Annotated in this window: 110 protein-coding genes, 2 tRNA genes and 1 riboswitch (1 of these 113 cut by a window edge); of the genes, 51 read left to right on the plus strand and 61 right to left on the minus strand. The window is 73.7% G+C overall.

Annotated features, from left to right (window positions below; translation table 11 throughout):
* Positions 1 to 565: 565 nt before the first annotated feature.
* On the minus strand, positions 566 to 1,927 hold the full coding sequence (locus ACK8HX_RS12280; RefSeq protein WP_411940994.1) for a DUF349 domain-containing protein: 1,362 nt from the start codon (positions 1,925 to 1,927) through the stop codon (positions 566 to 568).
* Positions 1,928 to 1,929: 2 nt separating this feature from the next.
* Positions 1,930 to 2,727, minus strand: a complete 798-nt coding sequence (locus tag ACK8HX_RS12285; protein ID WP_411940995.1) for a peptidylprolyl isomerase — start codon at positions 2,725 to 2,727, stop codon at positions 1,930 to 1,932.
* A 67-nt stretch (positions 2,728 to 2,794) separates the two neighbouring features.
* Here ACK8HX_RS12285 and ACK8HX_RS12290 point away from each other — a divergent pair, with 67 nt between their 5' ends.
* Positions 2,795 to 3,496, plus strand: a complete 702-nt coding sequence (locus ACK8HX_RS12290) for an MBL fold metallo-hydrolase (protein WP_411940996.1) — start codon at positions 2,795 to 2,797, stop codon at positions 3,494 to 3,496.
* Complete coding sequence (gene hisS / locus ACK8HX_RS12295) at positions 3,493 to 4,836, plus strand: histidine--tRNA ligase (protein WP_411940997.1); 1,344 nt, start codon at positions 3,493 to 3,495, stop codon at positions 4,834 to 4,836. Before ACK8HX_RS12290 ends, hisS begins: the two co-directional genes overlap by 4 nt.
* On the opposite strand, the gene ACK8HX_RS12300 is transcribed toward hisS, so the two are convergent.
* Positions 4,826 to 5,449, minus strand: a complete 624-nt coding sequence (locus tag ACK8HX_RS12300; RefSeq protein ID WP_411940998.1) for a hypothetical protein — start codon at positions 5,447 to 5,449, stop codon at positions 4,826 to 4,828. The genes hisS and ACK8HX_RS12300 overlap by 11 nt on opposite strands.
* A gap of 125 nt (positions 5,450 to 5,574) precedes the next feature.
* Here ACK8HX_RS12300 and ald point away from each other — a divergent pair, with 125 nt between their 5' ends.
* Both ald and xerD read left to right on the plus strand, forming a co-directional pair.
* Positions 5,575 to 6,690: an alanine dehydrogenase gene (gene ald, locus ACK8HX_RS12305; protein ID WP_411940999.1), complete on the plus strand. Its 1,116-nt coding sequence runs from the start codon at positions 5,575 to 5,577 to the stop codon at positions 6,688 to 6,690.
* Positions 6,691 to 6,728: 38 nt separating this feature from the next.
* Complete coding sequence (xerD, locus tag ACK8HX_RS12310; protein ID WP_411941000.1) at positions 6,729 to 7,640, plus strand: site-specific tyrosine recombinase XerD; 912 nt, start codon at positions 6,729 to 6,731, stop codon at positions 7,638 to 7,640.
* Positions 7,641 to 7,659: 19 nt separating this feature from the next.
* Here xerD and ACK8HX_RS12315 read toward each other — a convergent pair whose 3' ends face one another.
* The gene (locus ACK8HX_RS12315) at positions 7,660 to 8,319 is read right to left on the minus strand and encodes a hypothetical protein (protein ID WP_411941001.1); all 660 of its coding nucleotides are present in this window, start codon (positions 8,317 to 8,319) and stop codon (positions 7,660 to 7,662) included.
* 158 nt (positions 8,320 to 8,477) lie between these two features.
* On the opposite strand from ACK8HX_RS12315, the gene ACK8HX_RS12320 reads away from it, so the two are divergent.
* The 10 genes from ACK8HX_RS12320 (at position 8,478) to ACK8HX_RS12365 (ending at position 17,360) form a co-directional block, all read left to right on the plus strand.
* Positions 8,478 to 9,356 carry a ParA family protein gene (locus tag ACK8HX_RS12320; RefSeq protein ID WP_411941002.1) on the plus strand — a complete coding sequence of 293 codons (879 nt, stop codon included), beginning with the start codon at positions 8,478 to 8,480 and terminating at the stop codon, positions 9,354 to 9,356.
* Positions 9,357 to 9,360: 4 nt separating this feature from the next.
* Positions 9,361 to 10,275 (plus strand): segregation and condensation protein A, encoded by a 915-nt coding sequence (locus ACK8HX_RS12325; protein WP_411941003.1) that lies wholly within the window; start codon positions 9,361 to 9,363, stop codon positions 10,273 to 10,275.
* Positions 10,268 to 10,912, plus strand: a complete 645-nt coding sequence (gene scpB, locus ACK8HX_RS12330) for an SMC-Scp complex subunit ScpB (RefSeq protein WP_411941004.1) — start codon at positions 10,268 to 10,270, stop codon at positions 10,910 to 10,912. Before ACK8HX_RS12325 ends, scpB begins: the two co-directional genes overlap by 8 nt.
* Complete coding sequence (locus ACK8HX_RS12335; RefSeq protein WP_411941005.1) at positions 10,909 to 11,877, plus strand: pseudouridine synthase; 969 nt, start codon at positions 10,909 to 10,911, stop codon at positions 11,875 to 11,877. The genes scpB and ACK8HX_RS12335 overlap by 4 nt, the downstream gene beginning before the upstream one ends.
* Complete coding sequence (locus tag ACK8HX_RS12340; protein ID WP_411941006.1) at positions 11,874 to 12,962, plus strand: prephenate dehydrogenase; 1,089 nt, start codon at positions 11,874 to 11,876, stop codon at positions 12,960 to 12,962. Before ACK8HX_RS12335 ends, ACK8HX_RS12340 begins: the two co-directional genes overlap by 4 nt.
* Positions 12,963 to 13,045: 83 nt before the next feature.
* The gene (gene cmk / locus ACK8HX_RS12345; RefSeq protein ID WP_411941007.1) at positions 13,046 to 13,744 is read left to right on the plus strand and encodes a (d)CMP kinase; all 699 of its coding nucleotides are present in this window, start codon (positions 13,046 to 13,048) and stop codon (positions 13,742 to 13,744) included.
* Positions 13,745 to 13,772: 28 nt separating this feature from the next.
* A complete protein-coding gene (locus tag ACK8HX_RS12350; RefSeq protein ID WP_411941008.1) occupies positions 13,773 to 14,459 on the plus strand; it encodes a lysophospholipid acyltransferase family protein in 687 nt (228 codons plus the stop codon).
* Positions 14,460 to 14,636: 177 nt separating this feature from the next.
* On the plus strand, positions 14,637 to 16,109 hold the full coding sequence (der, locus tag ACK8HX_RS12355) for a ribosome biogenesis GTPase Der (RefSeq protein ID WP_411941009.1): 1,473 nt from the start codon (positions 14,637 to 14,639) through the stop codon (positions 16,107 to 16,109).
* 179 nt (positions 16,110 to 16,288) lie between these two features.
* Positions 16,289 to 16,362: transfer RNA gene (locus tag ACK8HX_RS12360), tRNA-Pro, on the plus strand.
* Between the two features lie 326 nt (positions 16,363 to 16,688).
* Positions 16,689 to 17,360 (plus strand): class I SAM-dependent methyltransferase, encoded by a 672-nt coding sequence (locus tag ACK8HX_RS12365; RefSeq protein ID WP_411941010.1) that lies wholly within the window; start codon positions 16,689 to 16,691, stop codon positions 17,358 to 17,360.
* Between the two features lie 24 nt (positions 17,361 to 17,384).
* Here ACK8HX_RS12365 and ACK8HX_RS12370 read toward each other — a convergent pair whose 3' ends face one another.
* Positions 17,385 to 18,536 (minus strand): MalY/PatB family protein, encoded by a 1,152-nt coding sequence (locus ACK8HX_RS12370; protein ID WP_411941011.1) that lies wholly within the window; start codon positions 18,534 to 18,536, stop codon positions 17,385 to 17,387.
* Between the two features lie 57 nt (positions 18,537 to 18,593).
* Here ACK8HX_RS12370 and ACK8HX_RS12375 point away from each other — a divergent pair, with 57 nt between their 5' ends.
* The 10 genes from ACK8HX_RS12375 (at position 18,594) to gcvP (ending at position 27,307) form a co-directional block, all read left to right on the plus strand.
* Complete coding sequence (locus tag ACK8HX_RS12375) at positions 18,594 to 19,190, plus strand: CDP-alcohol phosphatidyltransferase family protein (RefSeq protein ID WP_411941012.1); 597 nt, start codon at positions 18,594 to 18,596, stop codon at positions 19,188 to 19,190.
* Positions 19,187 to 20,092 carry a DUF881 domain-containing protein gene (locus ACK8HX_RS12380; RefSeq protein WP_411941013.1) on the plus strand — a complete coding sequence of 302 codons (906 nt, stop codon included), beginning with the start codon at positions 19,187 to 19,189 and terminating at the stop codon, positions 20,090 to 20,092. The genes ACK8HX_RS12375 and ACK8HX_RS12380 overlap by 4 nt, the downstream gene beginning before the upstream one ends.
* Entirely contained in the window at positions 20,089 to 20,421 is a 333-nt protein-coding gene (locus ACK8HX_RS12385; RefSeq protein ID WP_392542152.1) for a small basic family protein, read from the plus strand. The genes ACK8HX_RS12380 and ACK8HX_RS12385 overlap by 4 nt, the downstream gene beginning before the upstream one ends.
* A complete protein-coding gene (locus tag ACK8HX_RS12390) occupies positions 20,418 to 21,197 on the plus strand; it encodes a DUF881 domain-containing protein (protein ID WP_411941014.1) in 780 nt (259 codons plus the stop codon). Before ACK8HX_RS12385 ends, ACK8HX_RS12390 begins: the two co-directional genes overlap by 4 nt.
* A gap of 32 nt (positions 21,198 to 21,229) precedes the next feature.
* Positions 21,230 to 21,616, plus strand: coding sequence for a glycine cleavage system protein GcvH (gene gcvH, locus ACK8HX_RS12395; protein WP_411941015.1), 387 nt, complete (start codon positions 21,230 to 21,232; stop codon positions 21,614 to 21,616).
* Between the two features lie 114 nt (positions 21,617 to 21,730).
* The gene (locus tag ACK8HX_RS12400) at positions 21,731 to 22,174 is read left to right on the plus strand and encodes an FHA domain-containing protein (protein ID WP_411941016.1); all 444 of its coding nucleotides are present in this window, start codon (positions 21,731 to 21,733) and stop codon (positions 22,172 to 22,174) included.
* An 8-nt stretch (positions 22,175 to 22,182) separates the two neighbouring features.
* Positions 22,183 to 22,884 carry a transcriptional regulator FtsR gene (gene ftsR / locus ACK8HX_RS12405; protein WP_411941017.1) on the plus strand — a complete coding sequence of 234 codons (702 nt, stop codon included), beginning with the start codon at positions 22,183 to 22,185 and terminating at the stop codon, positions 22,882 to 22,884.
* Positions 22,885 to 22,914: 30 nt separating this feature from the next.
* Positions 22,915 to 23,412: a bifunctional nuclease family protein gene (locus tag ACK8HX_RS12410; RefSeq protein WP_411941018.1), complete on the plus strand. Its 498-nt coding sequence runs from the start codon at positions 22,915 to 22,917 to the stop codon at positions 23,410 to 23,412.
* A gap of 179 nt (positions 23,413 to 23,591) precedes the next feature.
* The gene (locus tag ACK8HX_RS12415; protein WP_411941019.1) at positions 23,592 to 24,176 is read left to right on the plus strand and encodes a MerR family transcriptional regulator; all 585 of its coding nucleotides are present in this window, start codon (positions 23,592 to 23,594) and stop codon (positions 24,174 to 24,176) included.
* 86 nt (positions 24,177 to 24,262) lie between these two features.
* Positions 24,263 to 24,355: riboswitch (glycine riboswitch) on the plus strand.
* A gap of 69 nt (positions 24,356 to 24,424) precedes the next feature.
* A complete protein-coding gene (gene gcvP, locus ACK8HX_RS12420) occupies positions 24,425 to 27,307 on the plus strand; it encodes an aminomethyl-transferring glycine dehydrogenase (protein WP_411941020.1) in 2,883 nt (960 codons plus the stop codon).
* A gap of 5 nt (positions 27,308 to 27,312) precedes the next feature.
* On the opposite strand, the gene ACK8HX_RS12425 is transcribed toward gcvP, so the two are convergent.
* Both ACK8HX_RS12425 and ACK8HX_RS12430 read right to left on the minus strand, forming a co-directional pair.
* Complete coding sequence (locus ACK8HX_RS12425; protein ID WP_411941021.1) at positions 27,313 to 30,378, minus strand: AAA family ATPase; 3,066 nt, start codon at positions 30,376 to 30,378, stop codon at positions 27,313 to 27,315.
* A complete protein-coding gene (locus tag ACK8HX_RS12430; RefSeq protein ID WP_411941022.1) occupies positions 30,375 to 31,556 on the minus strand; it encodes an exonuclease SbcCD subunit D in 1,182 nt (393 codons plus the stop codon). The genes ACK8HX_RS12425 and ACK8HX_RS12430 overlap by 4 nt, the downstream gene beginning before the upstream one ends.
* A 113-nt stretch (positions 31,557 to 31,669) precedes the next feature.
* Here ACK8HX_RS12430 and ACK8HX_RS12435 point away from each other — a divergent pair, with 113 nt between their 5' ends.
* Positions 31,670 to 33,151 (plus strand): glutamate--cysteine ligase, encoded by a 1,482-nt coding sequence (locus tag ACK8HX_RS12435; RefSeq protein ID WP_411941023.1) that lies wholly within the window; start codon positions 31,670 to 31,672, stop codon positions 33,149 to 33,151.
* Between the two features lie 15 nt (positions 33,152 to 33,166).
* On the opposite strand, the gene ACK8HX_RS12440 is transcribed toward ACK8HX_RS12435, so the two are convergent.
* Entirely contained in the window at positions 33,167 to 33,292 is a 126-nt protein-coding gene (locus tag ACK8HX_RS12440; protein ID WP_411941024.1) for a hypothetical protein, read from the minus strand.
* A gap of 43 nt (positions 33,293 to 33,335) precedes the next feature.
* Positions 33,336 to 33,953 carry a histidine phosphatase family protein gene (locus ACK8HX_RS12445; RefSeq protein ID WP_411941025.1) on the minus strand — a complete coding sequence of 206 codons (618 nt, stop codon included), beginning with the start codon at positions 33,951 to 33,953 and terminating at the stop codon, positions 33,336 to 33,338.
* Positions 33,954 to 33,989: 36 nt separating this feature from the next.
* Here ACK8HX_RS12445 and ACK8HX_RS12450 point away from each other — a divergent pair, with 36 nt between their 5' ends.
* Genes ACK8HX_RS12450 through ACK8HX_RS12465 form a run of 4 tightly spaced genes read left to right on the plus strand, consistent with a single transcriptional unit; the run spans position 33,990 to position 36,473 of the window.
* A complete protein-coding gene (locus tag ACK8HX_RS12450; RefSeq protein ID WP_411941026.1) occupies positions 33,990 to 34,529 on the plus strand; it encodes a DUF1697 domain-containing protein in 540 nt (179 codons plus the stop codon).
* On the plus strand, positions 34,529 to 34,978 hold the full coding sequence (locus ACK8HX_RS12455) for an OsmC family protein (RefSeq protein WP_411941027.1): 450 nt from the start codon (positions 34,529 to 34,531) through the stop codon (positions 34,976 to 34,978). The genes ACK8HX_RS12450 and ACK8HX_RS12455 overlap by 1 nt, the downstream gene beginning before the upstream one ends.
* 11 nt (positions 34,979 to 34,989) lie before the next feature.
* Complete coding sequence (locus ACK8HX_RS12460; protein ID WP_411941028.1) at positions 34,990 to 35,829, plus strand: hypothetical protein; 840 nt, start codon at positions 34,990 to 34,992, stop codon at positions 35,827 to 35,829.
* 23 nt (positions 35,830 to 35,852) lie between these two features.
* Positions 35,853 to 36,473: an L-threonylcarbamoyladenylate synthase gene (locus ACK8HX_RS12465; protein WP_411941029.1), complete on the plus strand. Its 621-nt coding sequence runs from the start codon at positions 35,853 to 35,855 to the stop codon at positions 36,471 to 36,473.
* A 78-nt stretch (positions 36,474 to 36,551) separates the two neighbouring features.
* On the opposite strand, the gene ACK8HX_RS12470 is transcribed toward ACK8HX_RS12465, so the two are convergent.
* The 3 genes from ACK8HX_RS12470 to ACK8HX_RS12480 all read right to left on the minus strand — a co-directional run bounded on the left by ACK8HX_RS12470 (position 36,552) and on the right by ACK8HX_RS12480 (position 39,505).
* Positions 36,552 to 37,376, minus strand: coding sequence for a M57 family metalloprotease (locus tag ACK8HX_RS12470; RefSeq protein ID WP_411941030.1), 825 nt, complete (start codon positions 37,374 to 37,376; stop codon positions 36,552 to 36,554).
* A gap of 116 nt (positions 37,377 to 37,492) precedes the next feature.
* A complete protein-coding gene (locus ACK8HX_RS12475; RefSeq protein ID WP_411941031.1) occupies positions 37,493 to 38,344 on the minus strand; it encodes a DUF1028 domain-containing protein in 852 nt (283 codons plus the stop codon).
* A gap of 33 nt (positions 38,345 to 38,377) precedes the next feature.
* Complete coding sequence (locus ACK8HX_RS12480) at positions 38,378 to 39,505, minus strand: methyltransferase domain-containing protein (protein WP_411941032.1); 1,128 nt, start codon at positions 39,503 to 39,505, stop codon at positions 38,378 to 38,380.
* Between the two features lie 180 nt (positions 39,506 to 39,685).
* Between ACK8HX_RS12480 and ACK8HX_RS12485 the strand changes: the two genes are divergently transcribed.
* Complete coding sequence (locus ACK8HX_RS12485; RefSeq protein ID WP_411941033.1) at positions 39,686 to 41,113, plus strand: aspartate aminotransferase family protein; 1,428 nt, start codon at positions 39,686 to 39,688, stop codon at positions 41,111 to 41,113.
* A 248-nt stretch (positions 41,114 to 41,361) separates the two neighbouring features.
* On the opposite strand, the gene ACK8HX_RS12490 is transcribed toward ACK8HX_RS12485, so the two are convergent.
* Positions 41,362 to 42,111, minus strand: coding sequence for an SGNH/GDSL hydrolase family protein (locus ACK8HX_RS12490; RefSeq protein ID WP_411941034.1), 750 nt, complete (start codon positions 42,109 to 42,111; stop codon positions 41,362 to 41,364).
* A 427-nt stretch (positions 42,112 to 42,538) separates the two neighbouring features.
* On the opposite strand from ACK8HX_RS12490, the gene ACK8HX_RS12495 reads away from it, so the two are divergent.
* Complete coding sequence (locus ACK8HX_RS12495; RefSeq protein ID WP_411941035.1) at positions 42,539 to 43,231, plus strand: DUF3105 domain-containing protein; 693 nt, start codon at positions 42,539 to 42,541, stop codon at positions 43,229 to 43,231.
* A 13-nt stretch (positions 43,232 to 43,244) separates the two neighbouring features.
* Positions 43,245 to 43,955: a DUF305 domain-containing protein gene (locus ACK8HX_RS12500; RefSeq protein WP_411941036.1), complete on the plus strand. Its 711-nt coding sequence runs from the start codon at positions 43,245 to 43,247 to the stop codon at positions 43,953 to 43,955.
* Between the two features lie 29 nt (positions 43,956 to 43,984).
* Here ACK8HX_RS12500 and ACK8HX_RS12505 read toward each other — a convergent pair whose 3' ends face one another.
* Positions 43,985 to 44,353: a single-stranded DNA-binding protein gene (locus ACK8HX_RS12505; protein WP_411941037.1), complete on the minus strand. Its 369-nt coding sequence runs from the start codon at positions 44,351 to 44,353 to the stop codon at positions 43,985 to 43,987.
* Positions 44,354 to 44,672: 319 nt separating this feature from the next.
* Between ACK8HX_RS12505 and ACK8HX_RS12510 the strand changes: the two genes are divergently transcribed.
* Positions 44,673 to 46,052 (plus strand): D-alanyl-D-alanine carboxypeptidase family protein, encoded by a 1,380-nt coding sequence (locus ACK8HX_RS12510; RefSeq protein WP_411941038.1) that lies wholly within the window; start codon positions 44,673 to 44,675, stop codon positions 46,050 to 46,052.
* 27 nt (positions 46,053 to 46,079) lie between these two features.
* Here ACK8HX_RS12510 and ACK8HX_RS12515 read toward each other — a convergent pair whose 3' ends face one another.
* The gene (locus tag ACK8HX_RS12515) at positions 46,080 to 47,441 is read right to left on the minus strand and encodes an MFS transporter (RefSeq protein WP_411941039.1); all 1,362 of its coding nucleotides are present in this window, start codon (positions 47,439 to 47,441) and stop codon (positions 46,080 to 46,082) included.
* 262 nt (positions 47,442 to 47,703) lie between these two features.
* On the opposite strand from ACK8HX_RS12515, the gene ACK8HX_RS12520 reads away from it, so the two are divergent.
* Positions 47,704 to 48,063 carry an RNA polymerase-binding protein RbpA gene (locus ACK8HX_RS12520; RefSeq protein WP_411941040.1) on the plus strand — a complete coding sequence of 120 codons (360 nt, stop codon included), beginning with the start codon at positions 47,704 to 47,706 and terminating at the stop codon, positions 48,061 to 48,063.
* 79 nt (positions 48,064 to 48,142) lie between these two features.
* Here ACK8HX_RS12520 and ACK8HX_RS12525 read toward each other — a convergent pair whose 3' ends face one another.
* The 6 genes from ACK8HX_RS12525 to kamD are packed head-to-tail and all read right to left on the minus strand — an operon-like array spanning position 48,143 to position 53,801.
* A complete protein-coding gene (locus tag ACK8HX_RS12525; protein ID WP_411941041.1) occupies positions 48,143 to 48,685 on the minus strand; it encodes an FxsA family protein in 543 nt (180 codons plus the stop codon).
* Positions 48,682 to 49,464, minus strand: a complete 783-nt coding sequence (locus ACK8HX_RS12530) for a polyprenol monophosphomannose synthase (protein ID WP_411941042.1) — start codon at positions 49,462 to 49,464, stop codon at positions 48,682 to 48,684. Before ACK8HX_RS12530 ends, ACK8HX_RS12525 begins: the two co-directional genes overlap by 4 nt.
* A complete protein-coding gene (lnt, locus tag ACK8HX_RS12535) occupies positions 49,461 to 51,029 on the minus strand; it encodes an apolipoprotein N-acyltransferase (RefSeq protein ID WP_411941043.1) in 1,569 nt (522 codons plus the stop codon). Before lnt ends, ACK8HX_RS12530 begins: the two co-directional genes overlap by 4 nt.
* A gap of 14 nt (positions 51,030 to 51,043) precedes the next feature.
* Entirely contained in the window at positions 51,044 to 51,433 is a 390-nt protein-coding gene (gene kal / locus ACK8HX_RS12540; RefSeq protein ID WP_411941044.1) for a 3-aminobutyryl-CoA ammonia lyase, read from the minus strand.
* Positions 51,430 to 52,209, minus strand: a complete 780-nt coding sequence (gene kamE / locus ACK8HX_RS12545; protein WP_411941045.1) for a lysine 5,6-aminomutase subunit beta — start codon at positions 52,207 to 52,209, stop codon at positions 51,430 to 51,432. Before kamE ends, kal begins: the two co-directional genes overlap by 4 nt.
* Positions 52,206 to 53,801, minus strand: a complete 1,596-nt coding sequence (gene kamD / locus ACK8HX_RS12550; protein WP_411941046.1) for a lysine 5,6-aminomutase subunit alpha — start codon at positions 53,799 to 53,801, stop codon at positions 52,206 to 52,208. Before kamD ends, kamE begins: the two co-directional genes overlap by 4 nt.
* 168 nt (positions 53,802 to 53,969) lie before the next feature.
* On the opposite strand from kamD, the gene ACK8HX_RS12555 reads away from it, so the two are divergent.
* The gene (locus ACK8HX_RS12555) at positions 53,970 to 54,599 is read left to right on the plus strand and encodes a GNAT family N-acetyltransferase (RefSeq protein ID WP_411941047.1); all 630 of its coding nucleotides are present in this window, start codon (positions 53,970 to 53,972) and stop codon (positions 54,597 to 54,599) included.
* On the opposite strand, the gene ACK8HX_RS12560 is transcribed toward ACK8HX_RS12555, so the two are convergent.
* Positions 54,559 to 56,109: an amidohydrolase gene (locus tag ACK8HX_RS12560; RefSeq protein ID WP_411941048.1), complete on the minus strand. Its 1,551-nt coding sequence runs from the start codon at positions 56,107 to 56,109 to the stop codon at positions 54,559 to 54,561. The two genes, ACK8HX_RS12555 and ACK8HX_RS12560, sit on opposite strands and share 41 nt — an antisense overlap.
* Positions 56,110 to 56,166: 57 nt before the next feature.
* Here ACK8HX_RS12560 and ACK8HX_RS12565 point away from each other — a divergent pair, with 57 nt between their 5' ends.
* Positions 56,167 to 56,565, plus strand: coding sequence for a nitroreductase family deazaflavin-dependent oxidoreductase (locus ACK8HX_RS12565; RefSeq protein ID WP_411941049.1), 399 nt, complete (start codon positions 56,167 to 56,169; stop codon positions 56,563 to 56,565).
* 20 nt (positions 56,566 to 56,585) lie between these two features.
* Here ACK8HX_RS12565 and ACK8HX_RS12570 read toward each other — a convergent pair whose 3' ends face one another.
* From ACK8HX_RS12570 to kdd, 4 genes are read right to left on the minus strand one after another with little or no spacing between them, the layout of a single operon-like run.
* Positions 56,586 to 57,779, minus strand: a complete 1,194-nt coding sequence (locus tag ACK8HX_RS12570; RefSeq protein ID WP_411941050.1) for an acetate/propionate family kinase — start codon at positions 57,777 to 57,779, stop codon at positions 56,586 to 56,588.
* A complete protein-coding gene (pta, locus tag ACK8HX_RS12575; RefSeq protein ID WP_411941051.1) occupies positions 57,776 to 59,839 on the minus strand; it encodes a phosphate acetyltransferase in 2,064 nt (687 codons plus the stop codon). The genes ACK8HX_RS12570 and pta overlap by 4 nt, the downstream gene beginning before the upstream one ends.
* Complete coding sequence (locus ACK8HX_RS12580; protein WP_411941052.1) at positions 59,836 to 62,247, minus strand: phosphoketolase family protein; 2,412 nt, start codon at positions 62,245 to 62,247, stop codon at positions 59,836 to 59,838. Before ACK8HX_RS12580 ends, pta begins: the two co-directional genes overlap by 4 nt.
* A 48-nt stretch (positions 62,248 to 62,295) precedes the next feature.
* A complete protein-coding gene (gene kdd / locus ACK8HX_RS12585; RefSeq protein WP_411941053.1) occupies positions 62,296 to 63,372 on the minus strand; it encodes an L-erythro-3,5-diaminohexanoate dehydrogenase in 1,077 nt (358 codons plus the stop codon).
* An 87-nt stretch (positions 63,373 to 63,459) separates the two neighbouring features.
* Between kdd and ACK8HX_RS12590 the strand changes: the two genes are divergently transcribed.
* Both ACK8HX_RS12590 and ACK8HX_RS12595 read left to right on the plus strand, forming a co-directional pair.
* On the plus strand, positions 63,460 to 64,908 hold the full coding sequence (locus ACK8HX_RS12590) for a KamA family radical SAM protein (protein WP_411941054.1): 1,449 nt from the start codon (positions 63,460 to 63,462) through the stop codon (positions 64,906 to 64,908).
* 22 nt (positions 64,909 to 64,930) lie between these two features.
* On the plus strand, positions 64,931 to 65,239 hold the full coding sequence (locus ACK8HX_RS12595; protein ID WP_411941055.1) for a VOC family protein: 309 nt from the start codon (positions 64,931 to 64,933) through the stop codon (positions 65,237 to 65,239).
* On the opposite strand, the gene ACK8HX_RS12600 is transcribed toward ACK8HX_RS12595, so the two are convergent.
* On the minus strand, positions 65,170 to 65,628 hold the full coding sequence (locus ACK8HX_RS12600; protein ID WP_411941260.1) for a hypothetical protein: 459 nt from the start codon (positions 65,626 to 65,628) through the stop codon (positions 65,170 to 65,172). The two genes, ACK8HX_RS12595 and ACK8HX_RS12600, sit on opposite strands and share 70 nt — an antisense overlap.
* A gap of 395 nt (positions 65,629 to 66,023) precedes the next feature.
* Here ACK8HX_RS12600 and ybaK point away from each other — a divergent pair, with 395 nt between their 5' ends.
* On the plus strand, positions 66,024 to 66,509 hold the full coding sequence (gene ybaK, locus ACK8HX_RS12605) for a Cys-tRNA(Pro) deacylase (RefSeq protein WP_411941056.1): 486 nt from the start codon (positions 66,024 to 66,026) through the stop codon (positions 66,507 to 66,509).
* 8 nt (positions 66,510 to 66,517) lie between these two features.
* On the opposite strand, the gene ACK8HX_RS12610 is transcribed toward ybaK, so the two are convergent.
* Together ACK8HX_RS12610 and ACK8HX_RS12615 are read right to left on the minus strand one after the other, a co-directional pair.
* Positions 66,518 to 67,084 (minus strand): DinB family protein, encoded by a 567-nt coding sequence (locus tag ACK8HX_RS12610; RefSeq protein ID WP_411941057.1) that lies wholly within the window; start codon positions 67,082 to 67,084, stop codon positions 66,518 to 66,520.
* Positions 67,081 to 67,503: an Lrp/AsnC family transcriptional regulator gene (locus tag ACK8HX_RS12615; RefSeq protein ID WP_411941058.1), complete on the minus strand. Its 423-nt coding sequence runs from the start codon at positions 67,501 to 67,503 to the stop codon at positions 67,081 to 67,083. Before ACK8HX_RS12615 ends, ACK8HX_RS12610 begins: the two co-directional genes overlap by 4 nt.
* A gap of 108 nt (positions 67,504 to 67,611) precedes the next feature.
* Here ACK8HX_RS12615 and ACK8HX_RS12620 point away from each other — a divergent pair, with 108 nt between their 5' ends.
* Positions 67,612 to 68,541: a 5'-3' exonuclease gene (locus ACK8HX_RS12620; RefSeq protein WP_411941059.1), complete on the plus strand. Its 930-nt coding sequence runs from the start codon at positions 67,612 to 67,614 to the stop codon at positions 68,539 to 68,541.
* A 29-nt stretch (positions 68,542 to 68,570) separates the two neighbouring features.
* Here ACK8HX_RS12620 and ACK8HX_RS12625 read toward each other — a convergent pair whose 3' ends face one another.
* The 7 genes from ACK8HX_RS12625 to ACK8HX_RS12655 are packed head-to-tail and all read right to left on the minus strand — an operon-like array spanning position 68,571 to position 75,844.
* A complete protein-coding gene (locus tag ACK8HX_RS12625) occupies positions 68,571 to 71,414 on the minus strand; it encodes a DEAD/DEAH box helicase (protein WP_411941060.1) in 2,844 nt (947 codons plus the stop codon).
* 21 nt (positions 71,415 to 71,435) lie between these two features.
* Positions 71,436 to 72,326 (minus strand): diacylglycerol kinase, encoded by an 891-nt coding sequence (locus ACK8HX_RS12630; RefSeq protein ID WP_411941061.1) that lies wholly within the window; start codon positions 72,324 to 72,326, stop codon positions 71,436 to 71,438.
* Between the two features lie 27 nt (positions 72,327 to 72,353).
* The gene (gene tatC, locus ACK8HX_RS12635; RefSeq protein ID WP_411941062.1) at positions 72,354 to 73,166 is read right to left on the minus strand and encodes a twin-arginine translocase subunit TatC; all 813 of its coding nucleotides are present in this window, start codon (positions 73,164 to 73,166) and stop codon (positions 72,354 to 72,356) included.
* Positions 73,167 to 73,192: 26 nt separating this feature from the next.
* Positions 73,193 to 73,489, minus strand: coding sequence for a Sec-independent protein translocase subunit TatA (gene tatA, locus ACK8HX_RS12640; RefSeq protein WP_411941063.1), 297 nt, complete (start codon positions 73,487 to 73,489; stop codon positions 73,193 to 73,195).
* Positions 73,490 to 73,528: 39 nt separating this feature from the next.
* Positions 73,529 to 73,843 (minus strand): hypothetical protein, encoded by a 315-nt coding sequence (locus ACK8HX_RS12645; RefSeq protein ID WP_411941064.1) that lies wholly within the window; start codon positions 73,841 to 73,843, stop codon positions 73,529 to 73,531.
* A gap of 4 nt (positions 73,844 to 73,847) precedes the next feature.
* Positions 73,848 to 74,834 (minus strand): helix-turn-helix transcriptional regulator, encoded by a 987-nt coding sequence (locus tag ACK8HX_RS12650; RefSeq protein ID WP_411941065.1) that lies wholly within the window; start codon positions 74,832 to 74,834, stop codon positions 73,848 to 73,850.
* Positions 74,834 to 75,844: a helix-turn-helix transcriptional regulator gene (locus tag ACK8HX_RS12655; RefSeq protein ID WP_411941066.1), complete on the minus strand. Its 1,011-nt coding sequence runs from the start codon at positions 75,842 to 75,844 to the stop codon at positions 74,834 to 74,836. The genes ACK8HX_RS12650 and ACK8HX_RS12655 overlap by 1 nt, the downstream gene beginning before the upstream one ends.
* Before the next feature lie 35 nt (positions 75,845 to 75,879).
* Here ACK8HX_RS12655 and ACK8HX_RS12660 point away from each other — a divergent pair, with 35 nt between their 5' ends.
* Positions 75,880 to 77,016 (plus strand): DUF3866 family protein, encoded by a 1,137-nt coding sequence (locus ACK8HX_RS12660; RefSeq protein WP_411941067.1) that lies wholly within the window; start codon positions 75,880 to 75,882, stop codon positions 77,014 to 77,016.
* Here the strand turns inward: ACK8HX_RS12660 and ACK8HX_RS12665 are convergent.
* From ACK8HX_RS12665 to dop, 7 genes are all read right to left on the minus strand, one after another.
* The gene (locus tag ACK8HX_RS12665) at positions 77,000 to 77,380 is read right to left on the minus strand and encodes an FKBP-type peptidyl-prolyl cis-trans isomerase (RefSeq protein ID WP_411941068.1); all 381 of its coding nucleotides are present in this window, start codon (positions 77,378 to 77,380) and stop codon (positions 77,000 to 77,002) included. The genes ACK8HX_RS12660 and ACK8HX_RS12665 overlap by 17 nt on opposite strands.
* Before the next feature lie 43 nt (positions 77,381 to 77,423).
* Positions 77,424 to 78,374 (minus strand): FKBP-type peptidyl-prolyl cis-trans isomerase, encoded by a 951-nt coding sequence (locus ACK8HX_RS12670; protein ID WP_411941069.1) that lies wholly within the window; start codon positions 78,372 to 78,374, stop codon positions 77,424 to 77,426.
* Between the two features lie 119 nt (positions 78,375 to 78,493).
* Positions 78,494 to 79,873 carry a Pup--protein ligase gene (gene pafA, locus ACK8HX_RS12675; protein ID WP_411941070.1) on the minus strand — a complete coding sequence of 460 codons (1,380 nt, stop codon included), beginning with the start codon at positions 79,871 to 79,873 and terminating at the stop codon, positions 78,494 to 78,496.
* Positions 79,870 to 80,679 carry a proteasome subunit alpha gene (prcA, locus tag ACK8HX_RS12680; RefSeq protein WP_411941071.1) on the minus strand — a complete coding sequence of 270 codons (810 nt, stop codon included), beginning with the start codon at positions 80,677 to 80,679 and terminating at the stop codon, positions 79,870 to 79,872. Before prcA ends, pafA begins: the two co-directional genes overlap by 4 nt.
* Entirely contained in the window at positions 80,676 to 81,497 is an 822-nt protein-coding gene (gene prcB / locus ACK8HX_RS12685; protein ID WP_411941072.1) for a proteasome subunit beta, read from the minus strand. The genes prcA and prcB overlap by 4 nt, the downstream gene beginning before the upstream one ends.
* The gene (locus ACK8HX_RS12690) at positions 81,494 to 81,685 is read right to left on the minus strand and encodes a ubiquitin-like protein Pup (protein WP_411941073.1); all 192 of its coding nucleotides are present in this window, start codon (positions 81,683 to 81,685) and stop codon (positions 81,494 to 81,496) included. Before ACK8HX_RS12690 ends, prcB begins: the two co-directional genes overlap by 4 nt.
* Positions 81,686 to 81,719: 34 nt before the next feature.
* Positions 81,720 to 83,249 carry a depupylase/deamidase Dop gene (dop, locus tag ACK8HX_RS12695; protein ID WP_411941074.1) on the minus strand — a complete coding sequence of 510 codons (1,530 nt, stop codon included), beginning with the start codon at positions 83,247 to 83,249 and terminating at the stop codon, positions 81,720 to 81,722.
* A gap of 69 nt (positions 83,250 to 83,318) precedes the next feature.
* On the opposite strand from dop, the gene ACK8HX_RS12700 reads away from it, so the two are divergent.
* Both ACK8HX_RS12700 and ACK8HX_RS12705 read left to right on the plus strand, forming a co-directional pair.
* Positions 83,319 to 84,311, plus strand: a complete 993-nt coding sequence (locus ACK8HX_RS12700; RefSeq protein WP_411941075.1) for a ribose-phosphate diphosphokinase — start codon at positions 83,319 to 83,321, stop codon at positions 84,309 to 84,311.
* Positions 84,308 to 84,658: a DUF3054 domain-containing protein gene (locus tag ACK8HX_RS12705; RefSeq protein ID WP_411941076.1), complete on the plus strand. Its 351-nt coding sequence runs from the start codon at positions 84,308 to 84,310 to the stop codon at positions 84,656 to 84,658. The genes ACK8HX_RS12700 and ACK8HX_RS12705 overlap by 4 nt, the downstream gene beginning before the upstream one ends.
* A 137-nt stretch (positions 84,659 to 84,795) precedes the next feature.
* On the opposite strand, the gene arc is transcribed toward ACK8HX_RS12705, so the two are convergent.
* The 3 genes from arc to ACK8HX_RS12720 form a co-directional block, all read right to left on the minus strand.
* Positions 84,796 to 86,415, minus strand: a complete 1,620-nt coding sequence (arc, locus tag ACK8HX_RS12710; protein ID WP_411941254.1) for a proteasome ATPase — start codon at positions 86,413 to 86,415, stop codon at positions 84,796 to 84,798.
* A gap of 157 nt (positions 86,416 to 86,572) precedes the next feature.
* Positions 86,573 to 87,598 (minus strand): tRNA (adenine-N1)-methyltransferase, encoded by a 1,026-nt coding sequence (locus ACK8HX_RS12715; protein WP_411941077.1) that lies wholly within the window; start codon positions 87,596 to 87,598, stop codon positions 86,573 to 86,575.
* A gap of 11 nt (positions 87,599 to 87,609) precedes the next feature.
* Positions 87,610 to 88,722, minus strand: coding sequence for a site-2 protease family protein (locus ACK8HX_RS12720; RefSeq protein ID WP_411941078.1), 1,113 nt, complete (start codon positions 88,720 to 88,722; stop codon positions 87,610 to 87,612).
* Between the two features lie 73 nt (positions 88,723 to 88,795).
* Here ACK8HX_RS12720 and metH point away from each other — a divergent pair, with 73 nt between their 5' ends.
* The gene (metH, locus tag ACK8HX_RS12725) at positions 88,796 to 92,584 is read left to right on the plus strand and encodes a methionine synthase (RefSeq protein WP_411941079.1); all 3,789 of its coding nucleotides are present in this window, start codon (positions 88,796 to 88,798) and stop codon (positions 92,582 to 92,584) included.
* Positions 92,585 to 92,646: 62 nt separating this feature from the next.
* Positions 92,647 to 93,492, plus strand: a complete 846-nt coding sequence (locus tag ACK8HX_RS12730) for a RecB family exonuclease (RefSeq protein ID WP_411941080.1) — start codon at positions 92,647 to 92,649, stop codon at positions 93,490 to 93,492.
* Positions 93,493 to 93,498: 6 nt separating this feature from the next.
* Here the strand turns inward: ACK8HX_RS12730 and ACK8HX_RS12735 are convergent, their stop codons facing one another.
* Positions 93,499 to 94,164, minus strand: a complete 666-nt coding sequence (locus ACK8HX_RS12735; RefSeq protein WP_411941081.1) for an HAD family hydrolase — start codon at positions 94,162 to 94,164, stop codon at positions 93,499 to 93,501.
* Positions 94,165 to 94,217: 53 nt separating this feature from the next.
* Here ACK8HX_RS12735 and ACK8HX_RS12740 point away from each other — a divergent pair, with 53 nt between their 5' ends.
* Positions 94,218 to 95,066 carry a PAC2 family protein gene (locus ACK8HX_RS12740; RefSeq protein ID WP_411941082.1) on the plus strand — a complete coding sequence of 283 codons (849 nt, stop codon included), beginning with the start codon at positions 94,218 to 94,220 and terminating at the stop codon, positions 95,064 to 95,066.
* A 4-nt stretch (positions 95,067 to 95,070) separates the two neighbouring features.
* On the opposite strand, the gene mshC is transcribed toward ACK8HX_RS12740, so the two are convergent.
* The 8 genes from mshC to ACK8HX_RS12780 all read right to left on the minus strand — a co-directional run bounded on the left by mshC (position 95,071) and on the right by ACK8HX_RS12780 (position 100,986).
* On the minus strand, positions 95,071 to 96,324 hold the full coding sequence (gene mshC / locus ACK8HX_RS12745; protein WP_411941083.1) for a cysteine--1-D-myo-inosityl 2-amino-2-deoxy-alpha-D-glucopyranoside ligase: 1,254 nt from the start codon (positions 96,322 to 96,324) through the stop codon (positions 95,071 to 95,073).
* Between the two features lie 47 nt (positions 96,325 to 96,371).
* Positions 96,372 to 97,172 carry an SCO1664 family protein gene (locus ACK8HX_RS12750; protein ID WP_411941084.1) on the minus strand — a complete coding sequence of 267 codons (801 nt, stop codon included), beginning with the start codon at positions 97,170 to 97,172 and terminating at the stop codon, positions 96,372 to 96,374.
* Positions 97,150 to 97,659 (minus strand): DUF3090 domain-containing protein, encoded by a 510-nt coding sequence (locus ACK8HX_RS12755; RefSeq protein WP_411941085.1) that lies wholly within the window; start codon positions 97,657 to 97,659, stop codon positions 97,150 to 97,152. The genes ACK8HX_RS12750 and ACK8HX_RS12755 overlap by 23 nt, the downstream gene beginning before the upstream one ends.
* Positions 97,660 to 97,669: 10 nt before the next feature.
* A complete protein-coding gene (locus tag ACK8HX_RS12760) occupies positions 97,670 to 98,401 on the minus strand; it encodes an energy-coupling factor ABC transporter ATP-binding protein (protein ID WP_411941086.1) in 732 nt (243 codons plus the stop codon).
* Positions 98,398 to 99,159, minus strand: a complete 762-nt coding sequence (gene cbiQ / locus ACK8HX_RS12765; protein WP_411941087.1) for a cobalt ECF transporter T component CbiQ — start codon at positions 99,157 to 99,159, stop codon at positions 98,398 to 98,400. The genes ACK8HX_RS12760 and cbiQ overlap by 4 nt, the downstream gene beginning before the upstream one ends.
* A gap of 1 nt (position 99,160) precedes the next feature.
* Positions 99,161 to 99,505, minus strand: a complete 345-nt coding sequence (locus ACK8HX_RS12770; protein ID WP_411941088.1) for a PDGLE domain-containing protein — start codon at positions 99,503 to 99,505, stop codon at positions 99,161 to 99,163.
* Positions 99,502 to 100,191 (minus strand): energy-coupling factor ABC transporter permease, encoded by a 690-nt coding sequence (locus ACK8HX_RS12775; RefSeq protein WP_411941089.1) that lies wholly within the window; start codon positions 100,189 to 100,191, stop codon positions 99,502 to 99,504. The genes ACK8HX_RS12770 and ACK8HX_RS12775 overlap by 4 nt, the downstream gene beginning before the upstream one ends.
* Positions 100,192 to 100,293: 102 nt before the next feature.
* A complete protein-coding gene (locus ACK8HX_RS12780; protein WP_411941090.1) occupies positions 100,294 to 100,986 on the minus strand; it encodes an MSMEG_4193 family putative phosphomutase in 693 nt (230 codons plus the stop codon).
* 80 nt (positions 100,987 to 101,066) lie between these two features.
* On the opposite strand from ACK8HX_RS12780, the gene corA reads away from it, so the two are divergent.
* Positions 101,067 to 102,047 (plus strand): magnesium/cobalt transporter CorA, encoded by a 981-nt coding sequence (gene corA, locus ACK8HX_RS12785; protein ID WP_411941091.1) that lies wholly within the window; start codon positions 101,067 to 101,069, stop codon positions 102,045 to 102,047.
* Between the two features lie 12 nt (positions 102,048 to 102,059).
* Here the strand turns inward: corA and ACK8HX_RS12790 are convergent, their stop codons facing one another.
* Together ACK8HX_RS12790 and ACK8HX_RS12795 are read right to left on the minus strand one after the other, a co-directional pair.
* Positions 102,060 to 102,923: an undecaprenyl-diphosphate phosphatase gene (locus tag ACK8HX_RS12790; protein ID WP_411941092.1), complete on the minus strand. Its 864-nt coding sequence runs from the start codon at positions 102,921 to 102,923 to the stop codon at positions 102,060 to 102,062.
* A gap of 11 nt (positions 102,924 to 102,934) precedes the next feature.
* Positions 102,935 to 103,987 (minus strand): LLM class F420-dependent oxidoreductase, encoded by a 1,053-nt coding sequence (locus ACK8HX_RS12795; protein ID WP_411941093.1) that lies wholly within the window; start codon positions 103,985 to 103,987, stop codon positions 102,935 to 102,937.
* Between the two features lie 42 nt (positions 103,988 to 104,029).
* On the opposite strand from ACK8HX_RS12795, the gene ACK8HX_RS12800 reads away from it, so the two are divergent.
* Complete coding sequence (locus ACK8HX_RS12800) at positions 104,030 to 104,974, plus strand: aldo/keto reductase (RefSeq protein ID WP_411941094.1); 945 nt, start codon at positions 104,030 to 104,032, stop codon at positions 104,972 to 104,974.
* A 40-nt stretch (positions 104,975 to 105,014) separates the two neighbouring features.
* On the opposite strand, the gene ACK8HX_RS12805 is transcribed toward ACK8HX_RS12800, so the two are convergent.
* A complete protein-coding gene (locus ACK8HX_RS12805; RefSeq protein WP_411941095.1) occupies positions 105,015 to 106,874 on the minus strand; it encodes an HNH endonuclease signature motif containing protein in 1,860 nt (619 codons plus the stop codon).
* Positions 106,875 to 107,179: 305 nt separating this feature from the next.
* The gene (locus ACK8HX_RS12810) at positions 107,180 to 107,542 is read right to left on the minus strand and encodes a primosomal protein (RefSeq protein ID WP_411941096.1); all 363 of its coding nucleotides are present in this window, start codon (positions 107,540 to 107,542) and stop codon (positions 107,180 to 107,182) included.
* Positions 107,543 to 107,579: 37 nt separating this feature from the next.
* Here ACK8HX_RS12810 and ACK8HX_RS12815 point away from each other — a divergent pair, with 37 nt between their 5' ends.
* Entirely contained in the window at positions 107,580 to 107,777 is a 198-nt protein-coding gene (locus tag ACK8HX_RS12815) for a DUF5703 family protein (protein ID WP_411941097.1), read from the plus strand.
* Between the two features lie 6 nt (positions 107,778 to 107,783).
* Here ACK8HX_RS12815 and ACK8HX_RS12820 read toward each other — a convergent pair whose 3' ends face one another.
* Positions 107,784 to 109,118 (minus strand): M20/M25/M40 family metallo-hydrolase, encoded by a 1,335-nt coding sequence (locus tag ACK8HX_RS12820; protein ID WP_411941098.1) that lies wholly within the window; start codon positions 109,116 to 109,118, stop codon positions 107,784 to 107,786.
* A gap of 111 nt (positions 109,119 to 109,229) precedes the next feature.
* Between ACK8HX_RS12820 and ACK8HX_RS12825 the strand changes: the two genes are divergently transcribed.
* A tRNA-Leu gene (locus tag ACK8HX_RS12825) sits at positions 109,230 to 109,315 on the plus strand.
* Positions 109,316 to 109,411: 96 nt separating this feature from the next.
* Here the strand turns inward: ACK8HX_RS12825 and ACK8HX_RS12830 are convergent.
* A complete protein-coding gene (locus ACK8HX_RS12830) occupies positions 109,412 to 110,914 on the minus strand; it encodes a serine/threonine-protein kinase (protein WP_411941099.1) in 1,503 nt (500 codons plus the stop codon).
* Between the two features lie 61 nt (positions 110,915 to 110,975).
* Between ACK8HX_RS12830 and ACK8HX_RS12835 the strand changes: the two genes are divergently transcribed.
* Positions 110,976 to 111,070, plus strand: the 5' portion of a protein-coding gene (locus ACK8HX_RS12835; RefSeq protein ID WP_411941100.1) for a HipA family kinase. It continues 670 nt past the right edge of the window; the window shows 95 of its 765 coding nt (coding positions 1-95); it begins with the start codon at positions 110,976 to 110,978; its stop codon lies beyond the right edge, outside the window.

Consider the following 111,070-nt stretch of genomic DNA (forward strand, 5'->3'; position numbering starts at 1 on the left):
GTCTCGCGCTTTGCCTCGGGTGGGGAGGCAAGGGGGGGCCTGTCTCGCGCTTTGCCTCGGGTGGGGAGGCAAGGGGGGGCCTGTCTCGCGCTTTGCCTCGGGTGGGGAGGCAAGGGGGGGCCTGTCTCGCGCTTTGCCTCGGGTGGGGAGGCAAGGGGGGGCCTGTCTCGCGCTTTGCCTCGGGTGGGGAGGCAAGGGGGGGCCTGTCTCGCGCTTTGCCTCGGGTGGGGAGGCAAGGGGGCCTGTCTCACGCTTTGCGTCGCGTGGGAAAGCAAAGCGTAGTCCGCGGACCAAGCTGCTCCCGGATCGCAACCCGGACGCCGGACCGGGACGCGGCCGCCGAACGAGGACCCGCCGCCGGATCGGGACCCAGCCGCCGGATCGGGACCCAGCCGTCGGGCGGGCAGGCGGCGCAGGGCAGCGTGATGTCGACGCCCGCGACGTCCTCGGGCCTGACGATCGTGACCACCGCCGCAGCGGTGCGCCGCGGCGACCCCGTCGCGACCTGGCGTTCCTTGGTGTCCCGGAGACGTCCCTCGTTCGCCGGCCCCGCTGCTGGCGGCGGTCAGCCGCCGAACTCGTCGAGACCGGCGCGGGCCTGGTCGAGCCAGACCTGCTGGGCCTCGAGGCGGCCGCGAGCCGCCTCGGCCTTCTTCGCGTCGCCCTTGGCCTCGGCGGCGGCCACCTCGGCCTCGAGCGACGCGACCGACGCCTCGAGCTGGTCGACCATCGACCGGGCGCGGGCCGCGACCTCGGGGTTGGTCTGCTTCCACCGGGCGTCCTCGGCCTCGCGGACGGCGGCCTCGACGCGGCGCATCCGCTTCTCGACGCGCTCGAGGTCTCCGCGCGGCACCTTGCCGGCCTGCTCCCAGCGCTCCTGGACCGAGCGGAGGGCGGCCTTGGCGGCCTCGAGGTCCGTGACCGGCAGGATGGCCTCGGCCTCGGTGAGCAGCTCCTCCTTGACGGCGAGGTTGCCGCGGAACTCCTCGTCCTCGGCCGCCGCGACCTCGTCCTTGCGGCTGAAGAAGGTGTCCTGGGCGGAGCGGAACCGCTCCCAGAGGGCGTCGTCGTCGGCCCGCGCGGCGCGTCCGGCGGTCCGCCAGCGGTCCATCAGCTGCTTGTACGAGCGGGCCGTGGCGGCCCAGTCGGTGCTCGTGGACAGGGCCTCGGCCTCGGCGACGAGCTGCTCCTTGGCGGCCTTGGCGTCGGCGCGGGTCGACTCGAGGTCGGCGAACCAGGAGCGGCGGGCCTTGTCGAAGGTGTTGCGCGCATGGCTGAAGCGCTGCCACAGCGCCGTCTCGGTGCCCTTGTCGAGCTTGGCCCCGGAGCGCTGGTGCTGCTTCCACTCGTCGAGCAGGGCGCGCATCCGCTCGCCACTCGTCTTCCACTGGGTCGAGCCCGGCGGCTGCGCGGCGATCTTCTCCGCCTCGGCGACGATGGCCTCGCGCTGCTCGGCGGCCTCGGCGCGTGCGGCGGCGCGGTGCTCTGCCTCCTGGCTGCGCTTGCCCTCCAGGCCCGCCTCGACGCGCTCGACGGTGGCGTGCAGCGCCGGGAGGTCCCCGACGACGTTGGCCTCGGCGATGTGCTCCTTGAGCGTGGCGAGGCCGTCGGCGACCTCCTTGGCGGAGACGTCCGGGTTGGCCAGGCGCGCCTCGAGCAGCTCGGCGGAGGCGGCCAGCTCGTCGTACTTGCGCGCGAAGTACTGCAGCGCCTCCTCCGGCGTGGCGTCCGGGTACGACCCGACCTCGCGCTCGCCCTCGCCCTCGACGGTGACGAAGACGTGACCCTCCTCGTCGACCCGGCCGAAGCGCGCCGACTCCGAGTGGTTCACCGGCGCCGGCGCCGCGACCGGGCGGGCATGGACCCGTCCGGCGAGGGCGGCCGGCGAGGGGATCGTCGGGCGGGGCGTGGGCTGGTCGTCAGACACGGTCAGGCCTTCTTCTCGGTGACAGCAACCGTGAGGATGCTGATCGGTGCGGCGGGGGCGCCGTCGGTGGGGCTGGACCCGCCGGGAGCGATCCCGGCGGCAGCGATGCGATCGACGATATCCAACCCCTTGGTCACCGTGCCGAACACGGTGTACCCGTCGGGGTCCGGCAGGGAGGAGTCGCCGTAGACGATGAAGAACTGGCCGCCGGTGCCCTTCTCGGCGTCGGAGGTGCGGGCCATCGCGAGGGTGCCGCGCGGGTAGGCGCCGTCCGCCGGGGCGTTCTCGACGCCGAAGCCGTACCCGGGGTCGCCCTGGCCGGTGCCGGTGGGGTCACCGCACTGGAGGACCTTGAGGCCCTCGGACGCCGTGAGGCGGTGGCAGGGGCCGTTGCGCCAGTAGTTCTGGCGCGCCAGCTCGAGGAAGGACGCGACGGCCTGGGGCGCCTTGGCACCGTCCAGGGTGAGCTCGAGGTCACCGCAGTTGGTCGTCACCGTGGCGACGAACGTCCTGCCCTCGGCGGTCCTCTTGTCGGGGAGCTCGAGCTGCGCGCTCGTGCCCAGCGGGGCGGGCGGCGCCACGCACCCGGCTGCGGTCGACGGCTGGGCCGTGCTCGACGCGGGCTCCTCCTGCGAGAACCACCAGCCGGCGAGGGCCAGGGCCGCGACGACGACGAGCACCGTCCCGGTCGCGGCGGCGACCCGGAGGCGTCGCGCGCGGTCGGCGGCACGCTGCGCCTCGCGGCGTCGCACCTTCTCGTACCGGCGTCGCGCGCGGGCGCGTTCCTGCTGCTTGGTCACCCGTGGTCCTCCTCCTGGGCCGTGACGCCGGTCAGTCTAGGCAGGCGTCGGCGGCTACGCTCGCAGCGTGCTCGCCGTCGCCTTTCCCGCCGCCGCGTTCGCCACCAACTGCTACGTCCTCGCGGCGGGTCCGGGGGAGGAGTGCGTCGTCGTCGACCCGGGGATCGGGGTCGAGGACACCCTGCGCGAGGTGCTCCTCGAGCACCGGCTGCGGCCCGCCGCCGTCCTGCTCACCCACGGCCACCTCGACCACGTCTGGTCGGTGGCGCCGGTCTGCGGAGGGGACACCGCGGCCTACATCCACACCGACGACCGCTACCGGCTCGGCGACCCCCTCGCGCTGGTGGCGCCCGGCACCCTCGCGATGTTCGAGGCGCAGTTCGGCGGGACGGCCACGTGGCGCGAGCCCGAGCACGTCGTCGAGATCGGCGACCGCGAGGTGCTCTCCCTGGCGGGCCTGGAGGTGGAGGTGCTCCACGCGCCGGGCCACACCGAGGGATCGGTGATGTTCGGCCTGCCGACCGTGCCCGAGGGCCTCCCGGCCGACGAGGGGTTGGACCGCACGGTGGTGAGCGGCGACGTCCTCTTCGCCGGCTCGATCGGCCGTACCGACCTCGCGGGGGGCTCCGACGTCGCGATGCAGCGCTCACTGCGCGAGGTCGTCCTCCCGCTGCCCGACTCCACGCTCGTCCTCACGGGGCACGGCCCGGCGACGACCATGCGCCGCGAGCGGGCCACCAACCCGTACCTGCGAGGATTGACCGCGTGACCCCTCCCGCCACCAAGGTGACCCCGATCTCCGGGTTCCCCGAGCTCCTGCCCGCCGAGCGCCTCCTCGAGCTGCACTTCCTCGACGTCGTCCGCGAGGTCTTCGAGCTGCACGGGTTCGCGCCGCTCGAGACGAGGGCGGTCGAGCCGGTCGAGCGCCTCCTCGGAAAGGGCGGGGACGCCGACAAGGAGATCTACGCCATCAGCCGGCTCGCAGACGAGGGCGGCTCGGGCCGCGATGCCGAGCTTGGGCTGCACTTCGACCTCACGGTGCCGTTCGCGCGCTACGTCCTCGAGAACGCCGGCAGGCTCGCCTTCCCGTTCCGGCGCTACCAGGTGCAGAAGGTCTGGCGCGGGGAGCGGCCGCAGGAGGGACGGTTCCGCGAGTTCACCCAGGCCGACATCGACGTCGTCGACGTCGGCGAGCTCGCCCCGCACTTCGAGGCCGAGATGCCGCTCGTCATCGCCGAGGCGTTCCGCCGGCTGCCCGTGGGCGAGTTCCGCATCCAGGTGAACAACCGGCAGGTTCCTGAGGGGTTCTACCTCGGCATCGGGCTCGAGGACGTCGCGGGGACGCTGCGCATCGTCGACAAGCTGGCGAAGATCGGGCCCGAGGAGGTCGCCGCACTGCTCGTCGAGGCGGGGGCGAGCGACGAGCAGGCCCGGCTCTGCCTCGCGCTCGCCGCCATCCGCACGGAGGACCTCGGGTTCGTCTCGCAGGTGCGGGCGCTCGGGGTCTCGCACCCCACGCTCGATGCCGGCCTCGAGGCGCTGTCGGCCGTCATCGCCGCGGGTCTGGAGCAGGCACCCGGCACGCTCGTCGCCGACCTGTCCGTCGCCCGCGGGCTCGACTACTACACGGGCACCGTCTACGAGACCCAGCTCCTCGGGTCCGAGGTGTGGGGCTCGGTCTGCTCCGGCGGGCGCTACGACTCGCTGGCCTCCGACGGCCGCACCACCTACCCGGGAGTCGGCATCTCCATCGGCCTGACCCGGCTCGTCCACCTCCTCGTGGCGAAGCGGGGCCTCACGGCGTCGCGGTCGACGCCGGCGGCCGTGCTCGTCGCGGTCGTCGACGAGGAGTCGCGCGGGCGGTCACGCGCGGTCGCAACGGCCCTTCGGGCGCGGGGCATCCCGTGCGAGGTCGCCCCGAGCGCGGCGAAGTTCGGCAGGCAGATCCGCTACGCCGACCGGCGGGGCATCCCGTTCGTGTGGTTCCCCGGGGCGGGGGAGTCCGGCGACCAGGTCAAGGACATCCGCTCGGGCGAGCAGGTCGACGCCGACGCCGCCACCTGGACCTGCCCCGAGGTCGACCTCCGCCCGGCGGTCGTCACCCGCTGACGGCGGGCACCGGAGGGGGCTTGATGCCGCACTCGCGCAGCTCGAGCACCGCGAGGGCGCGCACGACGTCCGGCTCCCCCCGGCGCCAGGCGCCCGCCGGGTCGTGGGTGACCCTCGCGAGGCGCTCCATCGGCTGGTTCGCCATGGCCCGCAGGGCGAACAGGTCGAGGTCCGGTGCTCCGTCGACGGACCGCTGCGCCGCACCGGCCCGCCGGGCGAACCGCACCCGCACGACGAGCCACCAGAGGACGACGAGGACGATCGGCACGGCCGCCGCCACGACCCCGAGGACGACCGCCGAGGTCTCGACGGCGTCGGCGAAGGAGTTGCCCGCCTCCTCGATGCCGGCGCCGGCCCCGGCCGCGGTCCGGAACGGCTCCGCGATCCGGTCGTCGAGCAGGGGCAGGTCGTCGACCGAGTCGCCCGCCGACGTCATCGTGCCGCGGAAGCTGCTGCCCGCCCCGGCGAGCTCGCGCCCGGGCCCGGCGAGCACCGCGACCGCGTCGTGGACGACGCCGCCGACCCACACCCACAGCACCACCCAGGCGACGACGAGCAGGTCCGCGAGGACCTGCCGGGTGCGGCGGACGGGCAGGTCGCTGTAGGGCTTCATGGGGGGTCCTCCCGTGGTCGGGGACGGTCTCGGGCCGGGTCTAGACTCGCATCGCGCTCGACCGGGCGCGGTGTTCGGGGCAACGGAGCCCCGTCGCCCCGACGATCAGACAGGGCCCCACTCACATGAAGGTCGGCATCCCCAGCGAGGTCAAGAACAACGAGTTCCGCGTCGGCATCACGCCGGTCGGGGTGCACGAGCTCGTCCGTCGCGGCCACGACGTCCTCGTCCAGAAGGGGGCCGGTCTCGGGTCCTCGATCACCGACGACGAGTACGTCTCGCAGGGCGCCACGATCATCGGCTCGGCCGACGACGTGTGGGGCGAGGCCGACATGGTCATGAAGGTCAAGGAGCCGGTGGCCGAGGAGTACCACCGCCTGCGCGAGGGCCTGACCCTGTTCACGTACCTCCACCTCGCCGCCGACGAGCCGCTCACCCGCGAGCTCGTCGACAAGAAGGTCACCTCCATCGCCTACGAGACGGTCCAGCTGCCCTCGGGCCTGCTGCCGCTGCTGTACCCGATGTCGGAGGTCGCGGGCTGCCTCGCGCCCCAGGTCGGCGCGCACGCGATGATGAAGGCGCAGGGCGGGCGCGGTGTCCTCATGGGCGGCATCGGCGGTGTCGCGAATGCCAAGGTCGTCGTCCTCGGCGCCGGTGTGGCCGGCCAGAACGCCGCGAACATCGCCCTCGGGATGGGTGCCAGCGTCACCCTCCTCGACACCGACCTGGACAAGCTGCGGATGAGCTTCTGGCGCTACGACAACCGCGTCGCCCAGATCGCGTCGTCGGCGATGTCGGTGCGGGAGCAGGTGCTCGAGGCCGACCTCGTCATCGGCACCGTCCTCATCCCGGGCGCCAAGGCCCCCAAGCTCGTCACCGACGCGATGGTGGCCGAGATGAAGCCCGGCTCGGTCCTCGTCGACGTCGCCATCGACCAGGGTGGCTGCTTCGAGAACAGCCGCCCCACGACGCACGCCGACCCGACCTTCCAGGTCCACGAGTCGATCTACTACTGCGTCGCCAACATGCCCGGCGCCGTGCCCCACACCTCGACGTGGGCGCTGACGAACGCCACGCTGGCGTATGCGACGAAGCTCGCCGACCAGGGCTGGCGTGCGGCGAGCAGGGCCGACCCCGCCCTCGCCCTCGGCCTGAACACCCACGGCGGCCACGTCACGTACGCCGCCGTCGCCGAGGCCTTCGGCATGGACAGCATCTCGATCGACGAGGCCCTGTCCTGACCGACCCCGGCAGCACGCCGACGGCCCGCCCCACCGCGGTGGGGCGGGCCGTCGACGCGTGGCTGACCCACCTCGACGTCGAGCGCGGGCTCTCGCGCCACACCCTCGCCGCGTACCGTCGCGACCTCGCGCGGTGGACCGGCTACCTCGCCGCCCAGGGGGTCGAGCGGCCGGAGGACGTCCGCGAGCCCCACGTGTCCGAGTTCCTCGCGCGGCTTCGCGAGGGCGACGACGAGCACCCGCCGCTCGCCGCGACCTCCGCCGCGCGCACCCTCGTCGCCGTCCGCGGGCTGCACCGCTTCCTCGCGCTCGAGGGCGTCCTCGACGTGGACCCGGCCCGCCGGGTCAGCCCTCCGACCCCGCCGTCGCGCCTGCCCAAGGCGATCGCCGTCGAGGACGTCGAGCGGCTGCTCGACGCGGCCTCGGTCGGCGACACGCCCGCGTCGCTGCGCGACCGGGCGCTGCTGGAGGTGCTGTACGGCACGGGGGCGCGCATCTCGGAGGCGACCGGTCTCGACGTCGACGACGTGCTCGGGGAGGACGGCGTGGTGCGGCTGCGCGGCAAGGGCGGCAAGGAGCGCGTCGTGCCGCTCGGCTCGTTCGCGGCCGCGGCCCTCGAGGCGTACCTCGTCCGGGGGAGACCGGCGTTCGCGGCGGAGGGGCGCGGGACGCCGGCCCTCTTCCTCAACACCCGCGGGGCCCGGCTGTCGCGCCAGAGCGCGTGGGCGGTGCTGCGGGCCGCGGCCGAGCGGGCCCACCTCACCGGGCACCTCTCGCCCCACACGCTGCGGCACAGCTTCGCCACCCACCTGCTCGAGGGAGGGGCCGACGTCCGCGTCGTGCAGGAGCTCCTCGGGCACGCCTCGGTGACGACGACGCAGGTGTACACCCTCGTCACGGTGCAGCGGCTGCGGGAGGTCTACGCGCAGAGCCACCCCCGCGCCCGCTGAGACCAGTGCGCAGTGCGGGTCAGGGGAGGGCGGCTGCGAGGGCCGGGTGGTCGGGGTCGAGCCCCAGGCCGGCTCGCGTCCTGCGGATGACGCCGCCCAGCTCGGCCCGGAAGGCATCCGGGTCGGCCGTCACGAGCGTCCGCCACGCGTCCGCGCGCTCGCGAACCGGGCGCCACCAGCCGACCTCCTCGTCGCCGGACGCGACCGCTCCGAAGAGCGCCGCCGCTTGCGCCCCGTCCCCGGCGATCCCGTGGAGGACGGCCGCGTCCCACGTCGGCCAGCCCACGACCTCCGCCCCGGAGCCGACCCGCGAGGCGGCCGCAGCCGGGGTGGCGTTCGCCCGGCGGCGTTCCTCGACCTCCGCCAGCCCGCCGCGGAGCAGCTCCTCGACGTCGGCCGCGAACTGCTCCTCGGACTCGTACGGGGCGAAGCGCCCGACCCGTACGGGCTCGCCCAGCGAGAGGTGCGGCTCGTCCTCGCCCACGTGCCACGGCCAGGTGACACCGACGTCGAGGTGCGTCCCGCGCGAGAACCCCGAGGGCTGCAGCTCGACGACGCCGACCCACCAGCCGTGGTCGTCGAGCCACACCCGGCCGCGTCCCCGGCGGACCAGCCCCGCGGGCCCCAGGTGCTCGGTGGCCAGGCGCGACAGGATCCTCGTGTGCGGCCTCGTCCCCATCGCCCCAGCATGGGGCATCCCCACCGCGAACGGGGCTCAGTGCCGTCCCCCCGGACGGCGCGCGTCCGTCGGACGCCGTGCGCGCGCTGATAGGGTCGGCGACGATCAGCGCGAGGCTGACCGCAGCACCACCACCGCCACCCGGGGAGAGAAGAGAGTTGGATTCCGACGCGGCGTTCGAGATCCGCACCGCCGGCCAGGTCGGCCCCACCGGCCGCCCCCTCCCCGACTTCCCCGAACCGGCTCCGCTCGCCTCCCACGGGCCCGCCCGGATCATCGCGATGTGCAACCAGAAGGGCGGCGTCGGCAAGACGACGACGACCATCAACCTCGGGGCAGCCCTCGCCGAGCAGGGGCGTCGCGTCCTCCTCGTCGACTTCGACCCGCAGGGCGCCCTCTCCGTCGGCCTCGGGATCAACGTCAACGAGCTCGACGTCACGGTGTACAACCTGCTCATCGAGCGCGGGCACGACGTGCGCGACGTCATCCAGAAGACGAAGGTCGCCGACCTCGACGTCCTCCCGGCGAACATCGACCTCTCCGCCGCCGAGGTCCAGCTCGTCGGTGAGGTCGCGCGCGAGCAGATCCTCGCCCGCGTGCTGCGCCCCGTCCTCGACGAGTACGACGTCGTCCTCGTCGACTGCCAGCCCTCGCTCGGCCTGCTCACCGTCAACGCCCTCACCGCGGCGCACGGCGTCATCATCCCGCTCGAGTGCGAGTTCTTCGCGATGCGCGGTGTCGCCCTGCTCGTCGAGACGATCGAGAAGATCACCGACCGGCTCAACCCGCGCCTGCAGGTCGACGGCATCCTCGCGACGATGTACGACGGCCGCACGCTGCACTCGCGCGAGGTCGTCGCGAGCGTCGTCGAGCACTTCGGCGACGACGTCTTCCACACGGTCATCTCACGCACCGTGAAGTTCCCCGACGCGACCCTCGCCGCGGAGCCGATCACGACCTACGACGGGACGCACAAGGGGGCCGACGCCTACCGGCAGCTGGCCCGCGAGCTCATCGCCCGCGGTGGGGCGGCCTGATCCGATGACGACGCCCCCCGCTGACACCGGGGGCGGCGAGCCGCCGGTCCCGGACCACGACGTCACCCCCGGGGGCGTCCTCACCCGGCGCGCTCCCGCGACCGCGTTCGAGGTCAGCCTCGACAACTTCAGCGGCCCGTTCGACCTGCTGCTCGGCCTGATCAGCAAGCACAGGCTCGACATCACCGAGATCGCGCTCGCGCGGGTCACCGACGACTTCATCGCGCACATCCGGGTCGAGCAGGCCAAGCCCGGCGGGTGGGACCTGTCGCAGGCGACCGAGTTCCTCCTCGTCGCGGCGACGCTGCTCGACCTCAAGGCGGCCCGCCTGCTGCCCCAGGCCGGGCCGGAGGACGAGGAGGACCTCGCGCTCATCGAGGCCCGCGACATCCTCTTCGCGCGCCTGCTGCAGTACCGCGCCTTCAAGGACATCGCCCACACCTTCGGCGAGCGGATGATGACGGCCGGTCGCCGCCACCCGCGCACCGCGGCGCTCGAACCGCACCTCGCCGCACTGCTGCCCGAGCTCGTCATCACCATCACCCCCGAGCAGCTCGCGATGGTCGCGGCCCGGGCCCTGACGCCCAAGCCGGTCCCGACCGTGGGGCTGGGTCACCTCCACGCGCCGCAGGTCAGCGTCCGCGAGCAGGCGGGCGTCATCGGGCAGCGGCTGCGACGTGAGCGGGTGGCCTCGTTCCGCACCCTCGTCGCCGACGCCGACTCCACGCTCGTCGTCGTGGCCCGCTTCCTCGCGCTCCTCGAGCTGTTCCGCGAGCGGGCCATCTCCTTCGAGCAGGCCGAGGCGCTCGGCGAGCTGACCGTGCGGTGGACCGGCCCCGAGGAGGGCGACATCGAGGTCACCGACGAGTTCGACGAGACGACCGACCAGACCCCGACCGAGGAGGACCCCGATGAGTGAGCACGAGCCCCCGCCCGCCGACGAGGCGCCCGAGCCGGCGCCCGTGGCCGCGGAGGAGCAGCTCGCCTTCGACGTCGCCGACTTCCCGGGCGGCATCCACGGGGCCCTCGAGGCCGTCCTCATGGTCGTCGACGAGCCGGTGACCTCGGTGTCGCTGGCATCGGCGCTCGAGCGGCCCGTCGCCGACGTCGAGGCCGCGCTCGGCGAGCTCGAGGACGGCTACGCCGCGCAGAACCGCGGCTTCACGCTGCGCCAGGTCGGCGGCGGCTGGCGGATGTACAGCCGTCACGAGTACGCCCCCGTCGTCGAGCGGTTCGTCCTCGACGGCCAGCAGGCCCGGCTGACCCAGGCCTCGCTCGAGACGCTCGCCGTCATCGCCTACCGCCAGCCGGTGTCGCGCTCCCGCGTGGCCGCCGTGCGCGGCGTCAACGTCGACGGCGTCATCCGCACGCTGCTGAGCCGCGGCCTCATCGAGGAGCTCGGGCACGACCCCGAGTCCACTGCCACCCTGTACGGCACGACGTCGTACTTCCTCGAGCGCCTGGGGCTGCAGAGCCTCGACGACCTCCCGGCGCTCGCCCCCTACCTGCCCGAGGTCGACATGCTCGACGAGATCGCCGAAGGAGGCCGGGGATGACCCCGCCGAAGAGTCGTGGAGGAGCACCGTCCGGCAAGGGCGGCGGACGCTCCGGAGGACGTGGGCGCGGTGGCGCCGGTGCCGGCCAGGGCGGCAAGCCCGGGAAGGGCGGTCCCCGCGGGGCCGGCGGCGGTGCGGGCAAGGGCCCGCGCGACCACCGCTTCGGCGTCGGGACGACCAAGCCGAGCCAGCCGACGCGCCCCAAGGCGGCGCCGGCACGCCCCGTCATCGACGTCCACGACCCGGACGGCGTGCGGCTGCAGAAGCTGCTCGCCGCGGCGGGGGTCGGTTCGCGGCGGGTCTGCGAGGACCTCATCACGGCGGGACGCGTCGAGGTCGACGGCCAGGTCGTCACCGAGCTCGGCGTGCGGATCCTGCCCACCCAGACCGTGCACGTCGACGGCGTGCGGGTCCAGCTCGACGAGTCGCGGGTGTACCTCGCGTTCAACAAGCCGCTCGGTGTCGTCACCTCGATGAGCGACGAGCTAGGCCGGGTCGACATCGGCGACTTCGTGGCGAACCGCAAGGAGCGCCTGTTCCACGTCGGCCGCCTCGACGCCGACACCGAGGGGCTGCTCCTCCTCACCAACGACGGCGACCTCGCGCACCGGCTCCAGCACCCGCGCTACGGCGTCCTCAAGACCTACCTGGCGCAGATCCCCGGCCCGGTCGCCCGTGACCTCGGCAAGCGGCTGCGCGAGGGCATCGAGCTCGAGGACGGCCCCGTCGCCGTCGACTCGTTCCGGATCGTCGACCACGCGCCGGGCAAGGCGCTCGTCGAGGTCGTGCTCCACGAGGGGCGCAAGCACATCGTGCGCCGGATGCTCGCCGAGGTCGGGCACCCCGTCATCACCCTCGTCCGCACCCAGGTCGGCCCCATCCACCTCGGCGACACCAAGCCCGGGAAGTGGCGCAACCTGTCGACGGCCGAGGTCGCGGCGCTGTACGCGGCCGCCGACCTGTGACCTCGGTCCACGTCGTCGGCACCGGGCTCGTCGGGACGAGCCTGGGCCTCGCGCTGTCGCGGCGCGGCGACGACGTGACCCTCGAAGACATCAGCCCCACGCACGAGGCGCTGGCGCGCGACCTCGGCGCCGGGCGGCTCCCCGGTCCCGGTGGCCCGGCCCCGGACCCCGACCTCGTCGTCGTCGCGACCCCGCCCGACGTCACCGCGGCGGTCGTGGCCGACGTGCTCGCCCGGTTCCCGCGGGCGGCGGTCACCGACGTCGCGTCGGTCAAGGGCACCGTCCTCGACGCGCTCCGCGCGGCCGGCACCGACCTGTCCCGCTACTGCGGGTCCCACCCGATGGCGGGCCGCGAGCGGTCGGGCGCGGTGTCGGGACGGCACGACCTGTTCGACGGCCGGGCCTGGGTCCTCACCCCGACCGCCGAGACCGACCCGGCGGTCACCGAGCTGGTCACCGCCGTGGCCCGCTCGGTCGGCGCGGCGGTCAGCGTCCTGGACCCGGAGCGCCACGACGCGGCCGTCGCCGCGGTCTCGCACGTCCCGCAGCTCGCGGCGAGCCTCGTCGCGGCCCGGCTCGAGGCGCTCGACGAGAGAGCCGTGGCCCTCGCGGGGCAGGGGCTGCGCGACGTCACGCGCATCGCGGCCAGCGACCCGCACCTGTGGACCCAGATCCTCGCGGGCAACGCCCCCGCGGTGCGGACCGTGCTCGCCGACCTCGCCGCCGACCTCGAACGGGTCGTCGGCGCCCTCGACGAGCTGTCGTCGTCCGCCGACGCCCCCGGGGCGCGGGGGACGCTCGCCCGTGCCATCGCCGCCGGGAACGCCGGGCACGCCCGCATCCCCGGCAAGCACGGCGCCGCGCCCACCTCGTACGAGACGGTGCGCGTGCTCATCCCCGACGAGCCGGGGCAGCTCGGCCGGCTGTTCGCCGACATCGGGGCCATCGGGACGAACATCGAGGAGTTCCACCTCGACCACGGGCTCGGCCAGCCGTTCGGCCTCGCCGAGGTCGACGTCGTGCCCGCGGCCGCGGCCGGCCTCGCCGACGCGCTCGAGGAGCGGGGCTGGCGGATCCACGGCTGAGGCAGGCCACGGGGCAGGCGGCCCGCGCAGCCGGGGCGGGTCACGCGCAGCACCGTCGTGGTGCGCCACTAGGCTGACGGCCCATGACCGCACCCCTGACGATCGCGATCGACGGCCCGTCCGGCTCCGGCAAGAGCAGCGTGTCCAAGGCCGTCGCCCGTCGCCTCGGCGTCGGCTACCTCGACACCGGCGCCATGTACCGGGCGCTCACGTGGTGGTGCCTCGAGCGCGGGCTCGACCTGTCGGACACCGAGGCCGTCGCGGCCGCGGCGCGCGAGCTGCCGCTCGTCATCTCGACCGACCCCGACGACCCGACGGTGACGGTCGACGGGACCGACGTCGGCGAGGCGATCCGCTCGACGCGGGTCAGCACCGCCGTGTCGGCCGTCGCGACGAACCTCGAGGTCCGCTCGGTGCTCCGGGTGCTGCAGCGCGACCTCATGGCGCGTGCCGCCGAGCAGTCCGGCGGCGTCGTCGCCGAGGGCCGCGACATCACCACCGTCGTGGCACCGGACGCGCGGGTGCGCGTCCTCCTCACCGCGTCGGAGGACGCCCGGCTGCGGCGCCGCTCGGCCGAGCTCCACGGCGCGACCGACGCCACGGCGGTCGAGGCCACCCGCGACCAGGTCGTGCGCCGCGACCGGGACGACTCGACGGTGTCCTCGTTCACCGAGGCGGCCCCCGGCGTGACCCTCGTCGACACCTCCGAGCTCGACTTCGACGAGAGCGTGGAGGCCGTCCTCGACGTCGTCGCCGCAGAGACGGCCGAGCCCGTCGGGTGAGCCGGACCGTGCCCGGGCGGCGGCCCGCGTGAACGAGGTTCCGGCGCCCGCGCCGTGGCGCGCGAGAGCCGGGCACGTCGTCGGCCGCGTCCTCGTCCGCGGCCTGTACTCGGCGCGGGCTGTCGGGTCCGCCAACGTCCCCGGCCGGGGGCCGGTGGTGCTGGCCGCCAACCACACCGGGTACCTCGACGGCGCGGTCGTCCTCGCGATGGCTCCCCGCCCCTCGCACTTCCTCGTCCTCGCGAAGACCTTCGAGGGGTTCGTCGGGCACCTGCTCCGCTGGAGCGGCCAGATCCCCATCGACCAGGGGCGTGGTGACCGCCAGGCGCTCGGTCAGGCACTGGAGGTACTCGGACGCGGGGGAGTTGTCGGCATCTTCCCCGAGGGCGGGCGGGGTCGCGGTGACCTCGCGTCCGCGGGGAAGGGTGTCGCGTGGCTGGCGCTGCAGTCGGGCGCGGTCGTGGTGCCGACGGCCTGCCTCGGGACCCGCCGCACCGGCGAGCTGGCGGCGTGGTGGCCGCCGCTGCGTTCCCGGCTGGTCGTCGACCTCGGCGAGCCGGTCGTCCTCGACCTCCCGGCCGGCCTTCCGGGGCGGGTCCGGCTCGAGCTCGCCACCGAGCAGATCCGCGAGGCGCTCGTGGCCCACGTCCACGCCGCGGCCGAGCTCCACGGCATCCCGCTGCCCACCGACGTCCCGCCCGACCTCGTCGACTGACCCCGCCCCGCCCTCGTTCGCGACCTACCGCCTGGTAGATGCCGTGATCACGACACCTACCAGGCGGTAGCTCGCGGTACAGCGGGGGATGACGCCCCCCACGGCCCGGCCCCGGGTGGCTCTCGCTGGCCGCCCGGGTGGTCCGGGGCACCCTCCGGCGTGGGGGAGAATGGACGGATGAGCACCGAGGACCCCACCACGCAGACCCAGGACCCCGCAGCCGTCGAGCGCGCGCTGCGGGTCGGTCTCGAGGAGTTCGAGCTCTCCGAGGACGACCGCGTCCTCCTCGACCGCGACGGCACCGAGGTCGACACCGAGGAGGCCACCGGCCCCGTCCCGGTCGTCGCGGTCGTCGGGCGCCCCAACGTCGGCAAGTCGACCCTCGTCAACCGGATCATCGGCCGCCGCGAGGCGGTCGTCGAGGACGTCCCGGGCGTCACCCGCGACCGCGTCGCCTACGACGCCGAGTGGACGGGCACCCGCTTCACCCTCGTCGACACCGGCGGCTGGGCGGTCGACGCCACGGGCATCCACCTGCGTGTCGCCGAGCAGGCCGAGATCGCCGTCGAGCTCGCCGACGCCGTGCTCTTCGTCGTCGACGCCACCGTCGGCGCCACCGACGACGACGAGTCCGTCGTCAAGCTGCTGCGCCGCTCCGGGAAGCCCGTCGTGCTCGTCGCCAACAAGGTCGACGACCAGCGCACCGAGGCCGACGCCGCCGCCCTGTGGAACCTCGGCCTCGGCCAGCCGTGGCCCGTCTCGGCCCTCCACGGGCGGGGGAGCGGCGACGCGCTCGACGCCCTCCTCGACGTCCTCCCCGAGTTCTCTCAGGCCGGTGGCGCCTACGAGCGCGGCGGGCCCCGGCGCGTCGCCCTCCTCGGGCGGCCCAACGTCGGCAAGTCCTCGATGCTCAACAAGCTCGCCGGCTCCGAGCGCGTCGTCGTCGACAACGTCGCCGGCACGACCCGGGACCCCGTCGACGAGCTCATCGAGCTGCGCGGGCGCACCTGGCGCTTCGTCGACACCGCCGGGATCCGCCGCCGCGTCCACCAGACCCGCGGCGCCGACTTCTACGCCTCGCTGCGCACCCAGACGGCGCTGGAGAAGGCGGAGGTCGCGGTCGTCCTCGTCGACGCCAGCGAGACCATCACCGAGCAGGACATCCGCGTCATCCAGCAGGTCATCGACTCCGGGCGCGCCCTCGTCATCGCCTACAACAAGTGGGACCTCACCGACGAGGAGCGGCGCCACTTCCTCGAGCGCGAGATCGAGCGCGACCTCGTGCAGATCCCGTGGGCTCCGCGGGTCAACGTCTCGGCCCGCACCGGCCGGCACATGGAGAAGCTCGTGCCGGCGCTCGACACGGCCCTGGAGTCGTGGGAGACGCGCATCTCCACCGGACGCCTCAACGCCTTCCTCGGCGAGGTCGTCGCGGCGCACCCGCACCCGGTGCGCGGCGGCAAGCAGCCCCGCATCCTGTTCGCCACCCAGGCCGGAACCCGCCCGCCGCGGTTCGTGCTCTTCGCGTCGGGCTTCATCGAGGCCGGGTACCGCCGGTTCGTCGAGCGCCGCCTGCGCGAGGAGTTCGGCTTCGAGGGGACCCCGATCGAGATCTCGGTCCGCGTCCGCGAGAAGCGCTCCCGCCGCTGACCCGCCGCTGTCCCAGCTTTCCCGCCTGATGCCGGAAGCTTCGGTGGGGCACCCCGAAGTTCGGGGTGCCCCACCGAAGCTTCCGGTGCCACGAAGGGGGTCGCCCACGCGTCAGGCGCGATTGGGTCGCGCCGGGTCGTGTGGGATAAGGTTTCGACGCTCCCGCGAGGGGGCAGCCACGGGCTGTGGCGCAGCTTGGTAGCGCACTTGACTGGGGGTCAAGGGGTCGCAGGTTCAAATCCTGTCAGCCCGACAGCGCGACGAGGCCCTGCTGGATTCGACGGAGTCGATCCAGCAGGGCCTCGTCCCTTGTCGGGCGACAGGATGCAGGGAGCGGGCTTCGGGTTGCGACGAAGGAGCTGGCCGGACCCGCGGCGTCCTGTCTGGCCCCCTGTCCGACGAGTAGCCCCCCTCGGCTGTCACCCCGAGGCCCGAGGCGACCCGGGACGAGGTCGCTCCACCCCATGACACGGGAACGTTGAGGATGGCACCAGTTACGTTCCCGTGCCCAGCACAAGGTTCCGGCATCAGGCGGGAAAGGTGTGACGCCCCGGGGGGTGGGGCCTAGGGTCGGTGGGCATGGGTGACGAGCGCGCGTGGGGGCCCGCCGCGGACCGGCTGGGGCAGGCGGCCGCCGCCGACGGCGAGCCGACCCGCTGGTTCGAGGAGCTGTGGTCGGCCGCGGTCCGCGACGAGATGGACACCCCGTGGGACCGCGAGGGGCCCTACCCCGCCGTCGCGGAGGTCGTCGACGCGCAGGGAGACGGCGGCGGCCGCCGCGCCGTCGTCATCGGCGCGGGCCTCGGCCACGATGCCGAGCACCTCGCCGCCCGGGGCTGGGTGACCACGGCCTTCGACGTCTCGCCCAGCGCGGTCGAGCTCGCCCGGGGCCGCCACCCGGGCAGCGCCGTGGACTACCGCGTCGCCGACCTCCTCGCCCTGCCCGACGACCTTCGGGGAGCCTTCGACCTCGTCCTCGAGGTGTTCACCGTCCAGGCCCTGACGCCGGCCGTTCGCGAGGAGGCCGCTGCCGGGGTCCGCGCCCTCCTCGCACCGGGGGGCACGCTCCTCGCCTGCCAGATCGCCCGCGAACCGGGGGAGTCCCCGCAGGACGGGCCGCCCTGGCTCCTCGACGAGGCCGAGATGGCGGTGTTCGCCTCCGGGGACGTCACGCTCGAGGGCATCGACCGTGCGCCGCTGCCGAACGACCGCACCCTCATGCGGGCGACCCTGCGGCGGGCGCGCTCCTAGCCCGCGACCTGCGTCGTCACCGCGTCAGAGGACCGACGCCATCCGCCGCACGGCCTCCTCGAGGACCTCGGGGGAGGTGGCGAAGTTGAGCCGGGCGAACCCGCGCCCCGCCTCCCGGCCGTAGCCCGGTCCGGACGACAGGGCCACCCGGCCCCGCGCCCGGAACACCGCGGCGGGGTCGTCGCCGAGACCGAGGTCGCGGCAGTCGAGCCACGCGAGGTAGGTCGCCTCCGGCGCCCGCCACCGGACCCCGGGGAGGTGCTCGTCCAGCAGGTCGCCGAGCAGGGCCCGGTTCGCCGCCAGCTCGCCGACGAGCCGGGCCAGCCACTCGCGGCCCTCGTCGAGGGCGGCGACGTGCCCGATGGCGCCGAGGTGGGAGGACCCGTGGGTGTGCACCTCGTGCAGGCGCGCGAGGTCGGCCCGCGCGCCCGGGCCCGCGATGGCGAGCGCCGACTTCAGCCCGGCGAGGTTCCAGCCCTTCGAGGGCGAGAACACGGCAAGACCGCGCTCGGCCCCCGGCACCGTCAGGTACGGGGTGAACGGCACCGACCCCGGGTGCACGAGCGGTGCGTGGATCTCGTCGGACACCACGCGCACCCCGTGCTCCTCCGCCAGTGCGGCCAGCTGCGCCAGCTCGGCCGCCGTGTGCACGACGCCGGTGGGGTTCTGCGGGTTGCACAGCAGGTAGGCCGCGCGCTGTCCGGACGACGTCGCCGCGCGGAACGCCGCACCGAGCGCGTCGGGGTCCAGCCGCCCGTCCGCCGTCAGCGGCGCGTCGACCCGACGCCGGCCGATCGCGTCGACGAAGCCGAAGAACGAGTCGTAGACCGGGGGCGAGACGACGACCGGACCGCCCTCGTCGGTGAGCAGGCGCAGCAGCTCGGCGGCCCCGATCATCACGTCGGGGACGACCTGCGTCAGCGACGGGTCGACCGCCCAGCCCCAGGTCTCGCGGGCGTAGCGGAGCACCGAGGCCGCGTACCGCGGCGCCCACCCGTACCCGGTGTCGCCCCGCTCGGTGGCAGCCACGACCGCCCGCACGACGGCGGGGCAGGGCGCGACGTCCATCTCGGCCACCCAGAGGGGCAGCACGTCGGGCGGGTACGCGACCCACTTCACGCTCGTGCGGGTCGCGCGCAGCTCGGCCTCGGAGGAGGAGAGGAGGGCGCCGGTCATGTCGACACCCTAGGACGGCCGCGGGCGCGGGACCCGCCACGGCATACAGTGGCCGTCATGTCGACGGGGGCCCCCCAGGAGGCCGTGAGCAGCCGGGTGCTCACGGTCCCGAACGCGCTGTCCGCGCTCCGGCTCGTCGGTGTGCCGGTCTTCCTCTGGGCCGTCCTCACCGAGCGCGACGGGCTCGCCCTCGGCCTCCTCGTGGCGTCCGGCGCCACCGACTACCTCGACGGCAAGATCGCCCGCCACTACGGGCTGGTCTCCCGGGTCGGCCAGGTCCTCGACCCCGTCGCCGACCGCCTCTACATCGTCTCGACCCTGCTCGGGCTGGCGTGGCGGGACATCATCCCGTGGTGGCTCGTCGCGGTCCTGTTCGCGCGCGAGGCGTTCATGGCGGTCGTGGTCCTCGTCGCCAAGCGCCACGGCTGGGTGGGCCTTCCGGTCCACTTCGCCGGCAAGGCCGCGACGTTCAACCTCCTCTACGCCTTCCCGCTCCTCCTCCTCGCCGAGGGGTCGAGCACCTTCGCGGACGTCGCGGAGCCGGTCGCGTGGGGCTTCGTGTGGTGGGGCACGGCCCTGTACTGGCTGGCCGGCATCCTCTACGCCCTCCAGCTCCGCCGGCTCCTGGCCGTGCCGAGGGCGGTCGCGGCGTGAGCGTCGACGAGCGCCCGCCCGCGCGCCGGCCGGACGCGTCGATGACGTTGCTGACGACGATGCTCGAGCGCCCGCTCGACCCCGGGTACGCGGCGGCGGCCGAGCGCCGCGAGGCGGCAGGGCTCCCGCGGTCGACCTCGCTGTCGTCGCCGCGCCTGCTCGTCGCCGCGGTCGCCATCGGCCTCGTGGTCGGTGTCGCCTCGTACAACCTCACGACGGGCAACGAGCCGCGCAGCCAGGCCAGGGCCGACCTCATCCGCGAGATCGAGCAGCGTCGCACCGACGTCGACCGGCTCGGGGCCAGGGCTGCCCAGCTCCAGGCAGAGGTGACGGCGATCGAGTCCGAACAGCTCGGCGAGGCGGCCGGCGCGAGCCGGGGCCGCGACCTCGCCGCCGTCGTCGGGGCGATCCCGCTCACCGGGCCCGGGTTCGTCCTCACCATGGACGACGCGCCCACCGGCGACGGCGAGAGCGACGAGGAGTCCTCCGAGGGCCGGGTGTTCGCGCGCGACCTGCAGTTCGTCACGAACGCGATGTGGGCCGCGGGCGCCGAGGCCGTGAGCATCAACGGCCAGCGGCTGGCCGCCAACTCGGCCATCCGCTTCGCCGGCTCGGCGATCATCGTCGACAACCGTCCGCTCGGGCGGCCCTACCGGATCACGGCGCTCGGGGACCCCGGCCGCTTCCCGGCCGACTTCGCCGACGGCGAGGGTGGCACCTACCTGTCGACCCTGCGCAGCTCGTTCGGGGTACGGGTCGACACCGAGGTCAGGGACGACCTGACCGTCCCGGCCGCCGTCGGCCTGACGACCCGGTTCGCCCGCACCGGCGATACTGGTGCCGCTGACTCCGGGGCGGCCTCGACGTCGCCCACGCCCACCCCCGAAGGGAGCCCGTCGTGATCCCGGCCATCGGCCTGGCGCTCGGCATCATCATCGGCCTGATCCTCCAGCCGACCGTGCCCGTGTGGCTCCAGCCGTACCTGCCGATCGCGGTGATCGCCGCCCTCGACGCGGTCTTCGGCGCGGTCCGGGCCATCCTCGACGGCATCTTCGACGACAAGGTCTTCGTCGTCTCCTTCCTCTCCAACGTCGTCGTCGCGGCCTTCATCGTCTTCCTCGGCGACAAGCTCGGCGTCGGCAGCCAGCTGTCCACCGGGGTCGTCGTCGTCCTCGGGGTCCGGATCTTCTCCAACGTCGCCGCCATCCGCCGCCACCTGTTCAACGCATGACCGGCACCGAGCCCCCCGTCACCGACGCGTCCCCGGACGAGCAGCCGGAGACCTCGAGGGCGTGGCGCCGGCTGCTGCGTGCCGGGTCGCCTCGTGCGACGCGCGCCAACCTCCTCGCGATGGTCCTCGCGGGGGCGCTCGGGTTCGCGATCATCACCCAGGTCCGCCAGACCTCGATCGAAGGCCTGGACACCCTGCGCGAGGACGAGCTGGTCCGCATCTTCGCCGGGGTCGACCAGGACGGCGAGCAGCTGGCCGACGAGATCCGCGGCCTGGAGTCCTCGCTCCTGCGGCTGCAGAGCCAGACGACGAGCGAGGCCGAGGCGCAGCGGGCCGCCCGTGAGCGGCTCGACTCCCTCGGCATCCTCGCCGGCACCGCGCCGGCGAAGGGCTCGGGCATCGTGCTGACGATCGGCGACCCCGACCTCAAGGTCGACCCGACCCTCGTCCTCGACACCGTCCAGGAGCTGCGGGCCGCGGGCGCGGAGGCGATCCAGATCGGCGACGTCCGCGTCGTCGCGAGCACGTGGTTCGCCGAGGCCGAGGGCGGCCTGTCGGTGTCGGGGACCACCGTGCGCCCGCCCTACGTCATCCGCGCGATCGGCGACGGCAGCGGCCTCGCCGGCGCGATGGAGATCCCCGGCGGCGTCACGGCCAGCGTCCGCCGGGCCGGGGGCAGCACCGACATCCAGGTGCGCGAGGAGGTCGAGGTCGACGCGTTGCTGACCCTCCGGCCTCCTCAGTACGCTCGGCCCGTACCCACCACCACCCCCTGACGGGCCGACCCGGCCCTGCCCAAAGGAGCAACATGAGCGACCTCGAGTACCCCGCCGGCCTGCGCTACACCGCTGAGCACGAGTGGGTGCGCTCGGAGGGTGATGTCGTGCGCATCGGCATCACGTCCTTCGCCCAGGAGGCGCTCGGTGACGTCGTCTACGTCAGCCTCCCGGCCGTCGGCGACGCGGTGACGGCGGGCGACACCTGCGGCGAGGTCGAGTCGACCAAGTCGGTCAGCGACCTCTACGCGCCGGTCAGCGGCGAGGTCACGGCCGTCAACCCGGCCCTGGACACCACCCCCGAGCTCGTGAACTCCGACCCCTACGGCGAGGGCTGGATGTACGAGCTGCGACCCTCGGACGCGGGCGATGTCGAGGCCCTCCTCGACGTCGACGCCTACCAGGCGCAGCTGTCCTGACCTCGAGCGCGGTCGCGCCGCGCCCCGTCCGGCGCAAAAGGTGGGCACGACACCCGGTGTGAACTAGGGTGTGACACTCCCGGGGACGCACGACGACGAGAGGCTGAGGTCGACATGAGTGACGAGCGCGAGGACCCCCAGGTCCCCGAGCCGACGACGATGCGGCTGCAGGCCGTCCAGGGCGAGACCGTCGAGCAGGTGCCCGAGACCGACCACGTCCTCACCAAGGCCGACCTCGTCACCGTCGAGGCCCTGCGCCCCGGCACCGCCCTCCTCGTCGTCCTGCGCGGCCCCAACACCGGGGCCCGCTTCCTCCTCGACGACGACGAGGTGATGTCGGGCCGGCACCCTGACAGCGACATCTTCCTCGACGACGTCACCGTCTCGCGCAAGCACGCGGTCTTCACGCGCACCGGTGGCGGCTTCGTCGTCCGCGACGTCGGCTCCCTCAACGGCACCTACGTCAACCGCGAGCTCGTCGACGAGGCGACCCTCAAGACCGGCGACGAGGTCCAGATCGGCAAGTTCCGGCTCGTCTTCTACGCGAGCCAGGCCTGACCGCAGCGGTGCCCGAGGAGGCCGCGGGCCGCCCGCTCACCGTCGGGGCGGTCGTGCGCGCGCTGCGCGAGGAGTTCCCGGACGTCTCGATCAGCAAGGTCCGCTTCCTCGAGGCCGAAGGGCTCGTGACGCCGACGCGCACCGGCTCCGGGTACCGGCAGTTCTCCACCGCCGACGTCGACCGCATCCGGTACGTCCTGCGGGCCCAGCGTGACCTGTTCTGGCCGCTGCGCGTCATCCGGGACAACCTCGACGCCCTCGACCGCGGGCTGACCCCGGGGGAGGGGAGCGACCTTCGCGCCCGGGCCCCCGAGCCGGCCGCAGACCCCGCGGTCCCGGCCGTCGACGAGCTCGTCGCCTCCACGCGGATGCGGCTCACCCGCGCCGAGCTCGCCGCTGCCAGCGGCCTGCACGTCGCCGAGGTCGACGACCTCGTGGCCCACGGGCTGCTGCGCCCCGGACCGGACGGACACCACGGTGAGGCCGACCTCAGGGTCGCCCGCGCCGCCGCCGGGTTGGCCGCCCACGGTCTCCAGGCCCGTCACCTCAGGCCGTTCCGGACCGCCGCCGACCGGGAGGTCGGGCTCGTCGAGCAGGCCGTCGCAGGTCGCCGCGGCCCCGATGCCGAGCGCCGCGCCGCCGAGGTGGCGCACCTGTGCCTCACCCTCCACGCCGCCCTCGTCCGTGGGGGTCTTCGCGGCACCTCCTGACCCGACAGGTCGTGGGGGTACGGTGAGGGAATGAAGGTCCTGGACGTGCTCGGGGTGCGGGTCGAGATGCCGACCAACCAGCCGATCGTGCTCCTGCGCGAACGCGACGGCGACCGCTACCTGCCGATCTGGATCGGGGCGGCCGAGGCGACGGCCATCGCCTACGCGCAGCAGGGGGTCGTGCCACCACGTCCGCTCACCCACGACCTGCTCCGCAACGTCATCGACGCGCTCGGCCACGAGCTGACCCGCGTGCGGATCGTCGAGCTCCGCGACGGGGTGTTCCACGCGATGCTCGACCTCGACGGGGGAGCGGCCGCCGGCGGCACCGACATCGAGTCACGGTCCTCGGACGCCATCGCGCTCGCGCTCCGGGCCGGTGCCGAGATCGTCGCCGAGGAGAGCCTGCTCGACGAGGCCGGGGTCGAGATGAACGAGACCGAGGACGACGAGGTCGAGCGGTTCAAGGAGTTCCTCGACCAGGTCTCCGCCGACGACTTCGACACCGAGACCGAGACCGGCCCTTGACGGGAGGGCGGACGCCCCTCCCCGGCCGCGACACGCCGGTGAGCACGTGGACCCCGCGGTCGTTGACCACCGTCACACCTGCCCCTAGCGTCACACCCGTCACACCCGTGACGAACAAGTCACGTCGGTGTCATTCACGGCGTACAGTCGTGACGTCCAGGCGAGTCGAGGAGGTAGGCGTGGTCTCCAGCGGAGAGGCGCGACAGCAGGGCTCGGGCCCGGTGCCCGCGCAGGGCGTGCTGTTCGCCAGCGACCTTCCCGAGCTCGACGACGAGGTCGGCTACCGCGGGCCCACGGCCTGCAAGGCGGCCGGCATCACCTACCGCCAGCTCGACTACTGGGCCCGCACCGGGCTCGTCGAGCCCTCGGTCCGCCCGGCCGGTGGCTCGGGCACGCAGCGGCTCTACGGCTTCCGCGACATCCTCGTCCTCAAGGTCGTCAAGCGGCTGCTCGACACCGGGGTCTCGCTGCAGCAGATCCGCGGCGCCATCGGCGTGCTGCGGGCCCGCGGCGTCGACGACCTGGCGCAGATCACCTTGATGAGCGACGGCGCCTCGGTCTACGAGTGCACCTCGAACGACGAGGTCATCGACCTGCTCCAGGGCGGTCAGGGCGTCTTCGGCATCGCCGTCGGCAAGGTCTGGCGCGAGGTCGAGGGCGAGCTCGCGGCCCTGCCGAGCGAGCGCGCCGAGCACGAGGGCGGCGCCGAGGCTCCCCAGCCCGGCGACGAGCTCGGCGCCCGCCGCGCCGCGCGCCTCGCCTGAGGTCGCAGCCCCCTCCCACGATCCTCGACGGGCCGTCCGGGCGGACGGCCCGTCGGCGTGTCCGGTGGTAGATTCGGCGCTGCCGCTCACACCGTGCGGGAGAGACCTCGACGACGTCGGGGCGCCGAAGGGGCAAACCTCCCCGGAACCTCTCAGGCGCAAGGGACCGCACGGATCAGGCACCTGTGGAGCACCGGACCCGGTGTGACAGAGGGGGAGACGTCAGGTCGTCGTCCCCGAGGAGTCCCGTGAGCACCGCCACCCCCGACCTTCCCGCGTTCGCCGGCCGGCACATCGGCCCCCGTGAGGACGACGTCGCCGAGATGCTGCGGGTCATCGGCCGCTCCTCGCTCGACGACCTCGTCGACGCGGCGGTCCCCGGGGGGATCCGCGCCCACGACGCTCTTGCGATCGAGCCCGCGGCCTCCGAGGCCGCCGTCCTCGAGGAGCTTCGGGCGGTCGCGAAGCGCAACCGCCGGGTCACGACGATGATCGGGCTCGGGTACTACGGGACGCTGACGCCCGCCGTCGTACAGCGCAACGTCCTGGAGAACCCCGCGTGGTACACGGCGTACACGCCCTACCAGCCGGAGATCTCGCAGGGCCGCCTCGAGGCCCTCCTCAACTTCCAGACGGTCGTCTCCGACCTCACCGGCCTGCCGATCTCGGGGGCCTCGCTCCTCGACGAGGCCACCGCCGCCGCCGAGGCGATGACGCTGATGCGCCGCTCGTCCAAGGCCCCGGCCGACGCCGTCCTCGTCGTCGACCCCGAGGTGTTCCCGCAGACCCTCGCCGTCGTGCGCACGCGCGCGGTGCCGCTCGGCATCCCCGTCGTCGAGGCCGACCTCACCGGGGTGGCCTCCGCCGACGACCTGCGCGCCGCCGCGGGGGGCAAGGACGTCTTCGGCGTCCTCGTCCAGTACCCCGCCATGGACGGCCGCCTCCACGACTGGCGCGCCCTCACCGACGCCGCCCACGAGGCCGGGGCGCTCGTCACCGCCGCCGCGGACCTCCTCGCCCTGACCCTCGCGACGCCGCCGGGGGAGTGGGGCGCCGACCTCGCGGTCGGCACCTCGCAGCGGTTCGGCGTACCCGTCGGCTTCGGCGGCCCGCACGCCGGCTTCATGAGCGTCCGCCAGGGCCTCGAGCGCACGATGCCCGGGCGCCTCGTCGGCGTGTCGGTCGACGCCGTCGGCGCCCCGGCCTACCGGCTGGCCCTCCAGACCCGCGAGCAGCACATCCGCCGGGAGAAGGCGACGTCGAACATCTGCACCGCGCAGGTGCTCCTCGCCGTCATGGCGAGCATGTACGCCGTCTACCACGGACCCGCGGGGCTGCGAGCCATCGCGCTCTCGGTGCACGCCCACGCCGCGGCGCTGGCGACGACGCTGCGCGCCGGCGGTGTCGAGCTCGTCGACGGACCGTTCTTCGACACCCTTCGCGCCCGGGTGCCCGGCCGCGCCGACGACGTCGTGGCCCAGGCGCTGGCCGCGGGTGTGAACCTGTGGAAGGTCGACGCCGACACCGTCCAGCTGAGCGTCGACGAGACGACCGGCGAGGTCGACCTGCACCGGGTCTGCAAGGCGTTCGGCGTCTCCGTCACCGGCGACGTCGAGGTCGCGCGCCCCGACTGGCCGCAGGAGGTCACCCGCACCTCCGACTACCTGACCCACCCGGTGTTCTCGACCCACCACTCCGAGACCTCGATGCTGCGCTACCTGCGGCGGCTGTCCGACCGCGACTTCGCGCTCGACCGCGGCATGATCCCGCTCGGTTCGTGCACGATGAAGCTCAACGCGACGACCGAGATGGTCGCGGTCACCTGGCCGGAGTTCGCGCAGGCCCACCCGTTCGCCCCGCTCGACCAGACCGAGGGCATCCGCGGGCTCGTCGACGAGCTGAGCGGCTGGCTGTGCGAGATCACCGGCTACGACGCGGTCTCCCTCCAGCCGAACGCCGGGTCGCAGGGCGAGCTGGCCGGGCTGCTCGCCATCGCGGCCTACCACCGCTCGCGCGGCGACGGGGAGCGGCGCGTGTGCCTCATCCCCTCGAGCGCCCACGGCACGAATGCGGCGAGCGCGGTCATGGCCGGGCTCAAGGTCGTCGTCGTCAAGACCGACCCGATCACCGGCAACGTCGACATGGACGACCTCAAGGTCAAGGTCGAGGAGCACCGCGACGACCTCGCCGGGATCATGGTCACCTACCCCTCGACCCACGGCGTCTTCGAGGACACGATCACCGACCTGTGCGCGATGGTCCACGACGCCGGCGGGCAGGTCTACGTCGACGGGGCGAACCTCAACGCCCTCGTCGGGGTCGCCCGCCCCGGGAAGTTCGGCGCCGACGTCTCGCACCTGAACCTGCACAAGACGTTCTGCATCCCCCACGGCGGTGGCGGCCCGGGCGTCGGTCCGGTCGGCGTCCGCGAGCACCTCGCGCCCTTCCTCCCGAACCACCCGCTCGACCCGGCCGCAGGTCCCGCGAGCGGTGTCGGCCCGATCTCGGCGGCTCCGTACGGCTCGGCGAGCATCCTGCCGATCTCGTGGGCGTACGTCCGACTCATGGGTGGAGCCGGACTGCGCCGCGCCACCGAGGTGGCCGTCCTCAACGCCAACTACGTCGCCGCCAGGCTGCGCGAGCACTACCCGGTGCTGTACTCCGGACAGGACGGCCTCGTCGCCCACGAGTGCATCCTCGACCTGCGCCCGCTGACCAAGGAGACCGGCGTCACCGTCGACGACGTCGCCAAGCGGCTCATCGACTACGGCTTCCACGCTCCGACGATGTCCTTCCCGGTCGCGGGCACCCTCATGGTGGAGCCGACCGAGAGCGAGGACAGGGCCGAGCTCGACCGCTTCTGCGAGGCGATGATCGCCATCCGTCGCGAGATCGACGAGGTCGGGTCCGGTGCGGTGTCGGCCGCCGACTCGGTGCTGCGGGGCGCCCCGCACACCGCCGAGTCCCTCGTGGGCGAGTGGGACCTCGCCTACGACCGCCGCCTCGCCGCCTTCCCGGAGGGCGTGGACGCGACCGCGAAGTACTGGCCGCCGGTGCGCCGCATCGACGGCGCGTACGGCGACCGGCACCTCGTGTGCTCGTGCCCCTCGCCGGAGGCGTTCGAGGACTGAGGCCGTCAGGCGGCCGGGTCGGCGGCCGCGCCGACCCGGACCTCGACGTGGCTGCCGTCGGTGCCCTTGTGGACGACGACCTGGTGCGGCACCCGCGCCCGCAGGTCGGCGACGTGGCTGACGACCCCGACCGCGCGCCCGCCCTCGCGCAGGCCGTCGAGGACGGTGAGCACCTGTTCGAGGCTGTCGTCGTCGAGGCTGCCGAAGCCCTCGTCGACGAACAAGGTCGCGAGGTCGTGCCCGCCAGCCTCCTCCCTGACGGCATCGGCGAGGCCGAGGGCGAGGGCGAGCGAGGCCATGAAGGACTCCCCACCCGACAGCGAGGCCGTCTCGCGGGTGCGGCCGGTCCACTGGTCGAGGACGCGCAGACCGAGCCCGGACCGCGCGCCACCCGACGCCCGCTCGTCGGTGTGCTCGAGGAGGTAGCGCCCCCCGCCCATCACGGCGAGCCGCTCGTTGGCCAGGGCCGCGACCTTCTCCAGGCGCGCGGCGAGCACGAACGAGGTCAGACGCATCTTCAGGGTGTTGTCGGGGCCGACGCCCCCGGCGACGTCGGCGAGGTCGCGGACGCGGGCGTCCCGCTCCTCGAGGGCGGCGACATCGGCGCAGCTGGCCTCGAGGGAGGGGCGCAACCCGGTCAGGACACGCACCGCCCGGGTGAGCACCTCGCGCTGGGTCGACGACGCCACGGCCGTCGCGCGGGCGACGCGGGCGGCCTCCTCGGCGGCGGCGAGGTCGGGGGGCTCGGTGGCGAGGGCCTCGGCCACGTCGGGGTCCTCGAGGACGGCGGCCGCGGCCGTGAGGGCGTCGTCGTGGGCGGCGACCGTGCGGCGCAGCCGGTCGAGGTCGGCCGAGGGGAGGGTTGCCCCGGCGGCCTCCCCGACGTCGGCGAAGCCGGCCGCGCCGACGGCCTCCTCGAGGTCGCCGACCGCGGCGCGGTAGCGGGCGGCGGCCTCGTCCTGCTGGGCGACGGCGTCGGCGAGGAGGTCGAGGGTCCTCGCCGACGTGGCGTGACCCGCGGGGTCGGCTGAGCCACACGGGCATCCGGCGTGGGCGGTGACGGCCGCGTCGAGCACCTGCGCGGTGGCGGCGGCCTCCGTCGTGAGCTCGGCGAGCTGTTCTTCGAGGCTCGCGGCCGTCGCCGCCGCCCCGTCGCGACGGGTCGTGAGCTGGGCGAGGCGGTCGCGCAGCTCCGACAGGCGCGCCAGCACCTCGACCGAGCGCTGCTGCTCGGCGCCGGCGTCGGCGAGGGCCTGGGCGGCGGCTGCGACGTCGGACTCGACAGCGGCCCTCGTCGTGTCGCCGAGGGCCTCGCGTCGCGTGGCCGCGGACGCCTCGAGCGCCGCAGTCCGTGTCTCGACCCGGGCCAGCTCGACCCGGGCGGCGTCGAGGACGACCTCAGCCCCGGCGACGTCCTCGGCCGTCGCGGCGTCTCCGGCCGGGGCCGGCCGGGGGTGGTCGAGGGCGCCGCAGACCGGGCAGGGCGCACCCTCCTCGAGCGAGCGCGCCAGCTCGGCGGCCAGGCCGTCGAGGCGGCTCTGGCGCATCCGGATGAGGACGTCCTGGTGCCCGAGGACGGCGTCGCGGGCCGTCTGCAGGCGGGGCTGCAGCATGTGCAGCGCCTCGAGGTCGGCCTCGAGGGCGGCGACGGCGCGCAGCCGGCCGTGGTGCGCGGAGAGCGCCAGCTCGAGGGCGGGCAGCCGCTCGGCGACCCCGGCGAGCCGCACGGCCTCGAGCTCGAGGGCCTCGAGCTCGGGACGGGCGTCGGCGAGCGCGGCGTCGGCCGACACCACCGTGGCCTCGGCGCCGTCGCGGCGGGTGACGGCCGCCTCGATGCGCTCGCGCAGGTCGGTCGCCGCACGGGTTGCCGTGACGAGGTCGTGGACGACGTCGTCGAGGGCGTGCACCCGGGCGGCCGTGTCGGCGGCGCCGGGGACGTCGACGGGGACGCCGAGGGTCGTGGCGCGGGCGAGGTGGCCGGCGACCGTCGCGTCGGCCCCGGCGGTGTCGGCCTCCGCCCGGCGGACCGCCCCGAGGTGTCCGGCGAGGGAGGCCGCACGCGTCGCCGCGTCGAGCCGCGAGCGCCGTGTCCCGTGGTCGGGGGCCTCGTCGGCGAGCTCGGCGAGGCGCGCGCGGGCGCGCGCACCGCGCTGCTGCAGGTCGGTGAGGCGGGTCGCCGCGACGAGGGCCTCGTGGGCGAGACGTTCGCGACCCTCCGCGGCGTCGACGTCGGCGAGGGCCACGGTCAGCCTGGCGTCGAGCGCCTCGGCGACCTCGACGAGCCGCCCCGGCACGGCGGCGACGGGCACCTCGGAGAGCGGGGTCGGTGCCACCGGCTCGCCGGGCGCCGCGCCGTCCACCGCACCGGGCACGTCGGTCCCGGTCCCGACCGGGGCGTCGACGACCCCCGAGAGGGCGTCCTCGAGGCGGGCGAGGTCGGTGGTGAGGCCGCGCCGGGCCTCGTCGAGGGCGGCCCCGGTGGTGCGCCGCGTCTGCGCGAGCCACGCCTCGACGTCGGAGAAGACCGAGATGTCGAACAGCCGCTCGAGGACCTCCCGGCGCTCCTCGGGCGTGGCCCGCAGGAAGGTCGCGAAGTCGCCCTGGGGGAGCAGGACGACCCGCGCGAACTGGGCGAGCCCCAGGCCGACGACGTCCTTGACGAGGTCTGCGACCTCGTCGTTGCGGGTGCTCAGGGCGGTCCACGTCGTGCCTCGCCGCTCCTCGAGGACGACGCGCGCCTGCACCCGCGTCGACCCCTCACCGCGCTTCTTGGGCCGCTGGAACTCGGGGGAGCGCTCGATCCGCAGCCGGCGCCCCCCGACGGTGAGCTCGAGGCGCACGGTGGGGACGGCGGTGGGGGCGGCGTGGTCGCTGCGCAGGCCGCGCTTGCTGCGCGCGCCCGGCACGTCGGCGTACAGCGCGAAGCACACCGCGTCGAGCAGGCTCGTCTTGCCCGCGCCGGTGGGCCCGTGGACGAGGAAGAGCCCGCCGGAGGACAGGGCGTCGAGGTCGAGGTCGACGCGGTCGGCGAAGGGGCCGAACGCCTCGACCTCGAGCCGGTGCAGCCTCACGCCGCCCCCTCGGCGGCCGCGACGCCGGTCCGCGCCACACCCTCGTCGTCGGCGGTCCCGCGGGCGACCCGGGCGGCCTCGACCGCCTCGGCCAGCAGGGCGCGCTCCTCGTCGGTGGCGGGGCGTCCGCCGCGGACGTGCCCGAGGAAGTCGCAGCAGACCTCGACCTCGGAGCGGGCCTCGACCCGGCGCGCGTAGGGCCGCAGCGCGACCTCGGCGCCCTCGGGGTCGAAGCGCAGCTCGAGGGTGTGGGGGAACCGGCGGCGCAGCCGGTCCATCGCCGCGGGCGGGCGCACCGGGTCGGTGAGGGTGACCTGGCACCACGCGGTCTCGGCGTCGGCGTGGTCGGGCGAGGTCAGGAGTGTCTCGAGCCGGCCGCGCAGCACCCGCAGCGGCCGCTCGACCGGCGCGTCGACGTGCTCGACCTCCGGCGCGGCACCGGACAGGTCGACGAGGAGGCTGCCCTTGCGGTGGCGCCACTCGCTGAACGACATCGCGACCGGGGAGCCGCTGTACCGCACGCCCTCGGCGACCTTCTGACGACCGTGGAGGTGGCCGAGCGCCGCGTAGTCGACCCCGGCGAAGACCGACGGCGGCACGGCGGCGACCCCGCCGACGGAGATGTCGCGCTCGGACTCGCTCGTGGCGCCCCCGGTGACGAAGGCGTGCGCCATGACCACCGAGGGCCCGCCGCGCCCGGCGACGTCGGCGCGCACGCGGTCCATGGCGGCTCGCAGCACCCCCGCGTGCGTGCGCTCGCGCGAGCCCAGCGCATCGGCCACGAGGGCGGGCTCGAGGTAGGGGAGGGCGTGCACGGCGACGCCGCCCACGAGGACCGGCCGGCCGACGTCGGCGACGGAGGTGCGCAGGTGGACGCCCGCCCGCGAGAGCAGACCGGACGCGAAGCCCAGCCGGATGGCGGAGTCGTGGTTGCCGCTGGACACGACGACCTGCGCACCGGCGTCGACGAGCCGCTCGAGCGCCTGCGAGAACAGCGCGACGGTGTCCGGGGCCGGCATCGCCCGGTCGTAGACGTCGCCGCTGACGAGGACGGCGTCGACCTGCTCGGACCGGACGACCTCGACGAGGTGGTCGACGTAGGCGGCCTGGGCGCCGAGGAGCCCCACCTGGTGGAACGCGCGCCCCAGGTGCCAGTCGGAGGTGTGGATCAGCCGCACGAGGACCACGCTAGGAGAGCGCGCCGACACCCCAGGTGACCGAAACACCTCGCGGGGCCCCGAACCTCGGGCCCCTGCTTCCGTCACCGCACGGGTTGTGGTTGGGTCGGGCCATGGGAGCCGAGGTCAGCGCGCAGAGCTACACCCGTGAGCAGCGCCAGCGCTACCGCGAGAAGGTGCGCCAGAACCTCGACGTCTTCGAGCGGATGCTGACCCAGAGCAGCTTCGAGTTCGAGCGCCCGATGACCGGCCTGGAGATCGAGCTCAACCTCGTCGACGACGCCTACCAGCCGCACTTCCACAACGCCGAGGTCCTCGAGGCCATCGCCGACGAGAGCTACCAGACCGAGCTCGCGCAGTACAACATCGAGCTCAACGTCCCGCCGCGCCCGCTCCCGGGGGACTCCGCCCTCGAGCTCGAGCAGGAGCTGCGCGACTCCCTCAACTCGGCGGCGGGGAAGGCGCGGGAGGTCGGCAGCACCATCGTCGCGATCGGGATCCTCCCGACGATCATGCCGGAGCACTACGAGCGCGAGTGGATCAGCCGGAACAACCGGTACACCGCCCTCAACGACTCGATCTTCGTCGCGCGCGGCGAGGACATCTACCTCGACATCGAGGGCCCCACCGGCGAGCGGGTCGCCACGTACTGCGACTCGATCGCCCCCGAGTCGGCCTGCACCAGCGTCCAGCTGCACCTGCAGGTGGCGCCGTCGGCCTTCGCCGACCACTGGAACGCCGCCCAGGCGCTCAGCGCGCCCCAGGTCGCCCTCGCGGCCAACAGCCCGTTCTTCTTCGGCAAGCGGCTGCACGCCGAGACCCGCATCGAGCTGTTCAAGCAGGCCACCGACACCCGGCCCATCGAGCTGAAGAACCAGGGCGTGCGCCCGCGCGTCTTCTTCGGGGAGCGCTGGATCACCTCGATCTTCGACCTGTTCGAGGAGAACGTCCGCTACTTCCCGACCCTCCTCGCCGAGACGACCGACGAGGACCCCATGGCCAAGCTCGAGGCCGGCATCGCCCCCGACCTCGCCGAGCTGAGGCTGCACAACGGCACGGTCTACCGGTGGAACCGACCCATCTACGACATCGTCGGGGGCACCCCGCACCTGCGCGTCGAGAACCGCGTCCTCCCGGCCGGGCCGACCATCGTCGACGTCCTCGCCAACGCCGCCTTCTACTACGGCGCGATCCGGATGCTCGCCCACGAGGAGCGCCCGGTGTGGACGAAGATGAGCTTCGCCGCGTGCGAGGAGAACTTCCGCCGCGCCGCCCGCGACGGCATCGACGCACGCCTGTACTGGCCCGGGTTCGGCGAGCTGTCCGCCGACGAGCTGACCCTGCGCCACCTGCTGCCGCTCGCCCACGAGGGCCTGCGGCTGTGGGGCGTCTCCGACGCGGTCCGCGAGCGCTACCTCGGCGTCATCGAGGGCCGCTGCACGACCGGGGTCAACGGGGCCGAGTGGTCAACCCGGGCCGTCGCCGCGTACGAGGCGCAGGGCCACGACCGGCGGGAGTCGCTGCGCCTCATGCTCGCCGAGTACGCGCGCCACATGGACGGCAACGAGCCGGTCCACACCTGGCCGCTGCCCTGAGGGAGCCGCGGGAGCTCAGCCGGGAGTCGAGCCGAGGTAGGTCGTCTCGCCGTCCTCGTCGACGTACCACCAGTCGAGGATGATGCCGTCGCGCGCTGGGTCGGCGGCGGAATCTCCTCCGCCGGCGATCGTCCCGACCACGGCGCCCGGACAGCCCCGGCCGGGCCGCGGCCAGGGGGGCGGCTCAGCTCCCGCGCACCGGCGGGGCGTTCCACGCGAGGAGGGCCGGCTGCTCCCGCTCCCGGCCCAGGACGCACAGCGACCCCGGGTCGAGGACGAGGTGCGCCCCGAAGCGCGGCTCCTGGCGCAGGTAGGTCGCGGTGAGGATGCGCAGCGCGTGGCCGTGCCCGACGAGGACGACGTCGCGCGCCTCGAGCACCGGGGCCACCCGGGCGAGGACGCGCGAGGCCCGCGCCGCGACCTCCTCCACGGTCTCGCCGGGGGTGTCGCCCGGGACGACGCCGTCGTCGAAGACCGTCCACGGGTGACCGAGCTCCTCGCGGATCTCGACGGTCGTGCGCCCCTCGTAGCCGCCGTAGTCCCACTCCACGAGGTCGGGGTCGACCTGCGCGCCCGTGAGGCCGGCGAGCTCGGCCGTGCGGCGCGCCCGCGTCATCGGTGAGGTGAGCACCAGGCCGATGTCGAGGTCGACCAGGGCGCCCGCGAGCGAGCGGGCGTCGGCCTCGCCCTCCGCCGTGAGGGGGACGTCGGTGCGCCCGGTGTGCCGCCCGGTGCGCGACCACTCGGTCTGGCCGTGGCGGAGGAGGACGAGCCGGCCTCCGGGCTCGTGGGGTGGCGCCATGGGCCCACTGTCGCAGAGCGGTGACAGGATGGGCGCATGCCGGTCCACGTCGCCTTCCTGCGTGCGGTGAACGTCGGTGCGCGACAGGTGAAGATGGCCGACCTGCGCGACGTCCTCACCGAGGCCGGCTTCGAGGACGTCAAGACCTACATCCAGAGCGGCAACGTCAGGGTGCGCACGTCCGCGCGCTCCACGGCGAAGGTCTCGGCCGAGCTGGGCCGCGTCATCGAGGCGTGGAAGGGGTTCGAGGTCCCGTGCATCGTGCGCACGCCCGCGCAGCTGCGCGCCCTCGTCGCGGAGGTCGACGAGGTCCCGGCGCTGCTCCAGCCCGCCGGGAGGCGCTACCTCGCGCTCGCCGACGGCACCGTGCCCCGGGCCGCCGCCGACGAGCTCGAGGCGTGGGACGCGGACGGCGAGCGCGTGCGGGTCCTCGGCACGACCGTCCTCGCCGAGCTCGGCAACCCGTTCCACCGGACCACGCTCACCAACGCCCGCATCGAACGGATGACGGGACTCACCACGACGTGGCGCGACCTCAAGGTCGTCCGCGCCCTCGCAGAGAGATGGGGTGCCTGATGGCGCAGGAGCAGGAGACCGGGGGCACCGGCCTCGGCCACCGCAGCGTGTCGATGACGCGGGTCGAGAAGGGCCTGTACGAGGTCACGAACGCCCGGGGCGGCACGATGCTCGTCGGTGGTGGGGGTGAGTCGCCCGAGTTCACCCCCGTCGAGCTCTTCCTCGTCTCGATGGCGGCGTGCAGCGCCACCGACGTCGACTTCATCACGAGCCGCCTCGCCGAGCCGACGTCGTTCGACGTCGTCGCCGAGGGCGTGAAGGCCAAGGTCGACGGCGAGAACGTGCTCGCCGACATCGAGGTCACCTTCCGCATCCGCTACCCCGAGGGCGAGGGCGGCGACCGGGCGCGCGAGCGGCTGCCGCGCGCCATCGCGCAGAGCCACGACCGGCTGTGCACCGTCTCGCGCACGGTGCAGCGCGGCGCGCCCATCGCGATGCACGAGGGCTGAGCGAGGTCACCATGGAGCAGGATCCCGCCCTCGCCGCCGTCCGCACGTACGGGTACCTGCGCCTGGCGCTCGCCGGGCTCGTGCTGCTCCTGTTCTCGGCCGTGGCGATCGAGTACGGCGCCACCGGGTTCGACTGCCTCCAGACCTCGGTCAGCGCCTACTGGCACACGCCCGTGCGGGCGGTCTTCGTCGGCGTCCTCGTGACGATGGGCATCTGCCTCGTCGCGCTCAAGGGCAACACGCCGGGGGAGGACGTCGCGCTCAACTTCGCCGGGATGCTCGCGCCCGGGGTGGCCTTCATCCCCACGGGGGACCCCGGCTCCTGCTCGTCGGTGCCGATCACGCCGGCCGACGCGGCGCCGGCCGTCGCGAACAACATGCAGGCGCTCTTCGTCCTCGGTGGTGCCGCGATCGTGCTCGCCTTCTCCCTCGCGCGCCGAGCCCCGTCGCCGCGAGGGACCCGGCTGGGGCTCGCCGTCGCCGTCCTCGTCATGGCCGGGGGAGCGGTCTGGTTCTTCGTCTCCCGTCAGACCTTCCTCGACCACGGGCACGACGCCGCGGCGATCCCGATGTTCCTCGCCATCGTCGTCGCCGTCTGGCTCAACGGCCGCGACGTCGACCGTGCGGTGGCGCAGGGCAGCGCCGCACCGGCCGCGAGCCGGTACGTGCCGGTCTACCGCACCATCGCGACCCTCATGCTCGTGACGCTCGGGCTCACGGTGGCCCTGGCGTTCGTGTCGCAGTGGGAGCACCTCGTCCTGTGGGTCGAGGTCGTCCTCATCCTGCTCTTCGCGGTGTTCTGGGTCGTCCAGACCGTCGAGCTCTGGGGCCGCGGCCTGCGCACCACCTGAGGCCGCGGGCCTAGGGTGAGCCCATGGCGCGCTACCTCGACGTCCACCCGGTCGACCCGCAGCCGCGCGCCGTCGCGCAGACGGTCCAGGTGCTGCGGGACGGCGGGCTCGTCGCGTACCCCACCGACTCCGGCTACGCCCTCGGGGCGCTCATGGGCAACCAGGAGGCCAAGGACCGCATCCGCGACATCCGCCGCCTCGACGACAAGCACCACTACACCCTCGTGTGCCGTGACTTCGCGCAGCTGGGACAGCTCGTGCACGTCGACAACGCCGTCTTCCGGGCGGTCAAGGCGTCGACCCCGGGGCCCTACACCTTCATCCTCCCGGCGACCCACGAGGTGCCGCGCCGGCTGCTCCACGCGAAGAAGCGCACCGTCGGGGTGCGGATCCCCGAGCACCCCGTCGTGCGCGCGCTGCTCGCCGAGCTGGGCGAGCCGCTGCTGTCCTCGACGCTCATCCTTCCCGGCGAGAGCGAGCCGCTCACCGATGGCTGGGACGTCAAGGAGCGGCTCGACCACGTCGTCGACGTCGTCATCGACTCGGGGGAGTGCGGCGACAGCCCCACCACGGTCGTCGACTTCACGAGCGACCCCGCGGGGGAGGTCGCCCGACAGGGTGAGGGAGCCTGGCCCGCTCGCTGAACCGGCGGGCCGCCCTCGGTGGATGACGGTGTGCCGGAACGGGGCAGGACAGGTTGCCGAGGGCCGGACCGTTCGGGGTCAGCTGCCGTAGAGGGCGCGCACGCCGGCGCGGTCCTGGTCGGTCATGCTGAGGTCGTCGGACGTCCCGTTGCACTGGGGGTAGTGCATGATCGACGCCGAGTCGTAGGGGGTCAGCGCACGCCAGTTGTTGTCCTCGAAGCAGGTGCCGGCCTCGGGGCGGGTGTGCTCGTGGCGGAACCCGAGGGTGTGGCCGAGCTCGTGGGCCATGATGTTGCTCGGGGTCCAGGAACCGGCGTTGTACAGGCTCGCGGCGTTGACGAGCACGTTGCGCGAGGACTTCGGGCTGCTCGGGAAGAACGCCCGCGCGATGTACTGGGTGGTCCTCGTCGGCTCGACCGAGAACACGATGGCGTTGTTGCGGGTGGTGCAGCTGCCGTCCTGGGTCGTGACGTGGGTGAAGTTCACCTTCGTGGTCGCGGCCTCCCACTGACCCACGCCGGCGGTCATGGCGCTGACGACACGGCTGTAGTCGGCGCCGAACTTGGTGCTGACGCAGTAGGTGAGGTTGAGCGCCTGGCTGGCGGACCACTTGTCGTCCTGGCCGTTGACCCGGTTGACGATGAGGCCGTCGACGTCGGTGTCCGGCTGGGCGACCATCGTGTCGTAGAACTGGCGGAGCACACCGTCGGTCGCCGCCGGCTCGTCGCCGTTGACGATGTACTGGGTGTCGAAGTCCTTGAACGTCGACGCCCGGAACTCCTGGAACGAGGGTGCGCCGTCGGTGCTCGTCGGCACGGCCGCGGCGGTCGCCACGAACGCGGTGCTGACGGCGAGCGTGGTCCCGGCGACCGCGGCTGCGGTGCGTGCGAGGGGTCGACTCATGAGGGGAACTCCTTCTCGTCGGGCTCACCGGGTTCCGGTGGGCAACACCGCGAGACGCTAGGTCGGGTCCGGTCAGCGGACAGCATGGAGGACGTCTGGAGTCACCCCGGATCCGGTCAGGAGTCGGTCAAGGCCGCGGCGGCCGAACGGAGCTCCGCGAGGACGCGGGCGTCGATCCCGGCGGGGGAGTGCCGGTTCTCGAGGTTCGCCCCGGACATCCACGCCCCGAGGGCGCGCTCGACCCCGTCCGGTGCCGGCGTGGGGCGATGGCCGAGGGTGACGAGGTGGGCTGCGACCTCGTCGCGCAGGGATCCCTCCAGCGGGGCGACGTCCTCGGGGCCGCCGAAGACGAGCGTCGCGACGGCGTGGACGCGGGCCAGCTCGGTGGGTGCCTGCGGGTGGTCGTCGACGCGGAGGTCGGCGAGGACGCCGCTGGCGTCGTACCCGGCTCCCGGGGCGAGGACGAGGAGCGCGGCGCTCTGCCTGCCGCGGGAGTCCCCGCCCGCGGCGTCACCGGCGAGGAGGGCGGCGAGGAGTCGCTCGTCGAGCCGCCGGCCCGCGGCGGCGAGGAAGGCCTCCTCCATCGCGTCGACGACCTCGGGACCGGTGAGGATGTTCCCGTGCACGGCCCACGCCGTGGTCGCGTCGCCGCCGGCGCGGCCCCCGGCCCAGGGAAAGCACTCGTCGCCGGTGAACGTCGCGGCGCCGGTGGCCCCGACGGCTCCCACCTGTCGCGACGCCCGGCCGGCGTCGGCCGCGGTGGCGGCGCCGAGGGCGGGGCCGACCTCGGCGCCGCGTCCGAGCGCGTCGAGCACCTCGTCGCGGTAGGCCCAGCGCGCCATCGACTGGGTGACCACGGCGCCGACGCCGAGCCGCACGGCGGGCACGACCGAGCCGACGGCGACGAACCGGCTGGCGACCGCGACACCCCAGGCGTCACCGTCGTGTGCGGCGATGGAGAACGTCATGCCGGCACGGTACGGCCCCGGCGCCGCCAGGGGTCAGCGACGGGTCAGGAGAACGGCGGTCTCGAGGTGGTCGGTCTGGGGGAACATGTCGAACGCCCGGGCCTCCACGGCCCGCCACGACGGCATCGCCGCGAGGTCGCGGCCCAGGCTGCCGAGGTGGCAGCTCGAGTACACGAGGTGGGCCGCGTCCGACGCGTCGAGCCACGCGGCGAGCTCGGGGCCGAGCCCACGCCGCGGCGGGTTGACGACGACGAGGTCGGCCGAGCCCTCCAGGCGAACGGTCGTCGCGTCCCCGGCGACGAACTCGACGTCGGGAGAACCGGTTCCGTTGGCCCGCGCACCCTCGGTCGCGGCCGCCACCGCCTCCTCCGACGTCTCGACACCCACGACCCGTCGGGTGGGAGCCGCGAGGTGCAGGGCGAACCCGCCTACGCCGCAGTAGTAGTCGTGCACCACGGTGGGGGAGAGGGACTCCGCCCACGCCCGCGCCTGCGCGTACAGGCCGGTGGCGACGCGCGTGTTGGTCTGGAAGAAGCTGCGAGGGCCGAGGAACAGGGTGACGTCCCCGAGCCGGATCGGGAGCAGCGACTCGTCGGTGAGGACCACCTCCGTGTCGCCTTCGAGGACGGCCTTGTGCTCCGCGAGGACGTTGGCCGTGACGACCCTGGCGGAGGGCAGCGCGGACCGCAGGGCGGGGAGGGCCGCGCGCAGGACGTCGACGGACCCGGGGGAGCGGACGACGAACCGGACGAGGTGCTCGCCGTCGGGGGAGTGGGTGACGATGAGGTGCTTGAGGTCGCCGCGCCGGCCCGGCACGTCATAGGGCACGATGCCGAGCTCGGCCACGAGGCGGTGCAGCGGGTCGAACGTGGCGGCGAGGCCGGGCTCGTAGAGGCCGCAGCGGCGCAGGTCGACCCCGCGGCCCTCGCGGTCGAGGATGCCGAACGTCGGCGCGCCCGCGCGGCCCGCGACGACGAGCTTGGCCTTGTTGCGGAACTCCGACTCCGGGCCGGTGAGCGGGGGGTGCCACTCGACGCCGGCCGCGACCCCACGCAACGCCTCGGCCGCCCTCGAGGCCTTGGCCCGGACCTGGTCGCCGTACGGGACGCCCATGAGCGCGCACGAGCGGCACCGGTGGGCGTCGAAGTAGTCGCACTGCATGGTGCCACCCAGCCTAGAGGGCGGGCGTCGGATCACGGTATGCGCCGGTTGGCGGGCCATTTGAGGCGGGATCCGAAGGACGGTAGGGTGTCGGATGACTCGATCCGTAGACATCGCCCTTGGTCGCTGTCCGGGTCGCACCCTGTCGAGACCCCGTCACGGACGGGGGAGGAGAGCGCAATGAGCGAGCACCTGATGACGTCGGCCGCCCTGTCCGTGCCGGCCCACGACCCCGGCACCTACCGGCGCCTGCCCGAGCGGTCCACGCCGGTCGACCGCTCCGTCGTCGAGCGGCTGCTCGCCGCGGAGTGGGAGCGCTTCACCGGGTGGTCCTCCGGGTCGGGCGAGCACAACCTGCGGGCCGCCAAGACCCTCCCGCTCGGTGTGACGAGCTCCTTCCAGCACTGGGAGCCGTACCCGATCTCGGTCGCCTCGGCGCGCGGCGCGTGGCTCACCGACGTCGACGGCAACCGGCTGCTCGACCTGTCCATGGGCTTCGGCGCGATGCTCGTCGGCCACCTCAACCCCACCGTGGTCGCCCACGTCACCCAGGCGCTCACGAGCACCGGCACGCTCTTCGTCACCCCGTCGCCCCAGGCCACCGAGATGAGCGAGCGCTTCTGCGAGCGGTTCCAGCTCGACATGGTCCGCTTCACCAACTCGGGCACCGAGTCGCTCATGTATGCCATCCGGGCGGCGCGCGCGTACACCGAGCGCAAGGCGATCATCAAGATCGAGGGCGGCTACCACGGCGGCTACGACGCCCTCCAGGTCTCGGTGAAGCCCGGTCTGGACGAGATCGGCCCGGCCGACGCGCCCACCCCCCAGGTGCCCTTCGACGTCGAGGCCGGCACGGTCCACGTCGTCGCGTACAACGACCTCGGGCAGCTGGACCGCGTCCTCGCCGAGCACGGGCGTGACATCGCGGCGCTCGTCGTCGAGCCGGTCATCGAGAACCTGTCCATCGTCGTCCCGGACGAGGGCTACCTCGCCGCCGTCCGCGCCGCGTGCGACGCCCACGGCGTCGTCCTCATCTTCGACGAGGTCAAGACCGGCCTGACCGCCGGCCCGGCCGGTGCCGCACAGCGGCTCGGCGTCACCCCCGACCTCATCACCCTCGCCAAGTCCATCGGCGGCGGGCTGCCCCTCGCGGCGTTCGGCGGCCGGCGCGACGTCATGGAGGTCGTCGTCGACGGCCGGATGGCGCACTTCGGCACGTACAACGGCAACCCGCTCGTCATGGCGGCGGCCAAGGCCGTCGACGAGCTGTGCACGCCCGAGGCCCTCGCGTCCGCGGAGGGTGTCAACGTCCGCGCCCTCGACGCCATCAACGCGGTCATCGACGAGTTCGAGCTGCCGGCCCACACGGTGGGTCTCGGGGTCAAGGGATGCGTCACCTGGGCGACCACCCCGGTGCGCAACTACCGGGACTACAAGGCGACCGACTTCGGTCTCGCCGAGCTGTCCTGGCTGTGGGGTGTCAACCGCGGCATCCTCACCCCTCCCGGCCTCGACGAGCAGTGGCTCGTGTCGCTGGCGCACACCGACGACGACATGGCAACCCTCGTCGACGACTTCCGCCAGCTGGGGGCGGCGCTGCGCGGCTGAGCCACCCCTGGTCGCCACGACGCCCCCGGCGAGCCGCTGCCGCGGGGGGCGTCGGGCTGTCTACCCTCGATGACGTGCCCGACCTCACCGAACCGTGTCCCGCGTGCGGGACCCTGATGCGCTGGGAGACCTCGCACGAGCGCTGCGACGGGTGCGGATGGATCCGCCCGTGCTGCGAGGGCGCTCCCTGCCCCGTGCCCCCTGGCCCTCCCGTGACGAACGCGCCTGTGGCGCAGGGGAGCTCGCCGCTACCCTGACCGCTCCGGTCCCACCGTGAGCGCCGTGAGGACGTGGGGGAGGAAGGCGCGCGCGATCTCCCGGTACCCCGCGTCGTTGGGGTGGAACCAGTCCGCGGCGAGGCGTCCGCTCCACGACCTCGGGCCCTCGCTCCTCATGTCGACGACCTCGAGGTGGCCTGCGGCGCCGGCCCTCTCGACGTGGACGTTGGCCCGGCGGGCCGCCGCCCGAGGCTGGGGGAGCGTGGCCACGACGGCGCCGCGCGGCAGCCGCCCCACGAGGTCGCCGAACGCGTCGGGGAGCCGCCGCCGGGCCCGGCCACCCGCGAACAGGTCGTTCGACCCCGCGAGCACCGTGACGAGGTCCGGTGCGTCGGTGTCCCGGGCGCGGGGGAGCGCCTCGAGGGCGGGGAGCTGTCGCTCGAGGACGTCGGTGGAGCGGGCCCCGGTCGCCGAGAGGTTGACGACCACGAGGGGACGCCCCGAGGCCTCCAGCCACCCGGCCAGCTGGGAGACCCATCCGGCGTCCCAGGCCGACGCCCCGACACCCTGCGACATCGAGTCGCCGAGGACGACCCAGCGCCGCCCGGGGGAGTCCAGCGCCCGGGTGTTGTTCGCGCGCCAGGCGGCCGCGAACGGCTCGACGTCCTCCTGCACCCGTCGGACCCCCGGGACGAGGAGCCCGAGCGTGCGGACCCCGAGGCCGCGAGGGCGCCCGGTCGTCGTCGCGTGGTCCAGGGGGGTGCCGCGGGAGTCGCTCACAGCGCGAGCTCGAGGCCGTCGTCCGAGGCGACGTCGGCCTCGACTGCGCGGCTCACCGTCCACGTCCGACCCCCGGCCTCGATGACGTCCATGCGGCGGAGTCTCGCACCCCGACGCCGTGGGGACGGACCCACCACAAGGGGAGGGTGAGGAGGGGTGTCCGTCCCCTTGAAATGACATAATGTCGATTATCGGCGTTCGCGAGCCACGCTGAGCGGGGCCTCCCGCTCCGGGAGGCTCACGCGGGACGGTGCGGCGCCGCGACCGACCAGGGAGGACACGCTGCGGGCCCGTGATACGCCGGCCCGGGCGCGTGGGTGACAATGTGCGGGCACCACGGGAACGTGGGGCCCCCGGTGATCGCTGTGCACCTCGGTGGCCCCGACCGGTGCACGCCGAGATCGACGACGTAGTGAGGAGCACGACGGTGGGCAAGTCGACCAGGCCAGCGGGCGGTGCCCGGGCCGGCCGGGACAAGCTCGAGGCCCTGCGCAAGGAGCAGCAGGCCAAGGAGCGGCGGACCCGCCTCGTCCTCATCACCTCGGTGCTCACGGTGATCCTGCTCATCGCGGGCATCGTGGGCTTCACCATCTGGCGTGACGTCTCGACGCGGCCGACGCTCGACGCGGTCCAGACCTTCGAGGTCTCGCGCGACCACACGACGGACCCCGTCACCTACGAGCAGACCCCGCCGGTCGGTGGCAACCACAGCCCGACGTGGCTCAACTGCGGCGTGTACACCGCTCCGGTGCCGAACGAGAACGCCGTGCACTCCCTCGAGCACGGCGCCGTCTGGGTGACCTACCGCCCCGACCTTCCGGCCGACCAGGTCGAGCAGCTCGTCGACTCCCTCCCCGACACCTACATGGTGGTCTCCCCGTTCGAGGGGCTCGACGCCCCCGTCGTGGCGAGCGCCTGGGGGACCCAGCTCAAGCTGACCGGCGTCGACGACCCGCGCCTCGAGGAGTTCGTCAAGGAGTACCGGCAGGGCCCGCAGACGCCGGAGCCGGGTGCGTCCTGCACCGGCGGGACGGACGGCGTGACCCCGGGCGGCCAGATGGAGCAGCCGACGCCCTCCGACTCCGCCTCGCCGACGCCGTCCGCGACCGCGAGCCAGTGACCGCCGAGAGCCCGTGACGAGCGAGCGCGACGACCTCGGCGCGACCACGCGACACGACGTGGCCGACTCCGACGCCGGCTTCGGGCTGCACGCCGACGACGCGCCGAGGGGTTCCTCCGTCGGCGCGTCGTGGGCCCTGGTGGCCGGCGCCGCGGTCGTCGCGCTGCTCCTCGGCGTCCTCGGCACCCTCTGGCTCGGCGGGGACCGCTCGTCGGCCCCGTCGGACTGGAGCGCCGACGCCGGGTTCGCCCGCGACATGCAGACCCACCACCACCAGGCGGTCGAGATGGCCTTCCTCGTCTACGCGCGGACCGAGGACGCCGACGTGCGGACCCTGGCCTACGACATCGCCACGAGCCAGCAGCAGCAGGCCGGGCAGATGTACGCGTGGCTGCGGCTGTGGGGGCTCCCGCAGACCGGCAGCCGGGAGCCGATGGCCTGGGTCGGGGGGCAGCACGCCGACGCCCACGCCCGCCCCGACGGGACGATGCCCGGGATGGCGAGCCCCGCCCAGCTCGACGAGCTGCGGGCGGCGAGCGGGGTCGAGGCGGAGCGGATCTTCCTCCGGCTGATGATCGACCACCACCGCGGCGGGGTCGCCATGGCCGACGCCGCAGTCGCCGAGGCGGGCACCCAGGAGGTGCGGACCCTGGCCTCGGCGATCGCCTCGGCGCAGACCTCGGAGATCAGGCTCCTGGAGTCCATGCTCGCCGAGCGCTCCTGACCCCGACCGGCCGCCACCACACCCTGCGGTCACCCCGCCCGCTCCCCCACCTCCTTGACCCGGCGCAGCCGGCGCGCCTCGACCTCGTACCGGCTGCCCACGCCGGCTCCCGTGCGGAAGAACCGGCGCCGCAGCGATCCCTCGACCTCGACCCGGTCGTCGGGGGCGAGCGAGGCGGCCGTGCGCCGTACCCCGGCGGTCCAGCAGGCGACGTCGATCGTGTCGACCGTGGCGGCCGAGCCGGCGGACCCACCCGAAGCGCCCACGCCCTTGGCACCGCGCGCCGCCCGCGGCACGACGAGGCGCAGCGTCTGCACCGTGTCCCCGCTCGGCAGCTCGCGCGGCTCCCCCACGGCACTGACCCGTCCCACGAGCCGCACCGAGTTGACCTCCTCCATGGCACTCCCCTCCCCCGTCGGCGGTCAGCGACGCGGCCGGGGTGGCCGGCGCGGACCACTCCCCGACCCTCCACCGCGACCACCGCCGCGCACCACCCCCCGGGCGAACCTGTGGACGGCGCACCGGTCCCGGGCCCCCCTGTGGACGACGTCGTCCCACTGGTACGCACCCGTCACACGGGTATGGCCCGATCGGGTGGTCTTTCGTCGTCAAGGCTGACCCGGTCCCCGATCTGCGCTTATCGTGAGTGCGGGCCCGCAAGCAGGGGCGTGGTCCTGGCGTCCTCGGGCGTCCGATGTCGATAGGGAAGAGACCGACGTGCGCAGGGCCACACCACCGCGCGCGGCGACCCTCGTGGTCGCCGCGTCCTTGGCGGCCGTTCTCGCAGCGCCCTCCGTCCTCGCGGAGGAGCCGGAGCCGAGCCCCACCCCCACGCCGAGGGGCGACCTCGTCGTGCCCGTCCCGACGTCGGAACCGGCACCGACGACCACGTCGACGCCGCGCCCGACGGTGACCACCCCGGACACCGACGACCCGGACCCCCACCCGTCCTCGCACGCCGAGCCCGACCACGACGAGCCGCTGAGCGGGACCTTCCTCCGGTCCCAGATCGCCGAGGCGGCGCGCATCACCGCGGCGCTCAACGCGAGCACCTCGCAGGTCGCGGCGGCCACGCGCGAGATGGACCGGCTCGCGGACCAGTCCAACGCCCTCCTCGAACGTCTCCAGGCCGCCCAGGACACCGAGGCCGCAGCCACCGAGGAGGCGAGCCGCGCCCGCGCCGACCTCGTCCTCCTCGAGAGCCGCCTCGCCCGCGCCCGGGCCGTGCTGCGTGAGTGGGTCTTCTCGGTCTACTCCGGTGGGGGCGGCGAGTCGGACCTCGCGGGGATGCTCGACGCCATGCTCGCCGAGCCCGAGGACGTCGGAGACCCCCTCGGCGACCTGTCCTACCTCACCGAGCAGCGCACCCGGGCCCTGCAGGACGTGCGGGTCCTCACGGCCGAGCAGGTGCGCCTCAGCGCGGCCGCCGACGCCGCGGAGACCCGGGCCCGCGACGCCCGCGCGACGATCCAGCGCGAGAAGGCCGCCCTCGACAAGGTCGTCCTCGCCCAGCGTGCCAAGGTCGCCGACCTTCGCAAGCTCCAGGTCGCCGAGGTCGAGCGGGCCGGGCCGATCGCCAACATCCTCGTGGGCGCCCGCACGCCGGAGGCTCGCGCCGCCGCCGCGGCCCTGCGCGACGCGCTCGCGGCCGCCTCCTACGACATCACCGCCATCGGCAAGCCGTGCACCGGTGACACCGCGGTCTACCCCAACGGGATGTACCCCGCGAGCGCCCTGTGTCCCCTCTGGGGTGCGCCTGGGGAGCGGCTCGCCCCCCAGGCGGCCGCCGCGTTCAACGCCCTGAGCAAGGCGTACGCGGCGCAGACCGGGGTGCCGCTGTGCGTCACCGACTCCTACCGCTCCTACGCCGAGCAGGTCACCGTCAAGGCCAAGCGGGGCTCGTTCGCCGCCACCCCGGGCACGAGCCGGCACGGCCTGGGTCGCGCCCTCGACCTCTGCGGCGGGGTGCAGCGCTTCGACTCCCCCGCCCACCGCTGGATGAAGCAGAACGGGCCGCTCTACGGCTGGTTCCACCCGTCGTGGGCCGCGGCCGGCGGTTCCCTCCCCGAGCCCTGGCACTTCGAGTTCGCCGGCTGAGCCGCGGTCGTCCCCGGGGCGCAGCGGTCAGGACACGCGGTGCTCGGTGTGCTCCTTGACCGGGATCATCACCGCGAAACCCGCGGCGAGGATGAGGACGATGCCGAGGATGCCCCAGTACTGCGTGTTCGCCTCACCGGTGAGGGCGGCGCCGAGCGAGACGAACCCCCCGAACGCCAGCGGCGCCAGGAACGACACCGCCCTGCCCGTGGTGGCGTAGAGCCCGAAGATCTCGCCGTTCTTGCCCTGCGGGATGAGCCGGGCCAGGAAGCTGCGCGACGCCGCCTGGGCGGGCCCGACGAAGATCGTCATGAGCAGCCCGACGCTCCAGAAGACCGGCGCACCGCCGTCCTTGAGCACGAAGATCAGCAGGCCGAGCACGACCAGTGACCCCAGCGAGACGAGGATGACGCGCTTCGGGCCGATGCGGTCGTCGAGCAGGCCGAAGAGCATCGTCGCCACGCCCGCCACGACGTTGGCGACCGCACCGAAGATGATGACCTCCCCGTCGGACAGGCCGAAGGTGCGAGCGGCGAGGACCGCCCCGAAGGTGAACACCCCTGCCAGCCCGTCGCGGTACAGGGCCGACGCGAGGAGGAACCACACCGTGTGCCGCGAGACCCTCCACAGCGCGCTGATCGACTGCCAGAGCAGCCGGTAGGACTGCACGATGCCGACTCGCGGGGCCCGCGCCCGCTCGGGGTCCTTGAGCACGAAGAACGTCGGGATGGTGAACAGCGCGATCCACAGGCCGCAGACGAGCATCGAGACGCGGATGTCCAGGCCGTCGGCGTTCGTGACACCGAACAGGCCGACCTCGGGGGCGATGAAGGCGAAGTTGAGCAGGAGGAGGACGAGGATGCCGCCGAGGTAGCCCATCCCCCAGCCCAGCCCGGAGACGCGGCCGACCGTGGCGTTCGTGGCCACCTGGTCGATCGTGGCGTTGTACGTGACGCCCGCGATCTCGGAGACGATGGAGCCGACCGCGAGGATGCCCAGGCCCAGCCACAGGTACCCCGGCTCCGGGCGCACCACGAACAGGGCGGCGGCGAGGCCGGCGAGGGCCCACGTGAGCAGCCGCAGGGTGCGGACCGTGCGTCCCGAGCGGTCGGCGTTCTGCCCGATGACCGGTGCGAGGAGGGCGACGAGGACGCCCGCGGCGGCCGTGGACCAGGTCAGTGCGAGGGTCGGACCGTTGCCGGTGCCGAAGGAGTCGCTCGTGATGTAGACCGAGAAGACGAAGGTGATGATGACCGTGTTGTAGGGCTGCGAGCCCCAGTCCCACATCCCCCACGCGATGACCCTCCGGCGCGAGGTCGGAGCCGCGACGTCGAGGGCGGTGGGGCCGAGGACGGCGTCGGCGTCGGCCAGGGGCGATGATGTCGTCACGCGCCGAACGGTAGACCCGCGGGCCCCCACGGGGAACGCGCAACGCGGGAATTGAGGCCGCGTACTCAGCCCGTCGCCGCAGGTCGCGACACGCCCGGCGACACGCCGTGGCACCGCGTCCCATCTGTGAGGGCTCTCACACCGAACACCTTCCACACCGTCCGCGGGACGGAACAACGCCTCCCCGCCGGTCGTTGAACGCCCCAGACCCGGCCGGGGCGACCTGTCGGCCGGGACACCACGAACCCGGGAGTTGAACCCCATGGCAGAACGCAGTCTCCGCGGCAGCCGGCTCGGCGCCCTGAGCATGGAGACCGACGACAACGTCGTTCCCAGCGAGCGCCGGATCACCACCTACCTGTGCCCCAACGGGCACACCATCGAGCTTCCCTTCTCCGTCGAGGCCGACGTCCCCCACACGTGGGAGTGCCGCTGCGGCGCCGAGGCGAAGCTCCAGGGCGGTGGCCCCGAGCCGGAGGCCAAGCCCGTCAAGCACGTCCGCACCCACTGGGACATGCTGCTCGAGCGCCGCTCCATCCCCGAGCTCGAGGAGCTGCTCGAGGAGCGGCTGACCCTGCTGCGCGAGTCGCGTGGCGAGAAGACGAAGAAGAAGACCGCCTGACCGCCCGACCTCCGGTCGAGCTGCTGACGCGCCGGCACCCCTCGGGGTGACCGGCGCGTCGCCGTGTCCGGGTCCCGCGTCAGCGCCCGTCGGGCGGCGGCGGGTCGTCGACGACCTCGCCCTGCACCACGTCCGGGTGGCTGGGCCGGCGTGGCGCCTCGCCCGTCGCGGTACCCGCCCCAGCACCGGGCCACTCCCCCAACGGCCCGAGGAGCCGCCGCGCGACGACGGCCTCGAGCCAGACGCGCGCGACCGGACGGGTGAGCGGGAGGATGAAGAAGAACCCGACGAGGTCGGTGACGAACCCGGGCGTGAGCAGCAGGGTGCCGCCGATGAGGACGAGGGCCGCGTCGGCGAGCTGGCGGCTCGGCATCCGACCGCTGCGCAGCGCCTCGGCCAGCGCCCGCCACGCCCGCGCCCCCTCGCGACGCACGATCCAGGCGCCGAGGAGCGACTCGACGAGCAGGAGGGCGAGGGTCTGCCAGCCCCCGATGACGCGGCCGACCGCGATGATCGCCGCGATCTCGACCGTGGGGACGACGAGGAGCGCGAGGAAGACCCAGCGCAGCCACCGCGGGCGGCGGGAGCGCCGCGCGTACGGGGTGGCCGCGGGACGGCTCACAGCGACTGCCACCTCGGCTCGCGCCGGTCGACGAGCTCGCGGACCTGCCGGGCCCGGTGGCGCACGCCCCAGCCGGTGATCCGGCGCAGCGACTCGGTCATGATGTCGCGGCTCATCTTCGAGGTCCCGACCTCCCGCTCGACGAAGGTGATGGGGACCTCGACGACGGTGAGCCCGGCCTTGACTGCGCGCCAGGTGAGGTCGGTCTGGAAGCAGTAGCCCTGGGAGGCGACGTCCTCCAGGCCCATCTCGCGCAGCGCATCGGCCCGGTAGACCCGGAAGCCCGCGGTCGCGTCGTTGACCGGCATGCCGAGGAGCACCTTGACGTAGAGGTTCCCGCCGACGGAGAGCGCCTTGCGGTGCAGCGGCCAGTTGACGACCGAGCCCCCCTTGATCCACCGCGAGCCGATGACGGCGTCGGCGTGCTCGGCCGCGGCGAGGAGGGAGGGCAGGTGCTCGGGACGGTGCGACCCGTCGGCGTCCATCTCGACGACGGCGTCGTAGCCGGCGTCGAGCGCCCAGCGGAAGCCGGCGAGGTACGCGGCGCCCAGGCCCTCCTTGCCGGCCCGGTGCAGGACGTGGACCTGCGGGTCGGCGGCGGCGAGCTCGTCCGCGACGGCGCCGGTGCCGTCGGGTGAGTTGTCGTCGAGGACGACGACGTCGACGGACGGCACCTCCTCACGGACCCGGCGCACGACGACGGGGAGGGTGTCGCGCTCGTTGTACGTGGGGATGAGGACGGCGACGCGCCGCAGGGGCGGTCGGGCGGTCTCGGTCAAGGGGTGTGGTCCTCGGTCGGTCGGTCAGGTGCTCCGGAAACCCTAACGTCCCGCCGGCCCAGGGTGCTCCCGGCCACCAGGGCGAGGAGGAGGGCGGCGGCCACCCGCTCCGGCCAGGGACCGAGGTGGTCCGAGGGCGTGGTGCCGGTGCGCACGACCGGGCGGGCGAGCCCCTGCTCGGCGGTGAACAGGCCGGTCCTGCCGCTGACCGACCCGTCGGGCGCGATGAACCCGGAGACCCCGACCGTGGAGACGTGGACGACCGAGCGCCCGTGCTCGATGGCCCGGATCCGGGAGATGGCGAACTGCTGCTCGGACTCCGCGCTGTACCCGAACGTCGCGTTGTTCGTCTGGACGAGGAGCAGGCTCGGGGTCGCCCCGGCGGCGGCCACGCTGTCGCGCATCAGCTGGTCGTAGGCGACCTCGAAGCAGATGGTCGGCAGGGCGGCGTACTCCCCCGTGGCGGACGGCACCCGGAACACCCCGACCGAGTCACCGGCGACGAAGTTGCCGGCGAGGTCGGCCGCGGGCGTGAACATCCGGAAGAACTGACGGTGCGGGATGTACTCGGCGAACGGCACCGGGTGCAGCTTGGTGTAGCGCTGCGGCTCCGCCCCGGAGCCGTCGTAGAGGAGCGAGACGTTCGAGCTGGCCCCGACCGGTTCGGCGAGCACCGCACCGACCACGAGCGGCACACCGACGGACTCCTGCGCCCGCTGGACCTGGGCCGCGGCGTCGGCGTTGCGGAAGGGGTCGATGTCCGAGGAGTTCTCGGGCCACACGACGAGGCTGAGGTCGCCGGGGGCGCGGGCCGCGAGCGCCTCGGTGCCGGCCACGTGGTTGTCGAGGACGGCACGCCGCTGTGCGTTGAAGTCGAGCCCGGCGCTCGGCACGTTGCCCTGGACCATCCCGACGGCGACCTCGCGCCCGTCCGTCGGGAGGGTGACGAGCCCGGGGGTGAGGAGGACCGCGACCGCGAGCACGGCCGGAACGACCGCTCGCGTCCGCGGGCCGCGGGCGAGGAACGCCGCCGCGAGCAGCAGGAGGGTCCCGACCAGGGCCACGGCGAAGGTCACGCCGGGGGCGCCGAGGTAGCGGGCGACTGCCGCGAGCGGGCTGTCAGCCTGGCTGAACGCCAGTCTCGCCCAAGGGAACCCGCCGTACGGCGTCGAGGAGCGCGCCCACTCCTGCACGACCCAGCCGAGTGGGACGAGGGCGTACGCGGCGCGCGTCCTCCCGGCCTCGGCGAGACGGCGCCCCGCGAAGCCGGTGACCGCGCCCTGCACGCCGAGGTAGAGCGCCTCCAGCGTGGCGAGGGCGAGCCACGGGACCGCGCCGACGTAGATGCCCGACCACGACAGGGTCGGGACGAAGAACGCCAGACCGGCGACGAGGCCGAGGAGGAGACCGCGTCCTGCGCCGGCACGCAGGGTCAGCCCGCCGAGGACGGCGACGGCGACGGGCGCGAGGAACCACAGGTCGTGGTCCGGGAAGGCGAGCCAGAGCAGCAGGCCGGCGACGACGGCACCGACGAGCTGGATCGGGAGCCGGAGCGCGGGAGGCACGCGCTCACGGTAGGTCACCCCGCCGGCGGCACCACGACGACCCCCCGGGCCGTCGTCGCGACGAGCGGTGGGTCGAGGACGTCGGCGGCCGACTCGCCGCGCTCGGGGGCGCCGCGACCCACGACCCGCACCTCGAAATCCATCTCGCGGGAGCGGGTTCCGACGCGGACGATCCGCGCCTCGACCTCGATGACGTCGCCGGCGCGGACCGGCGCCCTGAACTGGACGTCGGAGTACGACGCGAACAGGCCCTCGTCGCCGTCGGTGAGGATGCACATCTCGGTGGCGACGTCACCGAAGGCGGCCAGGCTGTAGGCGCCGTCGACGAGGTTCCCGGCGTAGTGCGCGTGGCTGTACGGCACGTAGCGGCGGTGGGTGACGGTGCGGCCGACCTCTGCCGTCATCGCTGTCGTCCTCTCGGCTCGGGGCTGGTGCGGGGCGTGACCAGCTCGTGGACGAGGTAGCTCGCGACCTCGCCCGGTGTGGTGCCGCGGCCGAAGATCCGGTCGACGCCGAGCGCGCCGGCCGAGCCCTCCTCGAAGCGGGGGCCGCCGACGACGAGCAGCGGCACCTGGCCTGCCGGGAACGCCTCACGGAAGGCGGCCGACATCTCGGTCGTGTTGTGGATGTGGGCGTCGCGCTGGGTGACGACCTGCGAGACGAGGACGGCGTCGGCGCGGACCTCGCGCGCGGTGTTGACGAGGTCCGGCACGAGCACCTGGGCGCCGAGGTTGACCACGGTCATCTCGCGGTAGTACTCCAGGCCCTTCTCGCCCGCGAACCCCTTGATGTTGAGGATGGCGTCGATGCCGACGGTGTGCGCGTCGGTGCCGATGCAGGCGCCGACGACGACGAGCTTGCGGCGCAGGCGCTTCTTGATCTCGGCGTTGACCTCCTTGGCGGTCAGGAGCGGGAACTCCCGCTCGACGACCTGCACCTCACGCACGTCGACGAGGTGGGTGACCGAGCCGTAGACGACGAAGAAGGTGAAGTCGGGACCGATCGCCTTGGCGTGGACGAGGAGTGCCGGCTCCATCCCCATCTTGGCGGCGAGCTGGAGGGCGGCGCCCTCGGCCCGCTTGTCGTGCGGCAGGGGCAGCGTGAACGACACCTGGACCATGCCGTCGCCGGTGGCGTCACCGTAGGGACGCACGAGGGGGCCGGGGATGGACACGGTCACCGGGTCGCTCCTTCCTCGAGCATCGTCGTCGCCGGGTTGTCGTAAGCCTCCGCCTTGCGGACGACGCCGTCGAGCCCCTTGCCCTTCGTGGCCGGCCGCTTCATCGAGCCGAACGTGCCGTCGGCGATGGCAGCGAGCAGGGGCGGGTCGCCCGCGGTGTCGCTGTCGGAGACGATGGCCTCGAGCAGGTCGACGGCCTCCCCCAGCACCTGGCGCGCGCGGGTCTGGATCAGCCCGTCGCGCGGGGGGTGGAAGTCCTCGGTGAGCCCGCCCGCGGCATCCATGACGTACCGGACGTTCTGGAGGGCGAGGTCGCGGTCGGAGAGCCATGGCGTGACGACGGCCTCGGTCATCATCCCGACGAGGAGGATGCCCTGGCCCGTCATCGCGCCGACGAGGTTGAAGAACCCGTCGAGGAGGTAGCCGCGGAAGACGTCGCCGGTCATGTGCTTCGTGGGCGGCATCCACTTGAGCGGCGCGTCCGGGAAGAGCTGGCGCGCGAGGAGGGCGTGGGCGAGCTCGAGGCGGAAGCTGTCCGGGACGTCGGGGTTGATCTCGAAGGCGTGCCCGAGGCCCAGCTGCCAGTCCTGCAGGCCGGCCTCCTTGGCGAAGTACTCGTTGAGGAGCTGGCTGACCGTGACGGTGTGCGCTGCCTCGACGGCGTCGGCGGTCGTGAGGTAGTTGTCCTCGCCGGTGTTGATGATGATGCCCGCGCGCGCGTGGACCTGGCGGCTGAAGCGCTGGTCGACGAAGGTACGGATCGGGTTGATGTCGCGGAAGAGGATCCCGTACATCGAGTCGTTGAGCATCATGTCGAGCCGCTCGAGGCCCGCGAGCGTGGCGATCTCGGGCATGCACAGGCCGGACGCGTAGTTCGTCAGCCGGACGTAGCGTCCGAGCTCCTTGCTCGTCTCGTCGAGGGCCGCCCGCATGAGGCGGAAGTTCTCCTGGGTCGCGTAGGTGCCGGCGTAGCCCTCGCGGGTCGCGCCCTCGGGGACGAAGTCGAGCAGGCTCTGGCCGGTCGAGCGGATGACGGCGATGACGTCGGCGCCCTCGCGAGCGGCGGCCTGCGCCTGGGGGATGTCCTCGTGGATGTCGCCCGTGGCGACGATGAGGTAGATCCACGGGGTGCGCTCCGGGTTGCCGTGGCGGCGGATGAGGCGGTCGCGGGCGGCGCGCTGGCGGTCGACGGTGCGCAGGCCCTTCGCGACGGCGGTCCGGGCGGCCCTGCGCGAGGCGGTGACGTCGCGGCCCTCGGGAAGGCGGAACGTCACCGAGCCGCTCGAGGCCTTCTGCGCGAGGGTCAGCAGGTCGGGGGCCTCGCCGCGCCGGAGGGCGTCCCAGACCGGGGTCGTGACCCCGTGCTCGAGGCCCACGCTCCCCCGGACCGCGTCGACGAGGTGGTTGACCCACGGGACGTTGTCGTGGTCGGCGCCGGACAGCCCCGCGAGGCGGAGGGTCGCGCGCTCGACGGACACGGTCGTGTGGCTCTTCGCCAGGTCGACGACCGGCCGGCCGGCCCGGCGGGCGAGGGTGCGCGCCCGTCGAACGGTCGCGGGGTCGAGCTCGAGGAGGGAGCGGCGTGCAGACACGGCGTCAATCTAGCAACATCACCGCAGGACTTCCGTGGGCCTGAGGACGAGGCCGCAGATTCTCAGGTGAGGGCCGCTCCGCTCTGGTTGCTCGTCGCACACCGTTCCTCCGAGACGCGTCCCGGAAACCCGATGGTGGGTGCGCTGCCCGCGTGGCAGCATCCGCGGGTGACCGACCGCCACGCTGCTCCTCCTGCTCCCCCGGCATCGCCCTGGCCCCGCCGCAGCGCGGACCTGCTGTTCCGGGTTCCCACCGAGGACGACGTCGCGCCGCTGCTCGCCTGGCGCAACGACCCACGGGTCGGGTACTGGCTGATCCGTACCCGCGCCGACGAGGCGTCGATGCGCACGTCTCTGCGAGGTCCGAGGGACCCTGACGACTTCTCGGCCGTCGCGGTGCACGACGGGGAGGTCGTGGCCGCGGCCTACCTCTCCGTCTCCGACGGCATGGGTCAGGACGTCGGCACCGGGCACGTGCGGGCCGAGGGGCTGCTCGGCTGGAACGTCGCGCCTGGGTGCTGGGGGCGGGGGTTCGCGACGCAGATCGCGCGAACGCTGCTCGAGGTCGCCTTCGACGAGCTGCGGCTGCACCGGGTCACGGCCGGGTGCTTCGCCGACAACACCGCCTCGTGGCGGGTCATGGAGAGGGTCGGGATGCGCCGTGAGCAGCACGGCGTCAAGGACTCCTGGCACGCCGACCTCGGGTGGGTCGACGGGTACACCTACGCGATGCTCCGCGAGGAGTGGCAGGACGGACTCAGTGCACGTCGTGGAGGACGGTGCCGCCCCGCACCGTGAGGCGGCACAGCGGGAGCGGGGCCCCACCGCCGAGGAGCGGCAGGCCGTCCTTCCCCGTCGCCGTCACGGCCCACGCCGCGAAGGTCGCCGGGGCTCCCACGCGCAGGACCCCCCCGTCGCCCCCCGCGGCCGTCCAGCCCCCGCGCGTGTGCGCGTCGACGGCGGTGGCGGTCGTGACCCGCTGGGTCGGGTCGCGGTGGTTGACGGCAGCGCGCACCGCGGCCCACGGGGCGAAGGGGGTGACCGGCGCGTCGGACCCGAACGCCATCGCGACCCCCGCCGCCGCCAGGGCCGCGAACGGGTTGACGCCGGGCACCCGGTCGGCGCCGAGGCGCTGCGCGTACATCCCCTCCGGCCCGCCCCACGCGGCGTCGAACGCCGGCTGGACGCTGGCCGTGATGCCGAGCCGCGCCATCCGGCGGACCGCCGCCGCGTCGAGCATCTCCGCGTGCTCGAGGCGCGGGCGCGAGGCGCGGACGGGGTCGACCCCGACGAGCGCCGCCGCCGCCTCGTAGCCCTCGAGCACGAGGTCGATCCCGGCGTCCCCGATGACGTGGAAGCCGTTCTGCACCCCGGCCACCGCGCACGCGGCGACGTGGTCACGCACCCCGGCGACGTCGCGGAAGGCCGTGCCGCGGCATCCGGGCTCGTCGGCGTAGTCGGCGCGCAGGAGGGCGGTGTGCGAGCCGATCGACCCGTCGACGTTGAGGTCGCCGGCCAGCCCGCGCGCGCCGTGGAGCGCGACGAGGGCGAGGGCCTGCTCGGGGTCGGTCACCGCCTCGGCCCAGTAGCCGACGGTCAGCGGCAGGTGGGGGTGCGTGCCGGCCGCCAGGACGTCGGCGAAGTCGTCGGCCGACGTGAGCAGCGGACCGCCGCACTCGTGGACGGCGACGACCCCCTCCGCTGCCGCGGTCCGCAGGGCCAGCTCGACGTCGTCGCGGCGCTGCGCCCCCGTCCGGGACGCGTCGAAGGCCGCCCGGGCGGCGTTCTTCGCGTCGCGGACGAGGAAGCCGTCGTCCTGCCACCCGTCGAGGTCGGCGGCACCGGAGGCGGCGGCGAGGGCGCTCGACACGACGGCGGAGTGCCCGTCGACGCGCGAGGCGTACACGACGCCCCCGGCGCTCGCCCGGTCGAGCTCGCGGCGCGTCATCGGCCGGCCGCCGGTCCAGTCCTGTTCCTGCCAGCCGTGGGCGAACACCGGGCGGCCGCGACCGCGGCGGGCGGCGTCGGCGACGAGGTCGAGCGCCTCGGTGACGGTGCGCGTGCCCGCGAGGTCGACGCCCCGCAGCCCGAGGCCGGTGTGCGAGACGTGGGCGTGGGCGTCGACGAACCCGGGCAGGACGAGGGCGCCGTCGAGGTCGACGACGGCGTCGACGCCGTCCGCGTGGGCCGACGCGCCGCCCTCGTCGCCGAGCCAGGCCACCGTGCCGTCGTCGCCGACGACCAGGGCGGTGGCGGCGGGGTGGTCGGGCGTCCGCACGTGGCCCCGCCGGAAGAGGGTCGTCGGCATGCGCGCCACTCTAGGAGGACGGGTCCGCGCGGCCGGGACCGGGCGTACGGTGGTCGCGTGACGCTCCCCCGGGCCCTCGGCCGGTTCAACTCGCGGGTCACGAACAAGGCGCTCGTGCACCTCGTGGGGCGCTGGACCTTCGCCGAGGTCGAGCACGTCGGGCGCCGCTCCGGGCGCCGGTACCGCACTCCGGTCAACGCGTTCCGCGAGGGCGACCGCGTCACGATCGGGCTCACGTACGGCCGGCGCGTCGACTGGTTCCGGAACATCGTCGCGGCAGGAGGGTGCCGGCTGAGGCTCGGGCGCGAGGTCCTCGTCCTCGGCCCACCGGTGCTCGTCCCGTACGACGTCGCGGCCCCTCGCCTGCCGGCGGTCGCGCGCCCGGTCGTGCGGCTGGTCGGCGTCGACGACTGGGCAGAGCTCCCGGTGCTGTCGAGCGCCCCGGCATCCGCCTGACCGCTGCGGCCCGCGACGGGTCAGCGGTCGCCGACCACCTGGAGGGCGCAGCGGGCGATCTCGCGCTCCTCGTCCGTGGCGACGACCCACACCTCGGCGCGGCTGCCCGGGGCCGAGACCCGCCGCTCGGGCGGTCCCTCGGCGTTGGCCTGCTCGTCCAGGGAGAGCCCGAGCAGGCCGAGGCGCCCGACGAGCGCGGCCCTCAGGCGCGGGCTGTGCTGTCCGATCCCGCCCGTGAGGACGAGCGCGTCGAGGCGCCCCAGCACCGCCGCATAGGCACCCACGTACTTGACGAGACGGTGCACGGTGACGTCGAACGCGAGGCGCGCATCGTCCTCCCCCGCGTCGAGGCCGGACTCGAGGGTGCGGAAGTCGGAGGCGCCCGCGAGCGCGAGCAGGCCGCTGCGACGGTTGAGCGCGGCGTCGTAGTCGTCGACGGAGACGTCGGCGACCCGGGCGAGGTAGGGCCCGAGCGCCGGGTCGACGTCGCCGGAGCGGGTTCCCATGACCAGCCCCTCGGCGGGCGAGAGGCCCATCGAGGTCTCGATGCTGCGGCCGCCGAGCACCGCGCACGCGCTGGCGCCGTTGCCGAGGTGGAGGACGACGAGGGCCAGGTCGCCGAGCGAGCGGCCCATGAGCTCGGCGGTCCGGCGGGCGACGTGGGCGAACGAGGTCCCGTGGAAGCCGTAGCGCCGCACCCCGTGGTCCTCGCGCCAGTCGCGCGGCACGGCGTAGGTGTACGCCTCCGGTGGGAGCGTCCGATGGAACCCGGTGTCGAAGACGGCGACGTGGCGGGCGTCGGGGAATGCCTCGCGGGCCCGCAGGATGCCCTCGACGTTCGCGGGGTTGTGGAGCGGCGCGAGGGGCGCCAGCTCGCGCAGGGCCTCGATGACGTCGTCGTCGACCTCGACGGGCTCGGTGAAGCGCGGGCCGCCGTGGACGACCCGGTGCCCCACCGCGCGCAGGCCGTCGAGCGGGGGGCCCTCCTCCTCGAGGGCCCGGCGCGCGAGGGTGAACGCCTGGGCGTGCGACGGGCACTCGACGTCGTCGTCGATCCGCTTCCCGCCGGCCTCGTGGCGCAGGTGGGCGTCGCCGCCGATCTCGGAGACGATGCCGTCGGCGGCGGACTCCCCCGTCGCGGCGTCGACGACGCGGTACTTCAGCGAGGACGAACCGGCGTTGACGACGAGGACGAGGCCGTCGGCGGACGTCATCGGGCGCCGGCCTGGACGGCGGTGATGGCGATGGTGTTGACGATGTCGCGCACGAGGGCGCCGCGCGAGAGGTCGTTGACCGGCTGGTTGAGACCCTGCAGCACCGGCCCGATCGCGACGGCGGACGCGCTGCGCTGCACCGCCTTGTACGTGTTGTTGCCGGTGTTGAGGTCGGGGAAGACGAGGACCGTGGCCCGCCCGGCGACGGGGCTGTCGGGCAGCTTGGTCCGTGCCACGTCGGGGTCGACGGCGGCGTCGTACTGCAGGGGCCCGTCGACGAGCAGGTGGGGCGCCCGTTCGCGCACGAGTGCCGTGGCCCGGCGGACCTTGTCGACGTCGGCGCCCGACCCCGACGCGCCCGTCGAGTACGACAGCATCGCCACGCGCGGCGCCACCCCGAACTGCTCCGCCGTGCGGGCGGAGGAGATGGCGATGTCGGCGAGCTGCTCGGCCGTCGGGTCCGGGTTGACCGCGCAGTCGCCGTACACGAGCACCCGGTCGGCGAGGCACATGAGGAACACGCTCGAGACGACGGAGACACCGGGGGCGGTCCGCACGACCTCCAGGGCGGGGCGGATCGTGTGCGCCGTCGTCGTGATGCAGCCCGACACCATCCCGTCGGCGAGGCCCGCGTGCACCATCATCGTGCCGAAGTACGACGGGTCGACGACGCGGTCGTGCGCCGTCTCGGGCGTCATGCCCTTGTGGGCGCGCAGCCGGGCGTACTCCTCGGCGAACCGTTCCCGCAGCGGGCTCGTGGCCGGGTCGACCACCTCCGCACCCGCGAGGTCGACCCCGAGCTGCCGCGCGGCAGCACGGACCGTGGTGTCGTCGCCGAGGAGGGTGAGCCGGGCGATCCCGCGCGAGAGGACCTGGTCGGCGGCGAGCAGGATGCGCTCCTCCGCGCCCTCGGGCAGCACGACGTGCGCTCCGGCCTCGCGGGCACGCTCGACGAGGTCGTGCTCGAACATCAGCGGCGTGACGGCGCCCTCCTCGGCGACGCTGCCCTCCCCCACGACGGCCCCGAGATCGCCGGCCTCCTCGACGAGGGCGACGGCCGTGCGGATCTTGCGCTCCGAGCCGGGCGTGATCCGGCCCTCGACCGCGCCGACGGCCGTCGCGGTCGCCATGGTGCCGCCGTCGGTCGCGGCGACCGGGAGCCGGACGCCCAGGCCCGCGACGAGGCGGTCCACCTGCGGCGACAGCGCGAAGCCCCCGTTGAGCACGACACCGGAGAGCGTCGGCAGCGTGCTCGAGAGGTGGGCGAGCAGCACGCCGAGGAGCACGTCGTCGCGGTCGCCGGGGACGATGACGACGCCGCCCTCGACGAGCCGTTCGATGACGTGGGGCATCGACATCGCGGCGACGACGATGCCGAGGCACTCTCGGTCGAGGAGCTCGGGGTCGCCGTGCACGAGGCGGCCGTCGCAGGCGATGACGAGGTCGCGCATCGTCGGTGCCCGCAGGAGGGCCGACTCGGGCAGTGCCCAGCCCGGCACCGCCGGCAGCCGCTGGTGCAGGGCCGTCGTGACGTCGAGGCCGGTCCCTGCCGGCACCTGGTTCGCGACGACGCCCGCGACGTGGGCGTGCTCGTGCCGGGCGGCGGCGACGGAGACCGCGGCGGCGGCCGCGACGTCCGTGGCGGGACGACCCCGGGCGGGGACGACGAGCACCATCGGGGTGCCCAGGTTGGCCGCGATGGTGGCGTTCGTCGCGAGCTCGGTCGGTGCGGCCACCCCGGTGAAGTCGGTCCCGACGACGAGGACGGTGTCGTGGGTGCGGGCGACCTCGTGGTACCGGTCGACGACCGTGCCGAGTGCACGCTCCGGGTCGAGGTGGAGCGCCTCGTCGGTCACGCCCCAGCAGCGCTCGGCGGGTAGGTCGGTCGGCGCCTCCTGGACGAGCACCTGCAGCAGCTCGTCGGGCTCGCCACCCCCGCGCACGACGGGCCGGAAGACACCGACCCTGCGGTGACGTCTGGCGAGCTGGTGGACGAGCCCGACGGCGACGGCCGACTTGCCGGACCGCGCCTCGGTGCCCGCGAGGTAGAGGCCCTTCACGTGGGCAGCCCGCGCCAGGTCCAGTCGTCGATGTCCGGCAGGTCGACGAGCTGCTCGGGGATGAAGGCCTCGTGCTCGGCCAGGCGCCGGTCGCAGAGCGCCGTGAGCTCGCGCCAGCCCCGGGGCCGGGTCGAGCACCGGCGCAGCACCTCCTTCGCGAGGTGGAAGCGGCTCATCCGGTTGAGGACCACCATGTCGAACGGCGTCGTGGTCGTGCCCTGCTCGTTGAAGCCCCGCACGTGGAACCGGCCGGGGTTCGAGCGCCCGTGGACCAGCTGGTGCACCGCACGGGGGTAGCCGTGGAAGGCCATGACGACGTGCCGGTCGGCGGTGAACAGGTCGTCGAACTGGCTGTCGGTGTACCCGTGCGGGTGGTCGGCCTCCGGGAGCAGGGCCATGAGGTCGACGACGTTGACGAAGCGGAACCGCAGCTCGGGCACGTGCTCGGCGAGCAGCTCGGCGGCGGCGAGCGCCTCCTGCGTCGGCACGTCCCCGGCGCACGCGAGGACGACGTCGGGCGTCTCGTCCGGGTCCGCGGTGCTCGCCCAGTCCCAGGCGCCGGCGCCACGGGCGCAGTGCCGGTGGGCCTCCTCGAGCGTGAGGTACTGCAGGTGCTTCTGCTTGTCGACGACGATGAGGTTGACGTGGTCGGTGCTGCGCAGGCAGTGGTCGGTGATCGACAGGGTCGTGTTCGCGTCCGGGGGCAGCCAGACGCGCACGACGTCCGGCGCGAGCGGGATGAGGCTGTCGATGAGCCCCGGCCCCTGGTGGGAGAAGCCGTTGTGGTCGTTGCGCCAGCACGTCGAGGTGAGCAGGACGTTGAGGGAGGACACCGACGCCCGCCACGGGAGCGTCTGCGCGTGCTGGAGCCACTTGACGTGCTGGACGGCCATCGACGCCGACACCATGGCGAAGGCCTCGTACGTGGCGAACAGCCCGTGGCGGCCGGTGAGCAGGTAGCCCTCGAGCCAGCCCTCGCAGAGGTGCTCGGAGAGCACCTCCATGACGCGGCCGTCGGGGCCGATCTGCTGGTCGGTCTCGAGCAGCGGACCGGTGAAGCAGCGGTCGGTGACCTCGAAGACGGGCTGGAGCCGGTTGCTCGCGGTCTCGTCGGGGCTGAAGAGGCGGAAGATGCCCCCGCCGTCGGGCCGGGTGGTCGCGGCGTAGAGGTCGCGCATGAGGCGGCCCGCGGTGATGGTGTTCTCGACGAGCGACACCCCCCGCTGCGTGACGTCGACCTCGGTCTCGTGGGCCGTGAGGTCGGGCATCGGCAGCTCCTCGCGCAGCCGGCCGCCGTTCGCGTAGGGCGTCGCCGACATCCGCAGGTCGCCCTCGGGGGCCAGGGCCCGCAGCTCCGGGGCCAGCCGGCCGTCCTCGTCGAAGAGCGACTCCGGGCCGTAGCCGCGCAGCCACTCCTCGAGCAGGCGCAGGTGGCCGGGGTCGTCGGCCAGGCCGGAGAGCGGCACCTGGTGGCTGAGGTTGGTCCCCTCGACCTGCACCCCGTCGACGACGTCGGGGCCGGTCCAGCCCTTCGGGGTGCGCAGCACGACGGCGGGCCACGCGTGCCGGACCGCCTCGCTGGGACCGTCGCCCGCGCGCGCCGTCTCCTGGAGCCCGCGGATGGCGGCGTGGGAGTCCCGCAGGGCTTTGAGGAGGGCCGGGAACACCTCGCGGGGGTCGTCGCCGGCGACGGTGACGGGGTCCCAGCCCTGGCTGCGCAGGTAGGCCTCGACGTCGTCGTCGCTCGTGCGGCCGAGCACCGTGGGGCCGGCGATCTTGTAGCCGTTGAGGTGGATGATCGGGAGCACGGCACCGTCGCGCCGTGGGTTGAGGAAGCTGGGCAGGCGCCACGACGCCGACAGCGGACCGGTCTCCGCCTCGCCGTCGCCGACCACGCACGCGACGAGGAGGTCGGGGTGGTCGAAGACGGCCCCGGCCGCGTGCGCGAGGGCATAGCCGAGCTCGCCGCCCTCGTGGATGCTGCCGGGCGTCTGGACGCTGACGTGGCTGGGGACGCCTCGGGGAGAGGAGAACTGGCGGAACAGGGTGCGGATGCCGTCGGCGTCGTCGCCCACGTGGGGGTAGACCTCGGTGTAGGTGCCCTCGAGCCACGCGGCCGCGACGAGGGCGGGCCCACCGTGGCCCGGGCCGGTGACGTACAGCCACTGGCTGCCGGTCTCGCGGATCACCCGGTTGAGCAGGGCGTAGATCATCGACAGGCCGGGGCTGGTGCCCCAGTGGCCGAGCAGGCGGGGTTTGACGTGGTCGAGCGTGAGGGACTCGCGCAGCAGCGCGTTCTCCCGGAGGTAGATCTGGCCGACGGTGAGGTAGTTGGCGGCGGCCCACCACCGCAGGTCCAGGTCGAGGTCGGCCGGGGAGTAGCTCGAGGTGGCGTCGCTCCGACTCATGTCCTCACCCTAGGACCCGTCCCCGCTCCGGGACCGGCGTGTCGCCCTCTACGCCTGCGTCCCCTGCTGGGCGTGGTCGGCGAGGCGCCGCTCGAACAGCCCGCGGACCGCGGGGGTCGAGCGCAGGAGGTCGAGGGCCAGGTCGGCGTGACCGGGGACGTACCCGTTGCCGACGAGCATCGTCACGTCGGCCGCCAGCCCCTCGGCACCGAGGGCGGCGGCCGAGAAGCTCGTCGCCATCGAGAAGTACACGACCGTGCCGCCCTGCGCCGTGGCGAGGATCGCCGGCTGCTCGCAGCCCGGGACGTCGACGCAGACGACGGTGACGTCGGCCGGTCCGCCGGCCGCGGCCACCGCCTCGGAGAGTCCGAGGGGTGAGCGGGCGTCGGCGATGACGACGTCGTCGGCGAGGCCGGTGGGGCGCAGGAGCGCGGCCTCTGCCTCGAACGGCACGACACCGAGGGTGCGGCGGGCACCGGCCGCGCGGGCAGCGGCCATGGACAGCGACCCGGACTTGCCGGCGGCACCGAGCACGGCCACGGTCGGTGACTCCCCCCGGGCCACGCGCTCCCCGACGACCCGAGCCACGAGGGCCGGGGCACCGCACACGTCCATGACCATGAGGGCGAGCTCGGGGTCGAGGTCGTCGGGCAGGCGGGCCGCGATCGAGCGGCCGAACAGCACCGCGGTGCCGGCGGCGGGGACCCGCTCGGAGCGGCCGTCCCAGCGGACCAGGCCGTCCGTGAGGGTGAGCGGCGTCAGCGACAGCGACACGAGGGTGGCGACGCGGTCGCCCACGGCGAGCCCGAGGGGCGACTGCGGGCCGACCTCGGCCACGGTGCCGATGAGCATGCCGCCGGACCCGGTGACGGGGTTCTGCATCTTGCCTCGCTCGGCGACGATCGCGAGGACCTCGCTGCGCACCGCTCCCCCGTCGCCGCCGTGCTTCTCGCTCAGCTGCCGGAACGACGCCGCGTCGAGGTTCAGGGTCTCGACGTCGATGCGCACCTCGTCGGGCCAGAGCTCGGGGCCGGCGTCGAGGACACGGGCCGCCTGCGGCAGCGACGCCCCGGCGGGGTCGAGGACGCGGTGGAGACCGACCGGCGACGAGGGGGTCGAGCGCACAAGAACTCCTCTGGATCCGACACGCCGCCGAAGCATCTCCGGTGAGGGCGTGGCACGAACGTGTATTTGCCGCGTATCCTCCCACGCATGACGACGATCATCGACCAGCCGTACGCCTACCGGCGGCGTGAGCTGATTGAGCCCGACTGGACCCGCCTGCCGGGGTGGCGTGACGTCACCGCCGAGGAGTGGGCCGACGCCCAGTGGCAGCGCGCACACTGCGTCAAGAACGTCGGCCAGCTGCGCGCCCTCATGGGCGACCTGCTCGAGGAGCGGTTCTACGCCGACCTCGAGCGCGACCAGGCCGAGCGGGCCACGATGTCGATGCTCGTCCCGCCGCAGATGCTCAACACCATGGTCCCGGCCGTCGACGGCCCGATGCCGGCCGCGGGCGCCGCGTTCACCGACGCGTACTACGCAGACCCGGTGCGCGCCTACATGCTCCCGGTCTTCTCCGACCGTCGCACCGACTGGCCGAGCCACCCGTTCGCGACCCGCGACTCCCTCCACGAGCACGACATGTGGGCCGTCGAGGGGCTCACGCACCGGTACCCGACCAAGGTCCTCGCCGAGATGCTGCCGACGTGCCCGCAGTACTGCGGGCACTGCACCCGCATGGACCTCGTCGGCAACTCCACGCCCCAGGTCGCCAAGCTCAAGCTCGCGGGCAAGCCGGTCGACCGGTACGCCGCGATGCTCGACTACCTGCACCGGACCCCGGGTGTTCGCGACGTCGTCGTGTCAGGGGGCGACGTCGCGAACATGCCGTGGAAGAACCTCGAGGCATTCCTCGACCGGTTGCTCGAGGTCGACACCATCCGCGACATCCGCCTCGCCACGAAGGCGCTCATGGGGCTGCCGCAGCACTGGCTCCAGCCCGACGTGGTCGAGGGGGTGGCGCGGGTCTCGGCCCGCGCGCGGTCCCGCGGTGTCTCCCTCGCCATCCACACGCACGTCAACGCGGCGCAGTCGGTGACACCGCTCGTCGCGAAGGCCGCGACGACGATGCTCGAGGCGGGCGTCCGCGACGTCCGCAACCAGGGCGTCCTCATGCGCGGGGTCAACAACACCCCCGAGGCGCTCCTCGACCTCTGCTTCGCCCTCCAGGACGAGGCCATGATCACGCCGTACTACTTCTACATGTGCGACATGATCCCGTTCTCCGAGCACTGGCGGCTCTCGCTGCGCGAGGCCCAGGAGCTCCAGCACGCGATCATGGGCTACCTGCCCGGGTTCGCCACGCCGCGCATCGTCTGCGACGTCCCGTTCGTCGGGAAGCGGTGGGTGCACCAGGTCGAGCAGTACGACACCGTGCGAGGGATGTCGTTCTGGCGCAAGCACTACCGCACCTCCATCGAGGCCGGTGACGAGGCCGCGCTGTCGCGCGAGTACGTCTACCACGACCCGATCTACACCCTGCCGCCCGAGGGGCAGCAGTGGTGGCGCGACCAGCACGACGAGGCCGAGGTGCACGAGGCGGCGCTCGTCGGGGCGGGTGCCAGCCGCGCCGCGTCCGCGGCGGACGTCGCCCTCTGACCGTGGCCGGACCGGGGCCGTCGTGTGGCCCGACGGTCCGCAGCAGCAGGTGCACCTGGACCTCCACGTCGACTCCACCGAGGAGCCGGGAGCACGCGCGCTCGAGCGCGGCGGCCGCCTGCTCCAGCCGGCTCGGCGGCCCGCCGACGACCCGGAGGGTCACGAGTGGTTCGCGGTGTCCGCGCGCCCGGCCGGCCATCCCGTCTGCTTCGCTCGCACTGACGAGCGCCCCGAGCCCAGGCGGCCAAGGTGGCGCTTCCTTCAGGTGAGGGAGCGGCACAGCTCACGCTCGAGACGGCTCGTCAGCAACGGCCGCTTCGCGGGTCGCTGACTGACACGACGGCCGCGGACGACCCTGCCCGCCCCGGGCCGGACGGCGGCTGAGGCGGGAGCACGAAGCGCATGGCCCGGCAGGCGCTCGACGCCGGGAGTCGATCCCCACCCGAGGAGGGGCGGCGGCACGGACGAGTACCGCAGCCCGACTCCGGTGGTCACGACGAGCTCGCGGGCGTCGGCTTCGGTCCCCGGGCTGGCGAGCGGGTCACGGACCGCGACCGACCACCCCGGTGCCTCCTGGACCAGGTTGCACCGCGCACAGGCGCCGTTGCCGTTGACGTAGCTCGTCGGACCGTCGTCGCGGGCGCGCTGCGCGTGGTCGGCGTGGACGATGGCCCGCCGTCGCCCGGACGAGGGCGACCGCGTGGTGTTCGGAGCACGCACCGGACGACAGGGCCGCCATGGTGTGCGGCACCTCGTCGATGAGGGCGCGCGCGAGTCCGACGAAACGGTCTCCGAGGCTCGGCGAGCAGCGCCGCGCCAGCGCGACCTCGGAGCCGACCGAGCGCGAGGCGTCGCGAGGGTCGCATGCCTCACGGGAGCGCCGGAGGGCATGCGTGAGGCGCGCGTGGGCCGCCGCGACGGCGCCCTTCGTGCGCTCGAGCTCGGCGACGAGGTCCACCCGCTCGCGGTCGGTCAGTCCACGACGATCGAGCAGCGCGATGTCCTCACGGAACGACCTCACACCATCGCGGTTCACCCCAACAACCCCCTTTCCCCACTGCCACAACCGTATCGGCCACCACCGACGGCCCCTCCCCGACCGGTAGCCTCGGACCGTGGCTCGCCGTGAACCGTCGGGGACCCCGGCGACCGCCGCCCTCGCCACCGCCGGGGTCGCCTTCACCCAGCACACCTACGACCACGACCCGTCTGCGAGGTCGTACGGGCTCGAGGCCGCCGAGGTGCTCGGCCTGCCTCCGGAACAGGTGTTCAAGACCCTCCTCGTCGACACGGGCACCGGCCTCGCCGTCGCCGTCGTCCCGGTCGCGGGTTCCCTCGACCTCAAGGCGATGGCCGGCGCCCTCGGCGTCAAGAAGGTCACGATGGCCGATCCCGCTGCGGCAGAGCGGTCCTCGGGCTACGTGGTCGGCGGCATCTCGCCGATCGGCCAGAAGCGCGCGCTCCCCACCGTCGTCGACGAGACGGCCGACCTCTTCGACGTGGTCTACGTCTCCGGGGGACGCCGCGGCCTCGACCTCGGCCTCTCCCCCGCCGACCTCGTGGCGGTCACCGGGGCGAGCGTCGCCGACATCGCCCGCTGACGCGGCCCTCAGCGGAACGTGTCGGCCGCGGCCTGGATGCGCGCGACGTAGGCGTCCCACCACTGCGCGTCCCCCATGTCGTCGTGGTCGCGGCCGCCGCGCCCGTCGACGACCTCGCGGAGGATGTCGGCGTGGCCGGCGTGCTGTGCGGTCTCGGCGACGACCCGGACGGCGAGGTGGCCGAAGGTCGTGTTCCGCCGGTCCTCGGGCCACCACGGCACCGTCGCCGGCGTGTCGAGCGGGACCTCGGCCAGCGACGCGTCCGCGTGCGCCCACGCTCCGCGGTACCACCCGACGACGTACTCGCGGCTCTCGGTGGGAAGGGCCCACATGTCGCCGCCCTCCCACACCGAACCCTCCTCGTCCCACGGCACCGTGGGGGCCTCGCGGCCGACACAGGTGACGAGGTAGCCGAGCTCGATGCCCACGAGGTGCTTGACGAGCCCGAGGACGTTCGTGCCGCTCGCCACCAGCGGTCTGCGGGCGTCGTGCTCGGAGAGTCCGTCGAGCGCGCGCAGCACGCCGTCGCGCCCCTGCTGGAGGTACTGCCGGAGGTCGGCCGCGAGCGACGTCATTCCCAGGGGGTGGAGAGGACGACCGTCGTGCGCGTCGAGACGTGCGCGGCTCCACGGACCTGGGCGATGAGCTCCTCGAGCTCGGACGGGCTCGCGACGCGGACCTTGAGGATGTAGTTCTCGTCGCCGGCGACCGAGTGGCACTCCTCGATGGCGCCGATGTCGCGCAGCCGGTCGGGGATGTCGTCGGGCGCGGCCGGGTCGAGCGGGGTGATGGAGATGAAGGCGGTGATCTGCTGGCCGAGGGCCTGGTGGTCGAGGCGGGCGGTGTACCCCTTGACGATGCCGCGCTGCTCGAGGCGGCGGACCCGCTGGTGGACGGCGCTCGTCGACATGCCGAGTGCCTTGCCGAGGTCGGTGTAGCTGATCCTGCCGTCCTTGGCGAGGAGGTCGACGATCCGGCGGTCCAGGTCTTCCACGGGTTCAGGGTAGTGGTCCCGGTCGCACCCGTCCCGAGCGGCTCGCCCGTCGGGCCGGGCGCGCCGGGCGGGGCGGGCGGGCCGACGGCGGCGGCTACCCTCGGGCCCATGCCGTCCGACCGCCTGCTCCTCCTCGACAGCGCCTCGCTCTACTTCCGGGCCTTCTTCGGTGTCCCCGACCAGAGGACGTCGGAGGACGAGCCGCCGACGAACGCGCTGCGCGGCTTCCTCGACATGGTCGCCACGCTCGTCACGGCCCACCGGCCGACGCACCTCGTCGCCTGCTGGGACGACGACTGGCGGCCGCAGTGGCGGGTCGACCTCGTCCCGACGTACAAGACCCACCGCCTCGTCGAGGGGTCGGACGTCGTCGAGGAGAGCCCCGACGGCCTCACCCCCCAGGTGCCCCTCATCCGCGACGCCCTGGCGGCGGTCGGCATCGCCCGCCTCGGCGCGCCCGGGTTCGAGGCGGACGACGTCATCGGCACCCTCACGGCCCGGCACAGGGGGCGGATGGCCGTCGACGTCGTCACCGGCGACCGCGACCTCCTCCAGCTCGTGGACGACGACAACCACGTCCGCGTCCTGTTCACCGGGCGCGGTGGGGTGCGCGAGCCCGACGTGGCGACCCAGGCGCTCCTCCGCGAGAAGTACGGCGTCGACACCGGCGAGGCATACCTCGAGATGTCGGTGCTGCGCGGTGACACCAGTGACGGGTTGCCGGGCGTCAAGGGCATCGGCGACAAGACGGCGGCGCAGCTCATCGCGCAGTACGGCTCGCTGGCAGCGCTGCGCGAGGCCGTCGACGGCGGCGACCCCGCCCTCAAGGGTGCCCGCCGGGCCAACCTCGAGGCCGCGGCCGCCTACCTCGACGTCGCGCCGACCGTGGTCCGGGTGGCGTCCGACGCCCCCGTGGCCGACGTCGACATCGCCCTCCCGCGCAGCGTGGCCGACCCGGCCGCCCTCGACCGGCTCGCGGCGGACTACGGCGTCGAGAACCCGGTCGGTCGCCTCCTCACGGCGCTGGACCTGCGCTGACGCCGGCCCCTGACGGGGCGCGCGTCGTGTCAGTCGAGGCGGTCGGCCGCGACCACACCGCGCAGGACGGCGTCGACGGCCGTGCGGGCCGTGCGCCGCAGCTCCTCGTCGGTCGCCGCCTTGGCCACCTGGTCGAGCAGGTCGACGAGCTGCTTGCAGCGGCGGACGAAGTCGCCGGCCGCGATGTCCTGGCCGCGCAGCACCGCGTCGAGCCGGTCACCGGAGGCCCACCGGTGGACCATCCACGCCATCCCGCCGTCGGGCATCGACGTCGTCGGGAGGTCGTGGGCGAGCTCGAGGTCCTCGATCTCGGACCACAGGCGCTCCATCGCCGTCACGGCCTCGGCGACGTCCTCGTTCGGCATCCGCGGCGCGGGGTCGGCGTCCTCGTGGCGGGGCTCGTGGACGAGGGCGGAGACCGCCGCCGCCAGACCCGGCGCGTCGAGCCGCTTCCAGACGTCGTGGCGCAGGCACTCGGCGGCGAGGAGGTCCTTCTCGGTGTAGAGCCGTCGCAGCCGCTCCCCCCGCTCCGTGACGACGGTGCCGCCGTCCTCGAGGTAGCCGCGTGACTCGAGGGCGTCGCAGATCCGGTCGAACGTCCGGGCGACCGTGTTCGTCCGGCCCTCGACCTTGCGCTGGAGACCGACCGTCTCGCGCTTGAGCCGCCACCAGCGCTCGGCCCAGCGGGCGTGGGTCTCGCGGTCGGGGCACTGGTGGCAGGGGTGCGCTTTCAGCTCGGCGCGCAGCCGCTGCACCCGCTCCGACTCCCCGGCCGCTGCGGCCGCGGCCGCGGCGTCGCGCGCCGACCGGCTCCGCGGTGAGTCCTCGAACCCGTGCGGCACGGCGATCCGCAGCGAGGTCGCGAGGTCGCGCCGGCTCTTCGGCGACTTCGGGTTGAAGTGCGCGGGCACCTTGACCTGTGCCACGGCCTCGACCGGTTCCGGCACGTCCACGAGCGTGAGGCGGCGGAACTGCTTGTCCTCGGTGACGACGCCGGGTCCGGTCGGCGCCCCCTTGGCGGACCGGGCCGGCTGCACGACGACGGCCCACCCGGCCCGGCGCCCCGCGGGGATGCGGATGACGTCGCCGATCCGCAGGTTCTCCATCGACACCGCGGCCTCGGCCCGGCGGGACGCCGACCGCGACTTCGCCCCCTCCTTCTCGGCGTCGGCGAGCCGGCGCCGCAGGTCGGCGTACGCGCGGAAGTCCCCGAGGTGGCAGTGCATGGCCTCGGCGTACCCCTCGAGGCCCTCCTCGTTGCGCCGTACCGCCGTCGCGATGCCGACCACTGCCCGGTCGGCCTGGAACTGGGCGAACGAGGTCTCGAGGATCTCGCGGGCCACCTCGCGCCCCACCTGCGCGACGAGGTTGACCGCCATGTTGTAGGTCGGCCGGAAGCTCGACCGCAGCGGGTAGGTGCGCGTGGACGCGAGCCCGCCGACCGCCATCGGGTCCACGCCACGCGCCCACTGCACGACCGCGTGCCCCTCGATGTCGATGCCGCGGCGCCCCGCGCGGCCGGTCAGCTGGGTGTACTCGGCGGGCGTGATGTCGACGTGTGCCTCGCCGTTGAACTTCACGAGCTTCTCGAGCACGACCGTGCGTGCGGGCATGTTGATGCCCAATGCCAGTGTCTCCGTGGCGAACACGGCGCGGATTCGGGCCGCCGTGAACAGCTCCTCGACGATCTCGCGGAACAGCGGCAGCATCCCCGCGTGGTGCGCGGCGAACCCGCGGGAGAGGCCCTCGACGAAGTCCCAGTAGCCCAGGACGCCGAGGTCCTCGTCGGCGAGTGCCTCGACCCGCTCCTCGACGTGCCGCCGGATGCGCAGCCCCTCCTTCTCGGGGATGAGGCGGGTCCCGGCCGCGAGCAGCTGGCCGACCGCCGCGTCGCACCCGACACGGCTGAAGATGAAGGTGATGGCAGGGAGCAGGCCGTCGCGGTCGAGCTCCTCGATGACCTCCGCACGGGTCGCGCCACCGCCGGGACGGCCACCGCGGGCGAAGCCGCGCCCTCCGTCTCCCCCACCGGGCCCGCGCCCCCCGCCGCGTGTCCCGTTGCTGCCACGTCCGCGTCCGCGCTGGGTCCGTGCCGGCGGGCCCCCGCGACCGGAGCCGCGGTGCGCCGCGTCCTCGAAGCGGCCCCGCTGCTCGGCGCCCCTGATGGCGTGGAGCAGGTCGGGGTCGACCCGGTTGCCCGCGAAGAGGTCGAACATCGTCGTCCCGACGAGCATGTGCTGGAAGAGCGGCACCGGGCGGTGCTCGGAGACGACGACGGCGTGGTTGCCGCGGACCTCGGCGAGCCAGTCGCCGAACTCCTCGGCGTTGCTCACGGTGGCCGACAGCGAGACGACCTGGACCGACTCGGGCAGGTGGATGATGACCTCCTCCCACACCGCCCCCCGGAACCGGTCGGCGAGGTAGTGGACCTCGTCCATGACGACGAAGCCGAGGCCGGTGAGCGTCGAGGAGCCGGCGTACATCATGTTCCGGAGCACCTCGGTCGTCATGACGACGACCGGCGCCTCACCGTTGACCGACGAGTCGCCGGTCAGCAGGCCGACGTTCTCGGTGCCGTGGCGTCGCACGAGGTCGTGGTACTTCTGGTTCGACAGCGCCTTGATCGGTGTCGTGTAGAACGCCTTCCGGCCCGTCGCGAGGGCGAGGTGCACGGCGAACTCGCCGACGATCGTCTTGCCGGCACCCGTGGGGGCCGCGACGAGGACGCCCTGGCCCGCCTCGACCGCCTCGCACGCCCTCAGCTGGAACTCGTCGAGGGGGAAGTCCAGCCCTGCGGCGAACCGCCCGACCTCTGAACTCTCCCGTCGCGACCGGTCACGGGCCGCGGCGTACCGCTCGGCGGGGCTGGGCATGCGCTCAGGCTACGTCAGGGGTCAGGCGAGGACGGTGAGCGCGCCCGGCACGGCCTCGACCGTCATCGGCAGCGGCCCGAACCGCTCGCCGTCGGCGTACGCGACGATGCCCGTGGCCTCGAGCCGCACGGACCTCGCGCGCCGGACCTCGACCGACGGGTGCGCCGTGTGGGCGCCGGTGAAGACCGAGGGGAAGACGCGCAGGAACTCCGGTGTCGAGATGCGGTGCAGGACGAGGACGTCGAGGAGGCCGTCGTCGAAGAGGGCGTCCGGTGTCACCTTCATGCCACCGCCGTACGACGGCCCGTTCCCGACCGCGACGAGCATCGCGTCGGTCACGACCTCCTCGTCGTCGAGGACGAGCCGGTACGGGATGGCGCGGAAGAGCGGCAGCTCGCGCAGGATCGCGAGGTTGTAGCGGGCCCGGCCCCTGGGCCAGCGCCACGTGTTGGCCCGCTCGTTGACCACGGCGTCGAAGCCCGCCGCGAGGACGCCGAGGAACCACCGCTCCTCCCCCGCCGCCGTCACCGAGCGGGCGGCGTCGACCCGCCGCGTGTTGCCGGCCAGGAGCCGCTCGACCGCCTTGGCCGCGTCGCGGACCGGCAGCCCGAGGGCGCGGGCCACGTCGTTCCCGGTGCCGGCCGCGATGATGCCGAGCGGGACGTCGGTGCCGGCGCAGAGGTTGGCCCCGAGGTGGACCATCCCGTCGCCCCCGGCGACGACGACGGCGTCCACGGCCCGGTCGGCCACGGCCGCGCGGCCTCGTTCCATGGCCCCGCGCGCGTCGGCGGCGCTGAGGTCGAGCACCTCCACCCCGGCGGCGCGCAGCAGGGTCAGCGCCTCGAGACCGATGCGGGCGCCGGTGTTCTTGCCCGAGGTCGGGTTGACGATGATCCCCAGGCGCTGCGGCATGGGCGTGAGGCTAGTGGAGCAGGCTGCTCAGAGCGGTGATGCCTCGGTGTCGTCGACCTCGAGCCAGTCGGGGCGGGTCGCCGCCTTGCGCTTGTCGAGCACGCGGCAGAACAGCCACGCGCCGAAGTAGAGGAGGGTCAGCGGGGCGGCGAAGACGAACATCGTGAACGGGTCGGCGGTGGGCGTCGCGACGGCGGCGAAGACGAAGATGAGGACGACGGCGACCCGCCACCCGCGCAGCAGCCGGTCGGCCGGCATCGCCCCGATGACGTTGAGCCCCACGAGGACCACCGGGAAGAGGAAGCCGAGGCCGAAGACGAGGATGAACCGGGTGACGAAGGAGAAGTACATCGACACCTGCTGGATGTTCGACGTCCCCTCGGGACTGAAGCCGTAGAGGATGGCGAGCGACTGCGGCAGGATCGCGTAGGCGAGCGCCACCCCGGTGAGGAAGAGTGGCACCGTGGAGGCGAGGAAGGCCAGCGAGATCCGCTTCTCCTTGCGGGTCAGCCCCGGGACGATGAACGCCCACACCTGGTAGAGCCAGACCGGGCTCGAGGCCACGACCCCGACGAAGATCGACAGGCTGATGAGGTTGGACAGGGCGCTCGTCGCCTCGCCGAAGTTCAGGCTGATGTCGTTCTCCGGGTTGGCCCGCCGGTAGTCGTAGAACGGCTCCGACAGGAACGCGAAGACCTCGTCGTAGAAGACCCCCGCGACGATCGAGCACACGAGCACCGCCATCGCGGCGACGAACAGCCGCCGTCGGAACTCGCGGAAGTGCTCGCCCAGCGTCATCCGGCCCTCGGGGTCGCGAGGGCGCCGGCGCAGTCGTGCCATGGAGCGGGGTGTCGTGGAGGGCAGGGTCAGGCGACGGGACCGGACTGGTTGTCGGTCTTCGGGGCGTTCTCCTGGACCGCGTTGCCGTCGGTCGTGGGGACGGTCCGGTCGACGGTGCTCGTCGGCTCGATGGACTCGCCGCGGACCGTCTGGGACGAGGCGTCGGACTTCTTGTCGCTGTCCTTCTTCATCTCGTCGACCTCGGACTTGAACACCCGGGCGGAACGGCCGAGGCTGCGGGCGGCGTCAGGAAGCTTCTTCCAGCCGAAGATCAGGATGATCAGCACCGCGATGATGATGATCTCGGTGGGTCCAGGACGCATGGTGGTTCATCTCCTGACGAGTGGTCTGGGGTCTGTCGGTCAGTCTACGCGTGCCCACGGCGGCAGCCGCTCGGCCCGGCGGGTCCGTCTCACGGCAGCCCGCTCGGCGCGCTGCTCCCGGTACTGCGCCCGCAGCCTGGCCGGGTCCTGGGTCACCGCCGTGGGTGGTGGGTCGACCTCGCGGAGGTCGTCGACCCGTGCCTCGAGCTCGGAGAGCAGCGCTCCGGCCCGCTCGACCTCACGGCCGAGGGCCTTCGCCGAGCTCCAGACCCGCCGCGACAGCACGAAGAGCCACAGGCCGCCTCCGACGAGGAGGACGGCCCAGACCAGCGCCCAGCCCCACCACGGCAGCACGGCGTCAGCCCTCCGTCGCGGGGTAGCCGGCCAGCGCCGCCGCGGCGCCCTCGGCGACCTCGGCGACGACCTCGGGCGGGTCGAGGACGACGGCGCGACCGCCCATCCGCCAGACGAGGCGGCGCAGCCACGCGGTGTCGGCCGTGCGGATCCGGACGACGACCCCTCCCCCGTCGGCGGCCGGGACGTCCTGCGAGGTCTCGACGACGTAGTAGTCGGCGACCCACGTGGCACCGGGCAGCAGGCGCAGGGTCACGACGAGGTCGTCGGCGCCCGGCCGGAACGTGCCGTCGCTGAGGTCGCGCTCGCGTGCCCCGGGGGGCGGGGTGCCGTCGACGTCGAGGACGGTGAGCTCCTCGACGCGGTCCATGCGGAAAAGGCGGGTGTCCTCGGCGCGGTGGCACCAGCCCTCGAGGTACCAGCGGCCCTCGTCGCCGACGACCCGCATCGGGTCGACGTCACGCTCGGTCGCCTCGTCACGAGCGGGCACGAGGTAGCGCAGGTGGACGCGGCGCCGGTCGGTGACCGCCTGGCGGGCCCGGGCGAGGAGCTCGGCGGAGGTGCCGTCGTCGACGTCGGCGCGGACCCGGCTCGCGGGTGCGGCGGCGGCTCCGGCAGCGTCCTCGAGCTTGGCGAGGGCGCGGTCGACGGCGTCGCGCTCGTCGAGCCCGGGGACCTCGCGCAGCGTGCGCAGGCCGACCATGAGGGTGACCGCCTCGTCGACACCGAGGCGCAGGGGGCGGGCGATCGTGTCGGCGTTGCCGACGAAGACCTTGCCGCCCTCCCAGTCGGCCTCGATGAGCTCGTCGGGCATCTGTCCGTAGCCGCACAGGAAGAGCAGCTGGAGGTCGGCCTCGAGCTGCTCGACGCTGACGCCGAGGTCGTCGGCCGCCTGCTGGACGTCGATGCCCTGGCGGTTGACCAGCCACGGCACCATCGTCAGCAGCCGGGCGAGGCGCGCGGTCGCGGTCTCCTGGGTGGCCCCGGCCATCAGCCCTCCCCTCCCGTGTGGGCGGCGAGCGCGCCGCGCAGCCGTCGCACGACGGCCTCGACGAGCTCGGCGGGCTGCTCGGCGACGACGTCGGCCCCGTACCCGGCGAGCTGCTCGGCGAAGTCCTCGAGGTCGCGGTAGTCGAGGTCGACCAGGTCCCACGTGTCGTCGACCTCGCCGACCGTGCGGGCCTGCCGGCGCAGGCTGTGCCCCGTGCCGCGCCGGACCCGGACGACGGCCGGGCTCGGCTGCGTGGGAGGCGCCGTCATCCGCGCCACCATCAGCTCGGGCTCGTGGTCGTCGGGCACCTCGAACGACCCCGGCCGGCCGGCGGTCCGAACCGGCCCGCTGATGCGGGACAGGCGGAACACCCGCGCCGCGCCGCGCTCCTCGTCGAAGGCGTTGAGGTACCACCGGCCGTGCCACGAGATGAGGGACCACGGCTGCACGCGGCGCTCGGTGGCCTCCTCGGCGTCCGGGCGGCGGTACGAGAAGCGCAGCGGCACCCGGCGGACGACGCCGTCCTTGACCGCGTCGAAGGCGGGCTCGGTGGTGCGCAGCCGCGGCTCGATGCCGATGAGGGCGTCGCCGTCGCGCTCGACGCCGGCCGCCTTGAGCTTGCGCAGCGCCTGCGCCGCCGGCCCGGCGAGGGAGGCCTGCGCCCAGACCCGGCTCGCGAGGCCGAGGACGGCGAGCTCGTCGGGCTCGAAGGCGATGTCGGGCAGGGCGTAGTCGCGCTGGTGGATCCGGTAGCCCGGCTCGTCCTCGTGGAGGGGGTCGATGTCCTCGGTGACGAGCGGGATGCCGAGCTCGCGCAGCTCGTCCTTGTCGCGCTCGAACATCCTCTCGAACGCCTCGGTCGACGCCGACTGGCCGTACTGCGGCACGAGCTGGCGGATCTGCGCCTTCCCCAGCGGGCGGCGCGTGTAGAGCAGGACGAGCACGAGGTTGAGGAGCCGCTCGGTCTTGACCTGGGCCGCGCTCGGCGCACCCCCGGACTCGCTGCTCACCCTGGGAACGCTACCCGACGGATACGCTGCCGACCGTGATGCAGTGGCGTGCCGGGACCGTGGTGGCACAGCGGCGCAGCTGGCCGGGGGCCGTCGAGCTCGCGGTGACCCTCGACGGGCGGCCCGGCGAGGACGGCGACGCGGCATCCGTCCAGGTCAGGGCGCTGGCGTACACCGCGATGGTGGGGGTCCCGGCGAAGGGTGAGCGGGTCCTCCTCAACGCGTCAGCCCTGCTGCGCGGGCTGGGGACGGGCGGTCTGGCGTTCGTCGTCGCCCGCCCGGACGCCCTGCCCGCGGACCCCGAGCCCGGGGTGGGTCACATCGTCAAGGCGCGCTACACCCCGCTCCAGCAGATGCTCCTCGCGGTCGACGAGCAGGACAGCCCGCACCACCGCGTCCTCGCCGAGGCCGACGACCTCGCGGGCCTGCCGGTCGTCGTCGCCGACCTGCACTCGGCCCTGCCCGCCGTGCTCGCCGGCGTGCGGCACGTCGCGCCGGGCGCGACGGTCGCGTACGTCATGACCGACGGTGGGGCGCTGCCCGCCGCGTTCTCGCGGGCCGTCGCCGGGCTCACCGAGGCCGGCTGGCTCGCGGCCACGCTCACCGTCGGCCAGGCGTTCGGCGGCGATCACGAGGCCGTGACGACCCACACCGGCCTCCTCGCCGCCCGGCACGTCGTCGGGGCCGACGTCGTCGTCGTCGCGCAGGGGCCGGGAAACGTCGGCACCGGCACCCGCTGGGGCTACAGCGGCGTCGCCTGCGCCGACGCCCTCCACGCCGCTGACGTCCTCGGGGGGCACGGCATCGCCTCGCTGCGCGTGTCGGGGACCGACCGGCGCGAGCGGCACCTCGGCATCAGCCACCACAGCCGGACCGCTTACGGCCGGGCCCTGCTCACGCCCGCCGACGTGCCCGTCACCGCCCTCCCAGACGCCGGCCTCGACGCCCTCGTGCGGCGCCAGGTGGCCGACCTCCTCGCCTCCGCCCGCGCGACGCTCACGGCGGTCGAGGTGCCGTCCGACGGGCTGCTCGAGGCGCTGGCGACCTCGCCGGTCCCGCTGACGACGATGGGGCGGGGCCTCGAAGAGGATCCCGCCCCGTTCCTCGCGGCTGCCGCCGCGGGAGCTCACGCCGCAGCGTGCATCGATCCCGTGCTCAGCGCACGTCCATGAGGTCGACGACGAAGATCAGCGTCTCGCCGGGCTTGATGGCGCCACCGGCACCACGGTCGCCGTAGGCCAGCTGCGGCGGGATCGTCAGCTTGCGGCGGCCGCCGACCTTCATCCCGTCGATGCCGCGGTCCCAGCCCTGGATGACCTGGCCGACGCCGAGGCGGAAGTCGAGCGGGGTGCCGCGGTTCCAGGAGGCGTCGAACTCCTCGCCGGTGGAGTGGGCGACCCCCACGTAGTGCGCGGAGACGGTGCTGCCGGCGGTCGCCTCGGCGCCGTCACCGACGGTGATGTCCTCGATGACGAGGTCGGCGGGCGGGGCGTCGCCGGGGAAGTCGATCTCGGGGCGGGTGGGCTCGGTGCTCACGTGGTGCCTCTCTGTCGTGGGGTCGTGCTCGGTCCGGTGGGGGTCAGTACGCGGCGAGGATGTCGACGACGAAGACGAGGGTGTCGGTGCCCTTGATCTTCTCGCCCGAGCCGGCGGCGCCGTAGCCGTCGGCCGGCGGGATGACGAGGAGGACGCGGCTGCCGACCTCCTGGCCCTTGAGCCCGTTGTCCCACCCCTTGATGACCTGGCCCTGCCCGAGGGGGAACTCGAAGAACGGCTGCTCGGGGCGGCTGGCGCTGGAGTCGAAGACCTCGCCGTTGCGCCACAGCGCGCCCGTGTAGGCGACGCGGACCGTCTGGCCCGCCTCGACCGCCGCGCCCTTGCCCTCGATGAGCGGCTGCACGACGGTCTTCGTCGGGGCCTTGGCGCCCTCGGGCACGGTGATCGTCGCGGGCTTGCCCTCGTTCATCGTCACCGTGGGCAGCCCGGACTTCGGCGGGACGGCCGTGCCCTCGGCCTGGTCGAGGATCTTCGAGGCCGACACGAGCTCGACGACGAAGACGACCGGGTCGTCCTTCTTGATGCCGAGCTGCTCGTTGCCCTGGTCGCCGAACGCGTCCTTCGGGGTCGAGGTGATGAGGACGCGGCTGCCGACCTTCTTGCCGGGCAGCTGGCTGCGGAAGGAGGCGAAGAGGCGCTGGTCACCGAGGTCGAGGCTGACGGCCTCGCTCTCCCAGGTGTTGTCGAGGACCTTGCCGTCGCGGCCGTTGACGATCATCGCGTGGATCGAGACGAGGTCGTCCTTCGCCACCGCGGCACCGTCGCCCTCGGAGACGACCTTCGACTCCGTGCGGGTCACCTTCAGGGGGCTGTCGACCGTCACGGTCGGGGCCTTCTTCGGGTCGGTGCCCTGCACCTGGACGGCGCTCAGGGCCGCCGAACCGGTGCTCGCGGTCTCCTCGCCGCAGCCGCTCAGGACGAGGGCGCCGGCGAGGACGGAGGCGGACAGGGCGGTGGTGAGGCGACGGGGCACGGTGAACCTTCGGTCGGAGACGGCGGCGGGTCGGCGGACGACAGCCATCCACGATAACCGCGGACCCCGGGAGAACCTGAATCGCCGCCTGTGCGTGGGCTGGACGTCCGGGGCGCCGGCTACGCGCCCATGCCCTCGATGAGCCGGTCGACGCGGGGGTCCGAGGCGAGGAACGGGTCCTTGCACAGGACGGTGCGCTGGGCCTGGTCGTTGAGCTTGAGGTGCACCCAGTCGACGGTGAAGTCGCGGCGGTGCTCCTGCGCGGCGCGGATGAAGTCGCCGCGCAGCTTGGCGCGGGTCGTGGCCGGCGGGCGAACCTTGGCCTCGAACACCTCGGGGTCGGAGACGACGCGCGCGACCCGTCCTCGACGCTGGAGCAGGTAGAACAGCCCCCGGCTGCGGTCGATGTCGTGGTAGGCGAGGTCGATCTGGGCCAGCCGTGGGTGGTCGAGGTCGAGCCCGTGCCGGCTCGCGTAGTCGTCGAGCAGGCGGTACTTGATGATCCAGTCGATCTCGGTGCCGACGAGCCCGAGGTCGCCGGTCTCCACCGCGGTCAGCGTGCGGTCCCAGAGGTCGAGGACCCGGCCGTGCAGCGCGTCGGAGGCACCGTCGCGCTCGACGAAGTCGACGGCCTTCGCGTGGTACTCGCGCTGGAGGTCGAGCGCGCTCAGCTGGCGGCCGTTGGCGAGGCGCACCGTGCGCCGCCCCGTCGTGTCGTGGGAGATCTCGCGGATGGCGCGGATCGGGTTCTCGAGGGTGAGGTCGCGCATGACGATCCCCGCCTCGATCATCCGCAGCACGAGGTCGCACGAGCCGACCTTGAGCATCGTCGTCGCCTCGCTCATGTTGGAGTCCCCGACGATGACGTGGAGGCGGCGGTAGTGCTCGGCGTCGGCGTGCGGCTCGTCGCGGGTGTTGATGATCGGCCGGCTGCGGGTGGTCGCGGACGACACGCCCTCCCAGATGTGGTCGGCGCGCTGGCTGACCGCGTACGTGGCGCCCTTCGACGTCGCGACGAGCTTGCCCGCGCCGCAGGTGATCTGGCGGCTGATGAGGAAGGGCAGCAGGGTGTCGGAGATCGCCTGGAACTCCCCGGCGCGGGTCACGAGGTAGTTCTCGTGGCAGCCGTACGAGTTGCCGGCGGAGTCGGTGTTGTTCTTGAAGACGTAGATGTCGCCGGCGACGCCGTCCTCGCGCAGCCGCTGCTGGGCGTCGACGACGAGGCCCTCGATGATCCGCTCCCCCGCGCGGTCGTGCGCGACGACCTGGCGGACCGAGTCGCACTCGGCGGTCGCGTACTCGGGGTGGCTCCCGACGTCGAGGTAGAGGCGCGAGCCGTTGGTGAGGAAGACGTTGCTCGACCGGCCCCAGGCGACGACCTTGCGGAACAGGTAGCGGGCGACCTCGTCGGGGGTCAGCGTGCGCTGGCCACCCGTGGAGCAGGTGATGCCGTACTCGTTCTCGATCCCGAAGATGCGCCGCCCGCCGGGGGTCCTCACGCCTGGGTGCCGTCCTGCTCGGGCCGCTGGGTCTGCGGGTTCGACGTCGCGTCACGGGCCGAGGTGCCGGTCTCGTCGACGGGCGGGGCGTCGCTCGTGGGGTCCTCGGCGGACAGCAGGCGCTCGAGGAGCGAGCCGGTGATCCGCCGGAAGGTGCGTCGCGGCCGGTTGCGGTCGAGGACGGCGACCTCGAGCTGCTCGGCGGTCAGCTCGCGCGCCGGACCGCCGCCCGGGTCGGTGCCGAGCAGCTCGACGGCCAGGCCCAGGGCGTCGGAGAGGTGCATCCCCTCGCGCCAGCGTTCGGTGAGCCCGGCCTCGATCTGCTCGGCTCCCCCGCCCATCGCGACGAAGCCGTGCTCGTCGGCCACCGAGCCGTCGTACGTGAGCCGGTACACCTGGTCGGTCGCGGGGCTGGAGCCGACCTCGGCGACGACGATCTCGACCTCGTACGGCTTGGACTCCTGGGTGAACACCGTGCCGAGCGTCTGCGCGTAGGCGTTGGCCAGCCCCCGGGCGGTGACGTCGGACCGGTCGTAGGAGTAGCCGCGCAGGTCGGCGTAGCGCACGCCGGCCACCCGGAGGTTCTCGAACTCGTTGTACTTGCCGACCGCCGCGAAGGCGATGCGGTCGTAGATCTCGGAGACCTTGTGCAGCGCCCGGCTGGGGTTCTCGGCGACGAAGGCGATCCCGTTGTCGTAGGCGAGGACGACGACCGACCGGCCACGGGCGATCCCCTTGCGCGCGAAGTCGGCCCGGTCCTTCATCAGCTGCTCGGGCGAGACGTAGAACGGCATGCCGGCACTCATCGGGCACCTCCCGGGTTGCCGGCGCGCGACGCGACGATGGCCTCGACGACGGGGGCGACCTCGGCGTCCTCGACGAACCGGGCGCCGTTGTCGTCGACGATCCCGACCGTGGGCCAGATGCGGCGTCCGAGGTCGGGACCGCCCGTGGCGGAGTCGTCGTCGGCGGCGTCGTAGAGGGCCTCGACGGCGGTGCGCACGGCGTCGTCGAGGGTGCCGCCGCGCCGGTAGAGCTTCTTGAGCGCGCCGCGGGCGAAGAGGGACCCGGACCCGACGCTGTGGTGGTCGTGCTCCTCGTAGCAGCCGCCGGTGACGTCGTAGGAGAAGATCCGCCCGCGCCCGTCCTCGACGTCGTAGCCGGCGAACATCGGCACGACCGACAGGCCCTGCATCGCCATGCCGAGGTTGCCCCGGATCATCGAGGCCAGGCGGTTGGCCTTGCCCTCGAGGGACATGAGCGTGCCCTCGATCTTCTCGTAGTGCTCGAGCTCGACCTGGAACAGCCGCACGAGCTCGATGGCGAGGCCGGCCGTGCCCGCGATGCCGACGAGGCTGTACTCGTCGGTGGCGAACACCTTCTCCATGTCGCGGTTGGCGATGAGGTTGCCCATCGTCGCGCGTCGGTCGCCGGCCATGACGACCCCGCCGTCCCACGTGAGGGCGACGATCGTCGTGCCGTGCGGGGCCTCGAGGACGCCGCCGGCGGGGAGTGCCCGGTGCGAGGGCAGCAGCGCCGGGGCCTGGGCCGAGAGGAACTCGGTGAACGAGGACGACCCCGGCACGAGATAGGCGCCCGGGAGGCGCGCGCCGTCGGCCGTCACTGGCCGCCCTTCTGGACGAACCCACGGACGAACTCCTCGGCGTTGGACTCGAGGACGCCGTCGATCTCGTCGAGGATGTCGTCGATCTCGCTCGCCTGCACCTGGGGCGCGGCGGCCGCGGGCTCGGGGGCGTCGTCGGGCCCGCCGTCGTCGCGGCGCTGCGGCCTCACCTGCTCCTGACCGGCCATGCTGACCCCTCCTCGGGTTCGACTGCCTCCGAGCCTAGTCGGAGTCGCTGTCACCCGTGGCAGCGAGGGCTCGAAGGAGCGAGGCGGCGTCGGGAGCGGACCGCACGAGGTCGCCGATGCCCGCCTCGGTGCCCTTGAGCGGCTCGAGCATCGGCACCCGCTGGAGGGTCCGCTGCCCGGCCACGTCGAAGATCACCGAGTCCCAGGAGGCCGCGACGACGTCGTCGGCGAACCGGCGCAGGCACTCGCCGCGGAACCAGGCCCGCGTGTCCGTGGGCGGGTGGTCGACCGCGTGCTCGACGGTGGCCTCGTCGACGAGCACCTCGACCCGGCCGGTGGCGGCCAGGCGGTGGGCGAGGCCGCGGTCGGCCCGCACGTCGGACCACTGGAGGTCGACCGCCTTGAGCCGCGGGTCGCCCCAGCCGAGGCCGTCGCGCTCGCGGTAGCCCTCGAGGACGGCGAGCTTGGCGACCCAGTCGACCTCGCGCCGTGCCTCCATCGGGTCGCGGGCCAGCTTGTCGGTGACGGTCCCCCACCAGTGCAGGACCTCGACCGTGTCGACGTCGGGCTCGCCGCCGGAGACCTGGTGGGCCCAGGCGCTCGCGCGGTCGAAGTACTCGGTGAGCAGCTCGAGCGCCGTCATCCGCCGCCCGTCGACGAGCTCGACCTTGGTCTGGAGGCTGATGTCGTGGGAGACGTCGTGGAGGGTCGCGACGGGCCGGCGCACGGAGAGGTCGTCACGCAGGGCGTCGGCCTCGATCATCCCGAGGACGAGGCTGGTGGCCCCCATCTTCAGCAGGTTCGCGACGTCGCAGTGGTTGGCGTCGCCGAGGATGACGTGGAGGCGCCGGTACCGGTCGGCGACGGCGTGCGGCTCGTCCCGCGTGTTGACGATGGGTCGCTTGAGGGTGGTCTCGAGCCCGACCTCGACCTCGAAGAAGTCGCTGCGCTGTGCCAGCTGGTAGCCGGGGGTCCGCGAGTCGACCCCGATGCCGACGCGCCCCGAGCCGCACATGACCTGCCGGACGACGAGGAACGGGGTGAGGTGCCTGACGATGCTGGAGAACGGGGTCGAGCGCGCCATGAGGTAGTTCTCGTGGGTGCCGTAGGAGACCCCCTTGCCGTCGGCGTTGTTCTTGTAGAGGTTGACGCCGGGCGGCACGGTCGCGAGCCGGGCGACGGCCTCGCGCATCACGAGCTCGCCGGCGCGGTCCCAGGTGACGGCGTCGCGGGGGTTGGTGACCTCGGGCGAGCTGTACTCGGGGTGGGCGTGGTCGACGTAGAGCCGCGCCCCGTTCGTGAGGACGACGTTGGCGAGGGTGGGGTCCTCGACGTCGGTGAGCTGGCTCGGGTGCGCGACCCCGCGGCCCATGTCGAAGCCGCGGGCGTCGCGCAGGGGTGCCTCGTCGGCGTAGTCCCAGCTGGCCCGGGCGGGGCGGATGCCGCGTGAGGCCGCGTACGCGGTGACGACGTCGCCGGACGCGACCATCGGGTTGGCACCGGGGTCGCCGGGCACGACGATCCCGTACTCGGTCTCGATCCCCATCACGCGGCGCACCGTCATGGCTCGACGATACTTTCCGCCGGTCCCCGCGGCGGCGGCGGCGCCCTGGCCGGCCGTTAGGCTGGCCGCATGCGCGAGGTCGTCGTCTTCAGCGGGTCGGCCCACCAGCGCCTCGCGCACGCGATCTGCGACGAGCTCGAGGTGCCGCTCTCCGAGACCCTGGTGACCCGGTTCAGCAACGACTGCCTGCAGGCGCAGCTGCTCGCCAACTGCCGCCAGCGCGACGTCTACCTCGTCCAGCCGCTCGTCCCGCCGACGCAGGACTCGCTCATGGAGCTGCTGCTGATGATCGACGCGGCGCGCGGCGCGTCGGCCGCCATGGTGACGGCCGTCATCCCGCACTTCGCCTACGCGCGCTCGGACAAGAAGGACGCCTCCCGCATCTCGCTCGGGGGGCGTCTCGTCGCCGACCTCATCGCGACCGCCGGCGCCGACCGCGTCATCACGATGAACCTCCACGCGCCCCAGGTCCACGGCTTCTTCTCGGTGCCCGTCGACCACCTCACCGCCCTCGGGGTGCTCGCGGACCACTTCCGCGAGCAGGACCTCGAGGACACCGTCGTGGTCTCCCCCGACCTCGGCAACGCCAAGGACGCGACCCAGTTCTCGCGCCTGCTCGGGCTCCCGGTGGCCGCGGGGTCGAAGAAGCGGCTGAGCGACGACCGCGTCGTCATCGACTCCATCGTCGGCGACGTGTCCGGCAAGCGGGCGATCGTCCTCGACGACGAGATCGCGACCGGCGGCAGCATCGTCGAGCTCCTCGACCGCCTCGCCGACCGGGGCGTCACCGAGGCCTCCGTGGCGTGCACGCACGGGCTGTTCGCCGGCCGGGCCGTCGAGCGCCTGCAGGCCCACCCGATGATCCGCGAGGTCGTGACCACCGACACCGTGCCCGCGCCGTCGGGGTGGCCCGAGCTGCGGGTGCGGTCGGTGGCCGGGCTCTTCGCCGAGGCGATCAAGCGCATCCACGCCGGTGAGTCGGTGTCCTCGCTCTTCGACGGGGTCGACCCCATGCACGCACCGCCGCGGCAGCACTCGCTGTTCGACCGGGTGCGCTCGTGAGCCGGGTCCTCCCCGGTCTGCTCGACGTCCTTCTCGTCGTGGCGTTCGCCGCGCTCGGGCGTCGCTCGCACGCCGACGGTGTGGACGTCGCCGGCGTGCTGCGCACGGCCGGGCCCTTCGTCGTCGGGACCGCCGCGGGGTGGCTGCTCGCGTCGGTGACACTCGAGGCGGGGCCACGATCCCTGGCGTTCGGCGCGGTCGTCGTGGCGGCCACCGTCGTCGTCGGGATGGCGCTGCGCCGTGTGGCCGCGCAGGGCACCGCGCCCTCCTTCGTCGTGGTGGCCACGCTCGTGCTCGCGGCCCTCCTCCTCGGCTGGCGCCTCGTGGCGCACCTCCTGCCGGCCTGAGCCACCTCCCGCGGTGGTGGCGGCAGCCCCACGCCGTCCTCGGGGTGGACGCTCGTGCCCCAGCGGCAGAGGGTTCCGGACCGTGCCCGACCGCATGACACCGAACGCCGTCGGGCGTGCCGTCGGGCGCCCTGGGCTCAGAGGTACTGGCCGGTGTTGGCGACGGTGTTGATCGACTTGCCCGGCTCGGTGCCCTCCTTGGTCTTGATGAGCGTGCGGATGTAGACGATCCGCTCGCCCTTCTTCCCGGAGATGCGGGCCCAGTCGTCGGGGTTCGTCGTGTTCGGCAGGTCCTCGTTCTCGCGGAACTCGTCGGTGCACGACTGGAGCAGGTGCTCGACGCGCAGGCCGCGCTGGCCGGTGTCGAGGAGGTCCTTGATCGCCATCTTCTTCGCGCGGTCGACGATGTTCTGGATCATCGCGCCCGAGTTGAAGTCCTTGAAGTAGAGGATCTCCTTGTCGCCGCCGGCGTAGGTGACCTCGAGGAAGCGGTTCTCCTCCTCCTCGGAGTACATCCGCAGCACGGTGGCGTCGATCATCGCCTGGAGGGTGGTCTCCTCGGACCCGCCGTTCTGCTCGACGTCGTCGGGGTGCAGCGGCAGCCCGGAGATGAGGTACTTGGCGAAGATGTCGCGGGCGGCCTCGGCGTCGGGGCGCTCGATCTTGATCTTCACGTCGAGGCGACCGGGGCGCAGGATGGCCGGGTCGATCATGTCCTCGCGGTTCGAGGCGCCGATGACGATGACGTTCTCGAGCCCCTCGACGCCGTCGATCTCGGCGAGCAGCTGCGGGACGATCGTCGTCTCGACGTCGCTCGACACCCCGGAGCCGCGGGTGCGGAACAGCGACTCCATCTCGTCGAAGAACACGACGACGGGGTAGCCCTCGTTCGACTTCTCGCGGGCCCGCTGGAAGATCAGCCGGATGTGCCGCTCGGTCTCGCCGACGTACTTGTTGAGCAGCTCGGGGCCCTTGATGTTGAGGAAGTAGGACTTCCCGGGCTCGCGGCCCTCCTTCTCGGCGACCTTGCGGGCGAGCGAGGCCGCGACCGCCTTGGCGATCATCGTCTTGCCGCAGCCGGGAGGGCCGTAGAGCAGCACGCCCTTGGGCGGCTTGAGCTGGTGCTCGACGTAGAGGTCGGCGTGGAGGTACGGCAGCTCGACGGCGTCGCGGATGGCCTCGATCTGGCCGGTGAGGCCGCCGATGTCGGAGTAGTCGATGTCCGGGACCTCCTCGAGGACGAGGTCGGCGACCTCGGCCTTGGGGATCCGCTCGAAGACGAACCCGGAGCGCGACTCCAGCAGCAGGGCGTCGCCGGCGCGGATCGTCTCGTCGCGCAGCGAGGCGGCGACGCGGCAGACGCGCTCCTCGTCGGCCTGGGCCACGACGAGGACGCGGCCGTCGTCGAGGACCTCCTTGCACAGGACGACCTCGCCGACGGTCTCGTAGCCGTGGGCCGCGACGACGTTCATCGCCTCGTTGAGCATGACCTCGCGGCCGGGGACGAGGTCGCCCTCCTCGAGGGAGGGGCTGACGGCGACGTGCATCTTGCGCCCGCTCGTGAGGACGTCGGCGGTGCCGTCCTCGAAGGTCTCGATGACGATGCCGTACGCGGCCGGCGGCTGGGCGAGGCGGTCGACCTCGGACTTGAGCGTGACGATCTGCTCGCGGGCGTCGCGCAGCGTGCGGACGAGCCGCTCGTTCTGCGCGGAGAGCGTCGCTGACTGCGAGCGCAGCTGGGCGAGGTCGCGCTCCATGGCCCGCAGCTGGGCCGGGGTGGCCTGCCCGCGCGAGCGCAGCGCGGCGATCTCGGCCTCGAGCGACTCGCGCTCGGCCTCCAGACGCTCGCGGTCACCCGGGCTGGTGCTCCGGGACTGGTCGTCGGTGCTCATGCTCGACGATAACTCTCCGCGGTCAGGCCTGCGTGGAGGTATCAGTGACCGGTCGGCCGGTGTCGGCCACCGAACGGCGGACCTTGCGGACCCGCTTCTCCGACGGCACCCGCTCCCCGACCGCCTCCGAGGTCCAGTCGGCGTCGGTCGCGTCCTCCCCCGTGACGTACCCGCGACCGGGGCGGCGCTTGCGCAGCGGCGGGGTGACGCCGGGCGCGAGGCGCCGGGTGGTGATGAGGAAGCCGGTGTGTCCGTGCATCCGGTGCTGGGGTCGGACGGCGAGGCCCTCGAGGTGCCAGCCGCGCACGAGCGACTCCCATGCCTGGGGCTCGGTGAAGGTGTTGTGGTCGCGCATCGCCTCGGCGACCTTCGACAGCTGGGTCGCGGTGGCGACGTAGCAGATGAGGACGCCGCCGGGCGCCAGGGCCTCGGCGACGACGTCGAGGCACTCCCAGGGGGCGAGCATGTCGAGGACGACGCGGTCGACGGTTCCCGCGGGCACCGCGGCCGGCAGCGCCTCGACGAGGTCGCCGACGGTGACCGTCCACGACGGGTGGTCGGTGCCGAAGTAGTCACGGGCGTTGGCCCGGGCGATGTCGGCGAAGTCCTCGCGGCGCTCGAAGGAGTGGACCGTGCCCGTCTCCCCCACCGCGCGCAGCAGGGACATCGAGAGGGCGCCGGACCCGACGCCGGCCTCGATGACGTGCGCGCCCGGGAAGATGTCGGCCATGGTGACGATCTGGCCGGCGTCCTTGGGGTAGACGACGGCGGCGCCGCGGGGCATCGACATGACGTAGTCCGACAGCAGGGGACGCAGGGCGAGGTACTCGACGCCCGCCGTGTTCGTCACGGTGGAGCCGTCGGGGCGGCCGATGAGGTCGTCGTGGGCGAGGTAGCCGCGGTGCGTGTGGAACTGCTTGCCGGGGGCGAGCGCGATCGTGTGCATCCGGCCCTTGGGGTCGGTGAGCTGGACGCGCTCGCCCGCGGTGAAGGGGCCCCGCCGGAGGGCGGAGCCGGTGGCGGCGGGGACGCCGTCGGCGGAGGTCATGACGCAGGAGTCTAGGTGCGGCGCAGGGCCGCCTCCGCGGCGGCGTTGAAGCGCTCGGCCGTGACGACGCCCAGCAGGGTCCCGTGGCGGGTGACGGCGACGAGGGGCTGCCGGGTGACGGCCAGCGCGCGCACCACCTCGGCCGTGCCGCTGCCCTCGCCGACCTCGACGACGCAGCCGTCGGGCAGCCGCTGGACGAGGGAGGACAGGCGGGTGGCCGGCGGCAGGCTCGACAGCTCGGGAGCGCCGGGTCCGGGGAGGGGCAGGAGCAGGGTGGGCCGGCCCTGCTCGTCGGTGGCGAGGACGCGGCCCCGGGTCGGCGGCAGCTCGCCGACGCTCGTGTGCGCGGGGACGACCACGGCCTCCTCGAGGACGTCGTCGAGGCGCACGACGGTGACGAGCCGCTCGTAGGGCGCGCGGGCGATGGCCGCCGAGGCGCCGGACCACAGGATCCACGCCATGACGACCGAGAGGACGACCGAGACGACGTCGGGCTCGGCGCCCGTGGCGAACGGCCTGATGCCGAACCAGCCGAGGACACCGAGCGCCAGCACCCGGCCGGTCCACCCGGCGACGAGGAGGCCCCGGTCGCGGCGGCCGGTCACGACCCAGACGAGGGAGTCGACGAGCTGGCCGCCGTCGAGCGGCAGCCCGGGCAGCAGGTTGAAGGCGGCGAGCAGGAGGTTGAGGAAGAGGAAGGACCACGCGAACTCCGACGCCGGCCACGGGAGACCGACGTACGCGACCCACCCGAGCGCGGCGAGGAGGAGGTTCGCGAGCGGTCCCGCGACCGCGACGGCGGCCGACCGGCCGGGGGTGCTGCCCGTGCCGTCGAAGGAGGTGTGCCCACCCCACAGGGTGGCGACGATGCGGTGCACGCGGTACCCGAGCAGGCGCGCGGTGAGGGCGTGCGCGACCTCGTGGCCGAGCACGGCGAGCAGGATGCCGACGACGAGCCAGGCCGCGTACGCGATCGCCACGCCCGTGCCGAGCCCCTCGCCGGCACTCCACCCGGTCCAGGCGATGAACAGCGCGAGGAGCAGCCACGTGCGGTCGAGGTAGACCGGCACCCCGGCGACCCGAGCGACCCGCAGGGCCCCGGCCGGGGGGTTCTCGTCGGACATGGCACGGACCCTACGGGAGCGAGGCGGCATACTTTCTCACCGTCCCCCGCTGCCGACCCGAAGCGACTCCTCCGTGACCTCGCAGCACCGCCCCGACGCCACCGCCGACCTCACCGCCGCCCTGCGCGAGCGGGTCCTCGTCCTCGACGGGGCCATGGGGACGATGATCCAGGCCCACGGCCTCTCGGAGGCCGACTACCGCGGGGAGCGCTTCGCCGACCACCCCAGCGACCTGCAGGGCAACAACGACCTGCTCTCGCTGACCCAGCCCGAGATCATCGCCTCGATCCACCGCGCGTACCTCGAGGCCGGGGCCGACCTCGTCGAGACCAACACCTTCAACGCACAGCGCATCTCCCTCGCCGACTACGCGATGGAGGACCTCGCCTACGAGATGAACCACGCCGCGGCCGCCCTCGCCCGGGCCGAGGCCGACGCGATGACCGAGCGGACCCCGGACCGCCCCCGCTGGGTGCTCGGCGCCATCGGCCCGACGAACCGCACGGCCTCGATCTCCCCCGACGTCAACGACCCCGGCGCCCGCAACGTCACCTTCGACCAGCTCGTCGAGGCCTACCTCGAGCAGGCCCGCGGCCTCGTCGACGGCGGCGCCGACGTCCTCCTCGTCGAGACGATCTTCGACACGCTCAACGCCAAGGCCGCGATCTTCGCCCTCGAGACCCTCTTCGAGGAGCACGACCGACGCTGGCCGGTCATGATCAGCGGCACGATCACCGACGCGTCGGGCCGCACCCTCTCGGGGCAGGTCACCGAGGCGTTCTGGTACTCGGTGCGCCACGCGCGGCCGCTGTCGATCGGCCTGAACTGCGCCCTCGGCGCCGGCGAGCTGCGGCCCTACGTCGCCGAGCTGTCCCGCCTCGCCGACTGCTTCGTCTCGGCGCACCCGAACGCGGGCCTGCCCAACGCGTTCGGCGAGTACGACGAGACACCGGAGGCGATGGCGCGGGTCGTCGGCGAGTTCGCGACGTCCGGCCTGGTCAACGTCGTCGGCGGGTGCTGCGGCACGACGCCGGACCACATCGCCGCCATCGCCCAGGCCGCCGCCACCGGGACCCCGCGCCGGCCCGCCGAGGTGCCTGTGGCGCTGCGGCTCAGCGGTCTCGAGCCGGTCGTCATCGACGAGGACAGCCTGTTCGTCAACGTCGGCGAGCGGACGAACATCACCGGCTCGGCCCGCTTCCGCCGCCTCATCCAGGAGGACGACTACGGCACCGCGCTCGGGGTCGCGCGCCAGCAGGTGGAAGCCGGGGCGCAGGTCATCGACGTCAACATGGACGAGGGCATGATCGACGGCGTCGCCGCGATGGACCGCTTCCTGCGCCTCGTCGCCTCCGAGCCCGACATCTGCCGCGTGCCGCTCATGGTCGACTCCTCGAAGTGGGAGGTGATCGAGGCCGGGCTCAAGGTCACCCAGGGCAAGCCGATCATCAACTCGATCTCGATGAAGGAGGGCGAGGAGCCCTTCCGCGAGCACGCGCGGCTGGCCCGCAAGTACGGTGCGGCCGTCGTCGTCATGGCCTTCGACGAGGACGGCCAGGCCGACAACCTCGCCCGGCGGCAGGCGATCTGCGAGCGGGCCTACCGGATCCTCGTCGACGAGGTCGGCTTCCCGCCCGAGGACGTCATCTTCGACCCCAACGTCTTCGCGGTGGCCACGGGCATCGAGGAGCACGCGGCCTACGGCACCGACTTCATCGAGGCGGCCCGCTGGATCAAGGGCAACCTCCCCCACGCGCTCGTCTCCGGCGGCGTCTCCAACGTCTCGTTCTCCTTCCGCGGCAACAACGCGGTGCGCGAGGCGATCCACGCGGTGTTCCTCTTCCACGCCATCAAGGCCGGCATGGACATGGGCATCGTCAACGCCGGTGCGCTGCAGCCGTACGACACCGTCGACGAGCGGCTGCGCGACGCCATCGAGGACGTCGTCCTCAACCGCCGCGAGGACGCCACGGAACGGCTGCTCGCCATCGCCGACGACTACCGGACGACGCCCGGCGAGGAGGACCCCGCCGCCGCGGAGTGGCGCAGCCTCCCGGTGCGCGAGCGGATCACGCACGCCCTCGTCAAGGGCATCGACGACCACGTGGTCGACGACACCGAGGAGCTGCGGCTCGAGATCGACGAGGCCGGCGGACGCCCGCTCGAGGTCATCGAGGGCCCGCTCATGGACGGGATGAACGTCGTCGGCGACCTCTTCGGCGACGGCAAGATGTTCCTCCCCCAGGTGGTCAAGTCGGCGCGGGTGATGAAGAAGGCCGTCGCCCACCTGATCCCGTTCATCGAGGCCGAGAAGGACGAGACCGCGCGCAAGCGGAGCAAGGGCCTCGTCGTGACCGCGACGGTCAAGGGCGACGTCCACGACATCGGCAAGAACATCGTCGGGGTCGTGCTCCAGTGCAACGGCTACGACGTCCTCGACCTAGGAGTCATGGTGCCGGCGCAGAAGATCCTCGACACCGCGCGCGAGCAGGACGCCGACATCATCGGGCTGTCCGGGCTCATCACGCCCAGCCTCGACGAGATGGTGCGGGTCGCCGGGGAGATGAAGCGCCAGGGCTTCGAGATCCCGCTGCTCCTCGGCGGGGCCACCACCTCGCGGGCGCACACCGCCGTCAAGGTCGACCAGCAGTACGACGGGCCGGTCGTGTGGGTCAAGGACGCCTCGCGCTCGGTGCCCGTCGTCAGCCAGCTGCTCTCGCAGACCCAGCGCGAACCCTTCCTCGAGGGCGTGGCGAAGGACTACGAGTCGATCCGGGTGCGGCACGCCGCGAAGACCGGTGAGCGGCCACTGGCGTCGTACGAGGCTGCGGTGGCGAACCGGCCGGCCATCGACTGGGCGTCCTACCGGCCGATGCGGCCCCACCTGCTCGCCCAGCAGTCCGGTGACCGCTGGTCGGGGCGGCGCGACGACCACTGGCACCGCGCGGCCACGCAGTTCACCCGCGTCTGGGAGGACCAGCCGGTCGGCGACCTGCGCCGCTACATCGACTGGACGCCGTTCTTCCTCGCGTGGGAGATGAAGGGCCGCTACCCGGACATCCTCAACAACCCGGCGACCGCCGACGAGGCCCGCAAGCTCCTCGACGACGCGAACCGGATGCTCGACCTCATCGAGCGCGAGAAGTGGCTGACGGCCCGGGGTGTCGCCGGGTTCTTCCCCGCCGCCTCGGTGGGCGACGACATCGAGGTCTACGCCGACGAGGACCGCACGACCGTCCTCACGACCCTCCACGGGCTGCGCCAGCAGGGCCAGCACCGCGACGGCGTCGCGAACAAGTGCCTCTCGGACTTCGTCGCGCCCAAGGAGACCGGGCTCGCCGACCACGTCGGGGCGTTCTCGGTGACCGCGGGCATCGGCATCGAGGAGCGGCTCGCCGCGTTCAAGGCCGACCACGACGACTACTCGGCGATCCTCCTCGAGGCCCTCGCCGACCGCCTGGCCGAGGCGTTCGCCGAGCGGCTGCACGAGAAGGTCCGCAAGGAGCTGTGGGGCTACGCCCCCGACGAGAGGCTCGACAGCGCCGCGCTCATCCGTGAGCAGTACGACGGCATCCGCCCCGCCCCCGGCTACCCGGCCTGCCCCGACCACACCGAGAAGGAGACGCTCATGGCGCTCCTCGGCGGCGAGGAGCGCACCGGCGTCAGGCTCACCGAGTCGATGGCCATGTGGCCGGGGGCCTCGGTGTCGGGCTGGTACTTCGCGCACCCCGAGAGCCAGTACTTCGTCGTCGGGCGGCTCGGGCGCGACCAGGTCGAGTCCTACGCCGAGCGCAAGGGCTGGGACCTGCGCACGGCCGAGCGCTGGCTGGGCCCCAACCTCGGCTACCACCCCGAGGACTGACGCCCTCCGGGGTTCGGGATGGCGCCGCGGCGATGTCGGCCCGACGTCCTAGCCTTGCCGCCATGACCCCAGCGTTGTCGCCCAGCCGGGCCGCGGACTTCAAGCAGTGCCCCCTGCTGTTCCGGTTCCGCACCATCGACAAGCTCGAGGGTCCCCCGTCGCCGGCCGCGGCCCGCGGCACCCTGGTCCACGCCGTCCTCGAGCACCTCTTCGACCTCCCGGCGGCCGAGCGCACGCCCACCGCCGCCCTCGCCCTGCTCGAGCCGCGCTGGCGCGCGCTCGTCGACGAGCGGCCCGAGCTCGGCTCGATGATCGACGACGACGAGCAGCTCACGGAGGAGGCCTGGTTCGCCGCGGCGCAGACGCTCGTCGAGCAGTGGTTCGACCTCGAGGACCCCACCCGTCTCGAGCCGGCCGCCCGCGAGCTCTACGTCGAGACCGAGATCGACGGGCTCACCCTGCGCGGCTACGTCGACCGGCTCGACGTCGCGCCCGACGGGGCGATGCGGGTCGTCGACTACAAGACGGGACGCTCCCCCAGCGAGCTGTTCGAGGCCAAGGCGCTGTTCCAGATGAAGTTCTACGCCCTCGTCCTCTGGCGGCTGCACGGGCAGGTGCCGAAGCAGCTCCAGCTCGTCTACCTCGGCAACGGCGAGGTCGTGCGCTACACCCCGGACGAGCACGACCTGCGGGGCATCGAGCGCAACGTCCGCGCCATCTGGGAGGCCGTGGTCCGGGCGGCGCAGACCGGTGACTGGCGCCCGCGCACCTCACGGCTGTGCGACTGGTGCGACTTCCGCGACCTCTGCCCCGCGTGGGGCGGCACCCCTCCCCCGCTCCCCGAGGGCGCGGCCGACCTCGCGCTCGACCCGGCGAACAGCGGTGAGGCGCAGCCGGACGACGAGTGAGGGCGGTCAGCCCGCCCGCGCCGAGCGCGCCGCCGCCGTGAGCGACTCGGGCGTGACCCCGGCCAGCGAGGCCAGGTGCACGGCACCGGCGATCTCCGGGACGGCGACGACGTGCGGCACCGCGATGGTGGGCACCCCGGCGGCCACGGCCGAGCGCACGCCGGTCGGTGAGTCCTCGATGGCGACACAGTCGCCCGCCTCGACACCGAGGAGGCGGGCCGCCGCCCAGTAGGGCTCGGGGTGGGGCTTGCCGTGCTCGACCTCGTCCCCGGTGACGACGGCCGCGAACGAGCCCTCGGGCAGGGCGGACACGACCGCGTCGGCGAGGCTGCGCCACGACATCGTCACGAGGGCGTTCGGGACCCCGGCCTCGGCGAGGGCGCCGAGCAGCTCGCGGGCCCCGGGCCGCCACGGCACGTGCTCGCGCACCTGGCCGACGACCCGCACGAGGAGCTCGTCGATGATCCGCTCGGGCTCCCAGGGCACGTTCCCGTGCTCCTTGATGAAGACCGCCGACACCATGAGGTCGTTGCCGACGAGCTGGTGGGCGTACTCGTCGGACCACGTACCGCCGTGTTCCTCGACGATGGCGTGCTCCGCCTCGATCCAGTAGGGCTCGGTGTCGACGAGGGTTCCGTCCATGTCCCAGAGGACCGCTGCGGGGAGGCTCACGGGACGGGAGTCTAGGGAGCCGTACTGTGGTGCTCGACGAGAGGAGCCTGACCTTGATCGAGCTCGAGGACCTGCCGGAGCTGCACGACGCGGTGATGATCGCCGCGTTCGAGGGCTGGAACGACGCCGGCGAGGCCGCGAGCGCCGTCATCGAGCACCTCGCGGAGGTCTTCGACGCCGAGGTCGTCGCGGCCCTGGACCCGGAGGACTACTACGACTTCCAGGTCAACCGGCCCCGCGTCGTCATCGAGAACGGGCGCCGACGGATCAGCTGGCGCACCACCCGGGTGCTGGTCGCCACGAACACCCCACTGGGCCGTGACGTCGTCCTCGTTCAGGGCGTCGAGCCCTCCTTCCGCTGGCGCGCGTTCGCCATCGAGCTCATGGAGCTGGCGCAGGCGGCCGACGTCACGATGGTCATCACCCTCGGCGCCCTCATGGCCGACGTCGCCCACAGCCGCCCCATCCCGGTCACGGCGACCTCCGACAACGAGGACACGCGGCACCGCCACGACCTCGAGATGAGCACCTACGAGGGGCCCACCGGCATCGTCGGCGTGCTGGCCGATGCCGCGACCCAGGTCGGCGTGCCCTCGGTGTCCTGCTGGGCGGCCGTGCCGCACTACGCCGGCCACAGCCCGTCGCCCAAGGCCACCGTCGCCCTCGTCAGCCGGATCGAGGAGCTGCTGGACGCGCCGATCGAGCACGGCGAGCTCGACGAGGACGCGCACGCGTGGCAGATCGGCATCGACGAGCTCGCGGCGTCCGACAGCGAGGTCGCCGAGTACGTCGAGTCGCTCGAGGAGGCGCAGGACACCGCCGACCTCCCCGAGGCGAGCGGCGATGCCATCGCCAAGGAGTTCGAGAAGTACCTTCGCCGCCGCGGCAGCGACGAGCAGTAGGGCCCTACAGGCGCACGCCGAGGAGGGCGTCGAGCGTCCTCGCCACCAGACCGGGGGCGCCGGGGTCGGTCCACTCTCCGGCGAGCGTGCGCTCGGCCCACGCGTCGACCGCAGCGATCGCGCGCGGGGTGTCGAGGTCGGCGGCGAGCGCCGCGCGCACCTCGGCGACCGTCGTGTCGGCGGCGGCCGCCGCATTCACGGAGAGGGCCTCGCGCCACCGGGCCAGGCGCGCCTCGGCGGCCGTGAGGAGGTCGTCGGTGTACTCCCAGTCGTTCCGGTAGGAGTGCGCGAGGAGGACGAGCCGGATCGCCATGGGGTCGACGCCGTCGGCGCGCAGCGTCGAGACGAGGACGAGGTTGCCCTTGCTCTTGCTCATCTTCTCGCCGTGGTAGCCGACCATCGCCTGGTGCACGTAGTGGCGCGCGAAGACGTGGTCGCCGGTGAGGGCGTTCGCCTGCACGGCCGACATCTCGTGGTGTGGGAAGACCAGGTCGCTGCCCCCGCCCTGCACGTCGATGCCGCCCCCGAGCCGGTCGAGGGCGATCGCGGTGCACTCGACGTGCCAGCCGGGGCGTCCGGCCCCGAGGACCGCGTCGTCCCAGCAGGGCTCGCCGGCGCGGGACGCCCGCCACAGCAGCGGGTCGAACCGGTCGCGCTTGCCCTCGCGGTCGGGGTCCCCCCCGCGGTCGGCGAACACGGCGTCCATCTGCTCGCGCGTCCAGCCCGAGACGGAGCCGAAGTCGGGTGTGGCCGCGAGGTCGAGGTAGACGTCCTCGCCGGACCCCTCTGCGGCGGGGACCGGCAGCCGGTACGCGGCACCGCGCTCGAGCAGGCCCCGCACGGCCGCGATGATCTCCGGCATCGCCTCGACGACACCGACGTAGTGGTCGGGCGGGAGCACGGCGAGGGCGGTCATGTCCTCGCGGAACAGGTCGATCTCGGTGGTGGCGAGCTCGCGCCAGTCGCGCCCGTCGCGGGCCGCGCGCTCGAGGAGGGGGTCGTCGACGTCGGTGACGTTCTGCACGTAGGCGACCGCGTGGCCGGCGTCGCGCAGCGCCCGGACGACGAGGTCGAAGGTCACGTACGTGGCGGCGTGCCCGAGGTGCGTGGCGTCGTAGGGGGTGATGCCGCAGACGTAGACCCGTGCCGTCGGGCCGGCGTCGACGGGGCGCACCGAGCCGCTCTGGGTGTCGAACAGGCGGAGGGGGTCACCGTGGCCGGGCACGGCGGGGACGAAGGGTGCGGGCCACGACTTCACCGGGCAAGCCTACGGGCGGGGTGCTGCGGCCCCGCGACCGGTCCGCCTCACAGCGCCGGCCACGGGATGGCGGGCCAGCCGGGGGTCGGCAGCGGATGCCGACGGGTGCGCAGCAGGGCCTCGACGCGCGCGTGCAGCGCCTCGACCTCGGGCACCGTCAGCAGCTCGTGGAGGTCGTCGTCGAGGCCGTCGCCCAGCGACCGGCGCAGCCGCTCGACCCGTGCGAGGTCCTCCTCCGGCACCGGTTCGCCCGCCCATCCCCACAGCACCGTCCGCAGCTTCGGCTCGACCGACAGGCTCACCCCGTGGTCGCACCCGCGCACCCGGTCGCCGTCGCGAAGAAGGTGGCCGCCCTTGCGGTCGGAGTTGTTGAGGACGGCGTCGAGGACGGCGACCGTCCGCAGCGCGGGGTGCGGCGCGTGGGAGACGACGACCGGCATCCCGTCGGGCGTCTCGCCGGACAGGACGACGACCCAGCCCTCCGGCACGTCGGAGACGGCGGTGACGTCGACGAGCGGCTCGGGCTCACCCTCGACCGGTCCGACCCACAGCTGCACCGACCCGCGCCCGTGCGGTCCGTCGCGCAGGACCGTGGGCGGCACGACGTCGAAGCCGCCCGCGGAGCTGACGAGGTACGCCGCGCGCTCGCGGGCGACGAGGGTCCCGTCGGGGTAGTCCCACAGCCGCCGCTCGCTGACCTCCGGCTTGTGGATGACGAGCACGCCGTCGGCGCCGTCCTCGACGCAGCACAGCAGCGCGCCGTTGGAGGAGTCGGCGAGCCGCCCGACCGGGGTCAGCTCACCCGTGGCCAGGACCCGCTCGAGCTCAGCGTCGGTACCCGTTGGCACGAGGGCAGATGTGGCCGGTGGGGTCGAGCGGCTGGCCGCAGAACGGGCAGGCGGGGCGTCCCGCGGCGATCACGGCCCCGCAGCGTCGGGCGAAGGCCCGTGCCGCCTGCGGGGTGAGGACGACGCGGAGGGTCTGCACCGCGTCCTCCTCGACCTCCTCCGGGTCCTGGTCGTGGCACTCGATGACGACCGCACCGCGCTCGGTGTCCCACGCGAGGGCGAGGGTGTCGACGCGGAACTCGTCCTCGATCGGAGTCGTGAGCGGCTCGGTGTCGCCGGCCCCCAGCGGTTCGGTCGCCGTGCCCGCGGCGTGGGCGTCGAGGAGGTCGTTGACCCGGTCCGCGAGAACGCTGACCTGCACCTTCTCCAGCGACACGGACACGAGGCGGCCCGACCCGCTCGCCTGCAGGAAGAACGTGCGACCCCCGGGCGGTCCGACGGTGCCGGCGACGAAGCGCTCCGGCGGGTCGAAGACGGTTGCTGCCATGGACGACACCCTAGATCGAGAACCCCACGGGCAGCTCGAGGCGGTGTCGCGCCATGAGGTCGGAGTCGCCGAGGACGTCGCGGGTCCCCCCGTCGGCGACGACGGTCCCCTCGGACAGCACGACGGCGCGTTCGCACAGCTCGAGGGCGTACGGCAGGTCGTGGGTCACCATGAGCAGGGTCACCGGCAGCTCCCGGAGGATGTCGGCGAGCTCGCGGCGGGAGGCCGGGTCGAGGTTCGACGACGGCTCGTCGAGGACGAGGATCTCCGGCGACATCGCGAGGACGGTGGCGATGGCGACGCGCCTGCGCTGCCCGAAGGACAGGTGGTGCGGCGCGCGGTCGGCGAGGTCGGCCACCCCCACGGCATCGAGTGCCGCGTGGACGCGGGCGTCGAGCTCGGCCCCACGGATCCCGAGGTTGGCCGGTCCGAACGCGACGTCGTCGCGCACGGTGGGCATGAAGAGCTGGTCGTCGGGGTCCTGGAAGACCAGGCCGACGCGCCGCCGCACCTCGAGCAGGTTCCCGGCCGTCACGGGGAGCCCGGAGACGGTGACCGACCCGTGGCCGGGCGTCAGCACCCCGTTGAGGTGCAGGACGAGGGTGGTCTTCCCGGCGCCGTTGGGTCCGAGGAGGGCGACCCGCTCCCCCGGGTGCACGTGGAGGTCGACGCCGAACAGGGCCTGGTGGCCGCCGGGGTAGGCGTAGGCGACCTGGCGCAGGTCGAGGACCGGGACGCTCATGCCGCGCGCACCCCCACCGACACGACGGCGGCGAGGAGCGCCGGCAGGAGGGCGAGCACCCACTGCGCCCGCGTCGCCGTGAGCTCGTCGGTCACCGGGAGCCGTCCGTTCCAGCCGCGGCTCACCATCGCCAGGTGCACGCGCTCGCCGCGCTCGTAGCTGCGGATGAACAGGGCTCCCGTGCCGGCCGCGAGCGGAGGCCACGACCGCAGCGAGCGGGCGCTGAAACCGCGCGACTCGCGGGCGACCTTCATCCGGCGCATCTGGTCGGCGACGACGTCGACGTAGCGGACCATGAACGACACGATGAGGACGAGCGGGTCGGGGACGCGGAGGTGCTGGAGGGCGCGCACGAGGTCGCGGGGCCGGGTCGTGACCGCGAAGGCGACGGCCGCGACGACGCCGCACGTGCCGGTGAGGAGGAGGGCCACCGCCGCGTCGAGCCCGGGCTGGGAGACGCGGAACGGGCCGAGGTCGACGCGGGGGCCGACCGCGACGAAGGGCAGGACGGCGGCGAAGACGGCGAAGGGCACCTCGACCGCGAGCCGTGGCAGGAGGAGGCGGACGGCGACGCCGGTGCTCGCGAGGACGCCCGCCGCGACGAGGAGCAGCGCCGCGAGCGCCGCGTGGGCGTCGCGGGGCACCGACACGACGAGCAGGACGAAGGCGACGAGCCCGACGAGCTTGGCGTGCGGGGGCAGTCGGTGCAGGACGGTGTCGCCGTCGACGTGCAGGTGGGTCCCCGGACCGCTGCCCACCTCAGTCGCGCTCGGTCTGGCGGCGGCGGCCGAGCCGCCGGAGGACCGCGACGAGCCCGAGCATCACCGCCGCGGTGGTGACGACCCCGACGACGCCGGCGAGCCCCCCGGAGAGCCGGGACCCGTCGATCCCGCTGACGGCGTAGTCGGCGAGGGGTGACCCGGACGTCACCGAGTCGCGGGCGGTGTCGAGGAAGCCCAGCTGCGCGGACACGAACTCCAGGCCGTCCGGGTGCCCGGACGCGTAGGAGGAGACGACCGCGGCGAGGAGGAGGCTGACCGCCATCCCGGCGGTGACGACCGCTCGCGTGCCGGCGCGCGTGCGGCCGGGGCGGACGCCGGTCATCGGGCGACCTCCGGGACCCGCAGCTCGAGGGTGGGCAGGAGCCTGCGCGCCCCGTGGACGAGGTCGGGTCGGGCCGCGACGATGCTCGACACGGCGAGGAGGGTGACGATCCCCTCACCGAGCCCGATGAGGAGGTGCCAGCCGCCCATCGCGACCACGAGCGTGTCGAGCGCGATGGGGGCCGCCCCGCCCACGGCGTAGAGGCCGACGAAGGCGAGGGCCGCCGCGGGGACGCTGACGAACGCCCCGGCGAACGCCGCGGCCGGGACCCAGCGGACGTCGCGCGGGAGGAGCGCGAGGGCCAGGCGGAACGTCCCGTGACCCGCCCACACGGCGACGACGGCCATGAGGAGGACGTTGGTCCCGAGGGCGCTGACCCCGCCGTCGGCGAAGAGCACCGCCTGGACGGTGACGACGACCGTGAGGCAGAGCGTCGCGGTCGCCGGGCCGACGAGGACGGCGGCGAGGGCAGCGCCGATGACGTGGCCGGACGTCCCGGCCCCCACGGGGAAGTTCAGCATCTGGCTCGCGAACACGAAGACGGCGACGAGGCCGGCCATCGGCGCCGTGCGGTCGTCGAGCTCGCGGCGCGCCGCCCGCCCCAACGCCGCGGCGACGACCCCTCCGGCGACGACGGCGGTGCCGACCGAGGTCGGCGCGTCGAGGAACCCGTCGGGGACGTGCATCACAGCTCCTGGCTCGGGGGGTGCGGCGCGGACGACGGAACCCGTCCGACGACCTTGTTGCACATTATTCGCAACAGTGCCCGCGATCAACCGCGGCGCACCTCAGCCGGCGCCGCCCCCCACCTCGGCGTCGTCGGCGGGTACGTACCGGGGCCTGGCGACGAGCGGGGCGAGGTCGCCGAGGACCGTGTTGCTCGCGAGGAGCACCATCCGCGACCGCCCGACGTGCACGGCCGTCACGCTGCCGGGGTCGACCCGCACCCGCTGCAGACCGGCCAGCCCCGCACCCACCGCTTCGGCGACGACCGACTTGATGGGGTCTCCGTGGCTCACGGCGACCCACACGGCACCGGGGCCGTGCGCGGCCTCGACCTCGGCGTCGAGCGCCCGCACCCCGTCGAGGACACGGGCCGCCATCTCCCCCAGCGACTCCGAGCGGTACTCGTCGTGGGGTGGGAACGTCGCGTTGGCCGGGTCGTCCTGGACGACGCGCCACAGCGGGTCCTTCGCCGCCTCGGCGAGCGACCGTCCGGTCCACCCGCCGTAGTGGCACTCCCCCAGCCGGTCGTCGGTGGCCACCGCGTGCCCGGGAACGGCGAGGGCAGCCGTCTCGAGGCAGCGCTGGAGGGGGCTCGAGACGGTTCGGACGACCTCGAGGGGCTCCAGCCTGGCCCGTAGCTCGTCGGCCTGGCGCCGGCCGGTGTCGGTGAGACCGACGCCCTCGCTCCACCCGGCGAGCACCCCCGCGGCGTTCGCGGTCGAGTGGCCGTGGCGCAGGAGCAGGACGGTGGCCACGCGCCCAGCCTAGGGGCCGCCCCGCCCCGTCCCCGGCGCGCCGACCCACCGCCGTGCGGCGGCAGGGCACCATGGTCGTCGTGATCGTGGACCGGGCCCTCTACGTCGACGGGCAGCGCCGCCCCTGCGGCGACCTCAGTGACGAGCTGGCGGTGCTGCGCGAGAAGGGCGGCCCGGGCGACTTCCTCTGGATCGGGCTCAAGGACCCGACGCAGGAGGAGTTCGACGACGTCAACGAGGAGCTGCGCCTGCACCCCCTCGCCGTCGAGGACGCCATCGTCGGCCGCCAGCGCGCCAAGGTCGAGCTCTACGACACGACCGTCTTCGTCGTCCTCAAGCCGTTGCGGTACCTCGAGGAGACCTCCGACATCGAGACCGGCGAGCTCATGGTGTTCGTCGGCGACCGGTTCGTCGTCACGGTCCGTCGCGGCGAGGCGAGCCCCCTGTCCGGGCTGCGCCAGCGCCTCGAGACCGAGGACCCCGGGCGCCTGCGCATGGGCCCGCTCGCCGTGCTGCACGCCATCGTCGACGGCGTCGTCGACACGTACACGGCGATCGACGAGGAGATCGCGGCCGACCTCGACGAGATCGAGACCCGGGTCTTCTCGGGCGAGCCGATGGACACCGCCTCGATCTACCGCCTCAAGCGCGAGGTGCTCGAGTTCCGACGCGCCGCCGTGCCGCTCTCGGTCCCGCTCCGGCTGCTCCACCACGAGGAGAAGAGTCCGGTCGCCGAGGACGAGCTGCGGCTGCTGCTCCGCGACGTGTCCGACCACCTCAACCACGTCATCGACCACGTGGAGTCCTACGACCGCCTGCTCACCGACGTCCTCAGCGCCCACCTCGCGCAGATCTCGGTGCAGCAGAACAGCGACATGCGACGCATCTCGGCATGGGTCGCCATCGCTGCGGTGCCCACGATGGTCGCCGGCATCTACGGCATGAACTTCGACAACATGCCCGAGCTGCGGTGGCGCTACGGCTACTTCATCGTCCTCGCCGTCATGGGCGTGGTGTGCGGCGGCCTCTACCGCGCGTTCCGGCGCAGCGGCTGGCTCTGATGCCGCCGGCTCTCAGCGGGCGGTGATCCAGCCCGCCGAGAGCGCCACGATGATGAGCGTCCCGAGGGCGAGGCGGTACCAGATGAAGGGGCGCAGGGAGTTCGTCGCGACGAAGCGCAGCAGCCAGGCGATCGCCGCGTAGGCCGTGGCGAACGAGACGGCGATGCCGACGAGCACGGGGCCGACCCCGAGCGCCACGACGCCGTCGAACTCGGAGACGAGCTGGTACAGGCCGGCGGCCGTGAGGGCCGGGATCGCCATGAAGAAGGACAGCTCGGTCGCGGTGACCCGGTCGATGCCGCGCATGAGGCCCGCAGAGATCGTGGCACCCGAGCGCGAGATGCCCGGGATGAGCGCGAAGGACTGGACGAGGCCGATGACGAGGCCGTCCCTGACCGTCACCTCGGACGCGCCGCGCTGGATGCCCTGCTCCTCGAGGACGTCGTGCCGCCGCTCGGCGACCCAGATGACGGCGCTCCACAGGATGAGGGCGGCCGCGACGACCCAGAGGCTGCGCAGCCCGCCGGAGATGAGGTCGCGGAAGAGGAAGCCGACGATCCCGAGCGGGACCGACCCGACGACGACCGCGGTGGCGAGGGTGTAGTCCTCGTGCTCGCGGGCCGCGGCGTCCCTCAGCCCTGCGACCCACGCGGTGAGCAGCCTGGCGATCTTGCGGGAGAAGTAGATGAACGTCGCCGCGATGGCGCCGATCTGGATGATGGCCGTGTACGCCGTGACCGCCGGGGCGTCGACCCGCAGGCCCATGAGCTTCTCGGCGACCGTGAGGTGGCCGGTGGAGGAGACCGGGAGGAACTCGGTGAGCCCCTCCAGGACCCCGAGGACGATCGTCTGGACGTAGCTGAGTTCGACGGGCACGGGCCGACAGCCTAGAGGGCGGCTGCGGCCTCGGCGACGACGGCCAGCACCGCCGCGCGCTCCTCGGGCGTCCGTGCGTACGGCGCCACGGACACGGTCGTGACCCCCGCGTCGGCGTACCGGCGCAGCCGTTCGGCGATCCGGTCCGGGGGGCCGACGAGCGCGGTCCGGTCGACGAGCTCGAACGGCACGGCCGCCGCGGCGTCGCGCGGGCGACCCTCGAGGTAGAGGTCCTGGATCTCGTCGGCGGCGGCGTCGAAGCCCATCCGGCGCGCGAGGCCGTTGTAGAAGTTCTGCTCGCGGCTGCCCATGCCGCCGATGTAGAGGGCGGTGTAGTCGGCGACCGCCGCCCGGCCGGCCTCGAGGTCGTCGGTGACGACGACGGGCACGGTGGCGACGACGTCGAACCCGGCCATGGGGTCGCCGTCCACGCCCGCCCCCGCCTTTTCCCGCCCGGCGCGCACCGCGGCCATCTGGTCCCCGCAGTCCTCCGGCGAGAGGAAGACGGCGAGCCAGCCGTCCGCCACCTCGCCGGCCAGCCGCAGGTTGTTCGGACCCACCGCGGCGAGGTACACGGGCAGGTCCGGACGCGGCGGGCGGATCGTCAGCCTGAGCGCCTTGCCCGGCCCATCGGGCAGCGGCAGGGTGATGAACTCGCCCTCGTAGCGCACCTGTTCGCGACGCAGGGCCATCCGGACGACGTCGACGTACTCCCGCGTGCGGGCCAGCGGCTTCGCGAACCGGACGCCGTGCCAGCCCTCGCTCACCTGCGGTCCCGAGACGCCGAGACCGAGGAGGAAGCGTCCGGACGTCAGCGTGTCGAGGGTCGCGGCCGTCATCGCGGTCATCGCCGGGGTCCGCGCGGGGATCTGCATGATCCCCGCGCCGAGGTGGATCCGCTCGGTCTGCGCGCCGAGCCACGCCAGCACGGTGGGGGCGTCGGACCCGTAGGCCTCGGCCACCCAGGCCTGTTCGTAGCCCAGGCGCTCGGCCTCCCGGACGAGGTCGACGGTGTCGGGCCCGAGGCCCATGCCCGCGTAACCGCACATGATCGCCAGCCGCATGGCGCCCACGGTATCGACGCGGCCCCCGATAGGGTCGCCGCCATGCTGACCCGCCGCCTGGGGGCCTCCGGCCTCACCGTGTCGCGGCTCGGGCTCGGCACGATGGCCTGGGGCACGCGCACCTCACCGGAGGACGCCTCCGACCTGCTCCGCGAGTTCCGTGGGGCGGGGGGCACCCTCGTCGACACGGCGCACGGGTACGCCGGCGGGCAGAGCGAGGAGATCCTCGGCGACCTGCTCGACGGCCGCGACCGCGACGAGGTCGTCCTCATGACGAAGTCCGGGATCAGCCGGGCGTCCGGTGCGCGCGTCGTCGACTGCTCCCGCCGCGCCATGCTCACCCAGCTCGACACCTCGCTGCGCCGGATGCGGACCGACCACGTCGACGTGTGGCTGGCCCACACCTGGGACCCGCAGACCCCGGTCGAGGAGACGGTGAGCGCCCTCGTCCACGCCCACGACAGCGGCCGGGCCCGGTACGTGGGGGTCTCCAACCACGCCGGGTGGCAGGCGGCCCGGACCATGTCGCTGCTCGCGGAGGCTCGGGTGCCCCTCGTCGCCGACTCGGTCGAGTACAGCCTCGTGTCGCGTTCCCCGGAGCGCGAGCTCGCCGAGGCAGCCTCCTCCCTCGGGTTCGGCCTGCTCCCCTGGTCGCCCCTCGGGCGCGGCGTCCTCGCCGGCCGCTACCGCACGACCGTCACCGCCGACTCGCGCCTGGCGTCGGAGGAGTTCTCGCGGTTCGCCGGGCGCCACGTCGGCGACCACACCCGCGGGGTCGTCGAGGCCGTCCACACCGCCGCCCAGGGCCTGGGGGTCTCCCCCGCCGTCGTGGCTCTCGCGTGGGTCCGCGACCGGCCGGGTGTCACCGCTCCCATCCTCGGCCCGCGCACCCCGAAGCAGCTGGCGACGCTGCTCGGGGCGGAGGAGCTCACGCTGCCCGACGAGATCGTCGTGGCCCTCGACGAGGTCTCCGCCGACCACGTCTGAGGACTCCTTCCACAGCGCCGTCCCGGCGGTCGGGTGCCGGTCAGAAGGGTGGTTCGTCGGAGAACCTGTCGCTGCGGCGCCCAGGTCGCCTGCAGGGGCGGTGCGGCTCGAGGACGGTGATGGTGTCGGCGGGGCGGATGACGCTGACTCGGACCCCGCTCCCGTTCGTGGTGCGGCGGGTCCGGGCGGGCAGGGTGGTCAGGTCGGCGCCGAGGAGGTGCTCCAGCGCGTACTCGAGGTGGCTGAACCGGTCGGGTGAGACGGCCCGTGGTGCGGGGGTGCCGGGTCGGTCGCTACCGGCGGCGACCGCGCCGGGCGGTGCGGTCTCCCCTGCGGGGGTCGCGGTGCCGGTGGCGGCGGCCGGGGTCGCGGGGAGGGTGACGGAGTGGAGGGCGTCGACCGGCGCCGTGGTGCGTGAGCGGCCGGTGGGGTCGGTCCAGGTGACGGTGCCGTCGGGGTGCAGGTTCACGTGCCAGCCGGGTCGTTGCTTGACGCGGTGGTGGCGCCGACACAGGCACATCAGGTTGCTCGCGGTGGTCGAGCCGTCGGGCCAGGGGCGGACGTGGTCGAGGTCGCAGTAGCGGGCAGCGACGGAGCAGCCGGGGAAGCGGCATCGTCCGTCGCGGTGGCGGACGAGGGCGGCGAGCCGTTCCGGTGGCCGGTAGGCGCCGGACTCTTCGTCGCTGAGCAGCGCCCCGGTGACCGGGTCGCAGGACCGGGTCTCGACGCGCACGGTGTCCTGGGTGTTCGGATTCGCGGGGCTGGGCTCCGTGCCGGGGCCGGTGCCGCGGACGGGAGTCGGGGCGTTGGCGGCGGCGAGCTGGTTGGTGAGCCAGGCGGTGGGGACGAGGACCTGCTCGGTGCCCCGGCCGGTGGCGACCTCGACGAACCCGCCGTCGACGGCGTCGCCGGCGGTGAGCCGATCGGCGGCAGCCACGGTCGTGGGGTCCTCTCCGGTCGCGGTAGCGGTCCGGGCGTCGGCCGCGGGAGCCGGGTGGGTGATGGGCTCAGGCACGGGAGCGGTGGCGGGGTGGTCGGCGGGGACGGTGAGGGTGATGACGGTGGTGACCGTCGCCGACTGCATGACGAGGTCGATCAACGCTTGGGCGCGGGCTCGGTCGATCCGGTCGACTGCGCCGTCGGTGACGAGCTGGTGGGCTCGGGTGTCGATCGCGGCCCACGCCTTGGCTGCCTGTTCGGAGGGGAAGGAGCCTTCCCACACGTCCACGCCCGGTTCGCCGACGCGGCGGCGTAGCCCGCACTCCTGCCGCGCACGCTGAGCTCGCTGGCGGAGCAGGTCGGGGCTGACCCTCGCCAGCAGCCGCCGGGTCCGCCGCCGCAGCTGGACCCCGGTCTCGGACGCCAGGTGCTCACCGAGGGTGGCGATGACGGCCTCGGCGACCTGCGCCGGTGCCTCCTCCAGCTCGTGCGCGACGACCCCGGCCCGGTACCGGTCCAGGTCGCCGGTGCGCATCGCGTCGTGCAGCCCGCCCAGGCCAGTACAGGCGCTGGTGCCGGCCTCCCCGTCGGCGGCCCACCGGACCGCGTCGCGGACCCGGTCGCTGGCGTGGTTCGCGGTGACCTCGAGCGCCCCGGACACGACCGCGGCCGCGTCCAGGGCCACGTGACCGGGTGCCTTGTGGGTCTCGGCGTCGGTGCCGTCCTCCAGCGTGACCGGTTCGATCGCGGCCAGGGCGACGATCGCCTCGTCCTGCACCGCCGAGGCCGCGTTGACGACCCGCTGGCAGGACCGGACCACCTCGGCCCACGCCTGCCGGGAACCGGAGGTCGGTGACGGTGCGGGGAGCGCAGCGAGCAGCGTCTGCGTGTCGTGCAGGAGGGCGAGCAGCTCGCTCGGATGCCCGGTGCGGCTGCTGGTCGCTGGCGCGGTGCTGCTCATGCTGTCCCCCTCCCCCTGTACCCGCGAGCCTACCCGCCGACGAGCGTTAGCACAAGTGTTCGATAGCATGAATGTGGATGACCCACAGCCGAATTCGCGCGGCGACCTGCGGCGGTGCGCGCCCGCCTCCGCACCGCCCTGCGTCGGGCGAACGTGGGTGAGAATCGTCGCTGGGCCGACGATCTTCACCCACGTTCGCCGGACGGAGAGGTGAGGTGGCGCGTCCAAGCCAGCCGTGGCCAACGTCCGGCGCAGGGCGAGGTGGAGTGCCGGCACGGTGCTCGGAGCGCGGATCCCGGTACCGCTCAGCGGGTGCGGTCGTCCTCGAACTCGATGTCGTCGTCGAGCCCGGCGTAGAGGCGCGTGTCGTCGCCGTCCTCGTCGTCGTGGTCGTCGAGCTCGTCCTCGTCGTCGGCGTCGCCCTGGTCGTCGTCCGGCTCGTCGCCGTCGCCGTCGTCGTCCTCGTCGCCGCTGTAGATGTCGAGCGGTGTCATCTCGCCGTAGGCGTCGTACAGGGCACCGTCATACGCCTCGAAGGCGTCGGCGAGGTCCTCGTACGCGGCGACGACGGTGGGGTCGTCCTCCCCGTGGCGGGTGCTGCTGGCCTCGAGGTGCCGCTCGAAGGCGGCGACGAGCTGGGTCAGTGCGGCACGCGGGTCGGCGCTCATGCTTCCGACGGTACCGGTCCTGGCGCAGAATGTGGCGGTGGTCGAGTACGAGTACCTCGTCCTGTCCTTCGGACGGGACACCGGGCGCGCCGACATCCGGCGCCAGCTCACCGAGCACGCGGAGTACGGCCGGTGGGAGCTCGAGCGCACCCGCGTCTACGTCGGGGGCCGCACGCGGACCTGGTTGCGGCGCCGCATCATCCGGCCGCGACGGTCGATGGTGCCGAACGCCTGAGCCGGCTCAGCAGGTCTGGAGGAGGCGCAGGAGGACCCGCGCCCCGAAGCGCAGGGACTCGGTGGGGACCCGCTCGTCGATGCCGTGGAACATCGGCGCGAAGTCGAGGTCGGCCGGCAGCCGCAGCGGCGCGAAGCCGTAGCCGGTGATCCCCAGCAGCGACAGCGCCTTGTTGTCGGTGCCACCGGAGAGGCAGTACGGCAGGACCTCGGCGTCGGGGTCCTCGGTCCGCAGCGCGGCGACCATCGCCTCGACGAGGTCGCCCTCGAACGGCGCGTCGAGGGCGATGTCGCGGTGCAGGACCTCGACGTCGACGTGCTCGCCGGCGAGCTCGCGGATCGTGGCGAGCAGGTCGTCCTCGTGGCCCGGGAGGAAGCGGCAGTCGACGTTGGCCGAGGCGTGCTGCGGGATGACGTTGTGCTTGTACCCGGCGTCGAGCATCGTCACGTTGCTCGTGTCCTGGAGGGTCCCGCGGACGAAGCCCTGCGCCCCGCCGAGGTGGGCGAGGAGCTCCTCGAGGTCCTCGTCGGACCAGCCGGTCCCGGTGAGCTCGGACAGCCCGTCGAGCAGGGTGCGGACCGCGGGGACGTACTCGCGGGGCCACTTGTGCGCGGCGATGCGCGCGATGGCCTCCGCGAGGCGGACGATCGCGTTCTCGTCGTTGGGGACCGAGCCGTGCCCCGCGCGGCCGTGCGCCGTCATCCGGAGCCAGACGATGCCCTTCTCGGCGGTCTGGAGCAGGTACGTCCGTCGCTCCCGGCCGTCCTTGTCGGTGAGGGTGACGCTGTAGCCGCCGACCTCGCTGATCGCCTCGGTGACGCCCTCGAAGACCTCGGGGTGGTGCTCGACGAGGAAGTGCGAGCCCTTGGTGCCGCCAGCCTCCTCGTCGGCGAAGAACACGACGACGAGGTCGCGCGGCGGGACCGTCCCGGTCCGGGCGAGGTGGCGCACGACCGCGAGGATCATCGCGTCCATGTCCTTCATGTCGACGGCCCCGCGCCCCCAGACGCAGCCGTCGCGCTCCTCGGCCGCGAAGGGGTCGACCGACCAGTCCTCGGCGTTCGCGGGGACCACGTCGAGGTGTCCGTGGACGCACAGGGCCCCCCGCTCGCGGTCCGCCCCCGGGATGCGGACCGCGACGCTGACCCGGCCGGGGTCGGACTCGAAGGTCCGCGGCTCCAGGCCCACCTCGCGCAGCCGTTCGACGACGTAGGCGGCCGCCTCGGCCTCACCCGGCCCGCTGCCGTCCCCGTAGTTGCTCGTGTCGATCCGGATGAGCTCCTGGCAGAGGCGGACGACCTCGTCCTCCGGGCGGATGGCGGTGCTCTCGGTCGCGCTCATGCGCCCCACCCTAGGTGTGACGCACGGGGCGGAACGGATTTCGGATCACGGGGCATCCCGTGTAATGTTCCGGTCCGCAGGCAGCCCTCCCCGGGCTCGCCCGCAGCACTCGTCCGGGTGGCGGAATTGGCAGACGCGCTAGCTTGAGGTGCTAGTGCCCTTTATCGGGCATGGGGGTTCAAGTCCCCCCTCGGACACCGCGGAACGGCCCCGAACCGACATGGTTCGGGGCCGTTCGCGTTCCCCTCGACCGTCGGCACGTGGGGCGGCTCTCGCCGGCCCCCGGACGGGCGTCAGTCGCTGCCGTCGGCGTAGGCGCGGGCGGCGGTCACGAGGTCGTCGACGAGCGGCTGGAGCTGGGTCTGGGCCTCCGGGCTGATCTTGCCGTCCTCGACCCCCTTGCGCAGCTCCTCGTCGACCTTCTCGGCCGCCTCGAGGACCTTCTCGGGGTCCTCGCCCTTGCGCAGCTCCTGGCGGACGTCGCGCACCCGGTCGCGCAGGGACTTGGCCGCGTCGCCCTCGAGCGAGCCGGCGCTCTCGAGGTCGTCGATGCCGTCGCTGAGGGCACCGAGGGCGTCCTCGACGTCCCCCCCGAGGTCGGCCGTGTCCGAGGGCGTGGGCGTCGGCGTCTCGGTGGGCGCCGGGGCAGGCGTCTCGGAGGGTGGGGTCGTCGTGGCCGGCGCGGACGCCGTCGGTCTCGTGGACGGCGTGTTCGTCGGAGTCGACGGCTCCTCGCGCAGGAACAGCAGCCAGAACAGCGCGGCGACGGCGGCGAGGGCAACCAGGGCCAGCACCCAGGTGACCGCGGACCCACCGCGCCGGTCGTCCTCCTCGTCGTAGCGCCCCGGGTACGGGGCGCTGGGCGGTGGGGGCGGCGGGACGGGGTCGAGGCGCTGCGTCGCGGCGGCCCCGGTAGCAGCTGCGGCCGCACCCGCGGCAGGCAGGACGCTCGTCGCGGCCCCGGCCACGGCCTCGCGGTCGGCCAGTGCCGCGGCGACGGCGGCGGCACCGGTGGGCCGGTCCGCGGGGTCCTTGGCCAGCAGGCTCGTGACGACGTCGGCGAGCCACCCGGGCGTCTCCGGGCGCAGGGTGCGAACGTCCGGGACGGGGTCGTTGGCGTGCATCATCATCGTCGCGACGGGCGTGGGTCCGCTGAAGGGCGGCTTGCCGGCGAGGAGGGCGAACAGCACGCAGCCCAGCGCGTAGAGGTCGGCCCGCCCGTCGACGCGCCCGCCCAGGGCCTGCTCGGGCGCGAGGTACTCGGCCGTCCCCATGACCGTGTGGGTCGCGGTGAGTGCCTGGTTGCCCGCCGCCGCCTCGCCCAGCTGGGTGATGCCGAAGTCGAGGACCCGGATGCGGCCGTCGTCGGCGTAGGCGATGTTGCCCGGCTTGATGTCGCGGTGGACGAGCCCGCGCGCGTGCGCGGCGTCGAGGGCGCGGGCGACCTGCTCGCCGACCGACACGACCTCCTCGACGGGCAGGGGACCCTCGCGCAGCCGCTCGGCGAGGGAGGGCCCGGGCAGGAGCTCCATGACGAGGAAGGCGGTGTCGTCCTCGACCCCGCTGTCGTGGACCGTCACGATGCCGGGGTGGTTGATCCCGGCCGTGGCGCGGGCCTCACGGTCGAACCTGGCCGCGCCGGACTCGTCGGGCACCGAGCGCAGGTCGATGGTCTTCACGGCCACCTCGCGGTGGAGGACGGTGTCCGTGGCCCGCCACACCTCACCCATGCCGCCGCGGCCGATGGGCGACCCGAGGACGTAGCGCCCCGCCAGTCGTCGCTGCTCGTTGCTCACCCACGCAACCCTACTGGCCCCGCGTCACGCCCCCGGCGGCCACCGTGGCTAGCCTGAGGACGTGCTCGAGACCGTGACCGCGACCCGTTTCGTCGTGCCCCTGCGCGAGGGCGGCTCGCTGCCGGGGCTCGTCGAGGCCGACGACCTCGGCACCTA

Source organism: Oryzobacter faecalis, assembly GCF_046764005.1.
GTDB lineage: Bacteria > Actinomycetota > Actinomycetes > Actinomycetales > Dermatophilaceae > Oryzobacter > Oryzobacter faecalis.

What these genes read in the sequence shown, in the direction of transcription:
- ACK8HX_RS12300 (WP_411940998.1), bottom strand. Translation starts at nt 5,449, where the DNA reads ATGAAGCCCTACAGCGACCTGCCCGTCCGCCGCACCCGGCAGGTCCTC.
- ACK8HX_RS12770 (WP_411941088.1), bottom strand. Translation starts at nt 99,505, where the DNA reads ATGACCGGCGTCCGCCCCGGCCGCACGCGCGCCGGCACGCGAGCGGTC.
- kal (WP_411941044.1), bottom strand. Translation starts at nt 51,433, where the DNA reads ATGACGGCAGAGGTCGGCCGCACCGTCACCCACCGCCGCTACGTGCCG.
- der (WP_411941009.1), top strand. Translation starts at nt 14,637, where the DNA reads ATGAGCACCGAGGACCCCACCACGCAGACCCAGGACCCCGCAGCCGTC.
- ACK8HX_RS12810 (WP_411941096.1), bottom strand. Translation starts at nt 107,542, where the DNA reads ATGAGCGCCGACCCGCGTGCCGCACTGACCCAGCTCGTCGCCGCCTTC.
- ACK8HX_RS12760 (WP_411941086.1), bottom strand. Translation starts at nt 98,401, where the DNA reads ATGAGCGTCCCGGTCCTCGACCTGCGCCAGGTCGCCTACGCCTACCCC.
- ACK8HX_RS12375 (WP_411941012.1), top strand. Translation starts at nt 18,594, where the DNA reads ATGTCGACGGGGGCCCCCCAGGAGGCCGTGAGCAGCCGGGTGCTCACG.
- dop (WP_411941074.1), bottom strand. Translation starts at nt 83,249, where the DNA reads ATGACGGTGCGCCGCGTGATGGGGATCGAGACCGAGTACGGGATCGTC.
- scpB (WP_411941004.1), top strand. Translation starts at nt 10,268, where the DNA reads ATGAGTGAGCACGAGCCCCCGCCCGCCGACGAGGCGCCCGAGCCGGCG.
- ACK8HX_RS12620 (WP_411941059.1), top strand. Translation starts at nt 67,612, where the DNA reads ATGCCGTCCGACCGCCTGCTCCTCCTCGACAGCGCCTCGCTCTACTTC.
- ACK8HX_RS12560 (WP_411941048.1), bottom strand. Translation starts at nt 56,109, where the DNA reads ATGCCGACGACCCTCTTCCGGCGGGGCCACGTGCGGACGCCCGACCAC.
- ACK8HX_RS12370 (WP_411941011.1), bottom strand. Translation starts at nt 18,536, where the DNA reads ATGACCGGCGCCCTCCTCTCCTCCTCCGAGGCCGAGCTGCGCGCGACC.
- ACK8HX_RS12435 (WP_411941023.1), top strand. Translation starts at nt 31,670, where the DNA reads ATGGGAGCCGAGGTCAGCGCGCAGAGCTACACCCGTGAGCAGCGCCAG.
- ACK8HX_RS12690 (WP_411941073.1), bottom strand. Translation starts at nt 81,685, where the DNA reads ATGGCCGGTCAGGAGCAGGTGAGGCCGCAGCGCCGCGACGACGGCGGG.
- ACK8HX_RS12715 (WP_411941077.1), bottom strand. Translation starts at nt 87,598, where the DNA reads ATGACCTCCGCCGACGGCGTCCCCGCCGCCACCGGCTCCGCCCTCCGG.
- ACK8HX_RS12325 (WP_411941003.1), top strand. Translation starts at nt 9,361, where the DNA reads ATGACGACGCCCCCCGCTGACACCGGGGGCGGCGAGCCGCCGGTCCCG.
- ACK8HX_RS12455 (WP_411941027.1), top strand. Translation starts at nt 34,529, where the DNA reads ATGGCGCAGGAGCAGGAGACCGGGGGCACCGGCCTCGGCCACCGCAGC.
- ACK8HX_RS12570 (WP_411941050.1), bottom strand. Translation starts at nt 57,779, where the DNA reads ATGACGTCCGCCGACGGCCTCGTCCTCGTCGTCAACGCCGGTTCGTCC.
- ACK8HX_RS12475 (WP_411941031.1), bottom strand. Translation starts at nt 38,344, where the DNA reads ATGACGTTCTCCATCGCCGCACACGACGGTGACGCCTGGGGTGTCGCG.
- ACK8HX_RS12800 (WP_411941094.1), top strand. Translation starts at nt 104,030, where the DNA reads ATGCTGACCCGCCGCCTGGGGGCCTCCGGCCTCACCGTGTCGCGGCTC.
- tatC (WP_411941062.1), bottom strand. Translation starts at nt 73,166, where the DNA reads ATGGCACGACTGCGCCGGCGCCCTCGCGACCCCGAGGGCCGGATGACG.
- gcvH (WP_411941015.1), top strand. Translation starts at nt 21,230, where the DNA reads ATGAGCGACCTCGAGTACCCCGCCGGCCTGCGCTACACCGCTGAGCAC.
- ACK8HX_RS12580 (WP_411941052.1), bottom strand. Translation starts at nt 62,247, where the DNA reads ATGAGTCGGAGCGACGCCACCTCGAGCTACTCCCCGGCCGACCTCGAC.
- ACK8HX_RS12630 (WP_411941061.1), bottom strand. Translation starts at nt 72,326, where the DNA reads ATGCCGCAGCGCCTGGGGATCATCGTCAACCCGACCTCGGGCAAGAAC.
- ACK8HX_RS12775 (WP_411941089.1), bottom strand. Translation starts at nt 100,191, where the DNA reads ATGCACGTCCCCGACGGGTTCCTCGACGCGCCGACCTCGGTCGGCACC.
- ACK8HX_RS12410 (WP_411941018.1), top strand. Translation starts at nt 22,915, where the DNA reads ATGAAGGTCCTGGACGTGCTCGGGGTGCGGGTCGAGATGCCGACCAAC.
- ACK8HX_RS12820 (WP_411941098.1), bottom strand. Translation starts at nt 109,118, where the DNA reads ATGAGCGCGACCGAGAGCACCGCCATCCGCCCGGAGGACGAGGTCGTC.
- ACK8HX_RS12795 (WP_411941093.1), bottom strand. Translation starts at nt 103,987, where the DNA reads ATGCGGCTGGCGATCATGTGCGGTTACGCGGGCATGGGCCTCGGGCCC.
- prcA (WP_411941071.1), bottom strand. Translation starts at nt 80,679, where the DNA reads ATGAGTGCCGGCATGCCGTTCTACGTCTCGCCCGAGCAGCTGATGAAG.
- ACK8HX_RS12730 (WP_411941080.1), top strand. Translation starts at nt 92,647, where the DNA reads ATGACCCCAGCGTTGTCGCCCAGCCGGGCCGCGGACTTCAAGCAGTGC.
- ACK8HX_RS12470 (WP_411941030.1), bottom strand. Translation starts at nt 37,376, where the DNA reads ATGAGTCGACCCCTCGCACGCACCGCAGCCGCGGTCGCCGGGACCACG.
- ACK8HX_RS12460 (WP_411941028.1), top strand. Translation starts at nt 34,990, where the DNA reads ATGGAGCAGGATCCCGCCCTCGCCGCCGTCCGCACGTACGGGTACCTG.
- ACK8HX_RS12755 (WP_411941085.1), bottom strand. Translation starts at nt 97,659, where the DNA reads ATGGCAGCAACCGTCTTCGACCCGCCGGAGCGCTTCGTCGCCGGCACC.
- ACK8HX_RS12390 (WP_411941014.1), top strand. Translation starts at nt 20,418, where the DNA reads ATGACCGGCACCGAGCCCCCCGTCACCGACGCGTCCCCGGACGAGCAG.
- ACK8HX_RS12365 (WP_411941010.1), top strand. Translation starts at nt 16,689, where the DNA reads ATGGGTGACGAGCGCGCGTGGGGGCCCGCCGCGGACCGGCTGGGGCAG.
- ald (WP_411940999.1), top strand. Translation starts at nt 5,575, where the DNA reads ATGAAGGTCGGCATCCCCAGCGAGGTCAAGAACAACGAGTTCCGCGTC.
- ACK8HX_RS12590 (WP_411941054.1), top strand. Translation starts at nt 63,460, where the DNA reads ATGACGACGATCATCGACCAGCCGTACGCCTACCGGCGGCGTGAGCTG.
- ACK8HX_RS12485 (WP_411941033.1), top strand. Translation starts at nt 39,686, where the DNA reads ATGAGCGAGCACCTGATGACGTCGGCCGCCCTGTCCGTGCCGGCCCAC.
- ACK8HX_RS12805 (WP_411941095.1), bottom strand. Translation starts at nt 106,874, where the DNA reads ATGAGCAGCACCGCGCCAGCGACCAGCAGCCGCACCGGGCATCCGAGC.
- cmk (WP_411941007.1), top strand. Translation starts at nt 13,046, where the DNA reads ATGACCGCACCCCTGACGATCGCGATCGACGGCCCGTCCGGCTCCGGC.
- ACK8HX_RS12400 (WP_411941016.1), top strand. Translation starts at nt 21,731, where the DNA reads ATGAGTGACGAGCGCGAGGACCCCCAGGTCCCCGAGCCGACGACGATG.
- arc (WP_411941254.1), bottom strand. Translation starts at nt 86,415, where the DNA reads ATGGAGCGCGACCTCGCCCAGCTGCGCTCGCAGTCAGCGACGCTCTCC.
- ACK8HX_RS12650 (WP_411941065.1), bottom strand. Translation starts at nt 74,834, where the DNA reads ATGGCCGGGGCCACCCAGGAGACCGCGACCGCGCGCCTCGCCCGGCTG.
- ACK8HX_RS12505 (WP_411941037.1), bottom strand. Translation starts at nt 44,353, where the DNA reads ATGGAGGAGGTCAACTCGGTGCGGCTCGTGGGACGGGTCAGTGCCGTG.
- ACK8HX_RS12465 (WP_411941029.1), top strand. Translation starts at nt 35,853, where the DNA reads ATGGCGCGCTACCTCGACGTCCACCCGGTCGACCCGCAGCCGCGCGCC.
- ACK8HX_RS12480 (WP_411941032.1), bottom strand. Translation starts at nt 39,505, where the DNA reads ATGCAGTGCGACTACTTCGACGCCCACCGGTGCCGCTCGTGCGCGCTC.
- ACK8HX_RS12720 (WP_411941078.1), bottom strand. Translation starts at nt 88,722, where the DNA reads ATGTCCGACGAGAACCCCCCGGCCGGGGCCCTGCGGGTCGCTCGGGTC.
- ACK8HX_RS12315 (WP_411941001.1), bottom strand. Translation starts at nt 8,319, where the DNA reads ATGGGGACGAGGCCGCACACGAGGATCCTGTCGCGCCTGGCCACCGAG.
- ACK8HX_RS12335 (WP_411941005.1), top strand. Translation starts at nt 10,909, where the DNA reads ATGACCCCGCCGAAGAGTCGTGGAGGAGCACCGTCCGGCAAGGGCGGC.
- tatA (WP_411941063.1), bottom strand. Translation starts at nt 73,489, where the DNA reads ATGCGTCCTGGACCCACCGAGATCATCATCATCGCGGTGCTGATCATC.
- ACK8HX_RS12610 (WP_411941057.1), bottom strand. Translation starts at nt 67,084, where the DNA reads ATGACGTCGCTCGCGGCCGACCTCCGGCAGTACCTCCAGCAGGGGCGC.
- ACK8HX_RS12700 (WP_411941075.1), top strand. Translation starts at nt 83,319, where the DNA reads ATGCGCGAGGTCGTCGTCTTCAGCGGGTCGGCCCACCAGCGCCTCGCG.
- ACK8HX_RS12450 (WP_411941026.1), top strand. Translation starts at nt 33,990, where the DNA reads ATGCCGGTCCACGTCGCCTTCCTGCGTGCGGTGAACGTCGGTGCGCGA.
- ACK8HX_RS12520 (WP_411941040.1), top strand. Translation starts at nt 47,704, where the DNA reads ATGGCAGAACGCAGTCTCCGCGGCAGCCGGCTCGGCGCCCTGAGCATG.
- ACK8HX_RS12625 (WP_411941060.1), bottom strand. Translation starts at nt 71,414, where the DNA reads ATGCCCAGCCCCGCCGAGCGGTACGCCGCGGCCCGTGACCGGTCGCGA.
- ACK8HX_RS12445 (WP_411941025.1), bottom strand. Translation starts at nt 33,953, where the DNA reads ATGGCGCCACCCCACGAGCCCGGAGGCCGGCTCGTCCTCCTCCGCCAC.